Source organism: Streptosporangium vulgare (assembly GCF_042428775.1).
GTDB classification, from domain to species: Bacteria; Actinomycetota; Actinomycetes; order Streptosporangiales; family Streptosporangiaceae; genus Streptosporangium; species Streptosporangium vulgare.
Window position 1 is genome coordinate 1 of the sequence record NZ_JBHMBS010000017.1, and the last position, 113,357, is coordinate 113,357.

Annotated in this window: 98 protein-coding genes, 2 pseudogenes and 1 riboswitch (1 of these 101 running past the window's edge); of the genes and pseudogenes, 38 read left to right on the forward strand and 62 right to left on the reverse strand. The window is 73.2% G+C overall.

Annotation, left to right across the window (positions count from 1 at the left end; genetic code table 11):
• The coding region (locus ACFFRH_RS29210) for a phosphoketolase family protein (RefSeq protein ID WP_386161056.1) at positions 1-116 on the reverse strand (116 nt) is incomplete at its 3' end.
• 173 nt (positions 117-289) lie between these two features.
• On the opposite strand from ACFFRH_RS29210, the gene ACFFRH_RS29215 reads away from it, so the two are divergent.
• Genes ACFFRH_RS29215 through ACFFRH_RS29225 form a run of 3 tightly spaced genes read left to right on the forward strand, consistent with a single transcriptional unit; the run spans position 290 to position 3,542 of the window.
• The gene (locus ACFFRH_RS29215) at positions 290-1,138 is read left to right on the forward strand and encodes a fumarylacetoacetate hydrolase family protein (RefSeq protein WP_386160964.1); all 849 of its coding nucleotides are present in this window, start codon (positions 290-292) and stop codon (positions 1,136-1,138) included.
• A gap of 3 nt (positions 1,139-1,141) precedes the next feature.
• Entirely contained in the window at positions 1,142-2,326 is a 1,185-nt protein-coding gene (locus ACFFRH_RS29220; protein ID WP_386160965.1) for a DUF3500 domain-containing protein, read from the forward strand.
• Positions 2,327-2,354: 28 nt separating this feature from the next.
• Positions 2,355-3,542: an FAD-dependent monooxygenase gene (locus ACFFRH_RS29225; RefSeq protein ID WP_386160966.1), complete on the forward strand. Its 1,188-nt coding sequence runs from the start codon at positions 2,355-2,357 to the stop codon at positions 3,540-3,542.
• A 74-nt stretch (positions 3,543-3,616) separates the two neighbouring features.
• Here the strand turns inward: ACFFRH_RS29225 and ACFFRH_RS29230 are convergent.
• The 8 genes and pseudogenes from ACFFRH_RS29230 to ACFFRH_RS29265 form a co-directional block, all read right to left on the reverse strand.
• Positions 3,617-3,796 (reverse strand): annotated as a pseudogene (locus tag ACFFRH_RS29230) (DUF5999 family protein); the annotation flags it as partial.
• A 106-nt stretch (positions 3,797-3,902) separates the two neighbouring features.
• Positions 3,903-4,889 carry an ABC transporter permease gene (locus tag ACFFRH_RS29235; RefSeq protein ID WP_386160967.1) on the reverse strand — a complete coding sequence of 329 codons (987 nt, stop codon included), beginning with the start codon at positions 4,887-4,889 and terminating at the stop codon, positions 3,903-3,905.
• Positions 4,886-5,866, reverse strand: a complete 981-nt coding sequence (locus tag ACFFRH_RS29240; RefSeq protein ID WP_386160968.1) for an ABC transporter permease — start codon at positions 5,864-5,866, stop codon at positions 4,886-4,888. Before ACFFRH_RS29240 ends, ACFFRH_RS29235 begins: the two co-directional genes overlap by 4 nt.
• Positions 5,863-7,416 carry a sugar ABC transporter ATP-binding protein gene (locus tag ACFFRH_RS29245; RefSeq protein WP_344743367.1) on the reverse strand — a complete coding sequence of 518 codons (1,554 nt, stop codon included), beginning with the start codon at positions 7,414-7,416 and terminating at the stop codon, positions 5,863-5,865. Before ACFFRH_RS29245 ends, ACFFRH_RS29240 begins: the two co-directional genes overlap by 4 nt.
• Positions 7,417-7,702: 286 nt before the next feature.
• Positions 7,703-8,782 carry an ABC transporter substrate-binding protein gene (locus tag ACFFRH_RS29250; RefSeq protein WP_344743366.1) on the reverse strand — a complete coding sequence of 360 codons (1,080 nt, stop codon included), beginning with the start codon at positions 8,780-8,782 and terminating at the stop codon, positions 7,703-7,705.
• Positions 8,783-8,939: 157 nt separating this feature from the next.
• Positions 8,940-9,767, reverse strand: coding sequence for a DeoR/GlpR family DNA-binding transcription regulator (locus ACFFRH_RS29255; protein WP_386160969.1), 828 nt, complete (start codon positions 9,765-9,767; stop codon positions 8,940-8,942).
• 68 nt (positions 9,768-9,835) lie between these two features.
• A complete protein-coding gene (locus ACFFRH_RS29260; protein WP_344743364.1) occupies positions 9,836-10,171 on the reverse strand; it encodes an ArsR/SmtB family transcription factor in 336 nt (111 codons plus the stop codon).
• Positions 10,172-10,173: 2 nt separating this feature from the next.
• Positions 10,174-10,368, reverse strand: a complete 195-nt coding sequence (locus tag ACFFRH_RS29265; protein WP_344743363.1) for a hypothetical protein — start codon at positions 10,366-10,368, stop codon at positions 10,174-10,176.
• Between the two features lie 295 nt (positions 10,369-10,663).
• Between ACFFRH_RS29265 and ACFFRH_RS29270 the strand changes: the two genes are divergently transcribed.
• Both ACFFRH_RS29270 and speB read left to right on the forward strand, forming a co-directional pair.
• Positions 10,664-10,831: a DUF3073 domain-containing protein gene (locus tag ACFFRH_RS29270; RefSeq protein WP_344743362.1), complete on the forward strand. Its 168-nt coding sequence runs from the start codon at positions 10,664-10,666 to the stop codon at positions 10,829-10,831.
• A gap of 971 nt (positions 10,832-11,802) precedes the next feature.
• A complete protein-coding gene (gene speB / locus ACFFRH_RS29275) occupies positions 11,803-12,867 on the forward strand; it encodes an agmatinase (RefSeq protein ID WP_386160970.1) in 1,065 nt (354 codons plus the stop codon).
• A gap of 34 nt (positions 12,868-12,901) precedes the next feature.
• On the opposite strand, the gene ACFFRH_RS29280 is transcribed toward speB, so the two are convergent.
• Positions 12,902-13,351, reverse strand: coding sequence for a hypothetical protein (locus tag ACFFRH_RS29280; protein ID WP_344743359.1), 450 nt, complete (start codon positions 13,349-13,351; stop codon positions 12,902-12,904).
• Positions 13,352-13,795: 444 nt separating this feature from the next.
• Between ACFFRH_RS29280 and ACFFRH_RS29285 the strand changes: the two genes are divergently transcribed.
• From ACFFRH_RS29285 to ACFFRH_RS29300, 4 genes are all read left to right on the forward strand, one after another.
• Complete coding sequence (locus ACFFRH_RS29285; protein ID WP_386160971.1) at positions 13,796-14,851, forward strand: CHAP domain-containing protein; 1,056 nt, start codon at positions 13,796-13,798, stop codon at positions 14,849-14,851.
• Between the two features lie 250 nt (positions 14,852-15,101).
• Positions 15,102-16,088: a siderophore-interacting protein gene (locus ACFFRH_RS29290; protein ID WP_386160972.1), complete on the forward strand. Its 987-nt coding sequence runs from the start codon at positions 15,102-15,104 to the stop codon at positions 16,086-16,088.
• 151 nt (positions 16,089-16,239) lie between these two features.
• Complete coding sequence (locus ACFFRH_RS29295) at positions 16,240-18,087, forward strand: glycoside hydrolase family 15 protein (protein ID WP_386160973.1); 1,848 nt, start codon at positions 16,240-16,242, stop codon at positions 18,085-18,087.
• Positions 18,088-18,274: 187 nt separating this feature from the next.
• A complete protein-coding gene (locus ACFFRH_RS29300; RefSeq protein WP_344743354.1) occupies positions 18,275-18,610 on the forward strand; it encodes a hypothetical protein in 336 nt (111 codons plus the stop codon).
• A gap of 164 nt (positions 18,611-18,774) precedes the next feature.
• Here the strand turns inward: ACFFRH_RS29300 and cobN are convergent, their stop codons facing one another.
• Complete coding sequence (gene cobN, locus ACFFRH_RS29305) at positions 18,775-22,572, reverse strand: cobaltochelatase subunit CobN (RefSeq protein WP_344743353.1); 3,798 nt, start codon at positions 22,570-22,572, stop codon at positions 18,775-18,777.
• Positions 22,573-22,882: 310 nt separating this feature from the next.
• A riboswitch (cobalamin riboswitch) is annotated at positions 22,883-23,054 on the reverse strand.
• A gap of 46 nt (positions 23,055-23,100) precedes the next feature.
• On the opposite strand from cobN, the gene ACFFRH_RS29310 reads away from it, so the two are divergent.
• From ACFFRH_RS29310 to ACFFRH_RS29320, 3 genes are read left to right on the forward strand one after another with little or no spacing between them, the layout of a single operon-like run.
• Positions 23,101-24,924, forward strand: coding sequence for a ferredoxin-like domain-containing protein (locus ACFFRH_RS29310; RefSeq protein ID WP_344743352.1), 1,824 nt, complete (start codon positions 23,101-23,103; stop codon positions 24,922-24,924).
• On the forward strand, positions 24,921-25,547 hold the full coding sequence (locus tag ACFFRH_RS29315; protein ID WP_344743351.1) for a precorrin-8X methylmutase: 627 nt from the start codon (positions 24,921-24,923) through the stop codon (positions 25,545-25,547). Before ACFFRH_RS29310 ends, ACFFRH_RS29315 begins: the two co-directional genes overlap by 4 nt.
• A gap of 20 nt (positions 25,548-25,567) precedes the next feature.
• On the forward strand, positions 25,568-27,085 hold the full coding sequence (locus ACFFRH_RS29320; protein ID WP_386161057.1) for a precorrin-2 C(20)-methyltransferase: 1,518 nt from the start codon (positions 25,568-25,570) through the stop codon (positions 27,083-27,085).
• Positions 27,086-27,190: 105 nt separating this feature from the next.
• Here ACFFRH_RS29320 and ACFFRH_RS29325 read toward each other — a convergent pair whose 3' ends face one another.
• From ACFFRH_RS29325 to ACFFRH_RS29350, 6 genes are all read right to left on the reverse strand, one after another.
• A complete protein-coding gene (locus ACFFRH_RS29325; RefSeq protein WP_344743350.1) occupies positions 27,191-27,955 on the reverse strand; it encodes a cobalt-precorrin-6A reductase in 765 nt (254 codons plus the stop codon).
• 22 nt (positions 27,956-27,977) lie between these two features.
• Positions 27,978-28,721, reverse strand: coding sequence for a precorrin-4 C(11)-methyltransferase (gene cobM / locus ACFFRH_RS29330; RefSeq protein ID WP_386160974.1), 744 nt, complete (start codon positions 28,719-28,721; stop codon positions 27,978-27,980).
• Complete coding sequence (gene cbiE / locus ACFFRH_RS29335) at positions 28,718-30,124, reverse strand: precorrin-6y C5,15-methyltransferase (decarboxylating) subunit CbiE (RefSeq protein ID WP_344743370.1); 1,407 nt, start codon at positions 30,122-30,124, stop codon at positions 28,718-28,720. The genes cobM and cbiE overlap by 4 nt, the downstream gene beginning before the upstream one ends.
• Positions 30,117-30,506: a pyridoxamine 5'-phosphate oxidase family protein gene (locus ACFFRH_RS29340; protein ID WP_386160975.1), complete on the reverse strand. Its 390-nt coding sequence runs from the start codon at positions 30,504-30,506 to the stop codon at positions 30,117-30,119. Before ACFFRH_RS29340 ends, cbiE begins: the two co-directional genes overlap by 8 nt.
• 233 nt (positions 30,507-30,739) lie before the next feature.
• Positions 30,740-31,288, reverse strand: coding sequence for a peptide deformylase (def, locus tag ACFFRH_RS29345; protein WP_386160976.1), 549 nt, complete (start codon positions 31,286-31,288; stop codon positions 30,740-30,742).
• 3 nt (positions 31,289-31,291) lie between these two features.
• A complete protein-coding gene (locus tag ACFFRH_RS29350; protein ID WP_386160977.1) occupies positions 31,292-31,690 on the reverse strand; it encodes a TIGR03618 family F420-dependent PPOX class oxidoreductase in 399 nt (132 codons plus the stop codon).
• A 218-nt stretch (positions 31,691-31,908) separates the two neighbouring features.
• On the opposite strand from ACFFRH_RS29350, the gene ACFFRH_RS29355 reads away from it, so the two are divergent.
• Positions 31,909-33,186, forward strand: coding sequence for a cytochrome P450 (locus ACFFRH_RS29355; RefSeq protein ID WP_386160978.1), 1,278 nt, complete (start codon positions 31,909-31,911; stop codon positions 33,184-33,186).
• A gap of 2 nt (positions 33,187-33,188) precedes the next feature.
• Positions 33,189-33,662: a low molecular weight protein-tyrosine-phosphatase gene (locus ACFFRH_RS29360; protein WP_386160979.1), complete on the forward strand. Its 474-nt coding sequence runs from the start codon at positions 33,189-33,191 to the stop codon at positions 33,660-33,662.
• Between the two features lie 143 nt (positions 33,663-33,805).
• Here ACFFRH_RS29360 and ACFFRH_RS29365 read toward each other — a convergent pair whose 3' ends face one another.
• Entirely contained in the window at positions 33,806-34,645 is an 840-nt protein-coding gene (locus tag ACFFRH_RS29365) for an ABC transporter permease (protein WP_386160980.1), read from the reverse strand.
• On the reverse strand, positions 34,642-35,547 hold the full coding sequence (locus ACFFRH_RS29370) for an ABC transporter ATP-binding protein (protein WP_386160981.1): 906 nt from the start codon (positions 35,545-35,547) through the stop codon (positions 34,642-34,644). Before ACFFRH_RS29370 ends, ACFFRH_RS29365 begins: the two co-directional genes overlap by 4 nt.
• A gap of 168 nt (positions 35,548-35,715) precedes the next feature.
• Here ACFFRH_RS29370 and ACFFRH_RS29375 point away from each other — a divergent pair, with 168 nt between their 5' ends.
• Both ACFFRH_RS29375 and ACFFRH_RS29380 read left to right on the forward strand, forming a co-directional pair.
• On the forward strand, positions 35,716-37,107 hold the full coding sequence (locus tag ACFFRH_RS29375; RefSeq protein ID WP_386160982.1) for a sensor histidine kinase: 1,392 nt from the start codon (positions 35,716-35,718) through the stop codon (positions 37,105-37,107).
• On the forward strand, positions 37,104-37,793 hold the full coding sequence (locus tag ACFFRH_RS29380) for a response regulator (protein ID WP_386160983.1): 690 nt from the start codon (positions 37,104-37,106) through the stop codon (positions 37,791-37,793). Before ACFFRH_RS29375 ends, ACFFRH_RS29380 begins: the two co-directional genes overlap by 4 nt.
• Before the next feature lie 189 nt (positions 37,794-37,982).
• On the opposite strand, the gene ACFFRH_RS29385 is transcribed toward ACFFRH_RS29380, so the two are convergent.
• A complete protein-coding gene (locus tag ACFFRH_RS29385; RefSeq protein WP_344747457.1) occupies positions 37,983-38,909 on the reverse strand; it encodes an FAD binding domain-containing protein in 927 nt (308 codons plus the stop codon).
• A gap of 94 nt (positions 38,910-39,003) precedes the next feature.
• A complete protein-coding gene (locus ACFFRH_RS29390) occupies positions 39,004-41,517 on the reverse strand; it encodes a molybdopterin-dependent oxidoreductase (protein WP_344747458.1) in 2,514 nt (837 codons plus the stop codon).
• Between the two features lie 96 nt (positions 41,518-41,613).
• Here ACFFRH_RS29390 and ACFFRH_RS29395 point away from each other — a divergent pair, with 96 nt between their 5' ends.
• Positions 41,614-42,156 carry a TetR/AcrR family transcriptional regulator gene (locus ACFFRH_RS29395; protein ID WP_386160984.1) on the forward strand — a complete coding sequence of 181 codons (543 nt, stop codon included), beginning with the start codon at positions 41,614-41,616 and terminating at the stop codon, positions 42,154-42,156.
• A gap of 148 nt (positions 42,157-42,304) precedes the next feature.
• On the opposite strand, the gene ACFFRH_RS29400 is transcribed toward ACFFRH_RS29395, so the two are convergent.
• The 3 genes from ACFFRH_RS29400 to ACFFRH_RS29410 all read right to left on the reverse strand — a co-directional run bounded on the left by ACFFRH_RS29400 (position 42,305) and on the right by ACFFRH_RS29410 (position 45,428).
• The gene (locus tag ACFFRH_RS29400) at positions 42,305-44,017 is read right to left on the reverse strand and encodes an SDR family oxidoreductase (RefSeq protein ID WP_386160985.1); all 1,713 of its coding nucleotides are present in this window, start codon (positions 44,015-44,017) and stop codon (positions 42,305-42,307) included.
• Between the two features lie 129 nt (positions 44,018-44,146).
• Entirely contained in the window at positions 44,147-45,064 is a 918-nt protein-coding gene (locus ACFFRH_RS29405; RefSeq protein ID WP_344747461.1) for a Sco1979 family transcriptional regulator, read from the reverse strand.
• A gap of 127 nt (positions 45,065-45,191) precedes the next feature.
• A complete protein-coding gene (locus ACFFRH_RS29410; RefSeq protein WP_344747462.1) occupies positions 45,192-45,428 on the reverse strand; it encodes a DUF397 domain-containing protein in 237 nt (78 codons plus the stop codon).
• A 231-nt stretch (positions 45,429-45,659) separates the two neighbouring features.
• On the opposite strand from ACFFRH_RS29410, the gene ACFFRH_RS29415 reads away from it, so the two are divergent.
• The 3 genes from ACFFRH_RS29415 (at position 45,660) to ACFFRH_RS29425 (ending at position 48,124) form a co-directional block, all read left to right on the forward strand.
• Complete coding sequence (locus ACFFRH_RS29415) at positions 45,660-46,163, forward strand: ATP-binding protein (RefSeq protein ID WP_344747464.1); 504 nt, start codon at positions 45,660-45,662, stop codon at positions 46,161-46,163.
• A gap of 221 nt (positions 46,164-46,384) precedes the next feature.
• Entirely contained in the window at positions 46,385-47,200 is an 816-nt protein-coding gene (locus ACFFRH_RS29420) for an SAM-dependent methyltransferase (RefSeq protein ID WP_344747465.1), read from the forward strand.
• A gap of 105 nt (positions 47,201-47,305) precedes the next feature.
• A complete protein-coding gene (locus ACFFRH_RS29425) occupies positions 47,306-48,124 on the forward strand; it encodes an SAM-dependent methyltransferase (RefSeq protein WP_386160986.1) in 819 nt (272 codons plus the stop codon).
• Positions 48,125-48,257: 133 nt separating this feature from the next.
• Here the strand turns inward: ACFFRH_RS29425 and ACFFRH_RS29430 are convergent, their stop codons facing one another.
• Both ACFFRH_RS29430 and ACFFRH_RS29435 read right to left on the reverse strand, forming a co-directional pair.
• Complete coding sequence (locus ACFFRH_RS29430; RefSeq protein WP_386160987.1) at positions 48,258-49,910, reverse strand: RecQ family ATP-dependent DNA helicase; 1,653 nt, start codon at positions 49,908-49,910, stop codon at positions 48,258-48,260.
• A gap of 520 nt (positions 49,911-50,430) precedes the next feature.
• A complete protein-coding gene (locus ACFFRH_RS29435) occupies positions 50,431-51,069 on the reverse strand; it encodes a fasciclin domain-containing protein (RefSeq protein ID WP_386160988.1) in 639 nt (212 codons plus the stop codon).
• Between the two features lie 211 nt (positions 51,070-51,280).
• Here ACFFRH_RS29435 and ACFFRH_RS29440 point away from each other — a divergent pair, with 211 nt between their 5' ends.
• Complete coding sequence (locus tag ACFFRH_RS29440; protein WP_386160989.1) at positions 51,281-51,742, forward strand: PPOX class F420-dependent oxidoreductase; 462 nt, start codon at positions 51,281-51,283, stop codon at positions 51,740-51,742.
• Positions 51,743-51,858: 116 nt separating this feature from the next.
• Here the strand turns inward: ACFFRH_RS29440 and ACFFRH_RS29445 are convergent, their stop codons facing one another.
• Positions 51,859-53,085, reverse strand: a complete 1,227-nt coding sequence (locus tag ACFFRH_RS29445) for an NAD(P)/FAD-dependent oxidoreductase (RefSeq protein ID WP_386160990.1) — start codon at positions 53,083-53,085, stop codon at positions 51,859-51,861.
• Positions 53,086-53,234: 149 nt separating this feature from the next.
• Positions 53,235-53,870, reverse strand: a complete 636-nt coding sequence (locus ACFFRH_RS29450) for a hypothetical protein (protein ID WP_386160991.1) — start codon at positions 53,868-53,870, stop codon at positions 53,235-53,237.
• Between the two features lie 17 nt (positions 53,871-53,887).
• Here ACFFRH_RS29450 and ACFFRH_RS29455 point away from each other — a divergent pair, with 17 nt between their 5' ends.
• On the forward strand, positions 53,888-54,091 hold the full coding sequence (locus tag ACFFRH_RS29455; RefSeq protein WP_344748753.1) for a hypothetical protein: 204 nt from the start codon (positions 53,888-53,890) through the stop codon (positions 54,089-54,091).
• Between the two features lie 42 nt (positions 54,092-54,133).
• Here ACFFRH_RS29455 and ACFFRH_RS29460 read toward each other — a convergent pair whose 3' ends face one another.
• The 5 genes from ACFFRH_RS29460 to ACFFRH_RS29480 form a co-directional block, all read right to left on the reverse strand.
• Positions 54,134-54,787, reverse strand: coding sequence for a VC0807 family protein (locus tag ACFFRH_RS29460; RefSeq protein ID WP_344748771.1), 654 nt, complete (start codon positions 54,785-54,787; stop codon positions 54,134-54,136).
• A 191-nt stretch (positions 54,788-54,978) separates the two neighbouring features.
• A complete protein-coding gene (locus tag ACFFRH_RS29465; protein WP_344748754.1) occupies positions 54,979-55,590 on the reverse strand; it encodes a TetR/AcrR family transcriptional regulator in 612 nt (203 codons plus the stop codon).
• Positions 55,591-55,814: 224 nt separating this feature from the next.
• A complete protein-coding gene (locus ACFFRH_RS29470; RefSeq protein WP_386160992.1) occupies positions 55,815-56,918 on the reverse strand; it encodes a Gfo/Idh/MocA family protein in 1,104 nt (367 codons plus the stop codon).
• On the reverse strand, positions 56,915-57,664 hold the full coding sequence (locus ACFFRH_RS29475) for a sugar phosphate isomerase/epimerase family protein (protein WP_344748756.1): 750 nt from the start codon (positions 57,662-57,664) through the stop codon (positions 56,915-56,917). The genes ACFFRH_RS29470 and ACFFRH_RS29475 overlap by 4 nt, the downstream gene beginning before the upstream one ends.
• Positions 57,665-57,720: 56 nt before the next feature.
• Positions 57,721-58,725 (reverse strand): ROK family protein, encoded by a 1,005-nt coding sequence (locus ACFFRH_RS29480; RefSeq protein ID WP_386160993.1) that lies wholly within the window; start codon positions 58,723-58,725, stop codon positions 57,721-57,723.
• A gap of 283 nt (positions 58,726-59,008) precedes the next feature.
• Here ACFFRH_RS29480 and pgm point away from each other — a divergent pair, with 283 nt between their 5' ends.
• A complete protein-coding gene (pgm, locus tag ACFFRH_RS29485) occupies positions 59,009-60,646 on the forward strand; it encodes a phosphoglucomutase (alpha-D-glucose-1,6-bisphosphate-dependent) (protein ID WP_344748758.1) in 1,638 nt (545 codons plus the stop codon).
• A gap of 231 nt (positions 60,647-60,877) precedes the next feature.
• On the opposite strand, the gene ACFFRH_RS29490 is transcribed toward pgm, so the two are convergent.
• From ACFFRH_RS29490 to ACFFRH_RS29520, 7 genes are all read right to left on the reverse strand, one after another.
• Complete coding sequence (locus ACFFRH_RS29490) at positions 60,878-61,750, reverse strand: diacylglycerol/lipid kinase family protein (RefSeq protein WP_344748759.1); 873 nt, start codon at positions 61,748-61,750, stop codon at positions 60,878-60,880.
• Between the two features lie 23 nt (positions 61,751-61,773).
• Positions 61,774-62,319: a hypothetical protein gene (locus tag ACFFRH_RS29495; RefSeq protein WP_344748760.1), complete on the reverse strand. Its 546-nt coding sequence runs from the start codon at positions 62,317-62,319 to the stop codon at positions 61,774-61,776.
• Positions 62,320-62,487: 168 nt separating this feature from the next.
• Positions 62,488-63,042, reverse strand: coding sequence for an NADPH-dependent FMN reductase (locus ACFFRH_RS29500; RefSeq protein WP_344748761.1), 555 nt, complete (start codon positions 63,040-63,042; stop codon positions 62,488-62,490).
• 630 nt (positions 63,043-63,672) lie between these two features.
• A complete protein-coding gene (locus ACFFRH_RS29505; RefSeq protein WP_344748763.1) occupies positions 63,673-64,365 on the reverse strand; it encodes a mycothiol-dependent nitroreductase Rv2466c family protein in 693 nt (230 codons plus the stop codon).
• A 192-nt stretch (positions 64,366-64,557) separates the two neighbouring features.
• Positions 64,558-65,946: an FAD/NAD(P)-binding protein gene (locus ACFFRH_RS29510; RefSeq protein ID WP_344748764.1), complete on the reverse strand. Its 1,389-nt coding sequence runs from the start codon at positions 65,944-65,946 to the stop codon at positions 64,558-64,560.
• Positions 65,947-66,181: 235 nt separating this feature from the next.
• Positions 66,182-67,348 (reverse strand): anhydro-N-acetylmuramic acid kinase, encoded by a 1,167-nt coding sequence (locus ACFFRH_RS29515; RefSeq protein WP_344748765.1) that lies wholly within the window; start codon positions 67,346-67,348, stop codon positions 66,182-66,184.
• A 49-nt stretch (positions 67,349-67,397) separates the two neighbouring features.
• Positions 67,398-69,005, reverse strand: a complete 1,608-nt coding sequence (locus tag ACFFRH_RS29520; protein WP_344748766.1) for a glycoside hydrolase family 10-like protein — start codon at positions 69,003-69,005, stop codon at positions 67,398-67,400.
• A gap of 384 nt (positions 69,006-69,389) precedes the next feature.
• Here ACFFRH_RS29520 and ACFFRH_RS29525 point away from each other — a divergent pair, with 384 nt between their 5' ends.
• Complete coding sequence (locus tag ACFFRH_RS29525; protein ID WP_386160994.1) at positions 69,390-70,895, forward strand: glycoside hydrolase family 3 protein; 1,506 nt, start codon at positions 69,390-69,392, stop codon at positions 70,893-70,895.
• Between the two features lie 27 nt (positions 70,896-70,922).
• Positions 70,923-71,822 carry a MurR/RpiR family transcriptional regulator gene (locus ACFFRH_RS29530; RefSeq protein ID WP_386160995.1) on the forward strand — a complete coding sequence of 300 codons (900 nt, stop codon included), beginning with the start codon at positions 70,923-70,925 and terminating at the stop codon, positions 71,820-71,822.
• A 101-nt stretch (positions 71,823-71,923) separates the two neighbouring features.
• Here the strand turns inward: ACFFRH_RS29530 and ACFFRH_RS29535 are convergent, their stop codons facing one another.
• Positions 71,924-72,628, reverse strand: coding sequence for a serine hydrolase domain-containing protein (locus ACFFRH_RS29535; protein WP_386161058.1), 705 nt, complete (start codon positions 72,626-72,628; stop codon positions 71,924-71,926).
• Here ACFFRH_RS29535 and ACFFRH_RS29540 point away from each other — a divergent pair.
• A complete protein-coding gene (locus tag ACFFRH_RS29540) occupies positions 72,581-72,967 on the forward strand; it encodes a MarR family winged helix-turn-helix transcriptional regulator (RefSeq protein ID WP_386161059.1) in 387 nt (128 codons plus the stop codon). The genes ACFFRH_RS29535 and ACFFRH_RS29540 overlap by 48 nt on opposite strands.
• Positions 72,968-73,032: 65 nt before the next feature.
• On the opposite strand, the gene ACFFRH_RS29545 is transcribed toward ACFFRH_RS29540, so the two are convergent.
• From ACFFRH_RS29545 to ACFFRH_RS29580, 8 genes are all read right to left on the reverse strand, one after another.
• Positions 73,033-74,115 (reverse strand): serine hydrolase domain-containing protein, encoded by a 1,083-nt coding sequence (locus ACFFRH_RS29545; protein ID WP_386160996.1) that lies wholly within the window; start codon positions 74,113-74,115, stop codon positions 73,033-73,035.
• A gap of 302 nt (positions 74,116-74,417) precedes the next feature.
• Complete coding sequence (murQ, locus tag ACFFRH_RS29550) at positions 74,418-75,347, reverse strand: N-acetylmuramic acid 6-phosphate etherase (RefSeq protein ID WP_386160997.1); 930 nt, start codon at positions 75,345-75,347, stop codon at positions 74,418-74,420.
• A gap of 128 nt (positions 75,348-75,475) precedes the next feature.
• The gene (locus ACFFRH_RS29555; protein ID WP_386160998.1) at positions 75,476-76,414 is read right to left on the reverse strand and encodes a GNAT family N-acetyltransferase; all 939 of its coding nucleotides are present in this window, start codon (positions 76,412-76,414) and stop codon (positions 75,476-75,478) included.
• Complete coding sequence (locus ACFFRH_RS29560; RefSeq protein WP_386160999.1) at positions 76,411-77,421, reverse strand: ABC transporter ATP-binding protein; 1,011 nt, start codon at positions 77,419-77,421, stop codon at positions 76,411-76,413. The genes ACFFRH_RS29555 and ACFFRH_RS29560 overlap by 4 nt, the downstream gene beginning before the upstream one ends.
• A complete protein-coding gene (locus ACFFRH_RS29565; RefSeq protein WP_386161000.1) occupies positions 77,418-78,872 on the reverse strand; it encodes an ABC transporter ATP-binding protein in 1,455 nt (484 codons plus the stop codon). Before ACFFRH_RS29565 ends, ACFFRH_RS29560 begins: the two co-directional genes overlap by 4 nt.
• A 4-nt stretch (positions 78,873-78,876) precedes the next feature.
• Positions 78,877-79,833 carry an ABC transporter permease gene (locus tag ACFFRH_RS29570; protein ID WP_386161001.1) on the reverse strand — a complete coding sequence of 319 codons (957 nt, stop codon included), beginning with the start codon at positions 79,831-79,833 and terminating at the stop codon, positions 78,877-78,879.
• A 64-nt stretch (positions 79,834-79,897) separates the two neighbouring features.
• Entirely contained in the window at positions 79,898-80,905 is a 1,008-nt protein-coding gene (locus ACFFRH_RS29575) for an ABC transporter permease (RefSeq protein WP_386161002.1), read from the reverse strand.
• Positions 80,902-82,710, reverse strand: a complete 1,809-nt coding sequence (locus ACFFRH_RS29580; protein ID WP_386161003.1) for an ABC transporter substrate-binding protein — start codon at positions 82,708-82,710, stop codon at positions 80,902-80,904. The genes ACFFRH_RS29575 and ACFFRH_RS29580 overlap by 4 nt, the downstream gene beginning before the upstream one ends.
• A 283-nt stretch (positions 82,711-82,993) precedes the next feature.
• On the opposite strand from ACFFRH_RS29580, the gene ACFFRH_RS29585 reads away from it, so the two are divergent.
• Complete coding sequence (locus ACFFRH_RS29585) at positions 82,994-84,322, forward strand: M20/M25/M40 family metallo-hydrolase (protein ID WP_386161004.1); 1,329 nt, start codon at positions 82,994-82,996, stop codon at positions 84,320-84,322.
• Positions 84,323-84,571: 249 nt separating this feature from the next.
• Positions 84,572-85,669 (forward strand): cellulose binding domain-containing protein, encoded by a 1,098-nt coding sequence (locus tag ACFFRH_RS29590; protein WP_386161005.1) that lies wholly within the window; start codon positions 84,572-84,574, stop codon positions 85,667-85,669.
• A 136-nt stretch (positions 85,670-85,805) separates the two neighbouring features.
• On the opposite strand, the gene ACFFRH_RS29595 is transcribed toward ACFFRH_RS29590, so the two are convergent.
• Positions 85,806-86,390, reverse strand: coding sequence for a ferritin-like domain-containing protein (locus tag ACFFRH_RS29595; RefSeq protein ID WP_386161006.1), 585 nt, complete (start codon positions 86,388-86,390; stop codon positions 85,806-85,808).
• A 101-nt stretch (positions 86,391-86,491) separates the two neighbouring features.
• Between ACFFRH_RS29595 and ACFFRH_RS29600 the strand changes: the two genes are divergently transcribed.
• Complete coding sequence (locus tag ACFFRH_RS29600) at positions 86,492-87,604, forward strand: YihY/virulence factor BrkB family protein (protein ID WP_386161007.1); 1,113 nt, start codon at positions 86,492-86,494, stop codon at positions 87,602-87,604.
• A gap of 157 nt (positions 87,605-87,761) precedes the next feature.
• Entirely contained in the window at positions 87,762-89,861 is a 2,100-nt protein-coding gene (locus ACFFRH_RS29605) for a hypothetical protein (protein WP_386161008.1), read from the forward strand.
• A 121-nt stretch (positions 89,862-89,982) separates the two neighbouring features.
• On the opposite strand, the gene ACFFRH_RS29610 is transcribed toward ACFFRH_RS29605, so the two are convergent.
• Positions 89,983-90,789: a hypothetical protein gene (locus ACFFRH_RS29610; RefSeq protein ID WP_386161009.1), complete on the reverse strand. Its 807-nt coding sequence runs from the start codon at positions 90,787-90,789 to the stop codon at positions 89,983-89,985.
• Positions 90,790-91,441: 652 nt separating this feature from the next.
• On the opposite strand from ACFFRH_RS29610, the gene ACFFRH_RS29615 reads away from it, so the two are divergent.
• Positions 91,442-92,446, forward strand: coding sequence for an iron-containing redox enzyme family protein (locus tag ACFFRH_RS29615; RefSeq protein WP_386161010.1), 1,005 nt, complete (start codon positions 91,442-91,444; stop codon positions 92,444-92,446).
• A complete protein-coding gene (locus ACFFRH_RS29620; RefSeq protein WP_386161011.1) occupies positions 92,443-93,654 on the forward strand; it encodes a glycosyltransferase family 2 protein in 1,212 nt (403 codons plus the stop codon). The genes ACFFRH_RS29615 and ACFFRH_RS29620 overlap by 4 nt, the downstream gene beginning before the upstream one ends.
• Here ACFFRH_RS29620 and ACFFRH_RS29625 read toward each other — a convergent pair.
• From ACFFRH_RS29625 to ACFFRH_RS29650, 6 genes and pseudogenes are all read right to left on the reverse strand, one after another.
• Positions 93,618-93,740, reverse strand: a pseudogene (locus tag ACFFRH_RS29625) (hypothetical protein); the annotation flags it as partial. The gene ACFFRH_RS29620 and the pseudogene ACFFRH_RS29625 sit on opposite strands and share 37 nt — an antisense overlap.
• 132 nt (positions 93,741-93,872) lie before the next feature.
• Entirely contained in the window at positions 93,873-94,769 is an 897-nt protein-coding gene (locus tag ACFFRH_RS29630; RefSeq protein WP_386161012.1) for a Gfo/Idh/MocA family protein, read from the reverse strand.
• Positions 94,766-95,989, reverse strand: coding sequence for an ROK family transcriptional regulator (locus ACFFRH_RS29635; RefSeq protein WP_386161013.1), 1,224 nt, complete (start codon positions 95,987-95,989; stop codon positions 94,766-94,768). The genes ACFFRH_RS29630 and ACFFRH_RS29635 overlap by 4 nt, the downstream gene beginning before the upstream one ends.
• A 21-nt stretch (positions 95,990-96,010) precedes the next feature.
• A complete protein-coding gene (locus tag ACFFRH_RS29640; protein WP_386161014.1) occupies positions 96,011-96,877 on the reverse strand; it encodes a carbohydrate ABC transporter permease in 867 nt (288 codons plus the stop codon).
• Complete coding sequence (locus ACFFRH_RS29645; protein ID WP_386161015.1) at positions 96,874-97,887, reverse strand: carbohydrate ABC transporter permease; 1,014 nt, start codon at positions 97,885-97,887, stop codon at positions 96,874-96,876. Before ACFFRH_RS29645 ends, ACFFRH_RS29640 begins: the two co-directional genes overlap by 4 nt.
• 34 nt (positions 97,888-97,921) lie before the next feature.
• Positions 97,922-99,322 carry an ABC transporter substrate-binding protein gene (locus tag ACFFRH_RS29650; RefSeq protein ID WP_386161016.1) on the reverse strand — a complete coding sequence of 467 codons (1,401 nt, stop codon included), beginning with the start codon at positions 99,320-99,322 and terminating at the stop codon, positions 97,922-97,924.
• 147 nt (positions 99,323-99,469) lie between these two features.
• On the opposite strand from ACFFRH_RS29650, the gene ACFFRH_RS29655 reads away from it, so the two are divergent.
• The 4 genes from ACFFRH_RS29655 to ACFFRH_RS29670 are packed head-to-tail and all read left to right on the forward strand — an operon-like array spanning position 99,470 to position 105,013.
• The gene (locus tag ACFFRH_RS29655; protein ID WP_386161017.1) at positions 99,470-100,516 is read left to right on the forward strand and encodes a zinc-dependent alcohol dehydrogenase; all 1,047 of its coding nucleotides are present in this window, start codon (positions 99,470-99,472) and stop codon (positions 100,514-100,516) included.
• A gap of 14 nt (positions 100,517-100,530) precedes the next feature.
• Positions 100,531-101,421: a TIM barrel protein gene (locus ACFFRH_RS29660; RefSeq protein WP_386161018.1), complete on the forward strand. Its 891-nt coding sequence runs from the start codon at positions 100,531-100,533 to the stop codon at positions 101,419-101,421.
• A complete protein-coding gene (locus tag ACFFRH_RS29665) occupies positions 101,418-103,010 on the forward strand; it encodes an MGH1-like glycoside hydrolase domain-containing protein (RefSeq protein WP_386161019.1) in 1,593 nt (530 codons plus the stop codon). The genes ACFFRH_RS29660 and ACFFRH_RS29665 overlap by 4 nt, the downstream gene beginning before the upstream one ends.
• On the forward strand, positions 103,007-105,013 hold the full coding sequence (locus ACFFRH_RS29670) for an amylo-alpha-1,6-glucosidase (RefSeq protein WP_386161020.1): 2,007 nt from the start codon (positions 103,007-103,009) through the stop codon (positions 105,011-105,013). Before ACFFRH_RS29665 ends, ACFFRH_RS29670 begins: the two co-directional genes overlap by 4 nt.
• 93 nt (positions 105,014-105,106) lie before the next feature.
• Here ACFFRH_RS29670 and ACFFRH_RS29675 read toward each other — a convergent pair whose 3' ends face one another.
• Together ACFFRH_RS29675 and ACFFRH_RS29680 are read right to left on the reverse strand one after the other, a co-directional pair.
• Positions 105,107-106,345 (reverse strand): cytochrome P450, encoded by a 1,239-nt coding sequence (locus ACFFRH_RS29675; protein ID WP_386161021.1) that lies wholly within the window; start codon positions 106,343-106,345, stop codon positions 105,107-105,109.
• A 192-nt stretch (positions 106,346-106,537) separates the two neighbouring features.
• A complete protein-coding gene (locus ACFFRH_RS29680) occupies positions 106,538-106,993 on the reverse strand; it encodes a GNAT family N-acetyltransferase (protein ID WP_386161022.1) in 456 nt (151 codons plus the stop codon).
• Positions 106,994-107,433: 440 nt separating this feature from the next.
• Here ACFFRH_RS29680 and ACFFRH_RS29685 point away from each other — a divergent pair, with 440 nt between their 5' ends.
• Together ACFFRH_RS29685 and ACFFRH_RS29690 are read left to right on the forward strand one after the other, a co-directional pair.
• Entirely contained in the window at positions 107,434-108,447 is a 1,014-nt protein-coding gene (locus ACFFRH_RS29685) for a LacI family DNA-binding transcriptional regulator (RefSeq protein ID WP_386161023.1), read from the forward strand.
• An 801-nt stretch (positions 108,448-109,248) separates the two neighbouring features.
• Positions 109,249-109,956: a neutral zinc metallopeptidase gene (locus tag ACFFRH_RS29690; protein WP_386161024.1), complete on the forward strand. Its 708-nt coding sequence runs from the start codon at positions 109,249-109,251 to the stop codon at positions 109,954-109,956.
• Between the two features lie 472 nt (positions 109,957-110,428).
• On the opposite strand, the gene ACFFRH_RS29695 is transcribed toward ACFFRH_RS29690, so the two are convergent.
• From ACFFRH_RS29695 to ACFFRH_RS29705, 3 genes are all read right to left on the reverse strand, one after another.
• Positions 110,429-111,337 (reverse strand): tetratricopeptide repeat protein, encoded by a 909-nt coding sequence (locus tag ACFFRH_RS29695; protein ID WP_386161025.1) that lies wholly within the window; start codon positions 111,335-111,337, stop codon positions 110,429-110,431.
• A gap of 264 nt (positions 111,338-111,601) precedes the next feature.
• A complete protein-coding gene (locus ACFFRH_RS29700) occupies positions 111,602-113,017 on the reverse strand; it encodes a hypothetical protein (RefSeq protein WP_386161026.1) in 1,416 nt (471 codons plus the stop codon).
• A gap of 255 nt (positions 113,018-113,272) precedes the next feature.
• Positions 113,273-113,357: the 3' portion of a hypothetical protein gene (locus ACFFRH_RS29705; RefSeq protein ID WP_350971714.1), read on the reverse strand. The gene runs 56 nt beyond the window's last position; 85 of the gene's 141 nt are visible here — the last part of the coding sequence; its start codon lies beyond the right edge, outside the window; the stop codon is at positions 113,273-113,275.

A 113,357-nucleotide genomic window follows, 5' to 3' on the forward strand; every position in this document is an offset into this window, starting at 1 on the left:
ATGTGCTCGGCCACCAACGGCTCGGCCAGCAACGGATTGTCCAGCAGATAGATCTGACCGACCGACAGATAGTTGGCCGCCCGCCAATAAGCGTCGACGTGCGCGAGTGCGTCCATACATCGACAGTTCCTCAGCTGAGGCGTTCAAACCCCGCGGCCCCCGGTACAGGCGAACTCCCCCTACCGAATTGGGATGGAATGTACAAAGATCTCCGGATGGGTCTGGAGCGACGTTAGGGTGCGTTCGAGACTGCTGTGGTTCCCGTCATCGGGAACGTCGGGAGTGAACGATGAGGTTTGTCGGGTTTCGGGACGGCCGCCAGGTCCGGGTGGGCGTACTCACCGGTGGTGACCGGGTGGCGCCGCTGGCCGAGGTGGGCGAGTTCTACGAGGACCTGCCCGGCTGGGCCGCGAGGGCGCGCGAGCTCACCGCCGGCGAGCCGGGATCGTACGGATACACGTCGGCCGAGCTGAGCCTGGCACCGGCGGTGGCCGGTTCCGCGCGGGTGGTGTGCGTCGGGCTGAACTACCGGGCGCACGCCGCCGAGGGCGGTTTCCCCATCCCGGAGACACCGGCGATCTTCGGCCGGTGGACGGCGTCGCTCGCGGTCGACGGGACGCCGGTCCCGGTGCCGCCGGACGAGCCGGGCCTGGACTGGGAGGTCGAGCTGGTCGCGGTGGTCGGCACGGAGCTGCGCTGCGTGGACGAGGAGACCGCGCTCGCGGGGGTGTTCGGCTACGCGACCTTCAACGACCTGAGCGCCCGCCGGGCGCAGCGGCTGACCGCGCAGTGGACGCTCGGCAAGAACTCCGACCACAGCGGGCCGATCGGCCCCGTGGTGACCGCCGACGAGGTGGGCGATCCGGCGAACGGGCTCCGGCTGGTGACCCGGGTCAACGGCGAGGTCGTCCAGGACGGCGACACCAAGGACATGATCTTCCCGGTCGGGCGGGTGCTCGCGCACCTGAGCCGGACCATGACGCTGCGCCCCGGCGACCTGGTGGCGACCGGCACCCCCGCCGGGGTGGGACACGCGCGCACCCCGGCGCGCTTCCTGGGGCCCGGGGACGTGGTCGAGGTGGAGATCGACCGGCTGGGGCCGGTGCGCAACCCGATCGTGGCGTGGCCGGAGAGCTGACCGATGTCACAGACCTCGCATTTCACCCACTCCTCGGATGAATCCCACGAATCCCACGCACAAGGCACTCCTCACGAGCACGACCGCACCCCCGCCGGGCGGATACCGCGCTCGGGCCTTGAGGAGCGTCCCGGGGACTTCAACGTCACCCTGATCACCTTCGCCGCGATGGCGCTGTACGACGCCCTGGACGGCGAGCAGCGGGCCCGCGCGCTGCTGCCCTTCGACGACGCGGACCGCTCGAACTGGAACTTCCTGCCCGCCTCGGGACGCGCCGGGGTGCCGCTGCGGGACCTGAGCTTCGACCAGGGCATCCTGGCGCACCGGCTGATCGCCCAGTGCTGCTCGGAGCGGGCGTACGCGCAGGTGGTGCAGGTGATCTCGCTGGAGCACGTGCTGCGCGAGCTGAACCTGGAGCGGTTCGGGCACGTGGCCAGGGAGTTCCGCAACCCGGGGATGTACTTCCTGACGTTCTTCGGCCGGCCCAACCCCGACTCGGTGTGGGGATGGCGGCTGGTCGGCCACCACCTGTCGCTGAACTTCACGGTCGTCAACCAGGACCACCTGGCGGTGACGCCGTTCCTGCTGGGCTCGGAACCGGCCCGCTTCGGCCCGTACCGGGTGCTGGGCGAGGAGGAGGACCTGGGGTTCGCGCTGCTGCGCTCGCTGGACGACGGGCGGCGGGCGCGGGCGATCATCCACCCGGTGCCCCCGGCGGACTTCGTCACCCGTACGGTGCCGAGGATCGGCGAGGTGGAGCTGCCCGACCTGCACGGGGTCGGCCGCCGGGACGCGATGATCACCGAGGCCGACCGGCAGGCCCTGCGCTACATCAGGTCGCACCCGCGCGGGATCGCCGCCGCCGACCTGACCTCCGGGCAGCGGCGCGCGTTCGACGAGCTGCTGGAGTGCTATCTCGACCGGGCCAGGCCCGGCCAGGTGGCCGCCGAGATGGACCGCGTCCGCGCCGCCGGTTACGGCGACCTGCACTTCGCCTGGGCCGGGGCCGACGACCACGGGCTCGGCCACTACTACCGGATCCAGGGCCCGGTCACCTTGATCGAGTTCGACAACACCGAGGACGACGCCAACCACGCCCACAGCGTGTGGCGCGACCCGTCCAACGACTTCGGCGAGGACCTGCTGATGAGACACCTCATCGAGGAACACCGCGGTGCCGCGGGGTGAGACGCCGCCCGACGAGAGGAACCCCTGAGTGAAGATCGCGATTGTCGGAGGAGGCCTCGGCGGGCTGGCCACCGCGCTGCTGCTGCGGCAGGCCGGCCTCGACGCCGTCGTGTACGAGCAGGCCGCCGAGCTGCGCGAGGTCGGCGCGGGGATCGTGGTGGGCCCCAACATGGTCCGCCCCCTGGTACGGGCCGGGCTCGGCGAGCGGCTGGCGTCCTTCGCCGTGCCCCTGGAGACCGCCTGGGAGTTCAGGCGCTGGCAGGACGGCCGGGTGCTGTCCTCCCAGCCGATGGGAGAGGAGTGCCGGCGGCTGTACGGCACCGACTGCTACGTCGCGCACCGGGCCGACCTGCTCGACATGCTGCTGGAGGCGCTGCCCGCGGACGCGGTCAGGACCGACCGGCGGCTGGAGGTGCTGCAGCAGGACCACTACGAGACCGAGCTGGTCTTCACCGGCGCCAGCGGCGTGAAGACGACGGTGGTCGCCGACGTGGTGATCGGCGCGGACGGCATCCACTCGGCCGTACGGCCCTCGATCGTCGACGAGGAGCCGCCGCGCTTCTCGGGGCTGTGCGCCTACCGGTGCCTGGTCGACGCCGAGCGGGCGCCGGAGCTGGCGCTGCGCCGGGTGCAGACGCTCTGGCTGGGACCCGGCCGCCACTTCGTCCACTACCCCATCAGGGACAGGAAGCTGATCAACGTCGTCGCGATCGTGCCCGCGGGCGAGTGGCGCGTCGAGTCGTGGACGGCCGACGGGCGGATCGAGGACCTGGCGCGCGAGTTCGAGAGCTGGGACCCCCGGCTGGGGCAACTGGTCGCCGCGGCCACCGAGACCAAGCGCTGGGCCCTGTACGACCGCTCCCCCCTGGAGAACTGGACGTCGGGACGGGTGGCCCTGCTGGGTGACGCCGCCCACTCGATGCTGCCCTTCTTCGGCCAGGGCGCCGCCCAGGCGGTCGAGGACGCGGTGGTCCTCACGAGCTGCCTGCGCGACGCCACCCGCGAGACGGCGGCGAAGGCGCTGGTCCGCTACGAGGAGATCCGCAGGCCCCGTGCCTCGCGGGTGCAGCTGATGAGCCGGGGCCGCGAGGTGCAGAACCACCTGCCCGACGGGCCCGCCCAGCTGGAGCGCGACGCGGCCCTCGCCGGGAGCGACCCGCTGCGGCAGAGCGCCTGGCTCTACGGGCACGACCCCGAGACCGCCATCGCGGGCTGAACAGCGGCCTGAACAGCGGGTTTCCCAACAGGCTGCACAACGGGCCGGGCGGGCACGGGGGTCACGGAAGGTCCGACGGGCGGGCGGTGCGGCGGGACCGCCCGCCCGTCGGGCAGCAGCTCACCGGTGTCCTCGAAGAGCACCACCCCGTTGCAGAGCAGGCTCCAGCCCTGCTCGGGGTGGGAGGCGATCGGCCTCGCGGCCTCCCTGCCGGGCGCGTAGGCCGGGGGACATGGGGTTTCGTGCCGGCACATGGCGTACCTCACTGGTCTGCGCTGGTCCGCGTCGTCTTCCCGCAGGATGCGCCTCGGGTGGCACTCTGTCCCGGTACAAATCCACACAGGGGTTCCCCGCAGGCCCTCACTCGGTCTTGCGCACCCCTCCCAGGAACCGGTGGGCGATCACCACGAGGGCGAGGAAGAGCCCGCTGACCACCTGCTGGAAGGAGGCGTTGAGGTTGCCGACCTGGTTGATCAGGTTCTGGATCACGCCGAGCAGCAGCGCCCCGGCGATCGTGCCGCCGAGGGCTCCGGCTCCCCCGGTGAGCAGGGTGCCGCCGATGACGACGGCGGCGATCACGTCGAGTTCCAGCCCGATGCCGAGGATCGTCACCCCCGACGAGAGCCGGGCCGCGTTGAGCGCCCCGGCCAGCCCGGCCAGCAGTCCCGACATCAGGTAGACGGCGACCTTGGTGCGGGCCACCGGCACGCCCATGAGGCTCGCGGCGTCCTCGCTCCCGCCGATGGCGTAGACGTTCTGCCCGAAACCGGTACGCCGCAGCAGGACCATCCCCGCGCCCAGCAGGACGGCGGTGACGAGCACCGGGTAGCCGACGTTCAGCACGGAGCCCTGGCCGAGCAGCGCGAAGGAGGGGTCCTCGACCAGGTAGGTCGCGGCGCCCTCATCGGAGATGGCGAGCATCAGCCCTCGCGCGGCCAGCAGCCCGGCCAGGGTGACGATGAAGGGCGCCATCCCGGTCCTCGCGATGACCAGCCCGTGGACCAGGCCGAACAGCCCGGACACCGCGAGCGGCAGCGCGAGCGCGACGAGGAGCCCGTACTGGGAGCCGTACGCCGCCAGGACGCCGCCGAGCACGAAGAGCGACCCCACCGACAGGTCGATGCCGCCGGAGATGATGACGAAGGTCATGCCGATCGCGATGATCGCCAGGAACGAGGAGGACGTGGCGATGTTGCCGACGTTCGCCACCGTGGCGAAGGAGTCGAAGGCGAGCGAGCCGACGAGCGCGAGCACGGCGAGCACGATCAGCGCGCCGTGCCCGCGGAAGATCCTCCCGGCGCGCTCGCGGGGGGACTCGGTCTCCGCCGGAACCGTGGTGAGGGTCATCGGCGCTCCCTGGCGGCGTAGACGGCGGCGAGAATGATCACGGCCTGGGCCATCTGGGTCCAGGACTGCGGCAGGTTGTGCTTGATCAGCGTGGCCTGGAGCAGCTGCATGAGCAGCGCGCCCATCACGGTCCCCAGCACGCGGACCCGGCCGCCGCTCAGCGGGGTGCCTCCCACCACCACGGCGGTGATGGCCGACAGCTCCATGAACAGGCCCAGCGAGGTGGGGTCGCTCGCCTGCAGGCGGGAGCTGGCGAGGATCCCGGCGATCGCGGCGAGCACGCCGGAGATGACGTAGACCAGCAGCAGGATGCGCCGCACCGGCAGCCCGGCCAGCTCGCTGGCCACCCGGTTGCCGCCGACCGCGACCACCTGGCGCCCGAAGGTGCTCTTGCGGACGACGAACAGCACCAGGAGGGTGAGCGCCACCGCCACCAGCACGACGTACGGCACGCCGAGCACCGACTCGCTGCCCAGCGCGGTGAGCGTGGGGTTGCCGATCTCCTTCAGCTGCGGCAGCAGCACGTTGGCGAGCCCGCGTATCCCGACGAGCAGCGCCAGCGTCGCCACGATCGGCTGCACCCCGACCACGGCGACGAGCGTGCCGCCGACGCCTCCGACGACCGCCCCCGCGAGGATCGCCATGAACATCGCGGGCCAGGCGCCGTAGCCGAGGTAGAGGGCGATCACCGACGCCGACAGCGCCATGACGGAGCCGACCGACAGGTCGATGCCCTCGGCGCCGATGACCAGGGCCATGCCCAGGGAGACCACGACGACGGGGGCGACCTGCAGCAACTGGGTGCGGAAGTTGCCGACCGCGAGGAAGTTGGGGGTGAAGGCGGCGTTGAACAGCACCAGGACGACGACGGCGAGGTAGACGCCGTAGCGCTGCAGCCACGACAGCAGCTCCGCCCTGCCGGGCAGCGGGCGGGCGGTGACCGGCACGGCCTTCGTCGAGGAACCCTCACCCTTCATCGGGGGACCTCCACCGGCCGGGCGATCATGGACATGATCGCCTCCTCGCTCACCTCGGTGCCGTGCAGCTCGCCCTGGACGGCGCCGTCGCGCAGCACCACGACCCGGTCGCAGCCCTCGACGATCTCCTCCAGGTCGGAGGAGATGAGCAGGACGGCCAGGCCGTCCACGGCGAGCTCGTCGATGAGCATCTGCACCTCGGCCTTGGCACCGACGTCGACGCCCCGGGTGGGCTCGTCCAGCAGCAGCACCTTGGGGCTCATCGCGAGCCAGCGGGCCAGCAGCACCTTCTGCTGGTTGCCGCCGGACAGCTCGCCGACCAGCTGGCCGGGCCCCGCGGCCTTGATCCGCAGCCGTTTCATGAAGGTCTCCACTATCCTGTCGACCCGGCGGTCGGAGACGATGCCCGCCCGCGAGAGCCGGGGCAGCGCGGCCAGCGCGATGTTCTCCCGCACCGACAGGGTCGGCACGATCCCCTCGGCCTTGCGGTCCTCGGGCAGCAGGCTGATGCCGGCGCGGATCGCCGCGGAGACCGAACCGGTGCGCAGCGGCACGCCCGCCACGACGACCTCGCCGGAGTCCACCCGCAGGGCGCCCGCGATCGCCTTGGCGGTCTCGCTGCGCCCGGCGCCGAGCAGGCCGCCCAGGCCGACGACCTCGCCGGGCCGCAGCGCCAGGGAGACGTCGTCGAGCAGGTGCCTGCGGGTGAGGCCGGTCGCGGTGAGCACCGGCGGGTCCTGCCCGTCCTGCCCGCCCTGCTCGCCCTGGGGGTGGGAGCCGCTGAACTTGGTGGCGCCCTCGGCCCGCACCTCCGACAGCTTGCGCCCGAGCATGAGCGAGACCAGGCGCAGGCGCTCCAGCTCGGCCATCCTGCCGGTATGGACCAGCCTGCCGTCGCGCAGCACGGTGACCCGGTCGCAGATCTGGTAGAGCTCGTCCAGCCGGTGGCTGACGTAGATCACCGAACGGCCCTGGTCGCGCAGCCCCCTGATCACCTCGAAGAGCCTGCCGACCTCGCGCGGCTCCAGCGAGGAGGTGGGCTCGTCCATGATGACGACCTGGGCGTCGACGGAGACGGCGCGGGCCAGGGCGACCATCTGCTGGGTGCCCATGCCCAGGGAGCCGAGGGGGCGGCGGACGTCGACGTGGACGCCGTACTCCTTGAGGATCTCCCTGGCCCGCTCGTGCACGGCGCCGAAGTCGATGAGCCGGAACCGGTTCCTGGGCTCGCGTCCGAGGAACAGGTTGCGCGCCACGCTCATGGAGGGGACCAGGTTGACCTCCTGGTAGATCGTGGAGATGCCGGCCCGCCGCGCGTCGAGCGGGCTGGAGAAGCTCACCACCTCGTCGCGGTACCTCACCTGGCCCGCGTCGGCCTGGTAGACCCCGGTGAGTACTTTGATCAACGTTGACTTGCCCGCGCCGTTCTCTCCCACCAGGGCGTGCACCTCGCCCCTGCCGAGGGTGAACGACACGTGGTCCAGCGCGCGGACGCCGGGAAAGACCTTCAGCACCCCGGCGGCTTCCAGGACTCGGCCGGTCGTGGCCACAGGGCTCCTCTCCTCAGATCTCCTCGATCCGCCCGGGGGCCGGGGGACGGCGCCCTGGGCCGGATTCGACGATCAGGTTCAACGGCCGGATCCGGTGACCCGGCCCCGGCCTCCGGGTCCGGGGACCGGGCTCGGCGCCCCGGTCCGGTGACCGGGATCCGATCACCAGGCCCGGTGATCCGGTACGGCGGCCGGGATCCGATCACCGGGCCCGGCGGCCGGGTCCCTTGACCATGATCGGGGACCGGACCCGGTGATCAGTAGGCCCCGGACCGGCGGCCTCGGATCAGTAGGCCTCGGAGAGGGAGCTCTCCGCGTTGGCCTTGTCGTACTCGCGGTCGGAGATGATGACCTTCTCGGGGATGGCCGCGCCGTCGAGGAACTTCTGGGCGGTCTCGAAGGCGAGGGCGCCGAAGCGGGGGTTGGACTCGACCACGGCGACCAGCCAGCCGTCGGCGATGGCCTGGACCGCGCCGCGGGTGCCGTCGATGGAGACGATCTGGACGTCGCCCGCCTTCTTGCCCGCGCCCTTGAGCGCCGTGACCGCGCCCAGCGCCATCTCGTCGTTCTCGGCGTAGATGCCGTCGATGTCGGGGTTGGACTGGATGAGCTGCTCGGTGACCTGCTGGCCCTTCTCGCGGGCGAACTCGCCGGTCTGCTCGAAGGTGATCTCGATGTCGGGCGCCACCTCCTTGATCCGGTCCTTGAAGCCGCTGGTCCGCTCGGTGGTGACGTTGTTGCCCGGCGCGCCGAGCAGGATGGCCACCTTGCCCTTGTCGCCCAGCGCCTTGGCCATCTGGTCGGCGGCGCGCCTGCCCTGCTCGACGAAGTCGGAGCCGATGAAGGTCAGGTAGTCCTTGCAGGGAGCAGCGTTGATCTTGCGGTCGATCGTGATGATCGGCACCTTCTTGGCCGCGGCCTGCTGCAGGACCGGCTCCCAGCCGTCGGAGTTGAGCGGGGCGATCACCAGCAGCCGCGCGCCCTGGGCGATGAGCTGCTGGACGTCGCTGATCTGCTTGGAGAACTGCGACTGCGCGTTGGTGACCTTGAGGTTGGCGATGCCGAGTTTGGCGGCCTCGTCCTTGATCGACTTCGTCTCGGCGATCCGGAAGGGGTTGGCCTCCTTCTCCGACTGGGAGAAGCCGACGACGGCGGACCTGAGGTCGAACCTCTGGGCACCGAAGGCGTCGAGGGTGCACCCGGCGCCCGCGTCGGCGGCCGGCGTCCGGACGACCTGGCCGCCCTGGGTGCTCGAACCGCTCGGCGCGGCGGCGGTCTCCTCACCCTTCGCACAACCTGACGCGACGAGGGCGACGGCGGCCAGCAGCGCGGCGACTCTTCCCGGACGACTCGTGAGCAGGGTCATGGTGCCCTCCTGGACAGGACGATGGAACGTCGATGCGCTCGATGTTCATCCGACCAGGAAACAAAATCGTAAAGAAATAGACATCAATCGGTCACGATTGATCGCATCCGATCAGATTCGGTCACCAAATTGTCGGAACCCCAGCTCTTCCCGATCGTCAGATCCGGGCGACGTGAATCCGCACCCCCCTCGTGGTCAGGTCGTCCAGCACCTCCCTGGGCGCCTCGTCGTCGGTGATCAGGTGGGTGATCTCCTCGGTCGGCACGGTCTGCACCATCGTGTCGACCCCGACCTTGGTGTGGTCGATCAGCACGACCACCTCCTCGGCCGCCGCCGCCAACGCCCGGTCGACGCTCGCGACCTGCATGTTGGGCGTGGACAGGCCCCGCTCAGCGGTGAGCCCGTTGCCCGAGATGAAGGCCCTGCGCACCCGCAGGCCGGCCAGGGAGCGCTCGGCGGCGCTGCCGACCAGGGCGTGGATGGAGCCGCGCAGGGTGCCGCCGGTCATCACCACCTCGACCCGGGGCGAGTCGGTGAGCGCCTGCGCGACCAGCAGGGAGTTGGTCACCACGGCCAGCTCCGTCACCCTGGCCAGCCGCCGGGCGAAATCCTGGGTGGTGGTGCCGGCGCCGACCACGATCGCGTCGCCGTCCTCGACCAGGGAGACCGCGAGGTCGGCGATGGCCCGCTTCTCCGCTGCCGCCGTCTGCATCTTCTGCGAGTACGTCGGCTCGCGGGACAGCTCACCGGGGAGCGTGGCGCCCCCGTGGTGCCGGTTGAGCAGGCCCTCGGCCTCCAGGGCGCGCAGGTCGCGCCGGACCGTCACCTCCGACGACTGAACCGACTGGGCCAGATCCCGGAGGGAGACCGCGCCATTGGCACGTACCAGCTCAAGAATGCGCTGACGGCGCTCCGCGGCGAACACGGGACGACGATACTCCGCCTGCCCCGAACTCTCTCCCCCACTTTTCACGACCGGCCCCATCTGCTCCGAATATGTGATCTGAGCCGATCATAATCGGTCGTTCAGCGACAGGCCGGGCCGGGAAACCCCTAGCCGCGAGCCTCGGCGCGCAGCTCGGCGAGCAGTTCACCCTGCTCGGCGAGCACCTCGGCCAGGATCGACCGCGCCACGGACATCAGCTCGGCCAGGTCCTGGGTGGACAGGGCGTAGACGACGGTGGCACCGTCCCGGGTGGCGGTCACGACTCCCGCGCGGCGCAGCACGGCGAGCTGCTGGGAGAGGTTGGAGGCCTCGACGTCGATGGCGCTCAGGAGATCCCGCACCGGCAGGGGGCCGTCCCGCAGCAGCTCCAGCACCTGGACGCGGACCGGGTGGCCGATGGTACGGAAGAAGTCGGCCTTGGCCTGGTGCAGCGGCACCGGCATGATCACGCAGCTCCGGCCGCAGGCCCGCCACCGGCGTATCGCACGTCGACGCCGTGCCGGTCGGCGATGCGCAGCAGGTTCTCCAGCCGCCCGGACAGGACCTCGACCGCGTGATCGTCGAAGGCCTGGCGCATGAGCTCCAGCTCGCCGTCGACATCGGCGATGCGCGCTCGTAGCTCCGCCGCGAACTCGCTCATGTCCCCCACCTCCCGTGGATCAGGTCACTCCCCGGCGTCTGGTTTATCGGCACACCGCTCCTCATGATGTGGCAAATTGCATAATTCTTCAAATCGTAATGACGTTGGCTATGATGGCGAAGGCCGTTTTCCAACAGGGCCCGCAGCCGGTTCGAGCCCGATCGATGACGGATCGACCGCGAAGCGGGATACTTGGTACGGCTACCGCAGACTGACCTGCGGCGTCAGAGCGCGCCAGCCGGCGACGCGACAGTGACGAGAGGCCGAGCACGGCCTGCGCGAGGGAGTACAGCCAATGGGACGGGGCCGAGCGAAGGCTAAGCAGACGAAGGTTGCTCGCGAGCTGAAGTACAGCAGCCACAGCATGGACATCGACCGGTTGCGCAAGGAGCTCGGCGCCGGCGACGATCCCGCGCCGGAGAGCGAGGCCGACGACCCCACCGGTGAGCCGACCGGCAGGTGACACCGTGGACGGGCCGCGAGTCCCGTCCGGCCCCGCCGTGGCGCCGGCGGACTCCGGCCCACCCCGGCCCCGTGACCCCGCATGACCCAGCGTGACCTCGCTTGGTCCCGCGTGGTCACGCCGCCGTGGTCGCGCGGCCCGGGTCGCATGACCCGGCCGCACGCTCCGGTCGCACGGCCTCCCCGCGACGGTTCCTCCGCGGTGCGCCGGTCGACCGGCGCACCGGCCGTCCAGTGCGCGGATCGGCCGGCCGCGCGGATCGGCCGGCGAACGCCCGTGGCGGCGTCCGCCGCGCGACGGCGAATTCCACGCAACATCGGGCAACATCATTGAGGCACCCGCCCAGGGCTGTTTACCGTCACGGTTGTGCGTACCGCGGTGCGGCGGTCACGCACCCCCGGTCAGCGCGTCGACGGAGAGCTCTGGCGGGTCCCACTCATCCCACGGTGACCGGCTGCCCTTCCCCCGCCGGGCATCGGGATCTGCCAGTTCACACGCCGTGGCCCCGGGACGAATCGCCGGATCGCGCGAGGTCGTGCCTCGCGCGGGCGGAAAGTCTCCCCGGGCCACGGCCACCATCCACCTCACCGGTTCCCGGCGGGCCACGTTCCCGGCGAGTCACGCCGATCGCCGGCGCGCCACGTCACACCTGCCCTCGCCGTCACCGAGTCGCGCCGTCATCGGCCCCCTCCGAACCTGACCTCCTGAGCCTGACCTCCCGAACCTGAGCGGCCCCGGCCGCACCTCACCGGCGGGCCGGCCCGCGTCCCCGGGACCCGGCCCCTCCCGGACGTGTGCCGCGAACCACCCATGTCCTGACCTGTCCGGTCACGCCGTCTGGTCCAATGGATCCCACCGGGTGGAGTTCCCGACGACGATCTCCCGGGGGGCGGCCGAGGCCACCTCGCGAGCCGTGCCCGGCGGCGACGGGCCGCGCCCGCGGACCGTCGCCCTTCCCGCCGGAGGAACCAGTGCCGAACCGCTACGGGCCCCAGTTCGGGCCGGACATCACCTTCCTCGGCGTCGAGCGGTGCTCGCTGGAGGACCCCGAGAGTTACGCGGGCGCCGACGTCGTGATCGTGGGGGCGCCGTTCGACGGCGGCACCTCGCACCGGCCGGGCGCGCGCTTCGGGCCGCAGGCGATCCGGATGACCGACTACCTGCCGCACGACGGGAGTCGTCCCAGCCTGGCGCTGCGCACCGACGGGCTGCGCGACCTGCGGGTCCTGGACGCGGGCGACGTCGAGATGCCGCCCGGCGACATCCTGGCGTCGCTGGCCGCCCTGGAGGCCGCCGTCGAGAAGGTCGCCCGTTCGGGAGCCGTCCCGGTGGTACTGGGCGGTGACCACTCGATCGCCTTCCCCGACGCCAAGGGGGTGGCCAACGTCCTCGGGCACGGCCGGATCTCGATGATCCACTTCGATGCCCACGCGGACACCGGCGACATCGAGTTCGGCTCGCTGTGGGGGCACGGGCAGCCGATGCGCAGGCTCATCGAGTCGGGGGCGCTGCGCGGCGACCGGTTCCTGCAGATCGGCCTGCGCGGCTACTGGCCGCCGCCGGAGACGCTGGACTGGATGGCGGAACGGGCGATGCGCTCGTACGAGATGACCGAGATCACGCACCGCGGCCTGGAGGAGTGCCTGACCGAGGCCTTCGCCATCGCCGTCGACGAGTGCGACGGCGTCTTCCTCTCCGTCGACATCGACGTGTGCGACCCGGGCCACGCGCCGGGCACGGGGACGCCGGAGCCCGGGGGCATCACCGCGCGCCAGCTCCTGGACTCCGTACGGCGCGTCTGCCTGGAGCTGCCGGTCGTCGGGGTCGACGTCGTGGAGGTCAGCCCGCCCTACGACCACGCCGACATCACCGCCGCGCTGGCCAACCGCGTGGTGCTGGAGGCGTTGAGCGCCATCGCCAGGCGGCGGCGCGACGCCCGGGACGGTACCGCCTGGAACCCGCTGCTGCCGCTGCTCGCCGAGCGCCCGGACCGCGGGACCGGTCGGCCCGAGCGGCCCGATCAGCGCGAGCGCTGACGCGCCCGTCCCGCCCTGTCCCGCCCCGCGGGTCCTATCGGGTTCTCGGGCGGTTGCCCCACTTGGGCCTGCGGAACAGGTCGCGGCGTTCCAGCAGGTAGACGAGCTTCGCGGCCGCGGTCCTGACGGCCTCCTCGTGGCGGTGGCGCTTCTGCGGGACGACGGCGCTCCAGCGTTCGAGCAGGAGGGCGATCTCCTCGGCGAGCTCACCGATCACCCGGTAGCGGGTGCTGAAGGCGTAGAGGTCGCCGTGCACCTCGTTCACCAGGTCCTCGTCGACCCGACGGGCGAGCGGCCGCACCCTTCTGAGGATCCCCGTCTCCATCGCCGGGGTGACCGGTGCCCGCCGGGCGTCGCCCTCGGGCACCATGATGAGGGCCCGGACCCGCGCGACGGCCAGGGTGCGCTCGGCCTGCGGGGTCGCGGGGTGCTCGGCGAGGTCCAGGAGGCGGCGGAGGGTCTCCTGCGTCTTGTCGTCGAACATGGAAAACTCATTCCGCCTTCGCGTCCCCGTCTTTCGCCGGACCGGGAGGGAGGGCCTCGGCGTCGGCACCGGCGCATGCCGCGCACGTGCCATCACATGCTATTCGACCCGATGGGCAGGGATGCGTACCGGTGTGACCCGTGCGCGTGGGGTGAATTGGGATATACCCGTTGTGCGGGTACGGTCACCGGCGCTTCCGGGGCTCGTACCGGGCCAGGAGCGGGCGATCGGAGCCGTCGTCCGGCACGGACGGCCAATCGATGGTAGGTGCTTCGGAGGCGGCTTTCCCGCCTTTCACCGAATCCGGTATTCGACAGCCTCCCGGCTCGGCTTTTTAAGCAAATAGCCTCACTTTTCCGTTTTTCTGCGAATACAGTCCAGCTTTGTCGGACGGCGCCCCCTTCTCGGAAGGGTGGAGGAGAGTGGACGGGGTGGCTCACAGCCATGGATCCGATCGGTGACGATCTGCTCAGGACCATCAAGCCCGAACTCGGGTACCGGGAGGGAGCCGGTCAGCACAGCAAGTTCGGTGAGTGGTACGCGGTCAACGTGGCCCAGGACCCGCAGTACAAGACGGCTCCCTGGTGCGCGATGCTCATCGCCTGGGCGGCGGAGAAGGCGGGCGTGCGGGAGTACGTCGGGCAGTTCGCCTGGACCCCGTCGCAGGCCCGCTGGTTCGAGACCAACGACGCGTGGACGCGGACGCCGGAGCCGGGCGCCCTGGTCTTCTTCGACTGGTCCGGCGGCAAGGACATCAAGGGGATCGACCATGTCGGCGTCGTCGAGAGCGTGAACGGTGGAACGATCCACACCATCGAGGGGAACGTCGACCGGATCTGGCTGAAGCGCAAGACGCGCGACCAGAGCAAGGTCGTCGGGTACGGCCTGCCGCGCAAGGTCAAGGAGAAGCTGACGGGTGCCGTCTCCGGGGAGGACGCCGCGGCCCCGCAGGCGGCCGGGCGGATCGAGGTCCGCCCGGCGCTCGCCCCGGGCTCCACCCCCCCGGCGGACCCGCCGGGAACGCCCCCGGTCTCCCTGGAGACCGCCGCGATCGCCGGGTTGCTGACCTTCGTCCTCGGTACGACGTTCGTCCTGTCCCGGCTGCGTCCCCGCGTCTCGGCGGGACGGCACCGCAGGCGGAACGGGCGGCGGGAACGGGCGGACCTGTGGAGCGGCGTGACGTGCCCGGTCGAGGAGACGCTCCTGCGCGCGGAGACACCCCCGGCCTGGAAGGCGCTCCCGCACACCGTGGTGCTCCATCCGGGCGGGCAGGACGGGCCGGGCCTGCCGGACACCACGCCCCGGGGCCGCGAGACGCTCCGCGTGAGCAGGCCGAGCTGGGCGTGCGAGCCGTACCGCACGGGCCTCCCGAAGCGCGCCGACGGCACCGGGACGCCCGCCCGTACCGGCACACGTCCCGCTCCCGGACCGGACCTCGAGGGGAAGGCACTGCGCGGCACGCGGGAGACGCGCGAGGGCGAGAAGGCTCACGCGGCGTGACCGTCCCGGCGGAAGCCCCGCCCCCTCCCTGCGGAAGCGCCGCGCCCTCCCTGCGGAAGCGCCGCGCCCTCCCTGCGGAAGCCGCATGACCGTTCCGCGGAAGCCGCGCGACCGCACCGGTGGAAACGGCGTGACCCTTACCACGGAATCAGGCAAGACCAGGACAGGACGGAGATCGCACTAGGTTGCCTAATAAGGTTAGGCAAAGCTAAGTTGCTGGGGACGGCATTCCCCCAGCGAAGGCGGCACGATGACAGCGGGCGGCGAGCGGACCCTGGAGCGCGCGGCGGAGGTTCCGGCCTATCGCGGCCACAGTGTGAAGGTTCTGCGCACGGCGCGGCTCAGCCCGAGCTTCGTCCGGGTCACCTTCGGCGGCGAGGACCTGGCGGGCTTCGCCGACAAGGGCTTCGACCAGCGGATCAAGGTGATCCTCCCGCTGCCGGACGGCAGCATCACCCCGCTGGGCGACGGAGACGACTGGTACCAGCGGTGGCGGGCGCTCCCCGACGAGCTGCGCAACCCGATCCGCACCTACACCGCCCGCGCCGTACGGCCCGAGTCGCGCGAGCTCGACATCGACTTCGTCCTGCACGGCGAGAGCGGCCCCGCCTCCCGGTGGGCGACCCGCGTCGCCCCCGGTGACCGGGTCGTGGTGGTCGGCCCCAACGCCGCGCACCCCGGCCCCGTCGGCGGCCGGGAGTGGGCCCCGCCCGCCGGGGTGGAGCACCTGCTGCTCGCCGGGGACGAGACGGCCGTGCCCGCCATCGCCACGATCGTCGAGTCGCTCTCCGGCTCCGTGCGCGCCACCGCGCTGCTGGAGGTCCCCGAGGCCGCCGACGCGCTCCCGCTCGACGTCCGCCCCGGCGTGAAGGTCGCCTGGCTGCCCCGCGAGGGGGCCCGCCACGGTGATCTGCTCATCCCGGCCGTACGCGAGACCCTGAGCGCGCTCACCGCGCCGCGCGGCACCGCCGCCGGTGAGCCGACCGGCCCCGCCGCCCCCGCCGGTCCTGGCGCCGCGAGCACGCTGGAGGACGTCGACGTCGACGTCGACGTCGACGAGGAGATCCTCTGGGAGGTCCCCGAGTCCACGGGCGGCGGCGGCCTGTACGCCTGGCTCGCGGGCGAGGCGGGGGTGGTCAAGCTGCTCCGCCGCCACCTGGTGCAGGAGGCGGGGATCGACCGCTCCTCGGTGGCCTTCATGGGCTACTGGCGGCTGGGACGCTCGGAGAGCGCCTGAGAGCGGCGACGGCGAAGGCCGTCACCGGGCGCTCTTTGCCGTCGCCGACGGAAAACCTGCCGACTCCTTGACGCGGGAGGGAACCGGGCAGGTGTCCGGGACACGTAGTTTGAGGGCGTAGGTGCCCGGCTCGCGATGTGAGAAGGCCGATATGACAGCAGCGGAATCCGCTCGTCAGGACCCGGCGGGCGCCCCCGGATACCGACCCATCGCCGACCACGGGCTGATCGGCGACCTGCACACCGCGGCGCTGGTGGACACCGGCGGCACCATCGTCTGGTACTGCTGCCCGCGCTTCGACGCGCCGAGCGTGTTCGGCTCGATCCTGGACGCCGAGCGGGGCGGGTCGTTCGAGCTGAGCACGGCCGCCCCGGCCCGGACCAAGCAGTTCTACTTCCCCGACACCAACGTGCTGATCACCCGATTCTCCGCCGCCGACGGGGTGGGCGAGATCCAGGACTTCATGCCGATCGTCGACGACACCGACGGCACGGGCGACGGCGTACGGCACCGGCTGATCCGGCGGGTGAGGTGCGTCCGCGGATCGCTGCCGTTCCGGGCGCGGGTGGCCCCGCGGTTCGACTACGGCAGGCAGTCCCACCTCCTGAGCGTGCGCCGGGGCCGGGCGGTCTTCGAGTCGCCGTCGCTGTCCCTCACCCTGTCGTCCAGCACCACCCTGGAGGCGGACGGCCAGGACGTGCGCTCGGAGTTCAAGCTCAACGAGGGCGAGTGCGCGGTGTTCGCCCTCGACAGGTTCGGCGAGGACGTGGCGCTGCGCTCGTGCCCCGTCGAGGAGGCCGAGGAGGAGTTCGCCGCGACCGTGGCGTACTGGCGCCGCTGGCTGTCCTCCTCCAACTACCGGGGCCGCTGGCGGGAGATGGTGCACCGGTCCGCGCTGACGCTGAAGCTCCTCACGTACGCGCCGACCGGCGGGATCGTGGCCGCCGTGACGACCAGCCTGCCCGAGCAGATCGGCGGGGAGCGCAACTGGGACTACCGCTACGTCTGGATCCGCGACTCGGCGTTCTGCGTGTACGCGCTGCTGCGGCTGGGCTTTGGCGAGGAGGCCGAGGCGTTCATGGGCTTCCTGTCCCGGCACGTCAGCCGCGACGGCGGCTGCGCCTCGGGGCCGCTGCAGATCATGTACGGCATCGACGGCCGCACCGAGCTGCCCGAGGTCGAGCTGTCCCACCTTGAGGGCTATCAGGGTTCGAGCCCGGTGCGCATCGGGAACGCCGCCGTGAACCAGCTCCAGCTGGACATCTACGGCGCCCTCCTCGACTCCGTCTACCTCTACGACAAGTGGCACCGGCCGATCTCCAGCTCCCTCTGGGACGACGTCCACATCCTGGTGGACTGGGTCTGCGACAACTGGGACCGGCCCGACGAGGGCGTGTGGGAGACGCGCGGCGGGCGCAAGGACTTCGTCTACTCGCGGCTGATGTGCTGGGTGGCGATCGAACGGGCCATGCGGATGGCCGCCCACCGCGGGCTGCCCGCCGACACGCCCCGCTGGCAGCTGGCCCGCGACGCGATCTACCGGCAGATCATGCGGCGCGGCTGGTCGGAGGAGCTGAAGGCGTTCGTCCAGCACTTCGACGACAACGTCCTCGACGCCTCGGTGCTGATGATGCCGATGGCGAAGTTCATCTCCCCCACCGACCCGAAGTGGCTGTCGACCCTCGACGCGCTCGGCGCGAACCTGGTGTCGGACTCGCTGGTCTACCGCTACGACCCCGCCGTCAGCCCGGACGGGCTGCGCGGCGAGGACGGCACCTTCTCGATCTGCTCGTTCTGGTACGTCGAGGGGCTCACCCGCGCCGGGCGCCTGGACGAGGCCCGGCTGGCGTTCGAGAAGATGCTCACCTACGCCAACCACGTCGGCCTGTACGCCGAGGAGATCGGGCAGACCGGCGAGCAGCTCGGCAACTTCCCGCAGGCCTTCACCCACCTCGCGCTGATCAGCGCCGCGTTCAACCTCGACCACGCCCTGGGCTGACGCCGGAGGGGACCGGCAACGCGCCCCTCCCCGGCCGCGACGCCGGGGACCGGCGGCCGGGGTGATCGGCCGTCGACGGCCGGGATCCGCGCCGGCGGATCGCACGACTCGATGGGCACGATCATCGCAGCGGCCGCGTTACCTACGATGAGACCGTCCACTCCCCTGGACAGTCACCGGAGGAACGATGCCGCTCGTGGTGTTCCCGGCAGGCACGGGCGCGGTGCTGGTCGTCCTGCTCGTGATGCTGGTCATCCTTTTGCTGTGGCAGATCACGTGGGAGCGGCGCGAGAGGGAGCGGTCCGCGCCGGCGGGGTTCGTGCTGGGCTGGCGGCTGCGCGATGGCGGCGTGCACAGCACCACGGTGGCGGCCGACACCGACGACCTGGAGCTGGAATACCGCGCCGCGCGCAAGTCGCTCGACCCTGCCGTGGTCGAGACGTGGGTCTCCCAGCGCACCGCGACGGGTTCGGTCCGGCGCTACTGGGTGGCCGGTGAGCTGGACCGCACGGAGACGATCTGAGGCACCACCGGCACCGCGCGGCGCCCGCGCGGCCGGCGGGCCGGCGAGGAGCGCCTCGGAGAAAACCCGGTCGCCCGGCGGCATGACACGCTCCCCCTGGCATGCGCCGACGGATCGGTCCGGTCCGTCGGCGCGTGCCCCGGGGGAACCGGTGAGGCCGTGGGTCAGGCGCCGTCCTCCAGGTCTCCCTCGGACTTGAGGTAGACCTCCTGGAGGTCGCGCAGGATCGCGGGGTCGGGGTGCTCCCACATGCCCCGGTTGGCCGCCTCCAGCAACCGCTCGGCGATCCCGTGCAGCGCCCACGGGTTGGATTTGGCCATGAACGCCTGGTTCTCCGGGTCCAGTACATAGGTCGCGGCCAGCTTGTCGTACATCCAGTCGGCGACGACGCCGGTGGTGGCGTCGTAGCCGAACAGGTAGTCGACGGTGGCGGCCAGCTCGAAGGCGCCCTTGTAGCCGTGCCTGCGCATCGCGGCCAGCCAGCGGGGGTTCACCACCCTGGCGCGGAAGATCCTGGACGTCTCCTCGGAGAGCGTCCTGGTGCGGACCGCGTCCGGCCTGGTGCTGTCGCCGATGTAGGCGGCCGGGGCCTTGCCGGTGAGCGCCCGGACGGTGGCGATCATGCCGCCGTGGTACTGGAAGTAGTCGTCGGAGTCGGCGATGTCGTGCTCGCGGGTGTCGACGTTCTTGGCCGCCACGGCGATCCTGCGGTAGGCCGTCTCCATGTCCTGCCTGGCGGGAACGCCGTCGACGCCCCGGCCGTAGGCGAAGCCGCCCCAGACCGCGTACACCTCGGCCAGGTCGGCGTCGTCGCGCCAGTTGCGGCTGTCGATCAGCGGCAGCAGCCCGGCCCCGTAGGCGCCCGGCCGGGAGCCGAAGATCCGCATGGTGGCCCTGCGCTCGTCGCCGTGCCCGGCCTGGTCGGCGAGCACGTGCGCCCGCACGTAGTTGAGCTCCTCGGGCTCCTCCAGCCCGGCCGCGAGCCGTACGGCGTCGTCCAGCATCGCCACGACGTGCGGGAAGGCGTCGCGGAAGAAGCCGCTGATCCTGATGGTGACGTCCACGCGCGGGCGGCCCAGCTCCGCGGCGGGGATGGGCTCCAGGCCGGTGACGCGGCGCGAGGCCTCGTCCCAGAGCGGCCGCACGCCGAGCAGCGCCAGCACCTCGGCGACGTCGTCCCCCGCGGTGCGCATGGCGCTGGTCCCCCAGACCGACAGTCCGACCGAGCGCGGCCAGTCGCCGGTGTCGGCGCGGTAGCGCTCCAGCAGGGAGTCGGCCATCGCCTGGCCGGTCTCCCACGCCAGCCTGCTCGGCACGGCCTTGGGGTCGACCGAGTAGAAGTTGCGGCCGGTGGGGAGCACGTTGATCAGCCCGCGCAGCGGCGACCCGCTCGGCCCGGCCGGGACGTAACCGCCGTCGAGGGCGTGCAGGATCGCGTCGATCTCGTCGGTGGTACGCGCCAGCCGGGGCACGACCTCGACGGCGGCGAACCGCAGGATCCGCTCCACCGTCCCGAGGTCCGCGCCGGGGGCACCGGTCGATCCCCCCGCGTCACCCGCGCCGGGGGCCTTCCCGGGGGCCTCCTGCGGGTCGGCCGGAACGGCGGCGCCGGGCCCGCCGCCCTGACCGGTCACGCCGTTCGCGCCCGCCACGTCGGCCCCGCCGACCGTGCCGGTCGCGCCGGTCGCGCCGGTCGTGCCGGTCGGAACGGCCGGGGTGTCCGCCCGGCCCAGGATCTCGGCGGTCACCTCCCCCGCCGCCGACGGGTCCCAGCCGCGCTGTTCCATGGCCTCGACCAGGGCGCGGGCCAGGGTCTCGGCCTCGTCGACGCCGATCCGTCCCGCGCTGCCGTCCTCGGCCAGGCCGAGGGCCTCGCGCAGCCCGACGAGCGCCTCGCTGCCCGCCCACATCTGCCGGGCGCGGAGCATGGCCAGCACCAGGTCGACGCGCGGCTGCCCCTCGGGGGCGGCTCCCAGCACGTGCAGGCCGTCGCGGATCTGGACGTCCTTGACCTCGCACAGCCAGCCGTCGATGTGCAGCAGGAAGTCGTCGAACTCGGCGTCGTGCGGGCGGTCGGCGACGCCGAGGTCGTGGTCGAGCCTGGCCGCCTGGATCAGCGTCCAGATCTGGGCGCGGATCGCGGGCAGCTTGGCCGGGTCCATCGCCGCGATGGAGGCGTGCTCGTCGAGGAGCTGCTCCAGCCTGGCCATGTCCCCGTAGCTGTCGGCGCGGGCCATCGGCGGGACGAGGTGGTCGACCAGGGTGGCGTGCGCGCGGCGCTTGGCCTGGGTGCCCTCACCGGGGTCGTTCACGAGGAACGGGTAGATGAGCGGCAGGTCGCCGAGCGCGGCGTCCGGGCCGCAGGAGGCCGACAGGCCCGCCGACTTGCCCGGCAGCCACTCCAGGTTGCCGTGCTTGCCCACGTGGACCACGGCGTGCGCGCCGAAGCCGTCGGCCAGCCAGCGGTAGGCGGCCAGGTAGTGGTGGCTGGGCGGCAGGTCGGGGTCGTGGTAGATCGCGATGGGGTTCTCGCCGAAGCCGCGCGGCGGCTGCACCATGACCACCACGTTGCCCGAGCGCAGCGCGGCCAGCACGATCTCGCCCTCCGGGTCGCGCGACCTGTCCACGAACAGCTCGCCGGGTGCCGGGCCCCAGTGCTCCTCCATCCGGGCGCGCAGGTCGGCGGGGAGGGTGGCGTACCACTCGGCGTACCGGCTCGCCGCGATGCGCACCGGGTTTCCGGCGAGCTGCTCCTCGGTGAGCCAGTCCTGGTCCTGTCCGCCCGCGGCGATCAGCGCGTGGATGAGCGCGTCGCCGTCCTGGCCGGTCACCCCGGGCAGCTCGTCCTCGGCGCCGATGTCGTACCCGCGCTCGCGCAGCGCGGCCAGCAGCCGCACCAGGCTGGCCGGGGTGTCCAGGCCGACGGCGTTGCCGATGCGGGCGTGCTTGGTGGGGTAGGCCGACAGCATCAGCACCAGCCGCCGCTCGGCGGGCGGGATGTGCCGCAGCGCGGCATGGCGTACCGCGATGCCCGCCACCCGCGAGGCCCGCTCGGGGTCGGCCACGTAGACGGTGAGCCCGTCCTCGTCGATCTCCTTGAAGGAGAACGGCACCGTGATGATCCGCCCGTCGAACTCGGGGATCGCGACCTGGGTGGCGGCGTCCAGCGGGGACAGGCCGTCGTCGTTCTCCTCCCAGGAGGCCCGGCTGCTCGTCAGGCACAGGCCCTGCAGGATCGGCACGTCCAGCTCGGCGAGCGCGCCGACGTCCCAGGCCTCGTCGTCCCCGCCCGCCGACGCGGTCGCCGGACGGGTGCCGCCCGCGGCGAGCACGGTCACCACCAGGGCGTCCACCGTGCGCAGGACCTCCACCAGGCCGGCCTCGGCGGTGCGCAGGGAGGCGCAGTACACCGGCAGCGCCCGCGCTCCCGCGTCCTCGATCGCCGAGCAGAGCGCCTCGACGAAGGCCGTGTTGCCGGACACGTGGTGGGCCCGGTAGTAGAGCACCCCGACGACGGGCCCGTCCTGGTCGCGCGCCTCGCGCTCCAGCGTCCCCCACGTGGGGGTGGGCTCGGGCGCGGCGAACCCGTGGCCGGTGAGCAGCAACGTGTCGGACAGGAAGTGGTGCAGCTCGGTCAGGTTGGCCGGGCCGCCGTGGGCGAGGTAGGCGTGCGCCTCGGCGCAGACCCCGCCGGGCACGGTGGACAGCTCCATCAGCTCGGCGTCCGGCGCCTGCTCGCCACCGAGCACGACGACGGGCCGGGGACCGGCGAGCAGGGCGTCCAGCCCCTCCTCCCAGGCGCGGCGGCCGCCCAGCAGGCGTACCACGACCAGGTCGGCGCCCTCCAGCAGCGGCGGGAGGTCGGCGGCGGCGAGCCTGGCGGGGTTGCCGAGCCGGTAGTCGGCGCCGCTCGCGCGGGCGCTCAGCAGGTCGGTGTCGGAGGTCGAGAGCAGGAGGATCACGCGCCACACTCCAGGAGAGGAAGGGCGGTACGGCCCAGGGATGCCACGGCGTGGCGGGGAAACGGCGATGCTGTGGCGCCGCCGGGGAACGGGGAGAGGCGCGCCGCACGGTGGGGGAACGGAGACAGACGCGCGGCGTCGCGGGGGAACGGGGAGAGGCGCACCGCCTGGCGGGGCGACAGTGATGCCGCCGCGTTACGGGAGAACGGTGAAGAACGCGCGGCATCGCGGGAGAACGGCGATGCCACGGTGTCGCGGGGGAACGGCGAAGAGCGCACGGAGCTTCCTCCCTCGGGGTCCTCGCCCCGGGTCGTCGTCGGCCGCGACGGCTGGAGTCTCCTGGCTCCCGGATCGGTGCTCACCCCGGCCTTCCCGCCCGTCGTCGGACAGTGGCCCGGGTGGGGTTCGCTCCCCGGTTACAGTGGCGGGACCGCGCCGGAATCACACCGGCTTCCTCCCTTGCCGTCGCCACCGATGACACTACGGCAGTCCGGTTCGTTGCAAGAAACTGGCGTTAACATCCTTCGCGTGTCCATTGCCGACTTTTCCGGACGATCGCGACTCGACGCGTGCCCCGGGGCGCTTCAGGTCCATGCCGCCGCGGACGGCGGCCTGGCCCGCGTCCGCGTGCCCGGTGGCCGTCTCACCCCCTTCCAGCTGCGCGAACTCGCCGAGGCCGCGTCGACGTACGGCGGCGGTGTCATCGAGCTCACCTCCCGCGCGAACGTCCAGGTGCGCGGCCTCGGCCCGTTCGACCCGTCCAGCCCGGACAGCGACACGGAGAGCGGTGCGGGGAACGTCGCGGGGAACGTCGCGGGAAGCGGGTTCGCCGCGCGGATGGCGAGGGCGGGCCTGCTGCCCTCGGCGACGCACGAGCGGATCCGCAACATCCTCGCCTCCCCGCTGACCGGACTGGACGGGCCGGACGGACTGGACGGACTGGACGGACTGGACGGGCCCGCCAGGCTGAGCACACCGAGCGGACCAGGCGGGGCGAGCGGGCCGAACGCGGCGAGCGGACCGGGCGGAACGGAGGCTCCGGACAGCGGGGACGCTCCGAACCGTCCGGACCGGCCAAGCCGTTCAGGCCATCCGGAGGGCGGCGGGATCGTCGACATCACACCGCTGATCGGCGAGCTGGACCGGAGGCTGTGCGCCCGCCCCGCCCTCGCCGCCCTGCCGGGGCGGTTCATGTTCGCCCTCGACGACGGCCGGGGGGACGTGGCCGGACTGGGCGCGGACGCCGGGATCCTGCCGACGGGGCCGGACGAGGCCGCGCTGCTCCTCGCCGGGACCGACACCGGCCTGCGCGTGCCGCTCAACGAAGCCGTGACCGCCCTGCTCGCCGCGGCCGAGGGGTTCCTCGACGAGCTGGCCACCCGGGACGTCACCGCCTGGCGGATCGCCGAACTCCCCGGCGGCTCCTCCCTGGTCGCCGCCCGGGTGCGAACCGCCCTCGGGATCCCCGGTACGACGCCCTTCGACCCGGTGAGGCCGCGGGTCGTGTCCCTCGGACCGGTCGGTGTCATCGGGAGCACGGACGGGACAGGGGACGGGACGGGGAGCGCGACCGGCACCGGAGGCGAGACGGCTCCCGGAAGCGGTACCGGGCGCGGCGTCGGGGACGACGTCGAGGGCGGCACCGAAGAGGAGCTCGAAGCAGGCGCCGGCGACGGCACCGGCGACAGGGGCGCGCGGGTCGCGCTCGGGGTGGCGATCCCGCTGGGGCGGCTGACCTCCGCGATGGCGCTGCTGCTCGCGGACGCCGCCTCGGGCGGGGAGATCCGGCTCACGCCGTGGCGTGGCGTGGTCCTGCCCGGCCTGGACCGCGCCGAGGTCGCGGGCACGGCCGCCCGACTGGAGGCCGCCGGGCTGGTCGTCGACCCCGCCTCGCCGTGGATCGGTGTGACGGCCTGCACCGGCCGCCCCGGCTGCGCCAAGTCCCTGGCCGACGTCCAGGCCGACGCGGCCACCGCGATAACCATCGGCACGGCTCCGCCGTCCGCCACCCCGCCGTCCACGACCTCACCTGTCGGGAGCGAACCCTCCGGGAGCGAACCCTCCGGAGACGAGCCGTTGGAGAGCGGGCCGTCCGGAAGCGGGCCGTACAGGAGCGAGCAGGCCGGGAGCGGGCCGTCCGTGGCCCCGCCGTCCGGGAAGGGGCCGGGCACCGATACGCTCCCCGTGCACTGGGCGGGCTGCGGCAGGCGCTGCGGCCGTCCGAGGGGGCGGGTCGCGGATGTGGTCGCCACCGGTGACGGCTACCGCCTGGAGCTGGACGGCACCGGCCTGACCTGCTCCGGCATCGAGGAGACCGCGGCCGCGCTGGTGGCCGCCAGAGGGGAAATGTGATCGACTACGTCCGCGACGGCGCGGAGATCTACCGCCGCTCCTTCGCCACCATCCGCGCGGAGGCCGACCTGTCCGGCCTGCCCGCCGACGTCGCCCGGGTCGCGGTCCGCATGATCCACGCCTGCGGGATGGTCGACCTGGTGAGCGACCTGCGCTGGTCACCCGGTGTGGTGGCCTCGGCGCGCGAGGCGCTCCGCGCGGGCGCGCCGGTGCTCTGCGACGCCATGATGGTCGCCTCCGGGGTGACCCGGCGGCGCCTGCCCGCGGGAAACGAGGTGGTCTGCACCCTCGGTGACCCCCGGGTGCCGGAACTCGCCGCGGAACTGGGCACCACCCGTAGCGCCGCCGCGCTGGAGCTGTGGCGCGACAGGCTCCAGGGCTCGGTGGTCGCGATCGGCAACGCGCCGACCGCGCTGTTCCGGCTGCTGGAGATGGTCGAGGAGGGCGCGGGCCGTCCGGCCGCCGTGCTCGGCGTCCCGGTCGGTTTCATCGGTGCCGCGGAGTCCAAGCAGGCCCTCGCCGAGCACCCGGCGAGGCTGGAGTACCTCGTCGTGAGCGGACGCCGGGGCGGAAGCGCGATGACCGCCGCCGCGGTCAACGCGATGGCGAGCGAGGAAGAGTGAGCGACGACGTGAGCGCACGCGTGACCGGACGACTGTGGGGCGTGGGACTCGGCCCCGGCGACCCCGAGCTGGTGACCGTCAAGGCCGCCCGCCTGATCGGTGAGGCGGACGTGATCGCCTTCCACAGCGCCCGCCACGGCCGGAGCATCGCCCGCTCGGTGGCCGCCCCCTACCTGCGGGAGGGTCAGGTCGAGGAGGCGCTCATCTATCCGCTCACCACCGAGACCACCGACCACCCCGGCGGCTACCAGGGAGCGATCGACGACTTCTACGCCGCCTGCGCGGTGCGGCTGGCGGCCCATCTGGACGCCGGGCGCGACGTGGTGGTGCTGTGCGAGGGCGACCCGCTCTTCTACGGCTCGTACATGCACATGCACAAGCGCCTGTCGCACCGCTACGTCACCGAGGTCGTGCCGGGCGTGACGTCGGTGAGCGGCGCCTCGGCGGTCCTGGGGCGCCCGCTGGTCGAGCGGGACGAGGTCCTCACCGTGCTGCCGGGGACGCTCCCGGCCGAGGTGCTCGCCGAGCGCCTGGCGTCCACCGACTCGGCGGCGGTGCTGAAACTCGGCCGTACGTTCACCAAGGTCCGTGACGCGCTGGCCGAGGCCGGGCGGCTCGACGAGGCCTGGTACGTCGAGCGCGCCACCACCGGGCAGCAGCGGCTGGCCCCGCTCGCCGAGGTCGACCCCGGCAGCGTCCCGTACTTCTCTCTGGCGCTGATCCCCAGCCCCGTCAACGCGACGGGCCCCGCGCCCGCCGCCGGGACCGGGAACACGGGCGAGGTGAGGGCACGCGGTGAGGTGGTCGTGGTGGGGCTCGGTCCCGCCGGGCGGCCGTGGCTGACGCCGGAGGCGCAGGAGGCGCTGGCCGGCGTCGACGAGCTCGTCGGGTACGGCCCCTACCTGGACCGCGTCCCGCCCAACCCGCGCCAGCGGCGCCACCCCACCGACAACCGGGTGGAGGCCGAGCGGGCCGCGCACGCGCTGGAGCTGGCCGCGGCCGGATCGAGGGTGGCCGTGGTCTCCTCGGGCGACCCCGGGGTGTTCGCGATGGCCAGCGCGGTGCTGGAGGTGGCGTGCGAGCCGAGGTTCGCGGACGTGCCGGTACGGGTGCTGCCCGGCCTGACCGCGGCGCACGCGGTGGCGAGCAGGGCCGGCGCTCCCCTCGGCCACGACTACTGCGTGCTGTCGCTGTCGGACCTGCTCAAGCCCTGGGAGGTGGTCGCCGAGCGGATCAGCGCCGCGGCGAAGGCCGACCTCGTCCTGGCGATCTACAACCCGGCGTCGAAGAGCCGTACCTGGCAGGTGGCCGCCGCGCGGGACCTGCTGCTGGAGCACCGGGCGCCGGAGACCCCCGTGGTCGTCGGCCGCGACGTCGGCGGGGCACGGGAGAGCATGACCGTCACCACCCTCGGCGACCTGGACCCCGACACCGTCGACATGCGCTGCCTGCTGCTGGTGGGCTCGTCCACCACGCGCGTGGTCGAGCGGGGTGACGGCGGCCGGGTGGTGTTCACCCCCCGCCGCTATCCCGCGTGACGCGCCGAGGGCGAGGACCACGGCGAGGATCCCGCCCGGCCGGCCTGCCGCCTTCGAGTCACCCGCCGCGTCCGGCCGGTCCCGTAGCACGGGCGGCCGGTCCCGTCACACGGATCCGGGACCGGCCGCGCTCTCCAGCCAGGCGAGCGCGGCCTCGACGCTCTCCACCGAGGCCACCCCCTCGGGCGGGGGCGGGCGGCGCACGATCACGACCGGCAGCCCGAGCTCGCGGGCGGCGAACAGCTTCGCGGTGGTCATCTCACCGCCGCTGTCCTTGGTGACCAGCACCTCCACCCGGTGCTCGCGCATCAGGGCCAGCTCGCCGTCCACCGTGAACGGCCCCCGGCTGAGCAGCACCTCCAGGCGCCGCGGGACGAGCGGTCCCGGCATGTCCACCGAACGGGCCAGGAACCACTGGCCGTCGAGACCGGCGAAGACCGGCAGGCTGCGGCGTCCCGTGGTGAGGAACACCCGCTCCCCCAGCGAGGGCAGCAGCTCGGCGGCGGCCTCCAGGGAGGGCACCCAGCGCCAGTCGTCGCCGGGGGCCTCCCGCCAGCCGGGCCGCCGCAGGATCAGCAGCGGCAGGCCGGTCCGGTCCGCCGCCTCGACCGCCGAGGCCGTCATCCTCGCCGCGAACGGGTGTGTGGCGTCCACGACGACGTGGACGCCGTGCTCCGCCAGCCACGCCGCGAGCCCGCCCGGACCGCCGAACCCCCCCTCGCGCACCTCCCCCACCGGCAGCTTCGGGTCGCGCACCCGGCCCGCCAGCGAGGACACCACGCGCGTCCCCGCGCGCCCGGCGAGCGCGGCGGCCAGCCGCCTGGCCTCGTCGGTGCCGCCCAGTATCAGCACGTTCAGCGTGTCCGGCACGCCCTCACCTCGGAACGCGGGATCAGTCACGGCAGCGGGCGGCCGAGTACAGGTGGCTGTCGGGAAACTCCGAGGCGGTCAGCACGCGGCCGACGACGATCACCGCGGTACGGAGGATCCCCGCCTCGCGGACCTGCCCGGCGATGTCGGCCAGGGTGCCGCGCAGGATCACCTCGTCGTCGCGGCTCGCCCTGGCCACCACGGCCACCGGGCAGTCGGCGCCGTAGTTGGGGACGAGCTCCGCCGCCACGGCCTCGACGCGCTGCACCGCCAGGTGCAGGACCATCGTGGCCCGGCTGCGGCCGAGCGTGCCGAGGTCCTCGCCCTCGGGCATGGGGGTGGCGCGCACCGACGTACGGGTCAGCACGACCGTCTGCCCCACCCCCGGCACGGTGAGCTCGCGCCGCAGCGACGCCGCGGCGGCGGCGAAGGCGGGAACGCCCGGGATCACCTCGTACGGCACCCCCTCCGCGTCCAGCCTCCGCATCTGCTCGGCCATCGCGCTGAACACCGAGGGGTCGCCGGAGTGCAGCCTGGCCACGTCGTGCCCGGCCCCGTGGGCGGAGACCATCTCCGCGACGATCTCCTCCAGGGCCATCCTCGCGGTGTCGACCAGCCGCGCGCCCGGCGGGCACGACTCCAGCAGCTCCGCCGGGACCAGCGACCCGGCGTACAGGCACACCGGCGCGGACGCGATCGCCCGCTGGCCCCGCACGGTGATGAGATCCGCGGCACCCGGCCCGGCCCCGACGAAACGTACCGTCATCGCTTCTCCTCCGGGGTGAGCGGCTTGACCGCGGTCCAGATCGTGACGGGCATCATGGGCCGCCAGCCGGTGAACCCGCCGACCGGGGCGGCCCTGCTGACCGCGAGCCTGACCATGCCGCCGCCGAGCCTGCCGTGCCAGAGCGCCAGGACCGCCTCCGACTCGACGGTCACCGCGTTGGCCACCAGCCTGCCGCCCGGCCGCAGCGCCTCCCAGCACGCCTCCACCATCCCGGGAACGGTCACCCCGCCGCCGACGAAGACGGCGTCGGGCCGCTCCAGCCCGGCGAGCGCGGCGGGCGCGGCACCGGTCACCACGTCGAGACCGGGAACGCCCAGCGCCGCGGCGTTGCGGGCGACCCCGGCCGCCCGGCCCGGGTGGGACTCCACCGCGACGGCCCGGTTGTCCGGGTGCGCGCGCATCCACTCGATGCCGATGCTGCCCGCGCCCGCGCCGACGTCCCACAGCAGTTGCCCGGGGACGGGCGCCAGCCGGGACAGGGTGACCGCGCGCACCTCGCTCTTGGTGAGCTGGCCGTCGTGCTCGAACGCCTCGTCGGGCAGGCCGGGAAGGCGGGGCAGCGGAACGGTCCCGGCGTCGGCGCGGCACTCCACGGCGACGACGTTGAGATCGTGGGTCGTCGGCGGGGACCAGGTGGCGGCCGTACCGGAGAGCACGCGTTCCCCGGCGCCGCCCAGCCGTTCCAGGACCGTCACCGGGCTCGCGCCGTAGCCCCGGGCGGCGAGCAGCCCGGCGACCCGGGCCGGGGTGCGGCCGTCGGCGCTGAGGACCAGGAGACGGCGGCCGTCGTGGACGAGCGGGTGCAGCACCTCGGCGGGGCGCGTCACGAGGCTGACCACCTCGACGCGGTCGGCCGCCCAGCCGAGCCTGGCGCAGGCCAGGGAGACCGACGACGGGTGCGGCAGGACCCGGACCCGGTCCGCGCCGAGCAGCCGCACCAGGGTCGTGCCGATGCCGTGGAACATGGGGTCGCCGCTGGCCAGCACGCACACCCTGCGTCCCCGGTGGGAGGCGATCAGCTCGGGCAGGGCCGGGAGCAGCGGCGAGGGCCAGACGACGCGCTCGGCACCGGACCCGATCCCGGACCCGGCACCGGCCTCGGCACCATGCCCAGCCCCGGTCCCGGCCCCGGTGCCGGACTGGACACCATGCCCGCTCCCGGACTCGGCACCGGTTTCCGGGACGAGTCCCAGGTGCCGGGCACCGCCCATCAGGACCTCGGCCGCGCGCAGCTCGCGCCGCGCCGCCTCGGAGAGACCGGCCCAGCCGTCGTCCCCGATGCCGACGACGGTGACGGCGAGATCAGCGGGGCCGACGGGATCGGCCGAGGCGGAGGTGGCGAGGCCGGAGGGAACAGGGCCGGAGGGGACGGGGTCAGACATTGCCCAGCACCCGGGTGATGCGGATCTCGACCACGACGCGGGCGGGGTTCTCCCTGGGCACGCGGTAGCGCTCGGCGTAGCGGCGCTCGGCGTCGGAGACCGACTCGGGGTCGGTACGGATCACCGCGCGCCCCTCCAGGGTCGACCAGCGGCGCCCGTCCACCTGGCAGACCGCGACGGCCGCGCCCTCGTCCCCCGCCGCGAGCACGTGGCGGACCTTGTGCGAGCCACCCGAGGTGATCACCCTGGCGATCCCCGCGTCGGCGTCCAGCGTCACCCCCACCGGGATGACGTGCGGCGTGCCGTCGGCGCGCACGGTCGTCATCGTGCACAGGTGACGCTCCCGCCAGAACGCGCGGAGTTCCTCCCCGAGATCCTTCAACAGCCGATCCTTCCCCGATACCGGTTCCACCGGGCGACATGGTAGCCCCGGGCCGCGTCCACCACCGGACCCGGCCGCCGGTCAGGCCGGTACGGTCGCCCCCGCCAGGCCCGGCCGAGGGCGACCGGCGCCACCCGATCGGAGCGGCGCCGGTCCGCAGCGCCACCCCGGCCGGAGCGGCACCGGTCGACGGCCGCCGCCCCGATCGGGGTGGCGGCCGTCGACCGGTGCCGTCAGTCCTCCGCGACGGGCCGGTCGCGCTCCTCCTCGTAGGCCCGCAGGACCTCCTCGCGCCGCTCCGCCGGGAGCCGGTCGATGTACAGGCGGCCGTCGAGGTGGTCCGTCTCGTGCTGCAGGCACCGGGCCAGCACCCCGGTGCCCTCGACCGTCAGGGGCGCCCCGGTGACGTCGAAACCGTGCACGACCGCCCGGTCGGACCGGGCGAGCGACGCCCGCTGTCCCGGCACCGACAGGCACCCCTCCTCGTAGTCCGCCAGGGTGAGCGCGGCGGCCTCGGGCAGCACCAGGACCGGGTTGACCACGACGCCCTTGCGGTACTCCTCGGTGTCGTCCGGGCAGTCGTAGACGAACACGCGCAGGGGAACCCCGATCTGGTTGGCCGCGAGCCCCACTCCGTCGGCGGCGTACATGCTGGCGAACATGTCGTGCACCAGCGTGACCAGGTCCTCGTCGAAACGGGTGACCGGCTCGCAGGGCCGGTGCAGCACCGGGTCGCCGACGTGACGGATGGGCGCGGGACGGCCCTCTCCACTCGCCCGCATCTCTCAGCCTCCCGCGCTGAAGATGACGTCGCCGGGCGTGACCCTCACGGTGACGCGCCGCTCGTCCGGGGTCCGGAAGGGATAGGACTCCACCCCGAGATACTTCTTCGCCAGGTGGTCGATGACCTCGTCCGCGCCCTCCAGCTCCAGCCGGGCCGTACCCGAGACGCTGACCAGGCGATGGGCGTCCTCGGGATCGAGGACGCTCACCGACACGCGCGGGTCCTCGCGCAGGTGGCGCTCCTTCGCCCGGCCGACGGCCGTGTTGAAGACGACGTCGTCCCCGTCGACGTCGACCCACACGACGGTGCTGTGCAACGAACCGTCCGGCCTCACGGTGGTCACCCAGGCGTGGATGGGCCGCTCGAGCAGTTTCCTGGCGTCTTCACTGAGTCTTCCCACCGGGACCTCCACGTCACGAACGATGCCTATGAGGTCATCGAACATCACGCACACGCGATCACTTCCATCGCCCCCGGGAAAACCCGCGGCGCCCGGGAGACCGGATGCGCACCCGGCCGGGGGCGAGCACCGAACCCGCACATTACTAAATGTTGACTATCAATAACTCTCCGTGTTACCACTTGACCCGGCATTCCGGTGGCGACCTAAGGGGATCGATGTCGTTTCTCGACCGGTACGAGTCGGCGGCGGAGGACCGGCGGCCCGCCCTGGTCGTCTCCTGGATCCGCACCGAGTGGCGGGAGTTCTTCGCCGAGCTGCGGGAACGGCGCCCGATCATGCACACGCCGCTGCTCACCCTGGTCACCCGGTTCGCCGACGTCACCGAGGTGCTGTCGCGCGAGCGCGTCTTCACCGTCCGGCTCTACGCCCCGCGCATGGACCCGTTCCTGGGCGGCGGCTTCATGCTGTCGCAGGACGACACGCCGCTGCACTGGGCGGAGCGGGGGCTCATGCAGAGCGTGCTGCCCGTCCAGGACGTGCCCCGGGTCCGCCGCATGGCCGCCGCCTTCGCCGACGAGGCCCTGGACCGTGCCCGGCCCCGCGGGCGGGTCGAGGCGGTCGCGGAGCTCGCCCGCCACGTCCAGCTGCGCGTCTGCCGCGAATACTTCGGAATGGCGGGCATCGGGCTCGACGAGCTGTCCGCGTGGTCGCGGGCGGCCCAAACCGACATCTTCGGGAACCTGCACGGCGACCCCGCGGTCCACGCCGCCTCGCTGGACGCCGGCGCCCGGCTGCGCGACCGCCTCCACGACCTGATCGACGACCGGCGGGCCCGCCTCGGCTGCGGCGGTGCCGTCCCCGACGACGTGCTGACCCGCCTGCTGCGCGGCCGGCCACCGGAGGAGGTCGCCTTCGGCGACCGGCGCGTGCTGGCCAACCTGGCCGGCCTGCTCGTCGGGTCGGTGGAGAACACCGCGCAGGCCGTGGCCGGAGCGGTCCGGGAGCTCCTGTCGCGAGACGACGCGGGGAGGGCGGCCGTCGCCGCGGCGGCCGAGGCGGATCCGGCGCGTTTCGACGCCCACGCCTGGGAGGCCCTGCGGTTCGCCCCGCCCAACCGGATGATCTTCCGTCTGTGCGAGAGCGACCACGTGCTGGCGGCGGGCACCCCGCGTGCGACGCTCATCCCGGCGGGCACGCTGGTCTTCGCCTGCGTCTCCTCGGCGATGTTCGACGCGGACGCCGTGCCGGAGCCCGACGCCTTCCGCGCCGACCGGCCCTCCCACACCGGCCTGCACTTCGGGTACGGCCCGCACCTGTGCCTGGGACGGCACCTGGGCACCGCGATCGTCCCCGAGGTCGTGCGGCGCGTCCTGCTGCGCCCGGGGGTGCGCCCGCTCCCCCGGGCCGAGGCCGGGATCCGCTTCGGCGATCCCCCCTCCCCGGCCCCTCCCCTCACCCGGCCGGCGCACCCCCGGCAGGCGGCATCCTGGTAGGCATGAGTTATCGCATCTGCGTGGTGTGCATGGGAAACATCTGCCGCTCCCCCATGGCCGAGGTCGTGCTGAGGAAGACGCTCGACGACCACGGCCTCGGCGATCTCGTCAAGGTCGACAGCGCGGGCACCGGCGGCTGGCACCAGGGCGGCCCGATGGACGCGCGGGCCGCCGGGGTGCTCTCCGAGCACGGCTACGACGGTTCGGAGCACCGCGCCCGGCAGTTCCTGAGCGACTGGTACGACCGGGTCGACCTGGTGCTCGCCATGGACGCCCACAACCTCGGCGCCCTGCGCCGCCTCGCCCCCGACGGCGCGGACGTGCGCCTGTTCCGCTCCTTCGACCCCGCCGCCCCCGAGGGCGCCGAGGTGCCCGACCCGTACTACGGCGAGCGCGAGGGGTTCGCCGAGGTGCTGGAGATGGTCGAGGCCGCCTCCAAGGGCCTGGCCGAGCACCTGGCGGTCATCCTCAGGTGAGATCTTTCCTTTTCTCGCGTGGGGGTTTCACCCGCGCCACCGCCTTTACAAAGTAGATCAAAAGTTGTCCGACCGGCCCTCGTGAGTGCGGGCGCCGTCCCACCCGGCCCGCGAGGTGAGCGCCGCCCGATCCCGCATCCCGGTCACCGGACGTCCCTGCGCGCGAGCGCGACGGCCGCCGCGCCGAGGGCGACGACGACGTACAGGGCCATCACCCCCAGCGCCGCCGGCGGCGACAGCCCGATCCCGGCGGGCGCGTCGCCGAGCCCGACCGCCAGCGGCGGCTCTCCCACGGCCTGCCGGGTCAGGTCCTCCAGCAGCACCGAGCCGACCCTGGCGTTCCACGGTTCGGGCAGCGCGGTCACGAACCTCGGGAGGACGTACAGGTACGTGACGACACCGGTGATCGCCCCGGCGGTGGAACGCAGCACCACGCCCGCGCCGAGCCCGACCATCGCGAGCACCACCACCGACAGCCCGCCGGCGAACATCCCGGGGAACTCCTCCGACAGCGGCGCCGCGAAGCCCGGGATCGGGCGGTCACCGATGATCAACCGGCCGGCGGCGAACGTCACCAGCCCGCTCCCCTGCCCCACCGCGAACGCGACGGCGGCCACGACCGCCGCCCTGGCCACCAGCACCACTCCCCGCTGCGGCACCGCCGTGAAGGAGGTGCGGGCCATGCCGGTGGCGTACTCGGAGGTGAAGGCGAGAACCCCGAGCACGGCCATGCAGATCTGCACCGGCAGCAGGAGGATCTGCTCGGGCCGCGCGGCGCGCAGGGTGGCCCGGCGCCCGGGAGGCAGCCCGTCCCAGAGGCCGCCCACGTAGAGGGTGAACACGGCCATGAGCACGACGAACGCCGCGACGGTGGCCAGGACGTACCAGGTGGAGCGGACCGTGCGCAGCTTCAGCCACTCGGCGGCCAGCACATCGGCCGGCAGCCGGCCCGCCGTCACCTCGCGCCGCGGGAGAGCGGTCATCGGCCACCCGCCCGGTACTCGGCGCTGTCGCCGGTCAGCTCCATGTACGCCTCCTCCAGCGAGACGCCGCGCGGGGTGACCTCGTGCACGGCGAGGCCGCCGCCCGCGGCCAGGTCCCCGATCTCCGCGATGTCCAGTCCCCTGACGACCAGTCCCCCGCCCGGCTCCGTGCCGACCGTCGCGCCGGCGGCCTCCAGCACGCCGGTGAGCTCGGCGGCGCGCGGGGAGCGCACCAGCACCCCCAGGTCGTGGCGGGCGGCCAGGTCCCCGACCGTGGTCTCGGCGACCAGCCGGCCGCGCCCGATGATCACGAGACGGTCGGCGGTGAGCTCCATCTCGCTCATCAGGTGGCTGGAGAGCAGCACGGTGCGCCCCTCCGCGGCCAGCGAGCGCATCAGGTGGCGGATCCACCGCACGCCCTCCGGGTCGAGCCCGTTGACCGGCTCGTCGAACATCAGCACGCCCGGGTCGCCGAGCAGCGCCGCCGCGATCCCCAGCCGCTGCCGCATGCCGAGCGAGAGGTCCCCGGCCCGCCTGCGGGCCGCCCCCGCCAGGCCCACCCGCTCCAGGACGTCGGCCACCCGCGAGACCCCGATCCCGTTGCTCCGCGCCAGGCAGCGCAGGTGGTCGTAGGCGCTGCGCCCGCCGTGCACCGCGTTCGCGTCGAGCAGCGCGCCGACCTCGCGCAGGGGATGCCGCATCGTGGCGTAGCGGCGTCCGTTGACGAGCGCCTGGCCGGAGGTGGGGGCGTCCAGCCCGAGCAGCACACGCATCGTGGTCGATTTCCCGGCGCCGTTGGGGCCGAGGAAACCGGTGACCAGGCCCGGTCTCACCTGGAACGACAGTCCGTCCACCGCGACGGTCGCGCCGTGGCGTTTGGTCAACTCCCTGACTTCGATCATGCCGTCGAGGCTCCCGCGGGACGGGACCCGGGCGCGTCGGGCCACGGCGGGCACTTCGCCGTCGGCCCGGGGACCGACGGCGGCGCCCGGCGCGCGGGAGGGTCCACCCCCGGGATGACGTCCCGTGGGGGGAGGCGCGAACGCGACCCCGGCGGATACGGTCTCAGTGTGGACCTCGCTGTGGACCTCACCGTGGACGACTCGCCCTTCCCCCGGCACTGGAGCCGTGCCAGGCTCGTCCGCCTCGACGCCCTGGGCGCGGCGGCGTACGCGTTCACGCTGCTGCTGTTCGGAATGGGGCGCCTGGACCCCGCGGTGCCCGGGTGGGCGGAGTTCCTGGTCCTGGCCGGGATCACCCTGCCGCTCGCGGTGCGGCGGCTGTGGCCGCTCACCGTCTTCTGCGCCGTCCTCGCGATGTCGCTGGTCTCCCTCGTCCTCCTCGGCACGGTGCACGACAGGTTCGCGGCGGCGGCCTTCGCGCTCTACCTGGTGGCGCTCACCCGGCCCCGGCCCCGGTGGGAGCCGACGATCGCGATCGGCGCCTGCGGCGCGGTGGCCGTCCTGCTGCTGTCGGCGGTGGGCACCCCCGCCCCGGCGCCCGGCGTCGTCGGGCCGCTGCTGGTGGGGGTGGCGCTCATGGGCGGCGCCTGGGTCGCGGGCCGCGCCGTGCGCGATCGGCGGGCGTACACGGCGCGGGCGGCCGAGCAGCTCGCGGGCCGGGCGGTGGCCGAGGAGCGGCTGCGGATCGCCCGCGAGATGCACGACGTGGTGGCGCACAGCATGAGCCTGATCGCGGTCAAGGCGGGCATCGCCAACCACGTCGCCGCCGTGCGGCCCGAGGAGGCCGCGGACGCGTTGCGCGTCATCGAGACCACGAGCAGGGGCGCCCTGGCGGAGATGCGCCAGCTGCTGGGAGTGCTCCGCTCCGACCTCGGCTCCTCCCCCGACCTCGCCCCCTCCCCGGGCCTCGCGGGTCTCGCCGCCCTCGCGGAGCGGGCGTCGATGGCCGGGGTACGCGTCGAGCTGGACGTCCGGGCGACCGGCCTGCCCGAGGGGGTGGAGCTGTCGGTGTACCGGATCGTCCAGGAGGCGCTGACCAACGTCGTCAGGCACGCCGCTCCCGCCCGGTGCCGGGTCTCGGTCGAGGCGTCCGGCGGCGAGGTCCTGGTCGAGGTCTCCGACGACGGCCCCGGCGAGCGGTTGCTGCCCGGCGGGCCGGGGCACGGGCTGATCGGGATGCGCGAGAGGGTGGTCATGTACGGCGGGAGCTTCGCGGCCGGGCGCCGCCCGGAGGGCGGGTTCGGGATCTCGGCCCGCATACCGTACGACTCGGCTCGCGTACCGCGCGACTCGGCCCGCGTACCGCACGAGAGGACGCAGGTGCCGCACGAGAGGACGCGCGTGCCGCACCGGGAGGCGCGCGTACCGGACGAGGGGACCCGCCCGCCGTCCCGGAAAACCCGCCCGGCGCGCGTGCCGTACGGGGAGACGGCCCCGTCACATGGACAGACGGCGGCGTCACACGGGGAGACACGTCCGCCGCACGGGGAGACCCCGTGATCCGGGTGCTCGTCGCCGACGACCAGGCGCTGCTGCGCGGGAGCTTCCGGGTGCTGGTGGACACCGCGCCCGACCTGGTGACGGTCGGCGAGGCCGGGACGGGCGCCGAGGCGGTGGAGCTGGCGCGCGGTGAGTCGCCGGACGTGGTGCTCATGGACGTGCGGATGCCGGAGATGGACGGCATCGAGGCGACCCGCCACATCTGCGGCCCGGCGGGCGTCCCGGGGGTGCGGGTGCTCATGCTCACCACGTTCGACCTGGACGAGTACGTCTACGCGGCGCTGCGGGCCGGGGCCGGCGGTTTCCTGCTCAAGGACACCCCGCCGGGCGACCTGCTGGCCGCGATCCGGGTGGTCGCCTCCGGTGAGGCGCTGCTCGCGCCGACGGTGACGCGGCGGCTCATCGCCGAGTTCTCCCGGCGTCCCGAACCGGCGCGCCCGGTGGCCCGCGAGCTCGACGGGATCACCGGGCGGGAGCTCGACGTGCTGGCGCTCATCGCGAGGGGGCTGTCCAACACGGAGATCGCCGATCATCTGACCCTGAGCCCGGCGACCGTGAAGACACACGTGGGCCGCCTGCTCGGCAAACTGGGCGCGCGCGACCGGGCCCAGCTCGTCATCGTCGCCTACGAGACGGGCCTGGTCACGGTGGGCCCACCCAGCCGGACCGGGCCTCGCGGCGCCTGACCCGCCCGAGGGGGCCCGCCCCGTCCGGAGCGGAGGGCCCGCCGTGGCGGCCCCTCCCGGGCACCGGACCGGCCGTGCCCGCCCGGTGTCCCCCGCCGCGCCGAGGTGGCGCGGCGGAGGGGCGCGGCGGAGCGCGGAGAGGGCTCGGGGGCAGGACACGGCGCGGGCGCGGCGAGGGCACCCGGCCGATCAGCGGGGCTCGCCGGTCCCGGTCGCGCGTTCCAGGACCTCCAGGACGGTCCCGGCGAGCAGCGCGAGCTTGTAGGAGTCACGGGCCGCCGGGGAACACCGGGCGGTGGCCAGCCCGGCCGCCCGGTCCAGGGGTTCGCCCGCCAGGAGCGCCTCCTCGACCTCGGGCAGGCGGAGGGGGACGCGGGCGACGCCCCCCGCGGCCACCCTGGCGAAGGTGATCCTCCCGTCGTCGTCGACGACGAGCCGCGCCGCCGCCTCCACCAGCGGCCACTCGGCCTCCGACCTGCCGATCGCCCGATGGTAGGCGGCCCGCTCCCCCGGTACGGGCGGCGGCAGGACGACGGAGAGCAGGATCTCACCCGGGGACAGCAGGTGGTCGCGGGAGGGGTCCGAGCCGTCTCCGTACAGGTCGGCGACCGGGAACGCCTCCCTGCCGTGCACCTCGACGGAGGCGTCGCAGGCGAGCAGCGCCACCGCCAGCGACGACGGGTGCGGCGCGACGCACGGGCCGGTGTCGAGGATCGCGGCGTTCGGGGCGAGCCCGGCGCGGGCCGGGCAGTGGTCGCCGCCGTCCTGGTGGCAGGAGAAGGCCGGGTTGCGGAAGTACGCGCAGCGGTTGCGCTGCAGCAGGTTGCCCCCGACGGTGGCCACCTCCCGGATCTGGGGGGTGGCCAGGCCCGCCGCCGTCAGCGTCAGGCAGGGGTGTTCGGCGGCGAGGCGCGCGTCGCGGGCCACCCGGGCGACCGTGGTCAGCGCGCCGATCCCGGCCGAGCCGTCCGGCCGCCAGGTGACGCCGGACAGGTCGGGCAGGCCGCGCAGGTCCACGTGCGGTCCCGCCGCGCGACGGCCCATCAGGTCGGTGCCTCCGGCGCGGAACTCGCCCCCGCGCCGCACGGCCTCGCCGAGGTCGGTGAGTACGGTCATCGAACACCTTCCAGTGTGGGAATCCAGGGGCCGCGCCGCGCGGAGGAGGCCGCCGGGCGGCTCCCGGCGGGGCCCGGCCGGCTCGGAAAGAGAATCACCGGCTGATTCCCTCGAGGAGCCGGTCGGGGCGGATGGGCAGGTCGTGGGGGCGCCAGCCGGTGGCGTTGTGGACGGCGTTGCCTACCGAGGCGGCCACGCCGACCGTGGAGATCTCGCCGACCCCGACGCCGTGGCCGTTGACGTGGTCCCACCCGTCGCGGTGGAAGTGCACGGTGATCTCCGGGGTGTCGCCGATGCCGGGAATGCGGTAGTCGTCGAGGTTCGCGGTCAGCACGGTCCCCGTCACCGGGTCGACGAGGCGCTCCTCGTACAGGGCGTAGCCGATGCCCTGCACGACGCCGCCCTCGCACTGGCTGCGCGCCAGCCGCTCGGCGTAGACGTGGCCCACCGCGATCCCGGCCCAGACCCGCAGCGGCCTGACGGCGCCCAGGCGGGTGTCGACCTCGACCTCGGTGACGTGGACGGAACCGCTGAACCCGCGGCCGATCGCCATGCCGCCCACCGGGAACGGGGTGACGTAGCCGCGCCGGTCGCGGCGGCGCCCGCCGACCACCTTGGCGCCGTCGGTCACGCCCAGCTCGCGCAGGCGCCGGGCGGCGTCGCGCGCGGCGGGGCCCACCGAGGCCGTGGTGCGGCTGCCGATCGAGGGCGGCCCGTGCACGGTGCCGGTCCTGCCGATCTCGACGCGGACGCGCTCGGCGGGCAGCCCGAGTTCCTCGCGCACGACGTCGGCGATGACGGTGCGGACGCCGGTCCCGATGTCCTGGGTCGTGGTGCGGGCCACGACCACGCCGCCCTCGACGCGCAGCTCCACCTCCGTGCCGGGGTCGAGCATGTAGGCCCAGTTGGCGGCGGCCACCCCGACGCCCCGGCGGAAGCGGCCCGTCTGGGAGCCGGTCCGCGGCCTGGTCGTCCACCCGGGCAGGGCCGCGGCCAGGTCGTAGAGGGCGTGCCGTTTGCGGTTGCCGTCCCAGCGCCGGCGCAGCGCGATCGGGTCCTCGCCCCGGCGGTGGGCCGCCTCGTCCACGGCCTGCTCCAGCGCCCAGAGCATGGGCGGCGCCCCCGGCCCGCGGAACGGGGTGCCGGGCGGCTCGTTGGTGACCACGTCGTAGTCGCGGAGCCGCCTGGGCGCGGTGCCGTACATGAGGCGGGCCATCACCGCGACGGCCGACCCGATGGCCACGCCGCCGCGCCCGTGGACGTCCATGGTGAGGGCGGCGAGGTCGCCCCGGTCGTCGGTGAGCAGTTCGAGGGTCGTACGGGTGCCGGGGCGGTTGCCCGCGTCGGTGAGCTCCTCGGCGCGGCTGAACACCACGCGCACCGGCGCCCCGCAGGCCCGCGCGAGCTCGACGGCGGCGATCGTCTCCGTGCCGACGCCGCTCTTGGCCCCGAAGCCGCCGCCGACGTGGTCGGCGACGACGTGCACCCGCCCGGCGGGCAGGTTCCACCGCTTGGCGGCCTGCTCGGCGGCCATGCCCACGGTCTGGGTGGACAGGTGCAGGTGCAGGTCGCCCTCGGCGTCCCAGCGGGCGACGCAGGCGTGCGGCTCCAGCGGGGTGTGGACCTGGACCGCGGTGGTGAACGTGCCGGTCACCAGGCGGGGGTCGGCGTCGCGCCTGGCGGCCTCGATCCGCTTGGCGGCGGTGCGCCCGCGCCAGCTCGCCCTGGTGAAGGGGCCGCGCACGTTGCCGTCCCAGTCGCCCGGCAGCTCCAGCCCCTCGCTGGAGCTGGGGACGTGCTTCCTGGCGGCCTCGTCGTAGACGGGCGGGGCGTCCGGCGCGTCGTCGAGCGCGGCGGGCATCGGGTCGTAGCCGATCTCCGCCGCCTCCGCGATCGCGAGCGCCTCGCGCCGGGTGGGGGCGGCGACGGCGGCGACGGGCTGGCCCGCGTAGCGGACGGTACGGTCGGGCGGCAGCAGGTCGACCACGTGGGCGGCGTCCACCCTGACCGAGGTGACACGGGCGTGCGCCCTCGCGGAGCGGATGACCACCCCTTCCAGCTGTCCCTCAAGACGCACGTCGGTGGTGTACCGGGCGCGGCCGGCGACCTTGTCCAGCGCCTCCACCCGGGCGGGCGTCCCCCCGGCGCCGTCGTGCTCCCCCCGGCAGGCGGCGGCGATCGCGGCGTAGATGCCCTCGTACGCGCCGCACCTGCACAGGTGACCGGCGAGGGCGGCGGCGATCCGCTCGCGGGGCGGCGCGACGTCGCCGTGCTCGGCGCGCCAGGCGTCGACGAAGGCGGCGCCCTCGACCGCGAACCCCGGCGTGCAGTAGCCGCACTGCAGGCCGTCGTGGACCGCGAGCGCCCGCTGGACGGGGTGGTCGAGTCCCTCGGCGGTGGTGATCTCGCGATCCTCCAGCGCGGCGGACGGCAGCAGGCAGCTCACCTGGGGCACCCCGTCCACCATGACCGTGCACGCGCCGCAGACTCCGGTACGGCAGGCGGCCTTGGCGCCGGTGAGGCCGAGTTCGTCGCGCAGGACATCTACGGCGGCATCGTCGGGGCCGGCGTCCACCGTGGCGGGCAGCCCGTTCACCGTGATCTTCATAGCTCTCCGGTTGACGTCGTCAACATCATGTTGACAGTGTCAACCAGGTACGTTGACGTTGTCAACACGAAAAGCCCGGAAGGTGGTCCCACGGTGGTGGACGACACCAGGACCCGCCTGGTCGAGAGCGCGCTGAGACTGCTGCGCGAGGGTGGCCTCGACGCCGTGACGCTGCGCGCCGTCGGCGACCTGGCCGGCCTGTCCCGCACGGCCCCCTACCGGCACTTCAGCGACAAGACCGCGCTGCTGGCGGCGCTCGCCGTCCGGGTCATCGCCGACCTCAGCGCGCACGTCGCCGCGGCGATCCTGGAGGGGACGGGCCCGCGCGACCGATTGCGGGCCTTCTACCTGAGCTATGTCGAGTACGCCACGACGCACCGCGAGGAGTACCGGCTGGTGTTCGCCGCGGAGTTCCTCGCCGGGGACCACCCGGAGCTGGAGACGGCGATCGACCAGGTGACGACCGCGCTCGGCATCCAGGGTCCCTGGGACGGGCCCGCGCCCAAGGCCCGGGTGATGGCCCTGCTCTCGACCGCCCACGGCCTCGCGGAGTTCGCGGTGGCCGGACAGCTGACGCACAAGGGAATCGGCTACGAGGACATCGTCGACGTCCTCGTGTCCCGCGACGGCGAGCCGTGACGGACGCGGCCGGGAGGCCGGCCGCCGACCGGTGAGCCCTGAAGGACACGGCCGGACACGGACCGGCCCGAGACACGTCAGCCGGGGACGGATCACCTGAGGACGGGCCGGCCGGAGCGGCGGACGTACCGGACGGGCCGCCGGCGGATCAGCCGGCGACGGTGTCCCTGGGGCCGCCGGAGGCGGGCGCGCCGAGGGTGGGAGCCCGGTCCCCGGGAGGGACGGGCAGGACCCCGCGCTCGGCGGCCTTCGCCACGTTGCGCAGCATCGGCCCGAAGATCAGGCTGTGGAAGGGCGCGACCGCCCACCAGTAGAGGTGCCCGGCCAGTCCGCGGGGGTGGAAGATCGCCCGCTGGCCGTAGACGGTCTCGCCCCGGTACGTGAGCACCCGCATCTCCAGCCAGGCGAGGCCGGGCAGGCGCATCTCCGCGCGCAGCCGCAGCAGGCGTCCGGGCTCGACCTCCTCGGCCCGCCAGAAGTCGACCGAGTCGCCCGCCCGGAGCCGCTTGGGGTCGCGGCGCCCCCTGCGCAGGCCCACGCCGCCGACCAGCCGGTCGAGGAGGCCGCGCAGGCTCCAGGCCAGCGGCAGGGAGTACCAGCCCGCCTCCCCGCCGACGGCCTCGACGACCGCCCACAGCGCCTCCGGCGAGGCGTCGACCCGGCGGGCCCGCGCGTCGACGTACAGGCTGCCGCCCGCCCAGTCGGGGTCGGTGGGCAGCGGGTCGCTCGGCGCGCCGGGGTAGGAGGCCGAGGACCAGCGGGTGAGGACCTTCGCCTCCTTGACGCGCTGGAGGGCGAGTTCGATCGCCCGCCGCAGCCCGATCAGGCCGTCGGGCGGATCCTCGACATAGCGGGCGATGTCGTGCTCGTCGCAGACGGCCTCGTTGCGCAGCGACTCCACCAGCGGGCGGGCCAGGCCCGCCGGGACCGGGGTGACCAGCCCCACCCAGTGGCTCGACAGGCCGGGGCTGAGCACCGGGACCGGGATGATCAGCCGGCGGGGCAGCCCGGCGACCTCGGCGTAGACCCGCATCATGTCGGCGTAGGTGAGCACGTCGGGGCCGCCGATGTCGAAGGAGCGGTTCACCTCCTCCTCGACGGAGGCCCAGGCCACGAGGTAGCGCAGCACGTCGCGGATCGCGATGGGCTGCGTCCTGGTGCTGACCCAGCGCGGCGTCGTCATCACGGGCAGCCGCTCGGTGAGGTAGCGCAGCATCTCGAAGGAGGCGGAGCCGGATCCGATGATGACCGCCGCCCGCAGCACCACCGCGGGTGTCGCGGAGCGCAGGAAGATCTCCCCCACCTCGACGCGGGAGCTCATGTGCGGCGAGAGCTTCTCGTCCGGCGCGGAGCCGCCGGAGTGCGAGCGCTTCCCCTTCGGCGCGGAGCCATCGGGGTGCGAGCGCCTCTCGTCCTGGACGAGACCTCCGGGGCGCGAGCGCTTCTCCTGCGACACGGAGCCACCGGGATGCGAGCGCTTCTCCTCCGGCGCGAGGCCATCGGAGCGCGAGTGCTTCTCCTCCGGGACGAGACCGCCGAGGTAGACGACGCGGCGGACCCCCGCGCGCTCGCACGCGGCGGCGAAGGTGGTGGCCGCCTCGCGGTCGGCGGCGGCGAAGTCGCTCCCCCCGCCCATCGTGTGGATGAGGTAGTAGACCACCTCGATGCCCTCAAGGGCCCTGGCGGCCTGCTCGGCGTCGGACGCGTCGGCCTGGGCGATCTCGACCCGGGAGGCCCACGGCTGGTCGCGCAGGCGGCCGGCCGACCTCACCATGCAGCGGACCTCATGACCCGCGTCCAGCAGTTCGGGGACGAGCCGCCCTCCGATGTATCCGGCCGCGCCGGTCACGAGACATCTCATTCACACATCTTCGTACGGCACCGCCCGGCGGTTGCGTCCGTGCCCGGACACGCCGCATTCGCCCCTTGAGTCAGAGTCTGTCCTCCGACTCGTGAGTCTCTCCTCCGGCTCGCGAGCCACCGCTCCGGCTCAGAGCCTCCGCTGGTACCCCTCGCGGACCTCCAGGAGAATCTCACGTGTGCGAGTGACCGGCTCGGCCTCGATGCACAGCCGCTCCATGACCTCCAGGTAGCTGTCGACGTCGTCGCGCTTCTCCAGGTAGACGGCGCTGGTGAGCTGCTCCATGTAGACGACGTCGGGCAGGTCGGGCTGGGAGAACCGCAGGATGCTGAAGGGCCCGCCGGCCGCGGCGTGGCCGCCGACGTGGAAGGGCACGATCTGGACGGTCACGTTGGGCAGCTCGAGCGCCTCCAGGATGTGGTCGATCTGCTCGCACATCGCCCGGGCCCCGCCGAGCGGGCGGCGCAGCACGGCCTCGTCGAGCACGGCCCACAGGTAGGGCGGATTCGGGCGGTGCAGCAGCCGCTGGCGTGCCATCCGCAGCTTCACCCTGCGGTCCACCTCCTCGGAGGAGGCCGAGGGGAAGCCCAGCCGGACGACGGCCCGCGCGTAGCCCTCGCTCTGCAGCAGGCCGGGCACGAACTGCACCTCGTAGTTGCGGATGCCCGCGGCCGACTCCTCCAGGCCCACGTACGTCTCGAACCAGGAGGGCAGCACGTCGTTGTAGTTGTGCCACCAGCCGGTGAGGTTCGCCTTCTCGATGAGGGAGAGCAGCGGCTCGCGCTCGGCGTCGCTGGTCACCCCGTACAGGGTGAGCAGGTCGGCCACGTCCCTGATCCGGAAGCTGACCCTGCCGTGCTCCATGCGGCTGACCTTGGAGTGCGAGGCGCGGATGGAGTGCCCCGCCTCCTCCAGCGTGATGCCCCGCTGCTCGCGCAGGCGGCGGAGCTGCGCGCCCAGGACGATCCGCAGCACGGTGGAGCTCCCCCGTGGCGCTGCCATGGGGGTTGGACTGACCGGCCGACCGTCGGCGTTGGGTGTGATCATCTACAGTCCTTCGGGCGCGGAACGCGAGCCTCTGCGCACTCTTTGTGGCGATCGCGACCCTTCACGGTACTCCGCCCACCGCACCCAGACCATAGAGAGTTTTATTTTTCAATCACAGTCCCGATCCTCAGCCGATCAGGTCGTCGAACTCCCCGCCCTTCACCCCGCGGACGAAGTCGTCGGCCTCGCCGCGGGTGTAGATCAGCGCGGGCCCCTCGGGATCGCGGGAGTTGCGCATCGCGACCCTGCCGTCGGGAAGCTCCGCGAGTTCCACGCAGTTGCCGCTGGGGTTGCTGAAGTGGCTCTTGCGCCAGACGACGCCGTCCATCAGGGCGGCCGACATGCCGTTGTACAGCTGGTTCATCCTCGCCTCTCACCGTTCGGGGAGGGAAACAACACTCCGAGCATAGAGCTTTTTGTGCAGATGCACGTGCATCTGTACTTGCCTATGCACATTACGGAAGGCAAGATGACTAGACGGATCAACCTCGCCATACGATCGCCCCCCTCCGCAAGGTCGCCGATGACTGGTTACCAAAGACACGAAGCCACACCTATCCGAGCTGAGATCGGAGGGTGGGAACGGTGGTTGTCGATGCTTGATCACCTACTCCCCCCGAACGGCCTGCCCCCCTGGGCCGGACACGAGGGCCACGCCGGCCAGCTGCAGATGGCCGTACGCAGTCTTCGCTACGATCCCTGCGCGGCACGGACCGCCCGCGAGTTCACCGCCAGGTCCCTGCGGGCCTGGGAGCTGGAGCCGCTGATCGACGACACCGGCGTCGTGGTCTCCGAGCTCGTGACCAACGCCCTGCGCCACGGCACCCGGGGTGTCCTGCACGCCCGTTCCTTCCCCGAGGTCAAGGTGATCCTCTGCCACACCGAGCGCTCGGTGCTGTGCGCGGTCACCGACCCCAGCGACCAGGGCCCCTGCCTGCGCGAGCCCGACTACGAGGCGGAGAACGGCCGGGGGCTCCTGATGGTCGACGGCGTCAGCGAGACGTGGGGCTGGGCTCCGCTGGAGAACCGAGGCAAGGCGGTGTGGGCTGCCTTCGCGCTGCCCCCGGCGGGGGAACGCCACCTGGAGGCCTGCCACTGACGACACCGGAGAGCCCGCCGCGGGTCCGTCACCGGCGGCACGTGAGACCCGGCCGACGGCGACCCGGCCCGTCCCCGGCGAGGGGGCGCGGGGCAGGGGACGGACGGCCGAGTGCCCAGAAAGTGTCATGAACAGAAGGAGACTCTGACAAGAAATACAGCACCGCGTGGGCGGAAGGTCGATAATGTCCGCTGAAACCGCATGGCTGGACGGAGGACCTCATGACGTCGCCGCGACCTGAGCGCGTCAGGTTCGACCCCACGATCCCGAACGCGGGCCGGATAACCGACTACTTCCTGGGTGGCAAGGACAACTTCGCCACCGACCGCGCCGCCGCGCAGGCGGCGCTCTCGATCGCCCCCGAGCTGCCCGCCATGTCGCGGGAGGGGCGCAGGTTCCTCGACCGCGCCGTACGGTTCCTCGTACAGGCCGGTATCCGCCAGTTCGTCGACATCGGCTGCGGCCTGCCGACCCAGGGCAGCGTGCACCAGGTCCTGCGCGGCGTCGCACCCGAGGCGCGGGTCGTCTACGTCGACAACGATCCGATGGTCGTCGTCCACGCCCAGGCACTCCTGAAGGAGAACAGCCCGGCCACGGTCATCGAGGCGGACATCCGCGACCCGGAGCGGCTCCTGGCGCATCCCGGCCTCACCGACATGATCGACCTCGACGAGCCCGTGGCGATCCTGCTGTTCGCGGTCCTGACCGACCTGCCCGACGACGTGCAGGCCATGCAGGTCACGGCCGCGCTACAGAAGGCCGTCGTGCCGGGCAGCTACATGGCCGTCTCCCACGCGGTCTCGGACCTGTGCCCGGAGAGGACCGCGCGGCTCGCCGCCCTCTTCCAGGACAGCGGGTCGATCACCGGTCCCCGGCGGACGAACCTGCGGACCAAAGCCGAGGTCGAGCTCTTTCTCGACGGGCTGCGGCCGGTCGAGCCGGGCGTCGTCTACCTCCCGGAATGGCGGCCGGAGGGCGCGGCACCCCACCGGCCGGACTCCGTTTGGGTCGTCGGCGGAGTGGCCCGCAAGGAATAGACTTTCTTGGAAAACAAGCACGTTTTTCATGCACGAACCGCGCCTTGACACCTGTTCACACATCGTGAGGTTCCTTAGTGTCACAGGCAACAGAGGAGTCGACACATGAGCGATGCGTCCCGGCGGCCGGGGGCGGGCCTGGACACCAGCGTTCCCAACATCGCCAGGATGAACAACTACTTCCTCGGCGGTAAGGACAACTTCGCCGCCGACCGCAGGGCGGCCGAGGAGGTGCTCGCCATCGCGCCCGAGGTCAGGGAGATGACGCACGAGGCCCAGGCGTTCCTGGGCCGGATCACGCGCTATCTCGTCGAGGAGGGCATGACCCAGTTCGTCGTCATCGGCTCCGGGCTGCCCAACCGCCGCAACGTCCACCAGGTGGCCCAGGAGATCGTGCCCGACACGCGCGTGGTCTACGTCTCCAACGACCCGGTGGTGCTCTCCCACGCCCGCGCCACGCTGGCCACCAACCCTCACACCGGCGTCGTCGAGGGTGACGTCATGCACCCCGGCGAGCTGCTCACCGACCCGGAACTGCTGCGCCTGATCGACCTGGACCTGCCGCTGGCCGTGCTGATCCTGTCGGCCCTGCAGTTCATCCCCGACGAGGACGACCCGCACAAGAGCGTGGCCGTCCTTCGCGACGCGGTGCCGGTCGGCAGCCACTTCGCCATCGGCCACGTCGTCTTCGACACGCGCCCCGAGGCCCGGGGCCCGGTGGTCGAGATCTTCCAGCGGGTCCTCGGCCGCGGCGAGGACGCCTCGCGGCGGAGCGAGCAGGTGCTGCGCTTCTTCGACGGGCTGGACCTGGTCGACCCCGGCCTGGTCTACCTACGCCACTGGCGTCCCGACAACCCCCTCACCGCGCAGGGCCGCGACAGGACGTGGACGATGGGCGGGGTGGCCCGCAAGTCCACGGGCTGACCCGGCTCCGGCCTCGGGTCCCGCCCTCCCGCCCCCGGCCCCGCGGGCCTCTGCCGCCCGGCCTCGCGGGCCGCCTTCCCACCGGACCCGGCGGACCCTCCCGCCCGGCCCTCGCGGCCCCCTGCCGTCCCGCCTAGCCCGCGACCAGGAGGTCGTCGCGCTCGACGGCCTCCAGGGAGAGTGTCTTGTAGCCGACCTCGTCGAACAGCACGGTGATCCGGTCGCTCTCCCTGCTCATCACCATCCCCGGGCCCCAGGCGCTGTGCCGCACCCGGGCGTGCATCGCGAAGGGCCCCTCCTCCCCCGCCCCCGTCGCGGCCTCCGGCTCGCCGGGGAGGCCGGCGCGGCAGGTGTCGCAGGCCTCGCAGCCGCGCTCGCGCGGCTCCCCGAAGTATTCGAGCAGGAAGCGTCGGCGGCAGCCCGTCGTCTCCGCGTACGCGCGCATCATGTCGATCCGGGAGTCGTCGATGCGGCGCCGGGTGTCGTCCAGCTCGACGGCGCGCGCCGTGGCCGCCTCGGGCTCGGGCCCGTCGGGCACCGGGCGCAGGTCTCCCTCGCCGGTGACCTCGATCGCGCTCGCCCGCTCCAGCAGGTTGACCAGCCGGGTGAGCCGGGTGGCGCCGACGCCGAGCAGGGTTCGCAGCTCTCCCGCCGGTACGGTGCCGCCGTGCTCGTGCACCAGCGTGGCGACCCGCAGCAGGAGCTCCTCGTCGGCCCGTCCCCCGGCGAAGAACCTGCGCAGCCCGAGGTCCTCGGAGCGGTAGAACAGCACCGCGGCGGCGGGCTCGCCGTCCCGCCCGGCCCGGCCGATCTCCTGGTAGTAGGAGTCCGGCGACTCCGGCGGGGCGGCGTGCAGCACGAACCGCACGTCCGGCTTGTCGATGCCCATGCCGAACGCCGACGTCGCGACCACGACGTCCAGCTCGTCGTCGCGGAACATCTCGTGGATCCTGTGGCGCTCGGCCGCCTTCATCCCCGCGTGGTACGGCTCGGCCCTGCGACCGGCCTCGCGCAGCGCGGTGGCGTACTCCTCGGCGGCGCGGCGGGTGGCGACGTAGACCAGCCCGAGCCCGGAGCGCGACGCCGCGTCCTCCACCAGCGCCCGCCTCAGGTCCTCCTGGGTGACGAAGCGGCGCACCTCCAGGTCGATGTTGGGCCGGTCGAAGCCCCGCACGATCTGGCGGACGTTCCTCAGGCCGAGGGCGGCGATGATCTCCTCGCGCACCGCCGGCGCGGCCGTCGCGGTCAGCGCCACCACCGGCGGATGCCCCAGCCGCTCGATGACCTGGCCCAGCCTCAGATAGTCGGGCCGGAAGTCGTGCCCCCACGCCGACACGCAGTGCGCCTCGTCCACGGCGATCAGCGACGGACGCGCGGCGCGCAGCCGCTCGACCGTCTCCGGCTTGGCGAGCTGCTCGGGTGAGAGGAACACGAACTCGGCCGCGCCCGCGCGTACGGCCTCCAGGGACGCCTCGCCGCCGGACTGGGCGGAGTTGACCGCGACCGCCCCGCCCGCGTCGGCCTCGGCCAGCCCGGCGACCTGGTCGCGCTGGAGGGCGATGAGCGGTGAGACGACGACGGTGGGCCCGTCGAGCAGCAGGGCCGGTACCTGGTAGACGGCCGACTTGCCGCTGCCGGTGGGCATGACCACGAGGGCGTCGCCCCCGCCCAGCAGGTGGCGCATGGCGTCGAGCTGCCCGGGCCGCAGGTCCCGCCAGCCGAAGACCTTGCGGGCCACCGCCCGCAGCCTCCGCGCCCTCGGTCCGAACCGGTCCTTGATGTTCATGCCCTCCGCCTTCCCGCCGTGTGTCGGCCAGTTACCCGCGGATCGGGGCGCTAGTCGCACGGCGTCCCCTTGATCGCCGGATGGCACGAGACGGGTATGGGCGGGTATGGGCGGGCGGCGAACGCGAGTGGAAGACGGCCGCGGAACTACGCCCGGCCTGTCGGTGGCGCGCCGACCAGGGCGAGGAGCCGGTGGAAGCGCGTCGGCGGGCCGGGGAACCGGGCGGGTGGAAAGCGTGCGGGAGGCCGGGGCGAGCCGGAGCGGGTGAGGGGCGCGTGCGAGCCGCGGGTGAGGGGCGCCCGCACGGGCACCCCTCACCCGGTCGGACCACCCCGGCCGTCCGGTCGAATCGCTCAGGCCGTCCGGTCGGACCGCTTCGGTCGGACCGCTTCGATCGGACCGTGACCTGGCCGGCCGGGCCGCTTCGATCAGATCGCTTCGGTCGGATCGCGACCCGGCCGGTCGGGCCACGACGGCCGCCGGGGCCGTCGTGGCCGTCACGAGCGTCGCGTCACCGCGGTCACTTCGGCGTGAGCACCGTGTCGACGAGGTAGACGACGGCGTTGGAGGTCTGGATGTTGCCGCAGACGACCTTGGCGCCGTTGACGGTGAAGTCCTCACCGGAGCCCGCGACGGTCAGCGTTCCTCCCTGCATCGTGGTCAGTTCGCCGCTGGTCAGGTCCTCGGGTCCCTTCTTTCCCTCGACCACGTGGTAGGTCAGGACCTTGGTCAGCTGTGCCTTGTCGGCCAGGAGCTTGTCGAGCTTGTCCTTCGGGATCTTGGCGAACGCGTCGTTGGTGGGCGCGAACACCGTGATGTCCTTGGCGGAGTTGAGCGTCTCGGTCAGACCGGCCTGCTCGACCGCCTGGGCGAGAGTGGACAGGGCGGGGTTGGAGGCGACCGCGGTGGCGACCGGCTGCGAGGCCATCTCGCTGAGGCTGCCCTCGCCGCTGGCGGGCAGGGACGCGCACCCGGGGCCGAACGGCTCCGTCATCGCGCCCGAGGGTTCGGGCGACATGCTGTCCGTCGGCAGAGCCGTGTCCGACGGGATCGGCGTGGGAGAGAAGACGCGCGCGTCGGCGGCGACGGCCTGCGCGGCGGGGACGGCGGTCAGGGCGAGCACGGTCAGGGCCGATGCCAGAAGAGACTTCTGTTTCACGGTTATCTCCTTGTTTGGGCGGATGAGCCATCCGGGTCCGTCGGCGGGTTCCCGAGCCACTCATGTCCTGTATTGGAGATCAATTCCCTGAGATTTGGTGCTAAATGCCCCACTAGAAGACTCTTGACCACATATCTCCCGAGAAAGATGGCCATTTTCCTTTCGTCAGGGCGTTATTTCGGGCGTGCCGGATCCCCGTAGAGTGGGAATCATGAGCCCGAAGATCGCAACCAACGAGGTCGTCTCCCGCGACCGGCTTCTGGATTTCCTCCGCGACCGCCACCGCGCGCTGGTCATCACGACGCGGCGCGACGGCAGGCCGCAGGCGTCCCCGGTGACCTGCGGCGTCGACTCCGAGGGCCGGATCGTGGTGTCCACCTATCCCGAGCGCGCCAAGACCTCCAACGCCCGCCGCGACGCGCGGGTCAGCGTCGTGGTCCTGTCGGACGACTTCGACGGTCCCTGGGTGCAGGTGGACGGCACCGCCGAGGTCCTCGACCTGCCGGAGGCCCTCGAACCGCTGGTCGACTACTACCGGTCGATCTCCGGTGAGCACCCCGACTGGGACGAGTACCGAGCGGCCATGACGAGGCAGGGCAAGTCACTGCTGCGCGTCACCCCGGAGCGCTGGGGCCCCATCGCCACCGGCGGCTTCCCCGCCCGGCTGGCCTGAGGACCGCCCGGCCGGCCTGAGGGCACCCAGGCCTGAGGACACCCGGTCGGCCTGGGCCACACCCCGCACCCGGCCGGCCTGAACACACCCGCCCGGCTTGAGGAGCGTCCCCCAGGTCAGGCGCCCAGATCGGCCAGGACCGCGTCGGCCGCCCGGCGCCCCGAGACCAGGGCGCCCTGCTGCGAGCCGGTGTCGCGGTGGTCCCCGCACACGTAGCGGCCCGGCGCGAGGCGCACCGGGCGCCGCAGCCGGAACGGCGGCACCATCGCGGGCAGCGCCTCCCTGACGGCGTACGTCGCCAGATGCTCCCAGTCCGAGGTGTCGGTCCCGTAGATCTGCGACAGCCGCGCCCTGACCCGGGGCTCGTCCGCGCCGGAGAGGACTCCCAGCACCGACGTGGAGACCAGCGCGCGGCCCGGCGGGGCGTACTCGGGCGCGGCGTCGCTGATGACCAGGGTGTCGGTGATGTGGCCCTCCGCGTCGATGATCTGCGTGGGGTCGTCCATGGGGGAGCGGGAGGCGGCGTGGTAGAAGGTCGTCACCGAGCGCATCTCCGGGATCTCCAGCCCCGGGCAGAGCGTGGCGGCCGTGGCGGGATCGGTGGCCACCACCACGGCGCGGGCCGGGATTGTCGCGCCCCCGGCCGTCTCCACCCCCTCCCCGGTCACGGCGGCGACCGGCGTGCCCAGCGCGAGCGTCCCCGGGGGTAGGCGGGCGGCGAGCTGCCGGGGGATCTCCCCCATGCCGGGCGCGGGCACCCCGACCGTTCCCCGGGCGAAGGCGCGCCAGATGAGGTGGAAGAAACGGCTGGAGGTCTCCAGCTCCCGCTCCAGGACGACACCCGACAGGAACGGGCGGATCAGCTTCTCGACCATCCTCGGCGAGACGCCCCAGTGCCGCAGTTCCTCGCGCGTGGTGCGCTCGCGCCCGTCGCGCAACCGGCTCACCGGCAGCAGGACGTCCCGCGCGGTCAGCGCCGCCAGGGCCGCCTTGTCGGCCGGTGAGCCCACGTCGGCCAGGAGCCCGCTGAGCGCCTGGCCCGGATGGCGCCAGGGCAGCATGAACCGCTCCCGCCGTCCCCTCTCGAAGGAGATCAGGCCGGACGGGATCGGGCGCAGGTCCAGCGCGGCGACGTCGAGGACCCGGGCGGCCTCCGGGTAGGCGGTGTTGAACACCTGGAAGCCGTGGTCCAGCCGGAAGCCGTCCACGACGTCGGTGCGTACCCGGCCGCCCACCTCGTCCGCCGCCTCGACGACGCGGACCTCCACTCCCGCCGAGCGCAGCCGGAGGGCGCACGCGAGACCGGCGAGCCCCGCACCGACGATGACCACCGTGTCCGGCATGACGCGTCCCCCCGAGTCGACGGCGGCACGGAGCCGTGGGCCGTGGAGGCCGCGGGTCCGTGGAGTCCCCCGGTGAGGGATCCGCCGTCCATGTCTTCGAGCGGACGGGGGCCGGGGGTTGCGCCCGCCCGCTCCGTTCCCCGTACGGCCTACCCCAGCTGCACGGTGATCTCTCCCCCGAGCCGGAAACCCCCGGTCAGCTCCAGGTCGTCGCCGCTCCAGAACCGGCCGGGGTCGTACCAGTTGGGGCGCCGTCCTCCCGGCAGCAGCCCCATGGCCTCGTACGTGACCGCGACGACCTCGGCGCAGTAGGCGCTCTCCAGGGCGCTCTCCTCCGCGCCCCGCTTGAAGAGCTTGGGCACCCGCCCCTTCATCCAGCGGCCGGCGAGCCTGGCCGTCGACGGGAAGGGCGTGCCGTCCAGCCGGGCGACGGTGCGCAGGACGGCGTCCTCCATCTCGCGGGGAGGCTGCGGCTCCAGCTGCCGCAGCCAGCCGCGCTGGCCGTATCTGGTCGCCCAGACCGTGACCGCCTCCCGCAGGTCGTGCAGCTGGACGCCGCGCTGGTGGGTTCCCGACCACAGGTCGGGCAGGGAGCGGCCCAGCTCCGCGTGCCACATCAGGGGTGGCATGTCGTCGATGACGACCGACATGCCGACGTGGTTGACGGGGCTGTTCGTCATGGTCTGGATGGCTCGGTCGGGCACCGTTCGGCCGCGGAACAGCCACACGTCGCCGGTGCGGGTCAAATTGACGGCCTCATCGAGGCTGATGCTCTTGCCGGACATTCCGATAGCGTAGGCACATGCGATGGTGGAAGATACTCGGTCTGGCAGGAGTGGCGGGCGTCGCGGCCACGGGGGTCGTGATCGCGCGGGCCGAGCGCCGGCGGCAGGCCTACACCCCGGACGAGATCCGCACCCGCCTCCGCGCCCGCCTGGAGGAGTCCGGGGGAGAGCCCGCCAAGCCGGACCTGAAGATCGTCGGCCCCGCCGACCAGGCACCCTAGCCCCCGGCCCCCTCACCCCTGGAGCCCCCGGCCCTTCCGGGCTCAGGCGACGGGCTCCGGGGCCGCGCGGCCCTCTCCGCTCACTCCGGGAACGGCGAGATAGAGGTCCGAACGGGGGTGATAGAGCCCGGCGCGCGCCTGATACACATTGACGATCACCAGTATCACGACCGAGAACGCCCCGTACTGCACGCCGCCCAGCCCCACGGCGAGGTCGATCGGGAGAGTCAGCGCGATCACCCCCCGGACCGCCGCGTCGGCCAGCGCCCCGACGCCCCAGACGACCGTGGAGACCCGCCACACCCGGCGGAAGCGCGGCGAGACGGCCCACAGGTCGTCCCACGACACGTCCCTGGCACCGACCCGGCCCTCCAGCAGCGGCCGGGAGAACTGCAGGGCCAGCGGTCTCGGCCCCCGGGCGGTCGCCAGGAACCAGCCTCCGGCCACGACCATCACCAGGGCCCCCTTGAGGAGCAGGAAACGGGGACTGCCGCCGACTACCGACAGCCCGGCGCTCACCAGCATGGCGCTCACCATGAACAGGCCCACGGAGTCGAGGCGGCGCTCCCTGACGAGAGTGGCGACCATCCCGGTGCCGGGCACCAGGGAGCTGACGACCAGGGAGGCGACGTAGCCGACGTCCGCCGCGCGCAGGGCGTAGTAGAGCCCGATGGGCAGGACGAGGTCCACGAGCATCAGCACGGCCGCGGCACGACGGCCCGCCCTCGCCCCCGTTCTCGCTCCCGTCCCCGGCTCCGTCCCCGCTTCCGCTCCCTTCCCTGCCCCCGTCCCCGCTTCCGGATCCGTTGCCTGCCCCGCTCTCGGCTCCGTGCCCATCACCGTCCCCGTCCCCGCTTCCGGCTCCGCCCGCCCCTCCCGTTCCGCGCTCATCTCCCGCTCCGCGTGGCCAGGTCGAAGATGGTCACCAGCTCGGCGGCGTAGAGAGTGGTGTCGACGTCGGGGTCGGCCTCCATCAGGAAGGGCAGCCCGTCCACGGACCGCTGGATGCTCATCGCCATCACCCTGGGTTCGAAGGCGCGGAACTCGCCCTCCCGCTGGCCCCAGCGCAGGATCTCCTCGATGTGGGAGAGGGTTCTCAGGTCGGTGGCCGCGTCGTGGGAACGCTCACCGTCCTCGCCCCGGTAGTTGACGAAGATCTCGTACAGCGCCCTCATCCGGACGCGGTGGGTGGCGATGAACTCGACGTTGCCCGTGATGTAGGCCCTGATCGCCCCGCCTGCCGTGGACTCCGCCCGCAACCGCGCGGACATGAACTCGCCGATCTCCCGGTAGACCTCGGCGACGACCTGGGCGATCAGCTCGTTCTTGCCCTGGAAGTGGTACGAGATCAGGCGGGTGCTGCTGAGCCCGGCCCGCTCGGCGATGCGCGCGAAGGACGCCTGCCCGTATCCCAGCTCGGCGATCGTCTCGATCGCCGCCTCGACGATCTGGGCGCGTCGCGCGGCGGCCGCGAGGCTCGGAGGCTTCGTTACTTGCATAGGTAATAAGTAACTCAGTCAAGTAACAAGCGCAAGGGGTGGACCGGGAAACGGTCCACCCCTCGCGTCGTCGTGCCCTCGCCGGCGGCTTCGGCCGGAGCTCTCGGCCGGAGCTCTCGGCCGGATCGGCCGGAGCCATCAGCCGGAGCTCTCGCTCGAAGCCCTCGGCCGGATCGGCCGGAGCCGTCAGCCGGAGCTCTCGGTCGAACCCTGGCCCGGAGCCGTCAGTCGAAACGGATCGCGGCCGGGTCCCACCCCTCGGGCAGCGGGGCGGGTATCGGACAGGTGCTGCCGATCTCCACGAACTCGGCCCGCTCCGCGGACTCCGCGACAGCGATCATCGTGTCGAGGACGTGCAGGCCCAGCTCGCCGGTGGTCCGGTGCGGCCTCCCCTCGCGGATGGCCTGGGCCATGTCGAGCACGCCCAGGCCGCGACCGGCCTCGGTGCCCTTCGTGGGGACCGGCACCCACTCGTCGTCGGCGGCCCGGCGCAGCCCCACCTCTCCGCCGAAGGTGTTGGGGTCGGGTACCCGCATGGTCGCCTCGGTACCGGTGATCTCGATGAACCCGGTGCGGCGCAACGGCGAGTCGAAGCTGAACACCATCGTGGCGGCCTGTCCCGCGGCGAACTCCAGGAGCGCGGTGGTGTGGGTGGGCACCGCCACCGGAAAACGCGTCCCGGCCTTGGGACCGGAGCCGACGACCCGCTCGTCCCTGGCCCTGCGGCCGGCCGCGGCCACCCGCGCCGCCGGGCCGAAGAGGGTCACCAGGGTCGTCAGGTAGTACGGTCCCATGTCGAACAGCGGCCCGGCCCCCGGCTGGAAGAAGAACTCGGGGTTTGGATGCCACGACTCGGGCCCCGGCGTCTGGAACAGGACCAGGCCGGTGAGCGGGGTGCCGATGGCCCCCTCGGCGACGAGCCTCGCCGCGGTCTGCAGCCCGGCGCCCAGGAAGGTGTCGGGGGCGCTGCCCAGGAGCACCCCCGCCGCCTCGGCCGCCTCGACGAGCCGCGCGCCGGACTCCCTGTCCACGGTGAAGGGCTTCTCGTTGTAGACGTGCCGCCCGGCCAGGACGGCGGCGAGCGCCACCTCGGCGTGCGCGGCGGGGACCGTGAGGTTCACCACCAGTTCCACGTCGGGGTGCGAGATCGCCTCCTGCGGCGAGGTCGCCACCGGCACGCCGTACTGCCCGGCGACCTCCCTGGCGCGCTCCAGGTCGAGGTCCGCGCACGCCACCACCCGCACGCCGGGGAAGGAGGTGAGGTTGCTCAGGTACTGGTGGCTGATGTTCCCGCAGCCGACGATCGCCACCCCCAGCGGGCCGGTCACAGGCTCACCCGCCCGGCGGCGGCGAGGCCGGTCAGGTAGGCGTGGCTGTCGGCCAGCGCCTGGAGCATGTCGGTCGCGCAGTGGTCGAGCTCCACGATCCGTACCGCGTCCGGCGCGGTGTTCAGCGCGTCCACGATGGGCACCCGGCCGGAGCCGACCGCGGTCATCGGGCCCTCCTGGGTGGCGGGGCCGTCCTTGACGTGCAGGTGGCTCACCCGGTCGCCGAGCCGGGTCAGCAGCCCCGACGGGTCGACCCCGCCGGTCGCCGCCCAGTAGAGGTCGACCTCCAGCAGCACCGAGGGGTCGAGCAGTTCCGCGAGCACCTCCAGCGCGGGACGGCCGTCCACCCGCTGCTCCAGCTCCCACCAGTGGTTGTGGTACCCGAGCCGCAGCCCGTGGTCCGCCGCCTCGCGGGCCGCCTCGCCGATGGTCCTGGCCGCCAGCTCGACCCCCTCCCTGTCGGCGAACCACTCGGCGGGGGCGGCGGGCACGATGACCGTCTCCGCGCCGACGGCGACGGCCCCGGCCAGCGCGGCCGCGCGCCGCTCGTCGAGGAGCGGCGCGTGCACGCTGCACACCGAGAGCCCGGCCTCCCGCAGGTCGTCACCGAGACCTTCCGGATCGAGGTGCGCGTCGTACGGCTCGACCGCGCCGTAGCCCATGTCGGCGATGCGGCGCAGCACGGCGCGGCGGTCGACGGCCGCCTGTTCGCGCACGGAGTACAGCTGGACGGCGAGTGAGCTCATCGGTTCTCCTTAGCGTGGACACCCCCGCCTGCGGGCGGAGGAGAGAACGCGGCCCTCTATCCCGCGACGGGGAGGACCAGGGCCGCGGCGCCGTACAGGCCGGCGTCGCGTTCCAGGGAGGTACGTTCGACCTTCAGGCCGCGCAGGAAGCCGAGGCCCGCCCGCTTGGCGACCGCCTGGCGCAGCGGGGCGAGCAGGGTCTCCCCCGCCCCGGAGACGCCGCCCCCGATGACGACGTCGTCGAGGTCGAAGAGCGCCGCCGTGCCGAGGATCGCCACGGCCAGCGCGTCGGCGGCCCGCTGGAAGGCCAGCTGGGCGACGGGGACCCCGCGCGCGGCGTCGGCCGAGAGCGCGCGGGCGTCCGGGGACGCGCCTGGAGGAGCACTCCAGCCGTTCGCCAGCGCCCAGCGGACCATGCTCGGGCCGCTGGAGATCGTCTCCAGGCAGCCGACCGCCCCGCAGGGGCAGAGCTCCCCGTCGAGGTCCACGGAGATGTGCCCGATGTGCCCGGCGTTTCCGGTCGGTCCCACGTACGGCACCCCGTCGAGGACCAGGCCCCCGCCCACGCCGGTGGACACCACGATGCCCAGCAGGGCCCGGGAGCCCGAGTGCCCGCCCCGCCACCACTCCCCCAGCGCCATGCACTGCGCGTCTCCCGCGAGCGTGACGGGCAGGCCGGGAAGGAGCTCACTCACCGCGGCGGCCAGCGGGAACTCACGCCAGGCGGGGATGTTGACCGGGCTGACCGTGCCGGCGACGGCGTCGAGGGGTCCGGCGGAGCCGATGCCGACCCCGACCAGCTCCCCCAGGTCTTCACCGGCGGCGGAGGCCGAGACGCCGCCGACCCCCCTGAGGCCGTCAGTGCCGTCAGTGCCGTCAGTGCCGCCGGTGCCGCCGTCACGGATGCCGGGGACATCGCGGATGTGCCGGACGAGCGAGACCAGCGTCGCCTCGGGGTCGGGGCCGACCGGCAGCTCCGCCCTGCGTGCCACGGTCCCGTCCGGCCTGACCAGCGCCGCGGCGAACTTGGTGCCGCCGATGTCGATCGCGAGGGCGGTCATCGGGCGGACTTCCCGGCGTACCGGAACCCGGAGGGACGGCAGGCGGCCACCGGGGCCACCACGCGGCTGTGCAAGGGGATCCTCCGCTGATCAATGCCACAAAGGGTGCGCCACACAAGTGACCGGGCAAACAGGGTGAAGGTACGACGTTGATGACAACGTTGTCAACGGCCTGTGGGGAGTACGTGGCCACCGGTTCACCACGAGCCCTTCGTGAGTTGTACAGGCTTATCCGATTTAGGGGCAGATACGGTTAGCTCAGGTGTGATGTGAGGAGACTGCGATGACGCACGAACACGCGGGACAGCCCGCCAGGCCGTCCGATCTTGTCGACGTGGCCCGCCTGGTGACCTCCTACTACGCCCTGCATCCCGACCCGGGCGAGGTGGGCCAGCGGGTGGCGTTCGGGACGTCGGGACACCGGGGCTCCTCGCTGAACGTCGCGTTCAACGAGGACCACATCCTCGCGACCAGCCAGGCGATCGTGGAGTACCGGGCGGCGCAGGGGATCGACGGCCCGCTGTTCCTCGGTGCCGACACCCACGCCCTGTCGGAACCGGCCCAGGTGTCGGCGCTGGAGGTTTTCGCGGCCAACGGGGTGACGGTCATGATCGACAGCCGGGACGGCTACACCCCGACCCCCTCGGTCTCCCACGCGATCCTGGCCCACAACCGGGGGCGCTCCTCGGGACGGGCCGACGGCGTGGTGGTGACCCCCTCGCACAACCCGCCGGGCGACGGCGGGTTCAAGTACAACCCGCCGCACGGCGGCCCGGCCGACACCGACGCCACCTCGTGGATCCAGGACCGGGCCAACGCGCTGATCGCCGACGGCCTGAAGGAGGTCAGGCGGGTCCCGTACACCAGGGCGCTGGCCGCCGACACGACCGGCCGGTACGACTTCCTCGGCCACTACGTGGACGACCTGCCCTCGGTGCTGGACCTCGACGCCGTCCGGGAGGCCGGGGTGCGCATCGGCGCCGACCCGCTGGGCGGGGCGAGCGTCGCGTACTGGGGGGAGATCGCCGAGCGGCACCGGCTGGACCTGACGGTGATCAGCCCGCTGACCGATCCGACGTGGCGGTTCATGACGCTGGACTGGGACGGCAAGATCCGGATGGACTGCTCGTCCCCGTACGCGATGGCCTCGCTCATCGCCAACCGCGACGCCTTCGACGTCTCCACGGGCAACGACGCCGACGCCGACCGGCACGGCGTCGTCACGCCGGACGGGGGGCTGATGAACCCCAACCACTACCTCGCCGTGGCGATCTCCTACCTCTACTCCCACCGGCCCGGCTGGCCCGCCGACGCCGGGATCGGCAAGACGCTGGTGAGCAGCGGCATGATCGACCGGGTCGCCGCCGACCTGGGCAGGCGGCTGATGGAGGTCCCCGTCGGGTTCAAGTGGTTCGTGCCGGGCCTGCTGGACGGCTCGCTGGGCTTCGGCGGCGAGGAGAGCGCCGGGGCCTCGTTCCTGCGGCGCGACGGCTCGGTGTGGACCACCGACAAGGACGGCCTGATCCTGGCGCTGCTCGCCTCGGAGATCATCGCGACCACCGGCCGCTCGCCGAGCGAGCACTACCGCGACCTGGTGACCCGGTTCGGCGACCCCGCCTACGCCCGCGTCGACGCCCCCGCGACCCGGGAGGAGAAGGCGGTGCTCGCCAAGCTCTCGGCCGAGCAGGTCACCGCCGGCAGCCTCGCCGGTGAGGAGATCACCCAGGTGCTCACCTCGGCCCCCGGCAACGGCGCCGCCATCGGCGGGCTCAAGGTCTCCACCGAGAGCGCCTGGTTCGCCGCCCGCCCCTCCGGCACCGAGGACGTGTACAAGATCTACGCCGAGTCCTTCAAGGGCCCCGAGCACCTGGCACGGGTGCAGCAGGAGGCGCGCGACCTGGTCTCGGAGACCCTGGGCTGACGGCGCCGACGACGCGCGACCGGCGGGCGCCCCCGAGGTGGCCGCCCGCCGGACGGCCGGGCCCCTCGGAACGCGGGCTCGGCCGGGCACGCGACGCGGCCGGGCTCCCGCGAGCCGGCTTCGGACGAACGTGACCCGGGCCGCCGGGCTCTTGCGAACCCGCACTGAACGGACACAAGCCGGGCCGCCGGGCTCCCGCGAACCCGACTCTGGTGAAGGAGCGGCGCGGCCTCAGGTGAACATGCGCCAGGCGGCGGGTTTGACCGTCCAGCGGCGCCGGGTGATCCGGCCGGTCAGCTCGCCGTCGGCGTTCACCGGGACGGGACCGCCCTCCACGGTCACCTCCCTGCCGCGGGTGGTGACCACGTCGCGCAGGTCGGGATGGGTTCCCTTGCGCAGCCGCAGGGCGTAGACGAACCTGTCCAGCGGGCCGGTCGTCAGCGAGACGACGACGTCGGCCATGCCGTCGTCGGGCCTGGCGCGGGGGGCCAGCGGGGTGCCGCCGCCGATGGTGACGCCGTTGCCGATACCGGCCATGAGCACCGGGCGCCCGTCGCCGAGGGAGCGGCCGTCCACGGTGACGCGCAGCCGCCAGCCGGGGCTGCGCACCCCCGCGAGCAGCGCTCCCGCCGCGTAGGCGAGCCGCCCGAGCACCGGCTTGAGCGGCGTGGCCTCCTCGGACGCCTCGGCACCGATGCCGAGGTGGACCATGTTGACGACGACCCCGCCCTCGTCGTCCACCAGGAGGTCGAGCGGCTGGGGCCGTCCGGCGAGCACGACGCGGGCCGCGACCGGCGGGTCCAGCGGGACGCCCAGGCCGCGGGCGAAGTCGTTGCCGGTACCCAGCGGGACGAGCCCCACCGTGCGGGCTTCCAGCTCGCCGCGCCGGTGCAGGGTGGCGACCACCACGTGCAGCGTGCCGTCACCGCCCAGCACGACCACGTCCCTGCCCGGACAGGCGTCGAGCATCTCGTCCAGGTCCTTCTCCCCGACGGGCGCCTCGATCACGTCGGCGCCGCCGCGCAGCGTTTCGAGGGCGGCGGCCCTGGCCTCGTCGTCGGCGCCTCCCGCGCTCTCGTTGTAGATCGCCAGCAGCTCGGCCATGTCATTCCTCCACGTGGTCGTCCCTACGGTCCCTGCCCACGGGAACCCCGATCACGCGGGTCCCTGTCCATCCGCCACCAGCGCAGGAACACCCAGAGCCCGGTGCCGACGCCGATCAGCGCGGCCAGGACGTACACCACGCCGATCGTCGTGGCCGAGGTGTAGCCGTTGCCCGCCACCAGGATGGCCATGAGCAGCGCGGCCAGCAGCCCCACGCCCGCGCCTCCGGCGAGACCGAGCAGGCCCACCTTCAGGGCGCGGGCCAGACCGCCCCTGGGGCGGGGCACCGGCGTCATGACGGTCATGAGACGGCTCACGACGAGGGCGGGGTCGTCGTCGACCGCGCCGGCGACGAGCTGGACGGTCACCCCGCCCCGATCGGGCTCGCTCAGGCAGATCCAGTGGCGTTCCTCTAGGAAGACGGTGGCGCCTCCCGCGCCGGGAACGGTCAGCCACAGGAACGGCGTGCCCTCGGGGAACGTCCGCACACCGTGGCGGGCCGTCGGGGCGTGCGCGTCGAGCGCCGCGCCGAGAGCGCGCAGCGCCACCTCCTGGCCGGATCTCCCCACGGCTGCCTCCCTTCCTCGTCCCTTCGTGGCGCACGACGCGGCGGCCACCTCCCGGCGGCGGGCCGAGGGGCGCCCGGAGGATCGGAACCGTACGGCGAGACCGCGGGCACCGTACGGCGGATCCTGGGGACCGGGGCCCGAGGGCCCCGGTGAGCGGTCAGGCGGACCTCACACGGCGGACCCGCGGAGGGAACCGGTCCCGGCGAGGGAAGGGGAGCAGATCTCGTCCAGCACGCCGCGGAGGCGGGCCCGGTAGCCCGGGTCGGCGAGCCTGCCGGAGGCGTCGAACTGGTCCGGGGCCGAAGAGACCGCGAGTTCCGCGCCGCACACCACCGCGCCCGCGGCGCCGAGGGACCTGCGCAGCTGGATCTGCGTCCACATCCCCTCGTGGGCGCGCGGGCAGGCGGTCACCACGCCCACCGGCTTGCCCACCAGGACCGCGCCGCCGCGCGCGGACGAGATCCAGTCGAGCGTGTGTCCCAGCTGCGCGGGGAGCGCGCTGTACGCCGGCGCGGTGATCAGCACACCGTCCGCGGCGGAGAGGCGGTGCCACAGATCGGCGACCGGCCTCGGGAGCTCGCCGTCCTCGAAGGGCGGTACCTGGTCCAGGCCCCGCCAGATCTCGAAGTCCACCGTCGCGGGCAGTTCCCGTGCCGCCGCCTCCAGGAGCCTCCAGACGTACGCCCCCGGGCGAAGACTTCCCGCGATCCCAACGATCCTCATTCCCGGCCCCATCCCTGTCGCGCTGCCGCGACGTTACGAGTGAGGGAGATCCCGCCATCGGTCACGCGGTCGCGGCCGTCAGCGGAGCGGTCTCCCGAACTCACCGACAAAAACCGCTACTCGACGCCACCGTGACGCGGAGAGAGTGGTCCGCTCGCGGTACCTGTGTAGCCGCCCCGCTCACGAGCCCCGGGGTGGCGATCACGCTTCCGCAGGTCGGCGCCGCGACGGCGGTGCCGGCGAACCTCACGCTCCATCACACTCGGGGGCCTGCCCTCAGTGAGGGGCGACGAACATGATCAGGCGTATCGTTCGCGAAAAAACCGGTTATTTCTCCGTCAAGGGCGGCGAGGACACTGGAGGAAACACCTCGTCTCACGCTATGGGGCTCGCGGAGAAGGCGCTCTCCCGCGCCCCCCGGAGCGCCTACGGGGAACAGCCCTCCCCACGGCTACGGAGCCTCCCGGGGAGAACACCCTTTCCGCGTTACCGAGCCTCCCGGAGGGAGGCCCCGCGCCACGGGGAACCTCCCGGAAGAAAGCCCCCTCTCCCGCGCCGGGGAGCCCCCGGGCGGGTGCGCTCAGGGAGCCCCCGGGCGGGTGCGCTCAGGGAGCCCCCGGGTGGATGCGCTCAGGGAGCCTCCAGGTAGGTGCGGGGAGCCGCCCGGTCGGTGACCCGCTTGAGTTCGAAGAACGTCTCCTCGGTGGCGAGCACCTTGAACGCGTCCCAGAGCCGCCCGGCCCGCTCGCCGGTCGGGATCTCGCTGATGACGGGCCCGAACTGCCCGGCGTGCCCGTTCACCGAGATGGTCGGGACACCGATCAGCGACTGCTTCTGCTTCCCCGTGGGCACCAGGGCGTGCGAGGCGTGGATCGCCTCGTCCCAGGTGCCGTCGGTCCTCGCGGCGAGCAGTTCGGCGGGCAGGCCGGCGTCGGCCAGCGCGGCGGCGATCACCGGTTCCAGGGCCTCCATCGCGGCCCGCCAGCCCGCGAGACCGTTGTCCCGAGGCACGTCGCGGGACCGCTGGAACAGGCCGTCCTCGCCGTGGTAGCGGGTGCCGAGCGTGGTGTAGAGGTCACCGACGGCGGCGTCCCCCGCCGCCGCGCGCGCCGCCGCGAACACCCGCATGGTGCCCCGGCCGAGCTCGACGATCTCGCGGTACTCCTCGGACATGTCCTGCTTCTCGTTGAGCACCGCCAGGCTCATCTCCCGCCAGTTGATCGTGATGGGGCGCACCTCGCGCACTTCCAGGATCCAGCGGGAGGTGATCCAGGCCCAGGGGCAACCGGGATCGAACCAGAAGTCGACCAGATCCTCGCTCATGGGAATCCTCTTTCCTCGTGGGTCTCCTCAGGATGGGACCTCAACCCCGCTGAAGGTCAAGAGCCGCACCGGGCGTGTCCACGGCAGCGCCCCGGCGGAAGCGGAAAGGGCGGCGACGCGGGGCGGGCGCCCCGAGGTGGGTGGCCCGAGATGGGCGGGCCGAGGTGGGCGGCCCTCCGGGGAGCTCCACCTTCACACGTGCCGGCTCCGCGCGGGGGACGGCAGGCGGGCACCGGAGGCGAGCGTCTCCACGAGGCGTGGCGCGAGGGCCGCCGCCTGGGCACGGATCTCCGGGATCGCCGTCGTCTCGTACAGGCTCCCGCGCAGCATGGGACCCAGCGTGAAGATCCGGTCGTCCGGGGCTCCCCCCGCGTCCAGGACCGCGCCGCCGGGAGCGGCGTCCAGCCCGAGCCGCAGCCGGTCCGGACGGACCACGCCGTCGGCGACGAGGTCGGCGAGGAGGGGGTCGCGGGTGATGTCGGCTCCGGGGCCGGTGGCGTCGACCAGCCAGCCGACGTCGAGCTCCCGGACCGCGCCGTCGGCGCCCACCTGGACGCGCAGCCCGCTGGGGCCGGACACGGCCCGGAGCAGCCGGCCGCGCAGCACCCGAAGGCGGCCGGCGGCCCGCAGGTCGGCGATCCTGGCGGCCGTGACGGGAGGGATCCGGTGCCGGTGGACCTCCCAGTGGCGGGCCACCAGCCCGAGGAAGCGCCGCTGGTCGTCCGGGGAGAGCCGGGTCCACAGGCTCTGGACCTGGGGCCGCAGGCCGTCGACCACGCCGTACCAGTCGCCGCCGTTGTCCCGTACGGCGAGGCGTACCGCGCGGAGCAGGTCGCCGACCCCCAGCGGCCCGTCAGGGACGGGCGTCGGAACCGGGGGCGGCACCGGCCGGGGGTGCGGCCTCGGCAGCAGCGCGTGCCGCGACACCGCGTGGACGACGGTCCCCGGGTGCGCCCGGGTCACGGTGACCGCCACGTCCACCATGGTCAGTCCGGTCCCCAGCACGAGCACCGGCGCGCCGTCGCGGATCCCGGCCAGCGCGCCCGGCGCCCACGGATCGGCGACGTAACCGGGGCTCGCGGCGTCCACGACCGGCGGCCGGGCGGACTGGGAGCGGTTGCCCAGGGCCAGGACGGCGGCCTCGGCGTCCACCCGGCCGCCGCCGGACAGGTGGACCCGCACCCCCCGCCCCCGGGTCAGGGCGCTCACCGTGCCCGTCACCCTGCGCACCACGCGGACGGGCCACTCCTCGGCGCCGGCCAGCAGATCCTGGAGGTAGCGCCCGTACGTCCGTCTCGGCAGGTAGTCGGACGCGGAGACGTCCAGCCCGTCGTCGCGGGCCCAGCTCAGGAAGTGGCCGGGGTCGTCCTCCAACCCGCTCATCTTGTTCGCGCAGGCGTTGAGGAGGTGGTGCGGATCGGTGGTCGAGTACGCCTGTCCCAGCGCGTGCCGCCCGTACTGGTCGATCAGCGCGACCTCCAGCGGCATGGCCCGCGCCCGCGCCTCGCGGAGCAGGTGGACGGCCGCCAGCGTGCCGCTCGCGCCGCCGCCGACGACGGCGACCGATGGGAAACCTGACACGCGCCCCAGCATAACCCACTATTCCTGTAGGGTATACAGGATAGTGAAATCGCGAGACGTTCCATACGTGATCTTGACGCTCGCGGCCGGACCGCGACGGGGGCGGGCCTGGGGTGCGCGCCTGGCGGGCGTCGTGGCGGGCCCCTGTCCCACCGCCACGACGCCCGAGCCTCACCGCGTCTCTCCCGCCCGGGGACCGAAGGCCCGAGGCCACCGCGGAAACGCCCTTCGCGGCCTATCCGGCCGCCCCGGCCCCTCCCGCCTCCGCCGCCGCGGTGAAGCGCAGGCGGCGAGGGCCCTCGCCGAGGGGCTCCGGCAGCCTCAGCGCCCCGGCGCCGGGGGTGATCGCGCCGAGGACGCGGGGACCGGACGCGCCCGTGCAGCCGGGGACCGTCGCGGGCAGCCCGTGCGCCGTCAGCCAGCCGAGGAGCGAGAAGGCGATCGCCTCCTTGGCGTCGGCGGGAACACCCAGCTCGTCGCTCGGCACGATGCGCGCGTCCCCGGCCCGCGCGGCCAGCATGGACATCAGGACCGGGTTGCGCGCCCCGCCCCCGGAGACGACCACCGTCTCCAGGCGGTGACGCCGGATCTCCGCCGCTACGGTCTCGGCGGTGAGCGCGGCCAGCGTCGCCAGCAGGTCGGGCAGGGCCGGCCGGTACGGTGACGCCCTCTCCGCCAGGTAGCCGGGATGGAACAGCTCCTTGCCGGTGCTCTTCGGCGGCGGCGCCCGGTAGTACGGCTCGGCCAGCAGGTCCGCCAGCAACCCCTCGTGCACCTCCCCCGAGGCGGCGAGGCGGCCGTCCTCGTCGTAGGGCGCGCCGGTGGCGGCCGACACCGCCGCGTCCATCAGCGCCGACGCCGGGCCGGTGTCGTAGGCCGTCCGCGCGTCCCGCACGGTCAGGTTCGCGATCCCGCCGAGGTTGAGCGCGCCGCTCGGCCCCGGCAGCCCGTCCAGGAGCAGCAGGTCGAAATAGGAGACCAGCGGCGCGCCCTGCCCTCCGGCGGCCACGTCCCTGGCCCGTAGGTCGGAGACCACCGGCACGCCGGTCCGCTCGGCGATCCAGGCGGGCTGGCCCAGCTGCAGCGTGCCGCGCACCCGGCCGTCCTCCACCCAGTGGAACATCGTCTGCCCGTGCGAGCAGACGAGATCCACCGGCCCGCACGCCTCGGCGGCGTCGGCGAACGCCTGGCCGATCAGGGTGTCGAGCCGGCACACCTCGGCCATGCCGGCCGGGCCGGGCGGCAGCGCGCCGGCGATGCGCTCGCGGAGCCGTCCCTCGTACGGCCGCGTGCCGGTGTGCTCGACGACACCGGTGAGCACGTCACCGTCCGGGGACCAGTCCACGACCGCGCTGTCGATCCCGTCGTGGGACGTCCCCGACATCAACCCCAGGACGCGCATGCCTTCTCCTTCACCTCCTTCACGCCCCTTCGCGCCTCTTCGCGTTCCTTCACGCCTCCTCGCGGCCTCCGGATCCCGCCGGGTCGCCACCGTGGGCGCGGCGGCCGGTGCTGGGCGGGCTCAGGCGGCCGGCCCGGTCGACGGCCACCACGTGGTAGTACGCGCCTCCGGTGCCCGCCGGGTCCGTCCAGCGCAGGTCGCGGGCCGCGGGGACGACCGCGACCAGGTGCCGGGCGTCGGCGAGGTCCCCGGCCCCGGCCCGCCGGTCGAGCCGGAAGATCGCGTACTGGAACGGGACGTTCCGGCCGGTGGCCAGGATCCTCAGCTCGACGCCACCGCGCACCCGGCGCGCCAGGGGGACGAGCGGGCGGCCGGGGGCCCGGCCGGAGGCGAGCCTGGGCAGCAGCGGGGACAGCGCGGGACGGGTGTAGTGGCCGGTCACCACGGCGCTGATCGAGCCGATCCGGTCGTCGCGGACGTCGCCGGAGTTGTACCAGATGTCACCGCCGACCTCGGGGTGGCCCTCGTTGAGGGTGAGGTGCCCGCTGAGCTCGCCGGGCCGGGACCACTCGGCGGGCTGGCCCGCCGCCCCGGCCTTGTAGGCCGCCTGGCCGATCCACAGCTGGGTGCCCGTGCCCGCCACCACGTCGGACCACCAGGGGACCAGCTTGGCGTAGTCGGCGTTGGACTGGCCGATGTACCAGTAGAGCTGCGGCGCGATGTAGTCGAGCCACCCCTTCCTGACCCAGCCGCGCGTGTCGGCGTGCAGGTTGTCGTAGGACTGGCCGCCGCTGGTCTCGGAGCCCAGGGGGTCGGTGGCCCGGTTGCGCCAGATGCCCGAGGGGCTGATGCCCCAGGCGATCTCGGGCTTGACGCTCCGCACCCGCCGCCGCATCTCCCGTACGAGAAGGTCGACGTTCTCGCGCCGCCAGGACGCGAGGTCGGGGAAGCCCGCGCCGTATCGGGCGTATGCCTCGGCGTCGTCGAAGGCGGGGGTGTTGACCGGGTAGAAGTAGTCGTCGAAGTGCAGGCCGTCGATGTCGTACCTGGTGACCGCGTCCATCATCGCGTCCTGCACGAACGCGCGGACCTCGGGCATGCCGGGGTTGTAGTAGAGCTTGCCGCCGTAGGGGACGATCCAGTCTGGATGCCTGCGGCCGGGGTGGTCGGGGTGCAGCAGGGCCGGGTCGGCCTGCATCGACACCCGGTAGGGGTTGAACCACGCGTGGAAGGCGAGGCCCCGCCGGTGCGTCTCCGCCACCAGGAAGGCCAGCGGGTCGTAGCCGGGGTCACGTCCCTGCACACCGGTCAGGTACTGCGACCAGGGCTCGTACCGGGAGGGCCAGAAGGCGTCGGCGGTCGGCCGGATCTGCACGAACACCGCGTTGAGCCCGCGGGCCCGCGCCAGGTCGAGCCAGCCGAGATACTCGGCCCTCTGCTGCTCGGCGCTCAGCCCGGCCTTCGACGGCCAGTTGATGTTGACGACCGAGGCGATCCACATGCCGCGCATCTGGCGCAGCGGCGGCACCCGCCCGGCCCCGGTCCCGTACGAGATCCCGGAGGCGGCGGCCGGGGCCCGGCCGGACAGGGGCACGGCGGTCGCCGCGGCGGCGAGGGCGAGGCCGCGCAGGACGGTTCGCCGGCTGGATGAGCTCATGCGGACTCCAGGGGTGTTCGGCCACGGGCCTCGGCCGGGGAGCGCGCGCCGGGCCGACGCGAGGGCGGGCACCGGAGCGGGCACGAGGACGAACACGAGGACGGGCGCGAAGCGGGCACGACGGCGGGTGTGCGGGTGTGAGGGCGGACGCGGAGATGATCGCGGAACCGGCACGGATCACGAGGTAACGAGATCGCGAGACCGGCACGGATCACGAGATCACAAGGCCACAAGGTCACGGGTTCTCGATCGCGAGAATGACAGAAAGCTACTTCGAAGGCAATGATAATGAAGGAAATTGTCATTGATGTGTAATCTGCCTTGAGACACCTCCCTCCGCCGACCTGTTCAGAAGACGCCCAGCTCGATCGTGAAGGTGACCGGATGCCCCATCGCAGCCCCGACCTGGCCCGGCTGGCCATGACCGTCCTCCAGCCGGGTTTCGACGGCACCGAGCCGCCCGGGTGGCTGCTCCGCGCGCTCGGCGACGAGGGCCTCGGCGGGACCGTGCTGTTCGCCCGCAACCTCACCGATCTCGGCCACACCACCGACCTGGTCGCCCGGTTGCGCGCGGAGAACCCCGCCGCGGTGATCGCGGTGGACGAGGAGGGCGGCTCCGTCACCCGCCTGCAGGCCACGCGGGGCAGTTCGTGGCCGGGTAACCGGGCGCTGGGCGTGGGCGACGACGTCGAGGCGACCCGGCTGGTCGCCCAGGAGATCGGCCGCCTCCTCGCCTCGGCCGACATCACCCTCGACTACGCCCCGGTGGCCGACGTCAACGCCAACCCGGTCAACCCGGTGATCGGCGTCCGCTCCTTCGGCGCCGACCCCGAGCTGGTCTCCCGGCACACCGCCGCCTGGATCTCCGGGCTCCAGGGGGCCGGGGTGGCCGCCTGCGCCAAGCACTTCCCGGGCCACGGCGACACCCACACCGACTCCCACCACGCCCTGCCGACCCTGCACGCCTCCCCTCGGCTCCTCGCCGAGCGTGACCTGCCGCCCTTCCGCACGGCGGTGGCCGCCGGGGTACGGGCCGTCATGTGCGGGCACCTGCTGATCCCGGCCCTCGACCCGGAGAACCCCGCGACGCTGAGCCGCCGGATCACGACCGGGCTGCTCCGCGAGGAGATGGGCTTCACCGGGATGATCGTCACCGACGCCATCGAGATGCGCGCCGTCGCGGCCCTCCACTCCCCGGGGGAGATCGCGGTCCGCGCCCTGGCGGCCGGGGCCGACGCGATCTGCGCGGGCATCTCCTCCCCCGGAGGCGAGAACGTCCACGAGCTGCGCGACGCCATCGTGGACGCCGTACGGGAGGGCAGGCTGGGCGAGGACCGGCTGGCCGAGGCCGCCTCCCGCGTGCTCGCCCTGTCCGGCTGGTACGCCGCGAGCGCCGCCGCCGAGGCGCGGGCGGCGGGGATCGCCGCCCGGGGCACGGGGCACGAGGGCGAGGAGCTCGGCCTGCGCACCGCCCGCGCGGCCATCCGCGTGACCGCCACAGGCGCCCCGACCGTGCTCTCCGGGCCGCCGCTGGTCGTCGACATCGCCCCCCGGTTGAGCGAGGCGGTCGAGCCGGGCATGCTCACCGGTCTCATCGGCGCCTTCACCGAGTCGATGCCGGGCACCGTCGGCCACGTCGTCACCGTGGAGACGCCCGAGCTGCCCGACCTGAGCGACGAGAGCCGCCCGCTGGTGATGGTGGTGCACGACGCCAGGCGCCACCCCTGGGTCGGCGAGCTGCTGGCGCGGGCCGTCGCGCTGCGCCCCGACACCGTGGTGGTCGAGACCGGGATGCCCGGCGAACCCTCTGGAGCCGTGTACGTGACCACGAACGGCATCTCCCGGGCTTCGGCCCGCGCCGTGGCTCGCTGGCTGACCGGCGACCAATAGGCTGATTTATGACATGAAAGGCGCTTAATGAACGTCCTCGACGGCCCCACCCCCGTGAACCTGGTGGCCACGGTGAGGGCTGTCCTCCCCTCCCTCACCCCCGCGGCTCAGTCCATCGCCCGTCTCATCCTCGACGACCCCGGTGTGGTGGCCCGCAGCACCATCACCGAGTTCAGCGCGGCCTCCGGCACCAGCGAGGCCACGATCGTGCGCACCGCCAGGGCCCTGGGCTTCGCCGGATACTCCCAGCTGCGCTTCGCCCTGGCCGCGGCGGTGGCCAGGGACGAGCCCGAGCGGCTGGTCCCCGGCGACCTCGGCCCCGACGACCCGCTCACCGACGTGATCGCGAAGGTGGCCAGGGCCGAGTCGGAGGCGCTGGCCGACACCGCGGCGCAGCTCAACCCCGACCGGCTGGGCATGGTGGTGGAGGCGGTGGCCGGGGCGCGCAAGGTCGCCGTCTACGGGGTCGGCGCCTCCGGGCTGGTGGCGGCCGACATGGCGCAGAAGCTGATGCGGATCGGCCTGCCCGGCCACGCCTACACCGACGCGCACCTCGCGCTGACCAGCGCGGCGCTGGTACGCGGCGACGACGTCGTGGTGGCGGTGAGCTGCACCGGCGAGACCCCCGACGTGCTGGCGCCGATGCGCGTCGCACAGCGGGCGGGCGCGACCACGGTGGCCATCACCAACAACCCGCGCTCCTCCCTGGCCGGGCTCGCCGACCACGTCCTGGTCTCGGCGGGCCGGGAGACCGCCTTCCGCCCGGGGGCGCTGGCCAGCCGGATCAGCCAGCTCCTGATCGTCGACTGCATCTTCGTCGGCATCGCCCAGCGCACCTTCGAGACCTCGGACGCGGCGCTGCGGGCCACCAGGGACGCCATCGACGGCTTCAGGACCGACTACCGCCGCCGGAACAGGCCCTCCTAGCCCGACCGGACCCCGCGCGGGGCCTGCCCGGGTTTCGGATCACCTCCGGTGACCGGTCGCCGGTCACCTCTCACCTCTCACTTCGAACCACGAGTCACCTCTCACTTCGAGCCACGAGGCCGCGGGTCCGCCCGCCCGGCTCGGTCCGGGCCCGGCAGGGCGCGGGGTACGGCGCGCGGCGACCTCACCGGCCTCGGCCCTCGTCGTGCCCCGCGTCCGGGCGGCCCGTTCACAGGCAGCCGTATAGCGCCTCCAGGATCGGGGGCCGGCGAGGGGCGGGGCCGGCATGGGAGGGCTTTTCTGCGGGAGCACGAAGGCCGCCCGGTGCGCGTCCTCCCCGGAAAGCCCGATCGAGAGATCGGGGATGCCCGGCTCCTCGGAGACCAGGTCGCGGATCTCCCTTCGGGTGACCCGGCGGAGCAGCTCGCCGACCAGCCGGCCGAACGTGACCGCGTGGTATCCGTGCCGCTCCCCGGGGTCCACCGGGGTTCCTCCGCGGCCAGCGCGCCCGCCATCGCGTCCCAGTCGTAGAGGCTCCCCGGTGGCAGCGGGGAGCGGATCGCGGGCAGCCCCGCGCGGTGGGACAGCAACTCGGCGACGGTGGCCTCGGCGGTGAACCCGGGCCGGTAGCGGGCCACGGGCGCGTCGAGGTCGACGAGCCCGCGCCGCGCGCACAGCAGGGCCACGGTCGCGACGACGCCCTTGGAGACCGAGAAGACGTTGACCACCGTGTCGCGCCGCCACGGGCGGGTCCCGCCCTGGTCGGCGGTGCCGAGCCAGACGTCCACGGCTACGTCTTCCAGCACCTGCTCGGCGGCCCGGCCCGCGTCAGCGACCTGGCGGGACCGCTCGGCATGACACCGCAGGGCGCGTCCAAGGTCGTGGCGGAAATGGAGCGGATCGGCTACCTCACCCGCAGGGCCGATCCGGAGGACCAGCGGGCACGCATCGTCGAGCTGACCGGGCACGGCAGGGACGCCGTCGACGCAGGCCGTGCGGCGCGCGCCGCCGTCACCGCCGAGCTTCGCGCGGTCCTGGGCGGGACGGCGGCGGACGAGCTGGTGTCGTCCCTCGACCGGCCGGCCGACCACACGGGCGCCATGCGCGAGCTCCTCGCCCGCCGCCTCAGGCCCCGCCACACGTGAGTCCTCGCGGCCCCGTCCCGCGGGAGTCGTCCCTGCCCGCGAGCCCCGCGCTCCGTCACGGGAGCTCAGGACAGGCGCAGGGCCTCGGCGGCGACCGCGTGGCGCAGGTCGCGGATGCCCGCCCGGCCGCGCAGGGGGTGGACATTGTTGGTCAGCAGGACGACGGTGAGGGCACGCCCGGGATCGACGACGAGCGAGGTGCCGGTGAAGCCGGAGTGACCGTAGGCGTCGGCGAGCGGGCCGACGATCGCGGGATCGCCGATGCGCACGCCCAGGCCGTGGCGGAAGTCCGTGCCCCTGACGCCGTGGTCGCGGGTGATCTCGGCGACCGCGCCGGGACCCAGCACCGGCGCTCCCCCGGTGCGCAGCGCCTCGGCGAAGCGTACGAGGTCGTCGGCGGTGGAGAAGATCCCGGCGTGCCCGGCGACCCCGCCCAGGCCGTGCGCGGTCTCGTCGTGGACCTCGCCGCGCACGCATCCCGGGCCGGGGCGCTCGGGCTTGTGCTCGGTGGCGACGATCCGGGGCAGCAGGGACGCGGCGGGACGGTAGCCGGTGTCGGGCAGGCCCAGTGGCTCGACCACCCGGGTACGGGCGAGCTCGTCCAGGGAGGCCCCACCGGCGATCTCCGCCACCCGGCCCGCCGTGATCAGCCCGACGTCGGAGTAGAGGTAGCGCTCGCCCACCGGACCGATCGGCGGTGTCGAGAGGATCCGCTCCATGCGCGCGGCGCGGATCTCCGGGCCGTCGCCGGGGATCTCCTCGTGGGCCCTGCGTCCCGGCGGCAGGCCGGCGGTGTGGGTGAGCAGGTGCCGCAGGGTGACCTCGGGGGCGCCGCCGTAACGGCCGGGCAGCCAGGCCGCGACGGGCTCGTCCAGGCCGAGAAGGCCGTCCTCGGCGAGTGACAGGACGACGGCCGTGGTGAAGAGCTTGGTGATCGAGGCGAGGTCGAAGATCGAGTCTCGGAGGGCGGGTGGCCGGTCTCCGGCGAGGTCCTCGGCGGCCGACGCGTAGCGCACGGCCTCCCCCGCCGCGGCGACGGCCACCGTGACCCCGCCCACGGCGATCGCGGCCACCGCCGCCGAGCAGACGCGCGGCACCGCCGCCCCGAGGATCCCGGCGAGCCGGGAACCTTCCTCACAATCGGACACCGCTCCCGCTCCCGCCCTCGGCTCCGAACCCGCCCCGGTTCCGGGTCGTCCCCGGCCCCGATCCCACTCCCGGTCCCACTCCCGCTCCCGGTCCCGCTTCCGCCCTCGGCTCCGAACCTGCCCCCGGTCCCGGGTCACCCTCGGCTCCGATCCCACTCCCGGTCCCGGGGTCGCCCTCGGTTCCGGGGTCGCCCCTACGCACCGGCCCCGACCCTGGTACCGGCCCCGGACCCGGTGTCGCGTGTGGGACCGGTTCCATGCCCGGCACCGGTGTCCATCACCGCCGGAGGTTCAGCCACAGGTCAGGCGCCCCTGACCTGCTTCGCCGCCTCCAGCGCCGCCTCAAGACGGTCGCCGTGCCGCTCCAGCAGAAGCCGGGCGCCACCGGCGTCGAGACCGTGCTCGATCATCAGTACCGCGACCTTCACGTGCCAGCCCGCGGCCTCCAGCGCCGAACGGGCGGCGGAGAGGGCCGCCCCGGTGATGTCGCTGACCATCCTGGCGGCCCGGTCGGCCAGCTTGGAGTTCATCGCCGACACCTCGATCATGGTATTGCCGTAGGTACGGCCCAGCTTGACCATCGCGATCGTGGAGATCATGTTGAGGACCAGCTTCTGCGCGGTCCCCGCCTTGAGCCTGGTGGAACCGGTCACCACCTCCGGGCCGACGATCACCTCGATGGGGTGCAGCGCTGCCGCCGACAGCGGGGTCGCGGCGTTGCACGACAGTCCCACGGTCAGGGCGCCCCGGCGGCTCGCCTCGGCGAGCGCGCCGAGCACGAACGGCGCGCGACCGCTGGCGGAGACGCCCACCACCGCGTCGAGCGCGCCCACCCCCCGTTCCCGGAGAGCTGCCGCCCCCCCGGCGTGGTCGTCCTCCGCGCCCTCGACCGAACGGGTCAGCGCGGGAGTGCCGCCCGCGATGACGCCCTGGACGAGCTCGGGATCGGTGCCGAAGGTCGGCGGGCATTCCGAGGCGTCCAGCACGGCCAGCCGGCCCGACGTCCCCGCTCCCACGTAGAACAGGCGGCCCCCGGCCTTCATCCGGGCCACGACCGCGTCCACCGCGGCCGAGATCTCCGGGATCACCTCGGCCACCGCCGCGGGCACCGCGGTGTCCGCCGCGTTCATCAGCCTGGCCACCTGGTCGGTGGGAAGCCGGTCGATCCGGCTGTAGCGCGGATCGCTCTGCTCGGTGGACAGCGTGGACAGTGTGACTAGTTGATCACTCATGACGTCCCATGTCGTTAGTTTTCCTGATCTCACTACCGCTGAGTAGCCGATCTTCGGACGGTGAGGGCGTTACAGGCACATACCCGGTAGGAGGCCGCCCATCGGCCCGCCCCGGCGGGCGGGGTCCGTCACGGCAGGCCACGGCGGTAGAGCCAGAAGACCCGCTCGGCGCGCGCGCCGACCGCCCTGGCGTAGAAGCGCAGTGGTCCCACCCAGCTGATCTGGGTGCTCGACATGCCCGCGGCCCGCTGCTCGGCGAGGCACCGGCGTACGAGCACGCGGCCGATCCCCAGGCCACGCGCGGCCGGCGCGGTGCCCATCGGGCCGAACCAGGAGGGCCGCGAACCCCACGCGGCGAAGCCGAGGATCTCGCCCTCCCTGACGGCGTAGTGGCAGCCGGTGGCCTGCTCCGCCTCCCAGGCCCAGTTGGCGTTCCAGTGCTCCTCCACGAAGGCCGACACGGCGGCGCGCTCCCCGGGGGCGGCGGCGCGCACGGTGACCCCGGAGGCCGCCAGCAGGGTGAGGTCGGCGTCGACGGAGAGGTCCCGGGTGAGGTCGGCGGTCATGTTCCAGGCGACCCGGTAGCGCTCGTAGCCGAGGCTCTCGGCCAGGCAGGCGGCCTCGGTGTAGCGCACGTCGATGCCGGGCCAGGCGTAGCAGGGCGGGTTGCCGGCGAAGCGGGCCTCGGTCGCCCCCCGGCCGCGCAGCCAGTCCTCGGCCGCGGCGACCAGCGCCCGGCCGAGGCCCGTCCCCCGAGCCTCGGGACGCACCGCGAGCAGGTCGATGTGACCCGCGTGCGGGTCGCGCGCCGACATGGAGGCGAACGCCACGCCGTCGAGGTCGCGTGTCACCAGCGCCGTCCAGGGCCGGTGCGCGGGCGGCGCGGCGAGCCTGGCGACCAGGCTCGCGGCCTCCCCCGCGTCATGGGTGAGCGCGGCCCCGGCGAGCGCCGCGAGCGCCGCCGCGTCGGCGGCGACGGCCTCGCGGATCCCGGACGCCGCCGACGCCCCCGGCGCCTCGCCCGCGCTCCACGGCCCCTCCCCGGGGCCGTCTCCCAGCGGGCTCACGGGTGGCCGACCGGCATGGCGACGACGTTGCGCGGAGCGGGGTGGAAACAGGCGTGCTCCTGGGGCGTACCTCCGCCGTGGCCGAGCAGCGGATGCTCCGACTCGCAGCGATCGGTACGGAACGGGCAGCGCCGGGCGAACAGGCAGCCCTCGTCGAGGCGGCCCTCGTCGAGCGCCCCGGTCGGCGTCACCGGCTCCTCGCCGGGCCGCTCCAGGCCGTGCAGCACGGGAATGGCCGACAGCAGCGACTGGGTGTACGGGTGCACGGGGCCGGAGATGATCGTCTCGACGTGCCCCCGTTCGACGACCTCCCCCCGGTAGATGACGTACAGCTCGCCGTCGTCACCGATGTAGCGCGCGGTGGCCACGTCGTGGGTGATGAACAGCACGCTCACCCCGAGGCGCTCGCGAAGGTCCTTGAGCAGGGCGAGGATGCCGAGCCGCAGCGATACGTCGATCATGGAGACGGCCTCGTCGGCGACGAGCATCTCGGGGTCGACGGTGAGGGCGCGGGCGATGACGACCCGCTGGCGCATGCCGCCGGAGAGCTGGTGGGGATAGCGGGACAGCACGTAGCCGGGGTCGAGACCGACCAGCTCCAGCAGTTCCTGGGCACGCCCGTCCACCCACGCCCGCGGGCGGCCGGTCTGCGCGGCCCGCAGCGACAGCGGCGCGTCCAGCGTCTGGTGCACCGTGCGGGTCGGGTTGAGCGCCGAGTACGGGTCCTGGTGGATGAGCTGGATGCGGCGGAAGTAGGGCTCGCGCTGCTTGGGGCGCAGCGACGACAGGGGCGTGCCGTCGATGGTGATCTCTCCGGAGTCGTGCCTCTCCAGCCCGGCGATGATCCGCCCGAGGGTCGTCTTGCCGCAGCCCGACTCCCCGATAAACGACGCCGCCCCGCCCTTCGGGATGGCGAAGTCGACGCCGCGCAGCGCCTTCACCTCCCGGCCGGGGAGGAAGCCACCCCGCTGCTTGAAGGTCTTCGTGATTCCCTGACCAGTGATCACGTTTTCTCCCTCGGTCCGTGTGCCCGGACGCCCAATCCGGCTCCCCGGGGAACCGCGTCCCGCTCCTCGTACGCGGTCCCGTCTCCGTTCGCGGCTTCATCCCCGTTCCCGTTGCGGGTCCCGTTCGTGTTCCCGGTCCCGATCCCGGTTCCGTTCGCGGTCCTGGTCCCGTTCGCGGTCCCGTCTTCGTTCGCGCCAGGCGCGGCGGTCCCGGCTCCGTTACCGGCTCCGTTCCCGGTTCCGTTCCCGTTCGTCCTCCCGTTCGCGGTCCTCGTCGCGTTCGCGGTCCCGGACCCGTTCGCGGCCCCGTTCCCGGTGCGCGCGGCGTCCGCGTCCTCGTCCGCGTGGCGGGCGGCGACGGCGTGGCAGGCCACGATCCACTCGCCGCGCGAGACGGCGGGCGGCTCCTCGGTCTCGCAGACGTCCATGCGCAGCTCGCAACGCTCCCTGAAGACGCATCCCCTCGACGGGACGGTCCCAAGCGTCGGCGGGCGGCCGGGCAGCGCCCTCGCCTCCCCGATGTCGCCGATCAGGCGCGGGATGGCCCGGATCAGGCCCTGGGTGTAGGGGTGGCGGGGGGCGCCGAGCACCTCGATGGTCGGTCCCTGCTCCACCACGCGCCCGCCGTACATGACGGCCAGCCTGTCGGCGACCTCGGCCACCACACCGAGGTCGTGGGTGATGACGAGCGTGGTGAGCCCGCGCTCCTCGTGGACCTCCCTCACGATCCGCAGGATCGTGGCCTGGGTGATCATGTCGAGGGCGGTCGTGGGCTCGTCCAGGATGACGAGGTGGGCGTTGAGCACCAGTGCGAGCATGATTCCGACCCGCTGGCGCATCCCGCCGGACAGCTCGTGCTGGTGGGAGTCGAGCACGCGCGCGCCGTCCATGCCCATCCTGCCGAGCAGGTCCTTGGCATCCCTGACCAGCCCCCGAAGGTCCTGGATGTCGTGCGAGCGGCCCAGGTCGAGGAGCTGCTTGCCGACCGTCTTGAGCGGGTTGAGGGAGTTCTGGGCGGCCTGGAAGACGTACCCGATGTGCCGTCCCCGCGCCCGGCGCAGATCGTCGCCCCGCAGCCCGACGACGTCGCCGAGCCCGTCGATCTCCACGCTGCCCGAGCGGATCCTGCCGGGGGGCTGGACCGCGTTGAGCAGCGACAGCGCCAGGGTGGACTTGCCGGATCCCGACTCGCCGACTACCCCGGTGATCGTCCCGGGCACCAGTTCGAGGTCGATCCCCGACACCGCGGGCAGTTCCCCCGCCGACGTCCGGTAGACGACGGACAGGTCGCCGACGCGCACTCCCGGCGGCCCGCTCCTCCCCGCGTCGCGGGGCCCCGGGTCGCCCTCGGTGCCCTCCGGCTTCCGGGCACCCCGGGTGCCCCAGGTCCTCACGGCCGCGGACAGCCGCTCTCCCGGGGTCATGGACGCCTTCTCCGAACGTGTGGACATCTGTTCAGTCCTCCCGCAGCCGGGGGTTGAAGATCTCGTCCATGGCGTCGACGACGAGGACGATGCCCAGGGTGAGCAGCAGGATCGCCAGCAGCGGCGCCAGCATGTACGGCAGCGCGGTGGTCGTCGTCAGCGCGCCGCCGCCGAACACCGCGAGGTTGAGCATGACGCCCCAGTTGTTGGCGTCGAACGGCAGAACGCCCAGGAAGAACAGGCCCACCTGCGCGTACACCGCGCCGGTCACCGCGATGAGCATGTTCATCGCGATGAAGGGGGCCATGCTGGGCAGCAGTTCCCTGCCGACGATGTGCCGTCCGGACAGGCCGAGCCCCCTGGCCGCCTCGATGAAGCCGCGCTCGCGCAGCGAGAGGGTCTGCGCCCGTACGGCGCGCGCCACCCCGCCCCAGCCGAGGAGGCCGAGCACCAGGCCCATCTCGATCGCGCTGGTGAACTTCCAGACGGTCGACAGGACCAGCAGCAGCGGGAGGGCGGGGATGGTGAGCTTCATGTCGGTGATCCGCATGAGCACGCTGTCCCAGCGCCCGCGCCGGAACCCCGCGAACAGCCCGACGGCGGTGCCGAGGGCGACCGTGATGACGGCGGTGACCAGGGCGGTCAGCAGGACGTACCGGGCCCCGGTGATCACCAGGGCGAGCACGTCGGTGCCCTCGAAGTCGGTGCCGAAGGGGTGCGCCAGGCTCGGCGCGGCGTAGAGCGCGTTGTCGTCGCGCGGCAGCCGCGCGGGGTAGAGCAGCGGCCCGAAGATCCCCATGAACGCGAACACGCCCAGGATCGCCACGCCCACGATCCGGCTGGGCTTGCGCCGCAGGACCCGCCAGACGCCGCGCCGGAAGTTGCGCCGCAGCGTCGCGCGGGTGCCGGAGACGCCGGGGGCACCCGGGGTTCCCGGCGTGCCGGGAGTGCCGGGAGTGCCGGGAGTGGTGATGACCGGTGCCGTCACGCGACCACCTCCGCCACCCGTGTGCCCGGGCGGCCGTTTCCCACGGCTTCCCTGATTCGTCCGGTCATGACGCCTCCTGTCCGGAACGGACCCGTGGGTCGATGGCGGTGTAGAGCATGTCGGCCACGATGTTGGCGATGACGATCGCCACGGTGATCAGCAGGAAGGCCCCGCCCATCAGCGCGTAGTCACGGTCGGTGATGCTGTTGAGCAGCAGCAGGCCCAGCCCCGGGTAGGTGAAGATCCGCTCGATGAAGATCGCGCCGCCGAACAGCAGGCCCAGCGAGAGCGCGAGGATGGTGAACAGCGGCAGGATCGCGTTGCGCGCCACGTAGCGGAAGATGATCCCGCGCTTCATGCCGCGCAGCTCGGCGGCGAGGATGAAGTCGTCGCCCAGCACGGTGACCACGCTCGACTTCATCGCCAGGATCCAGCCCCCGTACCCGGCGAGCGCGTAGGTCAGGACCGGCAGCGTGGCGTACTGGACCAGCGAGCCGATGTAGGCGGCGTTGAGGCCGGGGTCGAGCGTGACGTCCGCGGTGCCGCTGGAGGGGAAGATCGGCAACAGGGTCGTGAAGACCGCGCTCAGCAGCAGCGCGAGGACGTACTGCGGCAGGCCGTGCAGGAGCGAGCCGGAGACGGCGAGGATGTCCCCCAGCCTGCTCGACCGCTTGATCGCCGCGTAGACGCCCAGGATGATGCCGACCGCGAAGCTGAGCAGGGTGCCGACGAGGACCGGCAGGATCGTCCAGGTGGCCGCCGCGCCGAGCAGGGTGGTCACCTCCGCGCCGGGAACGCTCAGCGACTGGCCGAGGTCGAGGTGGAGCAGGCCCCTCATGTAGTCGAGGTACTGCTCCCACATCGTGCCCTTCGGCATGAAGCCGTACAGCACCGCGACGGCGCGCTCGGCCTGGTCGGGCGACATGCCCTGCTCGACCAGCTTCTCGTAACGGGCCCGCATGGGGTCGCCCGGGATGTTCCTGATGATCACGAAGCTGATCGTGGTGACGACCAGGACCATGGCGAGCCCGCGGGCGAGGTGGCCCGCCAGACGGCGTGCGATGACCGTCATGCGCGGTCCTTCCTCTTGACCATGCCGAGCTGGAGCCAGACCCCGGAGGTGAGGCGCAGCGCGTCGCTGTCGTCACCCGGGAATCCGGTGAAACGGGTGGTGTTGACGACCTGGGTGTTGACGTAGTCCCACAGCTGGATCACCGGGAGGTCCTGGTTGGCGGTCCTGGCGAGGGTCGAGACGATCCGCCGCTGCTCGGCCTCGGGGACGGAGTTCAGCCTGACCGCCAGCTCGCCGGGGTTGACCCTGCCCGCGCCCCTGACGTCGATGATCTCGGCGCCGCCCATCCAGTTGCCCTCCGTACCGGGGGCGACGTGCTTGAGCCTGCCGCCGAAGAGCTGCCAGCCGTTCTGGGCGCCGTACAGGCGCTGGAAGATGTTGTACGGCGCGGGGCCGAGCGCCACCAGCCAGAAGCCGAGGTCGTACTTCCCGGCCGCCATCTCCTCCAGGTAGAGCGGGTAGTCGGCGGTGGTGACGACCTGCGCGTCGATCCCGGCGTCGTTGAGCTGGCTGGTGACGGCCTTGGCACCGGCCAGCCAGTCGGAGAAGGACGCGGGCACGTTGATGGTCATCTTCCAGGGGCTGCCGTCGGGCATCGTCCACCTGCCGTCGACCTTCCGCATGCCCGCGGCCCGCAGCTCGCTCGCGGCCCTGGCGGGGTCGTGCCGGTAGGGCTCCAGGGCCGCGAGGCCGTCGCCCAGCCACGCCTTCGCGGCCTGCTGGTGGAGGCCGGAGGTGGTCACCGAGGCGGTGCCGCCCTCGGGGGAGGCGACCTTGGTGACCTGCTCGCGGTCGATCAGGTAGGCCAGCGCCCGGCGGACGTGCACGTTGTCGTAGGGCTTCCTGGACTGGTTGAACGCGAGCCCCTCGCTGACGGGCGAGTATCCCCTGACGACGGCGTTGCCCGAGGTCTGGGTGATCCGCCGCATCACCCCCGCGGGGACCGCGGTGAACGGGGCGCTGTCCAGCCTCCCGGCGACCAGGTAGTTCCAGACCTGCTCGTTGCCGGTGTAGTTGAGGATCCGCACCTGGTCGGCGGCGACGTTGGCCGCGTTGTGGAAGTTCTTGTTCTTGACCAGCAGCGCCTCGCCCGGGTTGACGCGCTTGAGGACGAACGGCCCGGCGGAGACGTCCTTGGCCGGGGCGAAGGAGATGACCTTGTCCGCGAGGCTGGTGATCCCGGCCCGCGCGGCCTCGGCGCCGGGGGCGGTGCTCTGCGCGAGCTTCAGCTTCTGCCAGAAGTCGGCGGGCAGCACGCCGCGCCAGACGTGCTCGGGGACGATGACGGTCTCCATGACGCTGCGGACGAAGGAGGAGCTGGGGTTCTTCGCCGCCTGGGTGATCTTGATCGTCCTGTCGTCCACGATCTTGATGTCGGCGGCTGTACCGGCCGCGGAGGGGTCGAGGGCGTAGGCGGTGCCGCCCTGGGTGTAGGCCAGGCCGATGGAGAACCTCACGTCCTCGGCGGTGATCGGCTCGCCGTCGGACCACTTCCCGCCCGGGTGGAGGCGGAGGGTGATCGAGGACTGGTCGGGGGCGATCTGCCAGCTCTGCGCGACCCCCGGGTAGAACTGGTTCGGATCGGTCAGGTGGTTCTTGGTCCACCCGAGCCACTCGGCGTTGTAGCCCCGGAAGGCGTTGCCCTTGGGGTTGTACGGGTTGATCGGCGCGTTCGCGTCGATGCCCGGCTTGAGCGCGTCGATCGTGGTGAAGACGCCACCGGCGGAGCTGTCGCCGCCGCTGCCACACGCCGCGGCACCGGCGGCGAGGCAGAGGGAGACCGCTGCCGCTGCTAGTCGCTTCATGAACCGCTCCGTTGGGTGTTCTTCGAGGTCAAGGCACCAATACCGAGGCTTCGGCGTTGTCCGGACAATACGTTCGACCCGCCATCCGCGTCAATTATCTCCATTCCTGTGATACTCCCTGTAGTTTTCCTTCACCGACCGCCAGCCCCGGCGCCACCCCGCGCCGATCACCGGCGGATCGTCGTCGGCCCCGCGCGGGGCGGGCGATCCGGGCCGGACGGCGGAGCGGACGTCCCCGATCTGTCGTACGGTCGCGGTAACCGGACAACGGATCGGCGGAGAGGTGACCACGGTGACCCTGGACGTCATGCTTGAGGACCTGCGGGAGCTCGTCTCGTGCGAGTCGTTCTCCGCCGACCACCGGGCGGTGGCCCGCAGCGCGCGGTTGGTCGCCGACCAGGGGCACCGCGGGCTCGGCGCCAGGGCCGAGACGATCGTGATCGGCGGGGTCACCCACCTGCGGTGGACCTTCGGCACGCCCAGGGTGCTGCTGCTCGGCCACCACGACACCGTCTGGCCGATCGGCTCCCTCCTGACCCGCCCCTGGTCGGTCACCGACGGGATCGCCCGGGGACCCGGGGTGTTCGACATGAAGGCCGGGCTGGTCCAGATGTTCCACGCGCTGGCCGCGCTGCCGTCACCGGACGGGGTGTGCGTGCTGATCACCGGGGACGAGGAGGTCGGCTCTCCGACCTCGCGCGCGCTCGTCGAGGAGTCGGCGCGCGGCTGCGCGGCCGCGTTCGTCCTGGAGGCGAGCGCCGAGGGCGGCGCGCTCAAGATCGCACGCAAGGGCACGTCGATGTACGAGGTCGTGGTCCACGGCCGTGGCGCGCACGCGGGGCTCGACCCCGGCAGGGGCGCGAACGCCGGGGTCGAGCTGGCCCACCAGATCCTCGCCGTCACCGGCATCGCCGACCGGGTGAACAACGGCCGGACGGACAGCGACCGGACGGACGACCGGCCCCACGGCCACCAGGCCGGCGACCGGGCGGACGGCGGACGGGCGGACATCGACCGGACAGGGAGCGGACGAGCGGGGAGCGGACGGGCGGACGGCGGACGGGCGGGGAGCGGCCACGCCGACGGCGGCCGGGCCCACGACGACGGGGCTCACGGGCGCCGGACGGACGGCGGCCGGGCGAGGCCGGGGTCCCTCGGACCGGTCACCGTCACGCCCACCGTGCTGTCGGCCGGGACCACCGGCAACACCGTGCCCGCGCTGGCCCGCCTCTCGGTGGACGCCCGCGTGCCCACCCTCGCCGCGCAGCGGCGGGTGGACGAGCTGATGCGGGCGCTCTCCCCCCGGATCCCCGGGACCCGCCTTGAGATCACCGGAGGCCCGAACCGCCCTCCCCTGGAGCACGCCTCGTCGGCCGGGCTGTTCGCCCTCGCCCAGGAGGTCGCCGCCGGGCTGGGTCTCGCCCCCCTCACCGGTGCCGGCGTGGGCGGGGCCTCCGACGGCAACTTCACCGCCGGGGCGGGCTGTCCCACCCTCGACGGGCTCGGCGCGGTGGGCGGCGGCGCCCACGCCGACGACGAGCACGTCGTCGTGGGCGAGATGCCCGGCCGCGCGGCACTGCTGGCGGGTCTGATCAGGGCGGTGCTCGCGTGAGTGGCGCGGTGTCACCGGCGAACCGGGGGCACCCGAGCGAACGGGGAGGACAGGGCGAACGGCGTGGCGGCGGGCGAGCCGCGCTCCCGCGCCCCGGACGGTGACGGCGGGCCCCAAGATCGGGGCGGGCTGAAAGTTACACCCCCGCCGGTGACGGCCGCGCAGGTCAGCCCCTCCCCGGCGGGCGGACGGCTTCCCGCCCCCACCGGAGGCGCCTAGCATCGGCCCCCACCGAGGCGGGAGCGGAAGATGCGAAGGACGGCACGCGGAAGCGGCGCGATTCTGACGGTTCTGGCGGCCGCGACGGCCATGGTCGTGACCCTGGGACTCCTGGTGGGCACCGCGGCCCCCGCCCAGGCGGCGGCCACCAGGATCATGGCGCTCGGCGACTCCATCACCGGCTCCCCCGGATGCTGGCGGGCGCTGCTCTGGAACCGCCTCGTGAACGCCGGTCACACCGGGATCGACTTCGTCGGCACCCTGCCGCCGCAGGGCTGCGGAGTCGCGCACGACGGGGACAACGAGGGGCACGGCGGGGCGCTGGTCACCAACGTCGCCGACCAGAACCAGCTCCCCGGCTGGCTCTCGACGACCAGGCCCGACATCGTGCTGATGCACTTCGGCACCAACGACGTCTGGAGCAACCGCCCCACCGCCACCATCCTGGCCGCGTACGGCAAGCTGGTGGACCAGATGCGGGCGAGCAACCCCGACACGAAGGTCCTCGTCGCCCAGATCATCCCCATGAACCCGAGCACGTGCGGTGAGTGCGCGCAGCGGGTCACCGCGCTCAACGCGGCGATCCCCGGCTGGGCCGCGGGCAAGACCACCGCGCGGTCACCGGTGGTCGTGGTCGACCAGTGGACGGGCTTCAGCACCACGTACGACACCTACGACGGGGTGCACCCCAACGCGACGGGCGACCAGAAGATCTCCGACCGGTGGTTCCCCGCGCTGGCCGCGCTGCTCGGCGCCGGACCGACCCCGACACCCACCCCGACCCCCACGCCCACGCCGACCCCGACGCCGACCCCGACTCCCACTCCCGGCGTCGGCTGCACGGCGACCTACCGCGTGGCCAACCAGTGGCAGGGCGGCTTCCAGGGCGAGGTGGTCGTCAAGAACAACGGCCCGGTGGCGATCACCGGCTGGACGGCGGAGTGGACCTTCACCGGGCGGCAGATCAACCAGTCGTGGAACGCGACGGTGACCCAGTCGGGAGTCGCCGTCTCGGCGCGGAACGCCACCTGGAACGGCGCCCTGGCGCCCGGCGCGACCACGGTCTTCGGCTTCCTCGCCTCGGGTACGGGGTCCCCGGTTCCCGAGGTGTCCTGCACGACCGGCTGACCGGCCGCGACTGAGCCGGCCTGGCCCGTCGCCGTACGGCCGGTGCGGCGAGTCCCGCACCGCACCCGGTCCCGCCGGATCCCGGCCCCTTGAGCGGGGCCGGGTCACCCGGCGCCGGACGGTCCCCGCCCGCCGCTCAGCCCTGCTCCCCGGAGGCCCCGGAAGCCCCGCCGGCCCCACCGGCCAGGGCGCCGGGAAGTCTCTCCAGCAGGCTCTTGAGATCGTCGGCGTGCTCCTCCTCCTGGGCGAGCAGGTCCTCGAAGACGCGCCTGGTGGTCACGTCGTCGTTGCCCAGCCAGTTGACGATCTCGGTGTAGGAGGCGATCGCGATCCGCTCGGCGACCAGGTCCTCCTTGACCATCTCGATCAGGTCGAGGCTGTCGTCGTACTCGGCGTGCGAGCGCGCGGCCAGCGTCTCGGGGTTGAAGTCCGGCTCGCCGCCGAGCTGGACGATGCGCTGGGCGAGACGGTCTGCGTGCTCCTGCTCCTCGGCGGCGTGCTCCAGGAACTCCGCGGCCACCTGCCCGGCGTGGATGCCCGAGGCCGTGTAGTAGTGCCGCTTGTAGCGGAGCACGCAGACCAGCTCGGTCGCCAGGGCCTCGTTGCACACCTGGATCACCCGGGGCAGGTCCGCGCCGTAGGCAGACGTGATGGGACCCTTGTCGATCTCCTGGCGCGCCCGCGCCCGAAGCTCCTTGATATCAGTGAGGAATTCAGCCATGAGCCTGCACTACCCAGATTCGGCCTCTTATCCAGTGTCGTCGGCCACAGTCGGAGGCGTTTTGTTCGCGGCGTCGCTTTCGGGGTAGCGGGCCGGGCGAGATGGGAACAGCGACGAAGGTCCCGCAGACGCGGACCATGAACGGCGAGGAGCTCTCCGCCGACCACGCGTGGACCACCCTGCGCAAATACGGCCGCTGGCACCTGGCCCGCGACTCCGTCGCCAGGTTCAGGTACGGCGAGGGCCTGACCAACGCCAGGGCCCTGGCCTTCCAGATCTGCCTGTCGATCATCCCCGGCGCCATCGCGCTGGTCGGGCTGAGCTCGGTGATCAACCAGGAGCATCTCGGCGAGGTGCTGGAGCTGGTCCTGAGCCGGCTCGCGCCGGGGGCGGGGGTGGACGCGGTCAAGGCCGTGCTCGCCGACAGCCACCGGCAGGCGGGCCGTACCGGGGGCGCCCTCGCGCTCTGGCTCGGCCTCGCCACCGCCCTGTTCTCGCTGACCAGCGCGATGGCCCAGGTGGAGCGGGGGGCGAACCGCATCTACGGCGTCGAGCGGGACCGGCCCTTCCACCGCAAGTACGGCAGGGCGCTGGTGATGGCGCTGACGGCCGGAGCCTTCATGACCGCCGGTTTCGTGGTGATGGTCGGCGGCGGCGCCATCAGCAGGGCCCTGGCGCAGGTCTACGACTGGAACGACGGGGTCACCGAGGCGTTCAACCTGGTGCGCTGGCCGCTCGGTTTCCTCCTCGCACTGCTGTCGACCTCGGTGCTGTTCCGCGCCGCGCCCCGCAGGAGGCAGCCCGGTCACACCTGGCTGGCGTTCGGCGCCCTGGTCTCGCTCGTCCTGTGGACGATCTTCACCCTCCTGCTGGCCTTCTACACCGAGAGCAGCGGCACCTTCGGCGCGACGTACGGCCCGCTCACGGCCGTCATGGCGCTGTTGCTGTGGTCGTTTCTCAGCTCGGTCGCCCTCTTCCTGGGGCTGGCGTTCGCCGCGCAGCTGGAGGCCGTCCGCGCGGGCCGGACCGGTCCCATCCACCCCGACCCGGGCCCCACGGCCGAGGAGGAGCGGGAACCCCTGGTCGGAGCGGCGGGCGCGGCGACCATCGCGGTCGCCAGGACGCTCGTGGACTCCCTTCGCGGGCGCCGGATCCGAACCGGGCGGCCCGACGGCCGGCCGGGAAACGGCGAGAAGCCGCGGAAACAGTCGTAGGAACACCGGCCAGGAGCACCCGAAGACGCACACCTCCGCGCTCCGGCCGGCGGCAGGGTGACGCCGGATCATCCGTCGCGATAGTCAACTCATCAACCCAAGGTTCTCCGAACCATAGTGAGATATATTCATGTGCGACGACCTGAGGGGTGTAGGGATGTCGGCACAGGAACGCAGGCTCGCGGCCATCGCGGCGGCATCGGCCGACGCCTTCCGTTGCGGCGACTACCACCAGGTGAGGGCCGAGGACGTCGCGGAGCGGGTGCGGCTGCCGCGGGGCGCCGAGGGCGGCAGGGGCCGCAGCGCCGTCTGGCTGTACAACGAGGTCAGGAGCCGGCGCGTGCTGGTGGCCCTCGCCGTCAAGCACGCCTTCGACGAGTTCACCGCGGGCGACGGCGCGCCGGAGCCACCGGGCTCCCTGCTCGACGCGCAGCGCCTGGTCACGGCGGCGCTGCGCAGGGTGGCGCGCTTCCACCAGGTGGAGCGTTTCATGCTCGCCCAGGTGCGACTGGGCATCGGCGACATCTCCACCTCGGAGAAGCGCCCGTCCGCCGGGCAGGTCCAGCCGGTGTGGGAGGTGACGGAGGTCTACGGCGCCACGGCCGCCACGGGATGGGAGGGCCGCGTCACCGCGTACGCGCGATACCTGGAGCCCCGACTGGAGTCCGCCGCGCTGACGGTCGGCCTCCCGCCCGCGGGGTGGGCCACCGCGAGCGCCGAGCGCCTGTCGGAGCTGGCCTTCCGGTCGATGGCCGACGATCCCGAGGGGCCGGCGGACCGCCAGGCGGCCGCGCTCTGCGCGCACTGGCTCGCCCGCGACCTCTTCCCGCTGGCCGGGGAGTGGGCCGAGCGGCTGCACGCCGCCGAACGGGCCGCCGAGTTCGCCGGGCGGACGGGCTCCGGCGGCCATGCCAGGATCCGCGCCCTGGAGGTGGTCCTGCAGGTCCTGCTCGACGGCAGCCCGCTGCTGGCCCGGGCGGCGGAGGTCGGCGGGGAGCTGGCGGACCTGCTGGCGGCCGGCCCCCACGACCCGCAGGCCCTGTGCGACGTGACCAGCAGGCAGGGCCTCGCCCTGCTGCGCCTGGGCGACCTGGCCGGCGCGAGGTCCTGCTTCGAGCGGTCGCTGCGGGCGGCGGGCGAGCCCCCCGGCTCCGCGGACGTGACGTCGCTCAGCGCCCGGACGCGGCACAACCTCGCCGAGGTGCTGGTGGAGGCCGGTCGTCCCGCCGAGGGCCTGCGCGAGCTGCGGAAGGTGAGCGAGCAGCGGGCCGGGGACGTCCCCGCCACCGGGGTCACCCCGGCGTGGCGGCGGTTCACGCTCACCCAGCAGGCGATGGCCAGGGCCGCCTCCCGGGCGGGCCGGATCGTCACCGGCGTGACCGTGGCCGAGGCGACGCTGGCCGACCGCGAGCAGCGCCTCGGCGCCGACAACGTCAACACCGCCTCGGCCAGGGTCACCCTCGCCGAGGCGCTGCTCGCGGCGGGCCAGCCCGCGCAGGCGCGCCACCACCTGACCGAGGCGCTCCGGCTGCGGGCGCAGCACCTGCCACCCGAGGGCTACTGGCCCCAGTACGACGCGGTGCGCCTGGCGGAGATCGAGCTGGCCTCGGGGTTCGCCGTACAGGCGGTGCGGCTGCTCACCGGGGTCACCGTCACCACGGAGTGGTTCGCGCGGCAGGTGTCGCCCCGGCTGGGCGCCGAGGCGGCGCTGGTCCGCGCCCTGGCGCTCACCGCGTCTGGCGAGCCCGACCAGGCGCTCGCCGCCCTGCGGGCGCTGCCTCCCGAACGGCCGGTGCGGCGCGCCCAGGCCGCCGCGCAACTGGCCCTCGGCGACGCGGTCGGCGCGGCGCGGGCGCTCGCCTCCCTCGCGAAGGACGAGGACGGCATGGACGACGACTTCCCCGGCCAGGCGGAGCGGCTGCTGCTGACCGCCCGTGCCGCGTACGCCCTCGGGCGCGAGGAGGAGGCGGAGACCGCGAGCGCGGCGCTCCTCGCCATGGGCGAGGACAGGCTGGACGCCTCGCACCCGCTGGTCCTCGCCGGGCGGCTGGACATCGCGCTGTGCCGGATGGGCTCGGGCGAGGTGGAGGAGGTGGCACCCCTGCTCGCGCCGCTGCTCGACCGCCGCCCGCTGGCCCACGGCCGCCCGCCGCTGAGCGAGGGGCATCCGCTGCTGGTCGCGGCGCGCTCCGTGGCCACCCGGGTGGGCGAGCCGCCGTCGAGCACCCCCGAGGACCGCCTCTGGGAGGACGGCTGACCGCCCTCACCACGACGGGCCGCTCACGCCACGGCTTGCCCCCCTCGGCCCTCGGCCAGGGACCGCCCGTCCTCGAACCGTCCCGGCCCCCTCTTGTTGGAGCGGTCCCGTACGCGTCGTCTCAGAAGGCGCCCGAGGTCCCGCCGAGGTGGGTGAGCGTGCTGGCCAGGTCACGCGCCGCCTTCGGCCGGAGCGGGTCGTCGTCGGGGGTGGCCCGCAGGAACAGGCCGAAGTGCCCCGCCGCCCGCTCCAGGTCGGCGGCACTGCCGTTGGCGAGTCCCCTGCTCCGCAGAAGCCCGCCCAGGGCGAACGTCGCCTGGTACGTGGCCGGGTCGCCCTCCGGCATGCGGGGGAGCACGTTTTCGAGCAGGGTGACGGCCTCGCCGAGATCGGCGGACCCCGCGCCCGGACCGGTGACGCGCACCGCCAGCGCCGTGCCCAGCCGGTAGCGCAGGTAGAGGGCCGACGTCCTGTCGTCGCACTCGCGCAGGGCCGCCCTGAGCCTGTCGACCGCCAGGTCCAGGTCGTACGGCACGCCCCGGTCGGCGTGGCGGCTCAGCAGCAGCTCGGCGAGGGCCTCGTGGTCGGCGGCGCTGAACCAGGCGTTCTCCTCGCGGAGGTCGTCCGCCTCGGAGAGCATGGTGATGGCGACGTCGCGGTCCGCGGGGTCACCGAAGTCCTCCCATCGGATCTCGTGCACCCGCCCCACCAGGGCGAAGGACCACTGGTCGCAGTCGTGGGCGAGGAGCCAGCCCGCGTGTTCGGCCGCCTCGTCGAGATCCTCCCGGTGTGTCGCGCCCGGGATGTCCTCGTCCGTGCACCGGCGCAGGATCGCCTGGGTGAGAGCCTGACGCCACCCGGCCTCGCGACGGGTGCCGGCCACTTCCACCCGCAGGGCACGCAACCGCGTGACCTCATCCCCAGCCATGCCGGATCTCCCTTCCGAGCCTGTATGAAACTATATAAATGGAATCCTCTCATCCTTGTGGTCGGTAAAGAACCGGCTACGCGAAGGAAACCGGCCGGACCGCCGCCGATCATCGTTCCGGTGGCCGCGCTCCTCGCCGATCCACGGGCGACCCGAAACCGTCAGACGGCTCACGCCTTACCAGGCCGGCGTCGTGGCCGGGCTCGATCCCGGGACCGTGCCCACCACCGTCGGACCCGGTGTCCGCCGATCGTCACCGGCGGTGCCTTCACCCCCGGTTCCTTCACCCTCGGCGGCTTCGCTTCCGGTGGCTTCGCTTCCGGCGGCGGCCGGGGTGATCGACGGCGCACCGGCGGGCACTTCCCGGCCTTGGTCGCGGCCCTTCTCACCATTCACCGAGCGGGGAGGTTAACTCGTGAAAGATGAGGGCATCAGGGACACATAGGGCGAATATCCAATAAATCCGTATATGTCCATGCCGTCGCCCACGTACGACCATCACCGTGACGAACACATTCACCGAGCCGGCAGTGGGCCGGCCGCGTGCCCGCGCGGAGAAGCACCCTCCCGGGAGATGAAACCAGCGCTCCTTACCCGAGCGATTCTCTTGGTTCTTTCACCTGCAATTCTTTCGTCACCATGGGAGATCGTGATGCAGCTTCCCACGCCTCGAGGTCTCCTCACCGCTTCGCTCTTCGAACACCTGAGGCGCCCGCCTCACGCCTTCGACGCGCCACCGGTACCGGCCGGGCATCCGGTCACCGAGGACGAGGACCTCCAGCTCGCACTCTTCACCTGCTACGAGCTGCACTACCGGGGCTTCGAGGAGGTGGACGAGGGGTGGGAGTGGGAGCCGTCACTGCTGGCGGCCAGGAAGACACTGGAGCGGCGGTTCGAAGCCGGCCTCGCGCGAGCCGTCCCCCGTCCGTTCCCGGTCGCGGGGGTGCCGATGCGCCGCGCCCTGGCCGAGCTGGTCGCCGCCGACCAGGGGCCCCGCCTGTCGGCCTTCCTGTCCAGGCAGGCCGACCTGGAGCAGTTCCGCGAGTTCGTCACGCACCGGTCGATCTACCACCTCAAGGAGGCCGACCCGCACACCTGGGCGATCCCCCGGCTGAGTGGCGCTCCCAAGGCGGCGCTGGTGGAGATCCAGGCCGACGAGTACGGCGGCGGGCGTGTCGGGCGGATGCACTCGGAGCTGTTCCGGGCCACCATGCGCGGGCTGGAGCTGGACGACTCCTACGGCGCCTACGTGGAGCGGGTGCCGGCGATCACACTGGCCGTCTCCAACGCCATGTCGCTGTTCGGGCTGCACCGGCGCCATCTCGGGGCGCTGCTGGGCCACCTGGCGGCGTTCGAGATGACCTCCTCGGCGCCCAACCACCTGTACTCCCTGGGCCTGCGCAGGCTGGGCGGCGACGAGACGGCGAGGCGTTTCTACGACGAGCACGTGCAGGCCGACGCCGTGCACGAGCAGATCGCCGCCCACGACATGTGCGGCGGCTTCGTCCGCGAGCACCCCTGGCGGGCCGGTGAGGTCCTGTACGGGGCGGCCTGCGCCCTCACCCTGGACCGGCTCTTCGCCGAGCACGTCCTGGGCCGCTGGCGGGACGCCGCCTCCTCGCTGCGGGAGACGAAGCTGATGGCGGGGAGCCGATGACGGACCGTCCCGTGGATCAGGAGAGCGATCCCGACATGGACTACGTGCTGCCGCTGCGCTGGAGGGACGACGCCGGCCTGGACGAGCTCACCGCCTACCTGCGCCGACTGCGCCGCAGTGTCCGTGTCATCGTCGTCGACGCCTCCCCCGCCGCGCTGTTCGCCCGGCACGCCGCCCGGTGGGAGGGGCTGGTGCTGCACGTACGGCCCGACGGTGACCTCGGCTTCGCCAACGGCAAGGTCGACGGGGTGGTCACCGGGCTGCGCCGGGCCCGCGCCGAGCACGTGGTCATCGCCGACGACGACGTGCGCTACGGCGAGCGTGAGCTGGCTCGCCTCGCCGCCCTGCTGGAGGGCGCCGATCTGGTCCGCCCGCAGAACCACTTCGACCCGATGCCGTGGCACGCCCGCTGGGACAGTGCCCGCACCCTGCTCAACCGCGCTTTCGGCGCCGACTACCCGGGCACGTTCGCGGTGCGCCGCTCGACCTTCCGGGCGATGGGCGGCTACGACGGGAACGTGTTGTTCGAAAACCTCGAACTCATCCGCACCGTCCGCGCCCACGGCGGCCGCGAGAAGCGCCCCCTCGACCTCTACGTCCGCCGCCTGCCGCCCGACCCGCGCCATTTCTGGTCCCAGCGGGTGAGGCAGGCCTACGACGACCTCGCCCAACCGGCCCGCATGGCGTTCTTCCTCACCATCGCGCCCGCCGTGGTCCTCGCGCTGCTGCGGCGGCGCCCCGGCCCCGTCGCGGCCGGTGCCGGGCTGGCGGTGGCGGTGGCCGAGATCGGCCGCCGCCGCGCGGGCGGACGGCGGGTCTTTCCCTTCACCGCCGCGTTGTTCGCCCCGGTATGGCTGCTGGAGCGGGCCGTGTGCAGCTGGCTGGCCCTGGCGGCCCGATTCCTGCGCGGCGGGGTCTTCTACGCCGGGCGCCGGATACCGGCCGCCGCGCACTCCTCCCGCCTGCTCAGGGCGCGGTCTCGGGCCCACCGGCTCAGGGCGCGGTCTCAGGCCGCCGCGCCGGATCCGCCCGCGGCCCGGGAAGCCGCGCCGGGCTCGCTCGCGACCCCGGAGACCGTGTCGGGCTCGCTCGCGGCCCGGAAACCGGCGCGTTTGTGTGAGCCGTCGCAGAACGGTTTGGACGCGGACCGGCCGCACCGGCACAGCGCCACCGTCGCCCGGTCCGGATCGATGACGACCCCGTCCTGAGTGAGCAGGGTGAACGGCCCCCGGATCAGCAGCGGCCCGTCCTCACAGGGAGTCACTGTGACCGAATCATCCATTTTTGGGTGCATATCGCCTCTGTGCCCGCCGCGCCTCCGGGAAAACGCCGGCCACCTCCGTCCCGGGCCTCTCGCGCCGGCCCGTCCGGCGGCCGGTCGCCGTGCCCGCCGCGCTCGCCGCGGGTTTCCGCTCCGCCGCGCGGTTCAGGAATCGCCGGACAGGCCTCGGCCCGCTGTCGCGGCGTCGATCAGCTCCTGCAGGCGCAGCCCCCGGGCCGCGTCCAGCTCGCCCGGACGGCCCGACCGTACGGCGGCGGCGAACTCGGCGCGCAGGATGGGCCAGCACTCCTCGTGGTCGATCCCCGAGGTGTCGAAGACGAGCTCCCCCCGCGGTCCGAGCAGCTCGATCCGGGTGCGTACCCGGGGCAGCCGGACGCTGCCCGACAGGGACGCCTGGCTCACGGCGCCGTTCTCGTGCTCGCAGGTCAGCTCCACCCAGTGGCGCGGGTCGCCCGTCGCCCGGATGCCCGTGATGGGACCGACCGCGGCGTCCAGCAGGTCCAGCAGGTGCGGGCCGAGGTCGAGCAGGGCCCCCTGCTCCAGCCGCCAGCCGGTGGCGAACTCCCCGCCCAGGAAGGCGCCGTGCAGGTAGCAGGAGCGGGCGCCGGTCGTCTCCAGCGCCGCCGCGCGGCGCAGGAAGTCGCGCGTGGCGGGGTGGTAGCGCTTGGTCAGCACCATCTGCGAGACGACGCCCGCCTCGGCGACGGCCTCCGCCACCGCGCGCGCCGACGCGAGATCGGGCCCCAGCGGCTTCTCCAGCAGCAGGGCCTTGCCCGCCTTGGCCGCGCGCACGGCGAGCTCCGCCTGGACGGCGGGGGGCACGGCGAACGCGACGGCCTCGCACCGGTCGAACAGCTCCTCCGGTGTTCCGGCGACGGCCGCCCCGTGGGACTCGGCGATCTCCCGGGCGGCGGGTGCGCGGCGCGCCCAGACGGCGGAGAGACGGGTCTCCGGGCCCGCGGCCAGCATGCGGGCGTGCATGGCGCGGGCCCACGGTCCGGCGCCGATCAGGCCGACCTCGACGGGTGTGGTGGTGTTCACGGTTCGACTCCGGCCGGTGAGCGGTGGTGCGGACGGGCCGCCGCCAGGCGGGCGTCGGCCTGGTCGGGGGCGTACAGGTGCTCCACCACCATCGCGGTGGCCCCGGCGAGCGCGGCGCGGTCGCCGAGCCGGGAGGTGACGACCTGCAGGTTGCGCGTGGCCCGGGGCAGCGCGCGCTGGTAGAGCAGCTCGCGAACCCCGGTGACGAAATGGGTCTCCGCCAGGTCTCCGGCGATCATCAGCACGCCGGGGTTGAGCAGGGTGACGACGGTGACGAGCACCTCCCCGCAGCGGCGTCCGGCCTCGCGGGCCAGGCGCCCCGCGTCGGGGGAGCCCGCGTCGAGGTGGGCGCGGACGTCCGCGCCCGACTGGGCGGGCACGCCGAGGGCGGCGAGCTGTCCGGCCAGGGCACGGCCGCTGGCGACGGCGGCGAGGCAGCCGTACGAGCCGCACATGCAGCGGGCCTCCGACTGGTCGTGCAGGCGGATGTGGCCGAGGTCGCCGGCGCCGCCGTCGATGCCACGGAAGACCTTGCCGTCGACGACGACGCCCGCGCCGATGCCGGTGGAGACCTTGACCAGGACAAACGCGGAACAGTCGGCGAACGCGTGACGCTGCTCGCCCAGCCCCATCAGGTTGGCGTCGTTGTCGACGAGGACCGGGACGGCGGCGTCCACCCCCGCGTGCCGGGCGAGCGAGCTCTGCGTCCGCCCGGGAACCGGGTAGCCGTCCCAGCCCGGCATGATCGGCGGCCGTACGACCCGTCCCGACGAGGAGTCGACGGGCCCGGGGAGCGACAGGCCCACCCCGCAGACCGTCTCTGGAGCGGTCCCGGCCGCGGCCAGCAGGTCGGCGAACCACAGGCCGAGCCGGTCGAGGACGATCTCGGGACCGTCCTCGATCGGCAGGGCACCGGTGTGCTCGGCGAGGACGCCGCCCGCCAGGTCCATCACGGCGGCGTGGGCGTGGGTGACGTCCAGGTCGGCGGCGAGGACGACGGCGTGCCGGGTGTCGAACTCCAGCAGGTTGGAGGGCCGTCCGCCGGTCGACTGCCCGCCGGGGACGGCGCGCAGCCACCCGGCGTCGAAGAGCTGGTCGAGCCGCTGGCCGACGGTGGAGCGGGACAGTCCGGTGACGCGCTGGAGCTCGCCCCGGGTGCGCGCCTGCCCGGTGCGGATCAGTTCCAGGAGGTGGCCTGCGGTGCTCCAGGGCGTTGCCATCCGGTGTGTCTCTCCTCGGCTCTAGCTCTTGTCCGCGCCGCTGGTGAGCCCCTCGGTGAGGAGCCTCTCGGCGGCGTAGAAAAGAACTACCACGGGAATCGTGAGGACCACCGACCCCGCCATGAGAACCGTCTTGGGGACCTCGATGCCGTTGGCGAGCTGCTGCAGGCCCAGCGAGACCGTCCACTGGTCGGGGGCGGCGGCGAGGAAGAGCAGCGCGAAGAGGAACTCGTTCCAGGCGATCATGAAGACGTACAGGCCGGTCGCCATGAGGGAGGGCGCGGCCAGGGGCAGCACGATCCGGCGCAGGATCTGCGCCCGCGAGCAGCCGTCGAGCGCCGCGGCCTCCTCGACGCTCTTGGGGATGGTGACGAAGTAGTTCTTCAGCATGTAGATGGAGACGGGCACGGTCTGCGCGATGTAGACGATGACGAGCCCGGTAAGGCTGCCCTGCAGACCGATCTTGGCGAACATCACGAACAGCGGGACGGCCAGCAGCGTGGACGGGAAGAGATAGACGGCGAGGAACACCGCGCTGACCTGGCGGCCGCCGAGGAACCTGAGCCGGCTCACCGCGTAGGCGCCGGGCACCGAGGCCAGCAGGGTGAGCGCCACGGTGGCGAGGGCGACGAGCGCGGAGTTGCCGAGCATCCTCAGGAAGCCCTGGCCGCCGTCGTCGACCGACCGCAGGACGTCGCGGTAGGTGTCGAACGTGAGCTCCGAGAGGGTCACCCACAGCCGGCCGGGGTCGAGCAGCAGCTGGTCGATGGGCTTCACCGACAGCAGCAGCATGTAGTAGAAGGGGAAGAGCGTGATGACCGCGAGGAAGGCGATCACGACCCACCGCACGACGGCGAAGGTCCTCTCCTCGACCTGTGCGCGGCTCATGACGCCTCCTCCTGGACCCTCTTGGCGAAGAACTTGAAGTAGACGCCGAGCAGCACGGCGAGGACGGCCGCGAGGACCAGTGCCTGCGCGGCCGCCGCCCCCACGTCGTAGCGGGCGGTGAGGAAGTCGTAGACCCGCACGGCGACGACGTCGGTGCCCGAGCCGCCTCCGGTGAGCAGATAGACGTCGTCGAACTTGTTGAACGTCATGATGAAGCGCAGCACCGACAGCAGCGCGATCACCGGCATCAGCTGGGGCAGCAGGATGTGGCGGAAGCGCTGGGTGAGCGTGGCGCCGTCCACCGTGGCGGCCTCCTCCATCCCGGCGGGCACGGCCTGCAGGCGGGCGAGCAGGAACAGGAAGGCGAACGGGAAGTAGCGCCAGATCTCGAAGGCGATGACGGTGAGCAGCGCGAGCGGCAGCTCCACGTCCCAGCCGAGGAGGGAGACCTCGTGGGAGCGGGTCGCGAGGAAGGCGATCGGCTTGTCCCAGCCGAACAGCCGGGTGCCCAGCTCGTTGACGATGCCGAACTGCGGGCTGAGGGCGATCTCCCAGACGAACGTGACGGCCACCACGGGCGCGACGTAGGGCAGCAGCATCGACCCGCGCAGCAGGGCCCGGCCGCGGAAGGGCCGGCGCAGGGCGAGGGCGGCGACCAGCCCGAGGGCGATCGACCCGGCGGTGCTGCCCGCGGTGTAGACCAGGGTGGTCCACAGCGAGGTCCAGAAGCCGGGCGAGGTGAAGACCTCGGCGAAGTTCTCCCAGGTCCAGTTGGACAGCAGGCCCATGCCCTGGATGTCGACGAGCCGCGCCCGCTGGAAGGCGAGCAGCACGGTCCAGGCGATGGGCAGGACGACGACGACCAGGACCACGAGCACGGTGGGCGACACGAAGGCCAGCCCGGTCCTGTTCTCGCGCTGGGCCAGGGTGGGGGTCCTGTCCCGCCGGACCTCGGGTTCCTGGCTCGTCTCGGGGGGTCGGCGCCGCTCGGCGCCCTGTGTGGTGCTCATCGTGGGTTCCTCGGGGGGACGGGGCCGCGGGGGCTCACTGGAGGGACTTCTGCAGGGCCGTGACTTCCTCGTCGGCCTCCCTGGCGGCCTCGTCAGGGGAGATCTGGCCGGAGGTCATCGCGCCGACCGCCTTCGGGATGGGAAGCTCGCCGAGCGTGGCGCCGACCAGCGCGCCCTGCCCCTCGGTGAGGCCCCAGCGCCGCATGTCGCTCACGCCCGAGGCGAGCTGGTCGAGGAACTCGGCGGAGAAGACGGACTTCATCGGCTTCTTGGTGTCGACGCCGACGTCGCTGGCGCGCCAGGCGTCGAGGTATCTGCCGGGGTCCTCGGCCGTGCCGTCGCGAACCGGGATCTTGCCCTCGGGTGCCATCCCGAACCAGCCCTCGTACCCGGTGTCCATCATGTACTGGACGAACTTCTCCGAGGCCGCGGTCTCGGCGGTCCGGGTGACCACCCAGGAGGAGATCTCGCCGAACTGGGCGGGCTCGGCGGCGCCCGGCCCCTTCAGCGCCGTGACGATCCCGCTGTTGTCCGAGAGGAAGCCGGGGTCCTGGGCGCACTGCTCGCAGCTGGGCAGCGCGTCGGCGCGCAGCCCGGCCAGCTCGTCCAGCAGGAAGGTGGACCAGACGATCATCGCGGAGCGGCCGGCGAAGTAGGTGGCGCGGGTGGAGTCCACGCTCTGCGTGCCCGGGGCGCCGTAGTCGGCGGCGAGCCGGTGGTAGGTGGCGAAGGCCTGCCGGCACTGGGGGCTGTCGAGGCCGACGTCGCCGCCGGGGCCGACGAGTCCGCAGCCGTTGGCGAGCGCGAGGTCCTCGAAGCTCTGCTGGGTGAAGACGTCGCTCGGGTCGGTGGCGAGCGACATGCCGCTGACGCCGCCGCCGTTCAGGGTCTGCGCGGCCCGCAGCATGGTGTCGTAGGAGTCGGGGGCGGCGAGCCCCGCCTTGTCGAACAGGTCCTTGCGGTAGACGAGGATCTGCATCCAGGCGTCGCTGGGCACGCTGAGGCGGGTCGCCTTGTCGCCGGTCAGCGTGAGCGCGTTGCGGTTGAAGGTGCCCGCGCCGAGCCCCTCGACGATCCTGCCCGCGGCGGCGGTGTCGAGCAGGCCGTTGGTGTACATCTGCCAGACGGGGGCGAGCGGCACGGCGCCGAGGACGTCGGGGAGGGTGCCCGCGGCGGCCGCGGACATGATCAGCTGTGGCAGCTGGCCCTCGTCGATCCCGACCAGGTCCACCTGGACTCCGCTCTCCTTCTCGAAGGCCGCGACGATCCTCTTGGTCGCCTCCATCCGGGGGGTGAGGTTCTCCAGGCTCCAGACCGTGATCCTGTTGTCCGGGACGCTCTCACCCCGCGCGGCGCAACCGGACATCAGCCCGGTTCCCAGCGCGACGGCCACAGCGGCCGCCAGTGTCCTCGACCTTCGAGACCGCCTGCGCATAGATCTTCCTCACTGCCGCCGTGTTTCGTACGTGTTGCATCAGAGCACCACTTTTGCTTATTGACAAGACCTAAGTTTGGGCTATCTTCGACAGAAGTCATCCCTATTTGCCCAATGAGTACACAAAAACGATCTTCCGGAGCTCCTGTGGAACGTGTCGTCCAGTTCACCGGCCCCCGCCAGGTGGAGGTGGCCACCGGCGAATCACTCCCCCTGCCTCCCGGCCACCTGCGCGTCCGGACCCTGTACTCCGGCATCTCGGCGGGCACCGAACTCACCGCCTACCGGGGGACCAACCCCTACCTGACCCGCACCTGGGACCCCGAGGCCAGGATCTTCCGCGACGCGGGGCCCGGCATCTCGTACCCGGTGGCGGGCTGGGGATACTCCGAGGTGGGCGAGGTCGTCGAGGTCTCCCCCGAACTGGCCGGCACGCCGGGACTGCCCGGGGCCGGCGAGACGGTGTGGGGCATCTGGGGGCACCGCGGCGAGGGCGTCGTCCCCGCCGAGCGGATGATCGGCCACGCGCTCCCCGAGGGGCTCGCCCCGCTCGCGGGCGCCTTCGCCCGGGTCGGGGCCATCGCGTACAACGCCGTCCTCGCCGGTGACATCCACCTCGGCGAGGACGTCGCCGTCTTCGGCCAGGGCGTGATCGGCCTGCTCACCACCCGTCTGGCGGAGCTGAGCGGCGCCCGCGTCACCGCCGTCGACGCGCTCGACTCCCGGCTCGCCAAGGCGGCGGAGTACGGCGCCGCACACACCCTGAACGCGCACACCGACGCCGTCGCGGAGCGGATCCGCGAGGCCACCGGCGGGCTCGGCGCCGACGTCGCCATCGAGATCAGCGGCGCCCACCCGGCCCTGCACGAGGCGATCCGCTCGGTCGCCGTGGGCGGGCGCGTGGTCGCCTCCGGCTTCTACCAGGGCGACGGCGCGGGGCTGCGGCTCGGCGACGAGTTCCACCACAACCGCGTGCAGCTCGTCTCCTCCCAGATCGGCGGGGTCCCGCCGCAGCTCGCCGGGCGCTGGAGCGTGGACCGGCTCCAGCGGACCTTCCTGAGGCTCGTCGCCGACGGTCACGTCGACGTGAAGTCCCTGGTGAGCCATGTCGTGCCGGTCGCCGACGCGGCCGAGGCATACGTCCTCCTGGATGAGCGTCCCGCCGACGCGCTCCAGGTCGTCCTGGAGTTCTGAGAGGCTGACGAACGATGCTCAAGATCGCCTGCCAGGAGCAGCTGCTCCCCGGCGAGACGCTCCAGGAGAAGTGGGAGTTCGCGCAGGACGCCGGCTACGACGCCGTCGAGCTGCGCGGCAAGGGGGCCTTCCACTTCCGCGACCGGCTGCCCGAGCTGCGCAGGGCCCGGGCCGACGGCGTCGTCATGCCGACCGTGTGCGTGGACATGCTCCACTTCTTCGGCGCCTTCGACGACGACCTGCGCCGCGACGCGATCGAGCAGATGAAGTCGCAGCTGTCGGTCATCGGCGAACTCGGCGGGCTCGGCGCCCAGACCCCCGCCTCCTACGGCATGTTCTCGCGCCGGCTGCCGCCGTTCGAGCCGCCGCGCGACGAGGAGCGGGACCGCGAGGTGCTGCTGGAGGGGCTCACCGAGCTGGGCGAGCACGCCCGCTCCGAGGGCGTCACGCTCTTCCTCGAACCGCTCAACCGCTACGAGGACCACATGGTCAACCGGCTGGAGCAGGCCGCCGACCTGATCCGCGCCGCCGGCCTCGACTCGGTCCGCATCGGCATCGACAGCTACCACATGAACATCGAGGAGACCGACCCCGCGGCCGCCGTCCTCGCCGCCGCGTCCCTGGTCGGCCACGCCCAGGTCAGCGACTCCAACCGCATGCAGCCCGGCGCGGGCCACCTCGACTGGCCCGCCTGGCTGGGCGCCCTGGAGGCCGTCGGCTACGACGGCTACCTCGCGGTCGAGTGCAGGCTCACCGGGGACCCGGTCCAGGCCGTGCGCTCGATCCCGGCCTTCCTGCGGCGCGCCTCCTTCCCGCACCGGCCGTCGCCTTCGCGGCAGCCGTCGTCCTCGCACCGGTCGTCGTCCTCGCAGCAGCCGCCCTTCTCGCACCGGCCGGCCGGATGACCGCCGTCCTCGAAGCGGCCGCCGCCTCCGGTACCGGCCGCCGGGCCCGCCTGCGCCGGGCCGCCGCGCACGTCCTGCTCGGCAACTGGACCGGGACGGCGACCGTTCCCTCGCGCGCCCTGTACCCGCACCAGTGGAGCTGGGACTCGGCCTTCGTCTCCATCGGGCTGCGCCACCTCTCCCCGCGCCGGGCCCAGCGCGAGCTGGAGACGCTGTTGGGCGCGCAGTGGGGCGACGGCCGGATCCCGCACATCGTCTTCAACCCGTCCGTGCCGCTCGGGGCCTACTTCCCCAGCCCCGACTTCTGGCGCTCCTCCGGCACGGACCGGGACACGGGCGCGCCCGCCACCGTCGAGACCTCCGGAATCGTCCAGCCGCCCGTCCAGGCGCTGGCCGCCTGGCTGGTGCACCTCGCCGACCCGGCCGAATCGCGGCGCCGGGGTTTCCTGCAGCGCGTCTACCCCCGGCTCGCCGCCTGGCACCGCTACCTGACCGCCTCCAGGGACCTGGGAGGCGGCGGGCTGGCCGCGGTGGTGCACCCGTGGGAGCCGGGACTGGACAACAGCCCGAGCTGGGACGCCGCCCTGGCCAGGGTCGAGCCCGCGCCTCGGGGATCCTTCCGCCGGGCCGACCTCCACCACGGCTCCCCCGCCGACCGGCCCACCGACCTGGACTACGCGCGGTACGTACGTCTGGCCGCGACCTACCGCGACCACGGCTACGACGACGCGCGCACCCCGCACGCCTTCGCCGTCGAGGACCCCTGCTTCAACGCCCTGCTCATCGCCTCCGAGCACGCGCTCGCCGCGATCGCCCGGGTGGTCGGCGCGGACGAGGGGACGCACCGGCGGCGGGCCGAGGCGGCGACCGGCGCCCTGCTCGACCGGCTGTGGGACCCGGCCGCCGGGTTCTTCCTCCCCCGCGACCTGGTGACCGACGAGCGCGTCCCCGGATACGGCGTGTCGGGGCTCATCCCCCTGATCGTCCCCGGCCTGCCGGAGGACGTCGCGGCGGCCCTGGTCAGGACCGCCCGCGGACCGCGCTTCCGCCTGGGAGAGGTCCGGCTCGTGCCCAGCTACGACCTCACGGCCGAGGAGTTCGACGGCAACCGCTACTGGCGCGGTCCCAGCTGGTTCAACACGGCCTGGCTCGTCCACCGCGGCCTGGTGCGGCACGGCGAGAGCGGGGCGGCCGGCCGGCTGCGCGCGCAGGTCCTGGACGCGGCCCACCGCACGGGGTTCGCCGAGTACCTGGAGCCGTACACCGGGGAGGGGCGCGGCGTCCGGCGTTTCAGCTGGACCGCCGCCCTCGCCCTGGACCTGCTCTCCTCGCACGAGGAGGACCTGCCCGGCGGCGCGTCCGGTGACGACCTGCCCGGCGGCGCCTCCGAGGGCGGCCTGTTCGGCGGCGTGTCCGGGAACGGCGTGTCCGAGAGCGGCCTGTTCGGCGGCGCGTCCCGTGGCGTTCCAGGGGGCGTCCCCGGAGACGGGTCCCGTAACGTTTCTGCGGGCGCGCCCGGGGGCGGGTCCCGTAACGTCCCCGGGGTCTCCCCCCGAGGCGGATCCGGCGAGGAGGGCTCCGCCCGATGAGCGCCGGCCGCCTGCTCGTCAACAGCGGCACCTTCGCCGCCGTGACCGCGCACGGGGACGTCCACGGCACCCGGGGCACCGCGACGGACGGGCTGTTCGTCAGGGACGCCCGGCACCTGAGCCGGTGGCTGCTGACCGCGGGTGGCGCGGCGCCGGTCCCGCTGACCCTGCTCACCTCCTCCGGCGACGGCTGCGTGCTCACCCCGGCGGGCACCCGCGACCGCCCTCCCGCCTACACCGTCTTCCGGCGGCAGGCGGTGGCCGAGGGCGCCCTCACCGAACACCTCCGGCTGGTGAGCAACAGCGGCGAGCCGACCGTCGTGGAGCTCGAACTCCACGTGGACGCCGACTTCGCGGACCAGTTCGAGCTGCGCGCCGACCACCGCGCGTACGGGAAAACAGGCGCGCGCCGCACCGCGCACGACACACCGGACGGGGTCGCCTTCCACTACCGGCGCGGGGAGACCTGGTCCTCGCGGACCACCGTCACCGCCGCGCCGCCACCGCACCGGACCCGCCCCGCCGACGGCGAGGGTGACGGTGACGGTGACGGTGACGAAGGCGGCACCGCCCGCGTGCTGACCTGGCGGTTCGCGCTGCCCGCCCACGGCACGGCCGATCTGCGGCTCACCGCCCTGGCCGTCCCGCACGGCACGAGGGAACCGTCCCCGCCCGGTTCCCCCGACACCGTGCGGAAGCGGCTGGAGGCCGACACCGGCGAGTTCGTCGGCGCGCGGCCCCGCCCCCGCGACCTCACCCCCTGGGAGGAACTGGCCCGCGCCTGCGAGCAGGGACTGGCCGACCTGGCCCGGCTGCGCGTCCCCACCTCCGGCCCCGGCGGCGAGGCGCTGCGGGTGCCCGCGGCCGGTGTCCCCTGGTTCCTCGGCCTGTTCGGCCGTGACTCCCTGCTCACCTCGCTCTTCGCCCTGCCGTACCGGCCCGCCCTGGCCGCCGACACCCTGCTCGCCCTCGCCGCCGTCCAGGGGACGCGGAACGATCCCGCCCGCCTGGAGCAGCCGGGCAGGATCGTGCACGAGGTGCGGCACGGCGAGCTCGCGCACTTCCGGCAGGTCCCCTACGGCCGCTACTACGGGAGCGTCGACGCCACCCCGCTCTTCCTGGTGCTGCTGGAGGCCCACGCCGCGGCCACCGGCGACCCGGGACTGGCCGCGCGCCTCGAACCGCAGGCGCGCGCGGCGGTGGAGTGGATGTTCCGCGACGGCGGCCTCGGCGGGAACGGATACCTCCGCTACACCTCGGACGCGGCGGGCGGCGGCCTGGTCAACCAGAACTGGAAGGACTCCGCCGACGCCATCCGCTTCTCCGACGGCGCGCGGGCCGAGGGCGCCCTGGCGGTCTGCGAGGTCCAGGGGTACGCCTACGACGCCCTGGTCCGCACGGCCCGGCTCGCCCGCACGGTGTGGGACGACCCGCGCTGGGCCGGTCGGCTGGAGGAGGCCGCCGCGGACCTGAGAGACCGCTTCCGCCGCGACTTCTGGATGCCCGAGCACGCCTTCCCCGCGCTCGCCCTGGACGGTGAGGACCGGCGGGTCGACACGCTCGCCTCGGACGCCGGGCACCTGCTGTGGTCCGGCGTCCTCGCCCCGGAGGAGGAGCTGGCGGTGGGACGGCGGCTGCTGCGGCCGGACTTCTTCTCCGGCTTCGGCATCCGCACGCTCGCCGCCGGCCAGGTCCCCTACCACCCGCTCTCCTACCACCTGGGCAGCATCTGGCCGCACGACAACGCCGTCATCGTGCTCGGCCTGGCGCGCAGCGGGCTCGCCGAACAGGCCAGGACCGTCGCCCACGGCCTGGTCCGGGCGGCGGCCGGGCACGGCTGGCGGCTGCCGGAGGTCATGGCCGGGTACGGGCGCGACGAGCACCCGGACCCGGTGCCCTACCCGCACTCGTCCTCCCCCCAGGCCTGGGCGGCCGCGACACCGCTCGCCCTCCTCACCGCCCTGCGGGAGCCCCGCGGCGCCTCCGGCGTACCCCGGCGTTGACGCGCCGCCCGCCCCTGGCCGTACGGGTTCACGCGGCGGCGGGACGCGGGAGGTGCGGAGCCGGGCGCGGCTCGGCCGCGCCCGGCGGGGGTGTCAGTCCCAGGCCACCGGGAGCGTGCGCGGACCCCTGACGGCGTGTCCTGACTTGCGAGGGATGTCCTCAACCGGGACGGTGAGGCGCAACGTCGGCAGCTCGCGGGTGAGCAGGGCGATCGCCGTTGTCATCTCCACGTGGGCCAGGTGGCGGCCCATGCAGTGGTGGATCCCGTAGCCGAAGGACAGGTGCCTGTTCGGGGTCCGGCCGAAGTCCATCCGATGCGGGTCGGCGAAGACCCTGGGATCGAAGTTGGCGGCGTCGTGTGAGGGGATGACCACGTCGCCGGCCCGCAGGACCTCCCCGCCGGGCAGGGTCAGGTCCCGCGTCACCCGGCGCGGCATGTCGTCGGCGCCGGAGGTCGGGAACATCCGCTCCAGCTCGGAGACGGCACCGGGTATCTCCCCGGGGTGGTCGACGAGATGGCGGTACGCGGTTTCGTGCTCCCCGTACGGGTGGGTGAGCAGAACCTGGACGTAGGTGCCGATGGAGCTCGCCGTGGTCTCCCAGCCACCGACCAGCAGCGTGATCGGCAGTTTGACCAGCCTGTCGAACGGCAGGTCGGCTCCGCCGGCGGCGATCCGCGACAGCAGGTCGTCGGCCGGAACCCGGCGGCGTTGTTCGAGGAGACCGGCCAGGTAGCCGCCCATCGCCTGCTCGGAGGCGAGCGCGTCGTCCCTGCCGAGGGTGCTGGTGGCCAGGAACGCCTCGCTCCAGCGCTGGAACCGCCGCCGGTCCTGCTCCGGCAGTCCCAGCATGTCGGCGATGACGTCGAGGGCGAACGGCAGCGAGAACGCCTCGATCAGGTCCGCCGCGTCACCTCGCTCGCGCATCGCGGCCAGGGCGGCCGCGGCCCGGGCCTCGATCCGGTCGCGGATGCCCTCCACCGCCGACCGGGTGAACCGGTCCCTGACGAGCCTGGACAGGACGCGGTGATCGTCTCCGTCCAGGCCCAGGAGGGTGCCTTCCAGACCGGCCACGTCGTCGACGTCGAGAGCGGCCTCCCTGGAGAGTCGCTCGTCCCGCAGTACCCGCATCACGTCGGCGTGGCGGGTGACGAGCCTGGCCCGGGTGCCGTTCGCCCGGATGACCTCGGCGACGCCCCCACCGCTCTCCCTGATGGCGTGATAGCGCGGGTCGATCTGCAGCGCCGGCCGATTCACCCCGTCGGCCTCCTGGTCCAGGGGGTGGTGGATCGGGCAGGCGGGGAAGGGCTGGGGATCGGCCGTGGAGGTCATCGGTGACGGGTCCTTTCGGGAGGGGGCACTGAGACCCGGTACGAAGGACGAACAGGTGCGGACGACAAGATCCGTGATCTCAACCTAAACGGCGTCCCGGCGAACCGGTCACCGGCGCCCGGCTGAGATCGGATCACACACCACGAACACGTCCACCCCGTCCTCGTCCCGGACGACGTCCCGACGGATCGGTCACCGGCGCCCGGCCGGGATCGGAGCACGCACCATGAACACGTCGATCTCGTCCTCGGTCTCGACCGTGAACTCGTGCCGCTCGTACAACCGGCGGGCCGAGCTGCCCCGCAGCACGTTCAGCCGGACCCTGGCGGCCTCACGGTCGCAGCGCTCCAGCAGCCCTCCCAGTACGGCGGAGCCGATGCCCCTGCCCTGCAGATCCGGGTTCAGGTAGAAGTGCTCCAACCAGTAGGTGTCCTTCGCCGGCCGCAGCGCCACGCAACCGGCCGAGGCACCACCCACCTCGATCATCCAGGTGTGTGCCGGTGTGAACTCGTCCCGCAGGCGCTGCCGCACACGCCGCGCGTCGTACCGTCCGAGCCGCACGAGGTCCGGCCTCAGCACCACGGCCCGCAACTCGGCCACCGCCTCGACGTCCGCCACCGAAGCCGGCCGAAGCCCCCAATCCGCCATGATCGTGATGTTATCGCCCGAACAATCCAATCGCCCGAACAATTCAGAGGAGTCTCCCACCAGGCGATCCGAGCGGCCGATCGTCCTGACGGACAGCCCCTGGCAGGCACTTCCGCGCGGGTCCTCACACCCGGCCCGAGGACCGGGGGATCAGCTCCCTTCCGGAGGCGAGGTCCGGCACGCGGCCCTTCCGGGGAAGCGCGGCCCCTTCTACGGGCGAAGCGCGGCCCCTTCCGGGAACAAGCCCTGGCAGGCGGCGCTCACAGCCGCGGCGCGTGCCGGTGAACATTTCTGCCGATCGCAAAAATTTTCCACCCGAGGTACGCAGAAAACACTCAAACACGGTCGGCGCACCGCGCGAGATCACCGCAGTGAGGAGAGGGGACGTATTCCCAGGCCACCGGCCACACGCCGAAAGGTTTCGGGATATGCTGCCGGGCATGCCAGGTAAGCCCCGGGTGACGATCGCCCGCATCGCCGAGGAGGCGGGCGTCTCCGCCCCCACGGTCTCCAAGGTGATCAACGGCAGGTCCGAGGTGTCGCCGGAGACCCGCAGGCGGGTCGAGCGGCTCCTCCGCGAGCACGGTTACATCCGGCGCGCGACCGGCAGCGACGGCCCGGCCGGCCTGATCGACCTGATCTTCGCCGAGTTGGAGAGCCCGTGGGCGATGGAGCTCATCCGCGGGGCGGAGAAGGCGGCCGCGGAGGCCGAGGCGAGCATCGTGATCTCCGTCCTGCACACCCACGACGGTCCCGGCCGCGACTGGCTCGACCGGCTCGCCTCCCGCCGCACCGACGGTGTGATCATCGTCGGCTCCCGGCTCTCGGCACAGCGGTACGACCGGCTCAACTCCCGCTCGATCCCCTTCGTGGTCGTCGACCCCGAGGGCGAGCCGGCCCCCGGCGTGGCGTCGGTGGGCGCGACCAACTGGCAGGGCGGCCTCACCGCCACCCGGCATCTCCTGGAGCTCGGCCACCGCCGGATCGGCATGATCGGCGGTCCGCCCGACGTGCTGTGCAGCCGCGCCCGCATAGACGGCTACCGGGCCGCGCTGGAGACGGCCGGGGTCGAGGTCGATCCCGCGCTGATCCTGCACGGCGACTTCCTCGTCGGCTCCGGCCACGCCCACGGTCACACCCTGCTCTCGCTGCCCGACCGGCCCACCGCCATCTTCGCCGGCAGCGACCTGCAGGCCTTCGGCGTCTTCGAGGTCGCCAGGCAGCGCGGGCTGCGCGTCCCCGACGACCTGAGCGTCGTCGGCTTCGACGACCTGCCCCTGTCCAGGTCCGCCTGGCCGCCGCTCACCACGGTCCGCCAGCCCCTGGAGGAGATGGCCTTCCTCGCCACCCGGATGGCCCTGGGCATCTCCCGCGGCGAGTCCCCCGAGCCCCGCCGGGTCGAGCTCTCCACCGACCTCGTCGTCCGCGAGAGCTCCGCTCCCCCGGCCACCTGACACGCCGTCCGGGGACCGGAGTCGCGCCTCGGGCGGAACACTTCGGCGAAGGCCGGCGGTGAACCGGTCATCGGGCGGCTCCCACGGGCCCGGTGACAGGGTTCCGACAGGACGGCCCTCGTCCTCCGAGCCGACCGGCGGTCCACGGATGCGGAGTGGTTCTCGAAGGGAGCGGCTCTTCGCGGTCCGGCGAGGTTGAAACACCGGCGGACCCGTCTGGCGGGGGCGGGAAACTTCGCGAGCGTCTCCTCGACGATCTCGCCGTCTCAACGGGTGCACCTACCCACACCCGGGACGTGCACGTAGTCGGATTCCGGCCGTGAGCCCGATTTCCTACCGTCTTCTCATGAAGGTCATCGAGGCGACAGGCGTTCGCGGGTGCTTCCCAGGCCGTCGTCCCCACCGGGGGTCACTCCACAGAGGGTGGCAGTCACCTCCGCAGGGCGGGCGCCTCCGCCGAGGGGATCGGTCGTCTCCGCTCCGGAGTCACGGCGACACGGCGACACGGCGACACGGCGACACGGCGACACGGCGACACGGCGACACGGCGACACGGCGACACGGCGACACGGCGACACGGCGACACGGCGAAAGGAGAGGCCCTCCGGGAACCGCTCCTGCTTCGCGCCGATTTACGACGCGCCTCTAATCCCCCGAATCCAGAGACGAATTAACACGATATTCCATGCGATCTCGCGATAGCGCTTCTCTCGTATTACCTTTCCCCATATGGTGACCGTGCCCTGTTGAAGAGCCCTGCGATAAAACCATTGGTGGCCGCCAGTGACAGGGGAGAAGCCCGTGGCATCCTCACGACGGAGAAGCACTCGTCTCGCACTCGTCGCTCTGCTCACCGGCATCCTGATCGCGGGGTCTCCGGGCTCCCTGGGCACCGCGTCCGCCACGACGAGCGGAAACGCCCCGGCGAGCACCTCCGGCGTGAGGAGCCTCGACGACATCAACGAGGACATCCGCAGTGCCCAGTACGTCATCAACCGGTTCTGGGCGGCGCACTGGTCGGAGTTCTTCTCCGGCAGGTATTCACCCCCGCGCGTTCTCGGCGCGTACGACGGCGGGTGGAGCGACACCCCGACATGTCAGGGATATCCCCTTCCCGATGACAACGCCCTCTACTGCTGGCCGCCCTACGACTTCGTCGCGTGGGACGTCGACCTCATGCGAATGGGGTACCGGCAGGGGGACGCCTGGGTCTATCTGATCATCGCGCACGAATGGGCCCACGCCGTCCAGGCCCGCATTCCCGAGAGGCTGCTGTCCCGGCAGTTCGAACTCCAGGCCGACTGCCTCGCCGGGGCGGCGCTCTTCGGCGCCCGCGACGACGGCATCCTGTACTTCGAGACCGGCGACACCGCGGAGATCGCGGCCGCCCTGCGCGCGCACGCCGACGACACCCCCTGGACCGACGTGAGCGACCACGGCACCGCCGCGCAACGCCTGGGCGCCTTCAACCGGGGTGCGCGCCAGGGCGTGGGCGGATGCTTCGCGTGACGAGGGTGATCCCGGCTCACGACCGCGTCCTCACTTCTGTTCACGACCGCACTCACGGCCACGCCCCTGCTCACAACCACGTTCGCGCCCGCGACCGCGACCGCGCCCACCGGAGCACCCGGCCCATCGCCGGGTAGGACCCCGGCCGGGGTGATGGAGGGGTCATCCGGGCCGGGGTCACGAACCACACTCGCCGAACGGCCGCCGGGCACTCCAACCACCGAGCCCGGCCCACGCGCCCCAGTCACCTGACCCCAGGTCGCACACCCCAACCACACGACCTCGGCACGCGGATCGGATCCCCCCGCACACGCCCCGGACCGCGCACATGCTCCTGCTCCCGCGCTCATGCGCCCGGCCCGCGCTCGTCCATGGCCCGCGCGAGTCCCCTCCTCCCGCGCGGGACGCGGATCTCGTCCTCACCTCTCCACACGGGAACCGGAGCGGGAGCCACCCGTACGGGAAGCGGGACTCAGGCGCGGCTGTTTCCGGCACGTTCCATCAGGGCGGCCAGGCGGTTCGCCCGTTCGGTGTCACCGGCGTGCAGGGAGGCGGTTCTGGCGATCTCCAGTGGTTCCATCGCCGCCGGGATGCGTCCCGCGTCCATGAGGAGGTCCGCCCACTCTCCCGCCACGGAGGCCAGGTAGTCGTGGTCGGCGGCCTGGGCGTTCTCCGAGCGGGCCAGCCGGTGGCGGATCGTCACCGACTCGGCGTAGGCGGCGATGGCCTCCTCGCGACGTCCCAGCGCGGCCAGCTGCCAGCCGAGACCGTGCAGCGCGGTGGCGAAGGCCACCGAGTAGGCGGGCGGGTTCTCCGCGGCGAGCCGTCGCCGGATCGAGACGGCCCTCATGCTGTGGAGTACGGCGTCCTCCAGCCGCCCCAGCGACGCCGTCCGCTGGGCCAGGGTGTGCAGCGCCATCGCGAGGCTCGGCTCGTGTGCCGCCGGGTCCCGGAGGGCGAGTCCCTCGTAGATGCCGACCGCCTCGCGGGCGGCGTCCAGGGCGGCCTCCGGCCTGCCGATCCGGCCCAGGTCGCAGGCGAGGCCGTTCAGCGAACCCGCGAGGTGGGGCAGATACTCGCCGGGGCGCGTCTCCGCCAGCTCGCGCCTGACGGCCACCGCCTCGCGTCCCGCGCGGACCGCGTCATGCCTGCGGCCCAGCCGGACGTACCGCATCGCCGCGCCGGCCAGGCACAGGGCCAGGTCGGGAAGATAGGTGTCACGATCGTCCCCGGCCAGCCGCCGGGTGATCTCCAGCGCCTCCTCGCTCGCGGCGAGCGCCTCCTCGTGGCGCCCGGCGGCCGCGAGCTCGCCGGAGCGACGGCTCAGTGACAGGGCCAGGTCGCGCTCGCGGTCCGCGGTCCCGCCGTCCTCCGCCTTCACCGGGGCCTCACCCTGGCGCCCCGGCCCGCGGACCGGAAAGGGATGGCGTTCATCCGTTCTCCTTGAGGGTGGGAACTCTCCCTGAGCGTGGGAACTCTCCTTGAGCGGTGTGAACGGGATCCGTCTCGCCTCCTCTCACCGAACTCTCGCCTCCTCTCGGCCGGGCCGAGTCGAGCCCGTCGATGGCGATCGACACGTTGCCCGATGCTTTGGAACGCTCCCGATCACAGGGTGCCGAGTCCCCGGAGGGGACCCCTCGCCCGGCTAGACGGAGCTGCGCGCCGGGACCCACCTCATCTCGGCGGTGAACCCCTTGTCGTTGAGATCGGGAAGGGAGCCGGCGTCCCTTCTCTCGTGAATCGGCTCGGCGCCCCCCGGGCCGTCCGGCAGCACCTGCCAGACGGGATCGCACTGGATGACCGGCCGGTCCCGTTCGGGTTCCCCCTCGGTGAGCGGTGTCCAGAGCGTGCGGACGCCGTGCTCGTTGACGAACCTCAGGTGGGTACGGCACCCGGGGCAGCGAATCCCTCCCGTGCCGAGCTCCTCGCGTCGCACGGTGAAGTAGCCGTAGTGGTCCACGCCCCGCTCGTCCCATGACAGGTCCATGTGCCGGTCCCAGTCGACCTTCGCCGCGGCCCTGCCCCGGGGAGCGCAGACCGGGCAGGGCACCCGCGTCTCGTCCCAGAACCGTGAGGTCGCCAGCTCGGGGTCGTGCCGGCCGACCCGCTTCACCGTCCCGGTGACGGCCTCTCCCCCGCCCGCCGGAGACCTGCGGATCTCCGGGGCGGTGGTGATCGGGTCGGCGTGGTTGATGAGCCTGGCGAAGCGGTCGGCGTGGGCCTCGCCCAGCGGGGGGACTCCCAGGACGGTACGGGCGGTGAGGGGCTCCATCCTCCGGATGCCGCCCGAGGGCCGGGTGGCGTACGCGGAGGTGATCATGGGCGGTCTGGGACCGTGCGGCAGCAGCCACAGCGTGGCCAGCAGCTCGCTCACCGTCCAGAACGACGAGAAGTAGTCCGGCGCGGGATGGACGATGGCCCTCCCCGTCGCGATGATCTCGTACATCAGCCGCGCCACGCTCTCCCACATCTGCTGCCGGGTGACCACCTCGGCCGGGTAGGAGTACTCGCGGGGCGGCACCATCCGCACGGTGACCGAGTGGGCCTTCTCGAAGCCCGCGCGCCACTCCTCCGCCTCCTGCCGGCTCTCGCCGTGGAAGCTGAGGAAGTAGTCGGCCGGGTTGTCGAACATCCAGTAGTGCTCCCGCGGCTCGGGCAGGCGCGGCGCGGGCGTCCGGACCGTGCCCAGCACGCGGCGCAGGCGTCGTTCCAGCCATTCGCCCAGCTCCGGGTTGCCCAGGGTCCCGCCGTGGGCGGGGGCGTGGCTGGCGCGGGTCAGCACGTTGCGGGGCAGGGGGGTACGGCTGAGGACGATGCTGCCGGGGTCGAGCTTGGCGCGCATGTTGAAGGCCGCGTAGACGTCCTCGGGCCCTTCGAGCGAGCAGTCCCACACGACGAAGGTCGACGCCCGCTGCGCCGCGAGCGCGGTGTCCTGGCCTGCGCCGGGAAGAGCGACCGCCAGGCGGACCCCCAGCCTCGCGCAGGCCGGCCGTATCCAGTTGTCCAGCAGGTCGTGACCGCTCTCGGTCGGCGGCACGAAGACCGTCATGGTGACGTTCACGCGACGGCCCCCGCCGATCCCGCGCGGCCGTTCCACCCGGCCCGCCCGGACGGCGCGCCCTGCATATCCCGCATGTCCTGCGTGACCCACAGGGCCGTCATGACCGGCGACCGGCGGTGCGCGCGGCCCGTCTCCGGGCGGCGGTGTTCCCTCCCGAGGTGGGACGTGGTGCCCATCTGATGCTCTCCCCCCTGCGTGACACTCCGTGGACGACTGCCTCCGGCGCCGGCGGGCACACGGCACCCTCTCGCGCGATCATCCGTCCAGGTGGGTTTCCAGGAGGGTGACCAGCTCGATGACGCCGTGGAAGGGGACGGGCGGCGCGGAGTCATCGGCTTCG

Excerpts from the sequence above, each read along its gene's own strand:
- ACFFRH_RS29215 (WP_386160964.1), top strand. The coding sequence starts at position 290 with ATGAGGTTTGTCGGGTTTCGGGACGGCCGCCAGGTCCGGGTGGGCGTA.
- ACFFRH_RS29220 (WP_386160965.1), top strand. The coding sequence starts at position 1,142 with ATGTCACAGACCTCGCATTTCACCCACTCCTCGGATGAATCCCACGAA.
- ACFFRH_RS29235 (WP_386160967.1), bottom strand. The coding sequence starts at position 4,889 with ATGACCCTCACCACGGTTCCGGCGGAGACCGAGTCCCCCCGCGAGCGC.
- ACFFRH_RS29240 (WP_386160968.1), bottom strand. The coding sequence starts at position 5,866 with ATGAAGGGTGAGGGTTCCTCGACGAAGGCCGTGCCGGTCACCGCCCGC.
- ACFFRH_RS29250 (WP_344743366.1), bottom strand. The coding sequence starts at position 8,782 with ATGACCCTGCTCACGAGTCGTCCGGGAAGAGTCGCCGCGCTGCTGGCC.
- ACFFRH_RS29255 (WP_386160969.1), bottom strand. The coding sequence starts at position 9,767 with ATGGGGCCGGTCGTGAAAAGTGGGGGAGAGAGTTCGGGGCAGGCGGAG.
- ACFFRH_RS29260 (WP_344743364.1), bottom strand. The coding sequence starts at position 10,171 with ATGCCGGTGCCGCTGCACCAGGCCAAGGCCGACTTCTTCCGTACCATC.
- ACFFRH_RS29265 (WP_344743363.1), bottom strand. The coding sequence starts at position 10,368 with ATGAGCGAGTTCGCGGCGGAGCTACGAGCGCGCATCGCCGATGTCGAC.
- ACFFRH_RS29270 (WP_344743362.1), top strand. The coding sequence starts at position 10,664 with ATGGGACGGGGCCGAGCGAAGGCTAAGCAGACGAAGGTTGCTCGCGAG.
- ACFFRH_RS29280 (WP_344743359.1), bottom strand. The coding sequence starts at position 13,351 with ATGTTCGACGACAAGACGCAGGAGACCCTCCGCCGCCTCCTGGACCTC.
- ACFFRH_RS29285 (WP_386160971.1), top strand. The coding sequence starts at position 13,796 with ATGGATCCGATCGGTGACGATCTGCTCAGGACCATCAAGCCCGAACTC.
- ACFFRH_RS29290 (WP_386160972.1), top strand. The coding sequence starts at position 15,102 with ATGACAGCGGGCGGCGAGCGGACCCTGGAGCGCGCGGCGGAGGTTCCG.
- ACFFRH_RS29295 (WP_386160973.1), top strand. The coding sequence starts at position 16,240 with ATGACAGCAGCGGAATCCGCTCGTCAGGACCCGGCGGGCGCCCCCGGA.
- ACFFRH_RS29300 (WP_344743354.1), top strand. The coding sequence starts at position 18,275 with ATGCCGCTCGTGGTGTTCCCGGCAGGCACGGGCGCGGTGCTGGTCGTC.
- cobM (WP_386160974.1), bottom strand. The coding sequence starts at position 28,721 with ATGACGGTACGTTTCGTCGGGGCCGGGCCGGGTGCCGCGGATCTCATC.
- cbiE (WP_344743370.1), bottom strand. The coding sequence starts at position 30,124 with ATGTCTGACCCCGTCCCCTCCGGCCCTGTTCCCTCCGGCCTCGCCACC.
- def (WP_386160976.1), bottom strand. The coding sequence starts at position 31,288 with ATGCGGGCGAGTGGAGAGGGCCGTCCCGCGCCCATCCGTCACGTCGGC.
- ACFFRH_RS29355 (WP_386160978.1), top strand. The coding sequence starts at position 31,909 with ATGTCGTTTCTCGACCGGTACGAGTCGGCGGCGGAGGACCGGCGGCCC.
- ACFFRH_RS29360 (WP_386160979.1), top strand. The coding sequence starts at position 33,189 with ATGAGTTATCGCATCTGCGTGGTGTGCATGGGAAACATCTGCCGCTCC.
- ACFFRH_RS29365 (WP_386160980.1), bottom strand. The coding sequence starts at position 34,645 with ATGACCGCTCTCCCGCGGCGCGAGGTGACGGCGGGCCGGCTGCCGGCC.
- ACFFRH_RS29370 (WP_386160981.1), bottom strand. The coding sequence starts at position 35,547 with ATGATCGAAGTCAGGGAGTTGACCAAACGCCACGGCGCGACCGTCGCG.
- ACFFRH_RS29385 (WP_344747457.1), bottom strand. The coding sequence starts at position 38,909 with ATGACCGTACTCACCGACCTCGGCGAGGCCGTGCGGCGCGGGGGCGAG.
- ACFFRH_RS29390 (WP_344747458.1), bottom strand. The coding sequence starts at position 41,517 with ATGAAGATCACGGTGAACGGGCTGCCCGCCACGGTGGACGCCGGCCCC.
- ACFFRH_RS29400 (WP_386160985.1), bottom strand. The coding sequence starts at position 44,017 with ATGAGATGTCTCGTGACCGGCGCGGCCGGATACATCGGAGGGCGGCTC.
- ACFFRH_RS29405 (WP_344747461.1), bottom strand. The coding sequence starts at position 45,064 with ATGATCACACCCAACGCCGACGGTCGGCCGGTCAGTCCAACCCCCATG.
- ACFFRH_RS29410 (WP_344747462.1), bottom strand. The coding sequence starts at position 45,428 with ATGAACCAGCTGTACAACGGCATGTCGGCCGCCCTGATGGACGGCGTC.
- ACFFRH_RS29415 (WP_344747464.1), top strand. The coding sequence starts at position 45,660 with ATGCTTGATCACCTACTCCCCCCGAACGGCCTGCCCCCCTGGGCCGGA.
- ACFFRH_RS29420 (WP_344747465.1), top strand. The coding sequence starts at position 46,385 with ATGACGTCGCCGCGACCTGAGCGCGTCAGGTTCGACCCCACGATCCCG.
- ACFFRH_RS29425 (WP_386160986.1), top strand. The coding sequence starts at position 47,306 with ATGAGCGATGCGTCCCGGCGGCCGGGGGCGGGCCTGGACACCAGCGTT.
- ACFFRH_RS29430 (WP_386160987.1), bottom strand. The coding sequence starts at position 49,910 with ATGAACATCAAGGACCGGTTCGGACCGAGGGCGCGGAGGCTGCGGGCG.
- ACFFRH_RS29440 (WP_386160989.1), top strand. The coding sequence starts at position 51,281 with ATGAGCCCGAAGATCGCAACCAACGAGGTCGTCTCCCGCGACCGGCTT.
- ACFFRH_RS29445 (WP_386160990.1), bottom strand. The coding sequence starts at position 53,085 with ATGCCGGACACGGTGGTCATCGTCGGTGCGGGGCTCGCCGGTCTCGCG.
- ACFFRH_RS29450 (WP_386160991.1), bottom strand. The coding sequence starts at position 53,870 with ATGTCCGGCAAGAGCATCAGCCTCGATGAGGCCGTCAATTTGACCCGC.
- ACFFRH_RS29455 (WP_344748753.1), top strand. The coding sequence starts at position 53,888 with ATGCGATGGTGGAAGATACTCGGTCTGGCAGGAGTGGCGGGCGTCGCG.
- ACFFRH_RS29460 (WP_344748771.1), bottom strand. The coding sequence starts at position 54,787 with ATGCTCGTGGACCTCGTCCTGCCCATCGGGCTCTACTACGCCCTGCGC.
- ACFFRH_RS29465 (WP_344748754.1), bottom strand. The coding sequence starts at position 55,590 with ATGCAAGTAACGAAGCCTCCGAGCCTCGCGGCCGCCGCGCGACGCGCC.
- ACFFRH_RS29475 (WP_344748756.1), bottom strand. The coding sequence starts at position 57,664 with ATGAGCTCACTCGCCGTCCAGCTGTACTCCGTGCGCGAACAGGCGGCC.
- ACFFRH_RS29480 (WP_386160993.1), bottom strand. The coding sequence starts at position 58,725 with ATGACCGCCCTCGCGATCGACATCGGCGGCACCAAGTTCGCCGCGGCG.
- pgm (WP_344748758.1), top strand. The coding sequence starts at position 59,009 with ATGACGCACGAACACGCGGGACAGCCCGCCAGGCCGTCCGATCTTGTC.
- ACFFRH_RS29490 (WP_344748759.1), bottom strand. The coding sequence starts at position 61,750 with ATGGCCGAGCTGCTGGCGATCTACAACGAGAGCGCGGGAGGCGCCGAC.
- ACFFRH_RS29500 (WP_344748761.1), bottom strand. The coding sequence starts at position 63,042 with ATGAGGATCGTTGGGATCGCGGGAAGTCTTCGCCCGGGGGCGTACGTC.
- ACFFRH_RS29505 (WP_344748763.1), bottom strand. The coding sequence starts at position 64,365 with ATGAGCGAGGATCTGGTCGACTTCTGGTTCGATCCCGGTTGCCCCTGG.
- ACFFRH_RS29515 (WP_344748765.1), bottom strand. The coding sequence starts at position 67,348 with ATGCGCGTCCTGGGGTTGATGTCGGGGACGTCCCACGACGGGATCGAC.
- ACFFRH_RS29520 (WP_344748766.1), bottom strand. The coding sequence starts at position 69,005 with ATGAGCTCATCCAGCCGGCGAACCGTCCTGCGCGGCCTCGCCCTCGCC.
- ACFFRH_RS29525 (WP_386160994.1), top strand. The coding sequence starts at position 69,390 with ATGCCCCATCGCAGCCCCGACCTGGCCCGGCTGGCCATGACCGTCCTC.
- ACFFRH_RS29530 (WP_386160995.1), top strand. The coding sequence starts at position 70,923 with ATGAACGTCCTCGACGGCCCCACCCCCGTGAACCTGGTGGCCACGGTG.
- murQ (WP_386160997.1), bottom strand. The coding sequence starts at position 75,347 with ATGAGTGATCAACTAGTCACACTGTCCACGCTGTCCACCGAGCAGAGC.
- ACFFRH_RS29565 (WP_386161000.1), bottom strand. The coding sequence starts at position 78,872 with ATGTCCACACGTTCGGAGAAGGCGTCCATGACCCCGGGAGAGCGGCTG.
- ACFFRH_RS29575 (WP_386161002.1), bottom strand. The coding sequence starts at position 80,905 with ATGACGGTCATCGCACGCCGTCTGGCGGGCCACCTCGCCCGCGGGCTC.
- ACFFRH_RS29580 (WP_386161003.1), bottom strand. The coding sequence starts at position 82,710 with ATGAAGCGACTAGCAGCGGCAGCGGTCTCCCTCTGCCTCGCCGCCGGT.
- ACFFRH_RS29590 (WP_386161005.1), top strand. The coding sequence starts at position 84,572 with ATGCGAAGGACGGCACGCGGAAGCGGCGCGATTCTGACGGTTCTGGCG.
- ACFFRH_RS29595 (WP_386161006.1), bottom strand. The coding sequence starts at position 86,390 with ATGGCTGAATTCCTCACTGATATCAAGGAGCTTCGGGCGCGGGCGCGC.
- ACFFRH_RS29600 (WP_386161007.1), top strand. The coding sequence starts at position 86,492 with ATGGGAACAGCGACGAAGGTCCCGCAGACGCGGACCATGAACGGCGAG.
- ACFFRH_RS29605 (WP_386161008.1), top strand. The coding sequence starts at position 87,762 with ATGTCGGCACAGGAACGCAGGCTCGCGGCCATCGCGGCGGCATCGGCC.
- ACFFRH_RS29610 (WP_386161009.1), bottom strand. The coding sequence starts at position 90,789 with ATGGCTGGGGATGAGGTCACGCGGTTGCGTGCCCTGCGGGTGGAAGTG.
- ACFFRH_RS29615 (WP_386161010.1), top strand. The coding sequence starts at position 91,442 with ATGCAGCTTCCCACGCCTCGAGGTCTCCTCACCGCTTCGCTCTTCGAA.
- ACFFRH_RS29620 (WP_386161011.1), top strand. The coding sequence starts at position 92,443 with ATGACGGACCGTCCCGTGGATCAGGAGAGCGATCCCGACATGGACTAC.
- ACFFRH_RS29635 (WP_386161013.1), bottom strand. The coding sequence starts at position 95,989 with ATGGCAACGCCCTGGAGCACCGCAGGCCACCTCCTGGAACTGATCCGC.
- ACFFRH_RS29640 (WP_386161014.1), bottom strand. The coding sequence starts at position 96,877 with ATGAGCCGCGCACAGGTCGAGGAGAGGACCTTCGCCGTCGTGCGGTGG.
- ACFFRH_RS29645 (WP_386161015.1), bottom strand. The coding sequence starts at position 97,887 with ATGAGCACCACACAGGGCGCCGAGCGGCGCCGACCCCCCGAGACGAGC.
- ACFFRH_RS29650 (WP_386161016.1), bottom strand. The coding sequence starts at position 99,322 with ATGCGCAGGCGGTCTCGAAGGTCGAGGACACTGGCGGCCGCTGTGGCC.
- ACFFRH_RS29660 (WP_386161018.1), top strand. The coding sequence starts at position 100,531 with ATGCTCAAGATCGCCTGCCAGGAGCAGCTGCTCCCCGGCGAGACGCTC.
- ACFFRH_RS29665 (WP_386161019.1), top strand. The coding sequence starts at position 101,418 with ATGACCGCCGTCCTCGAAGCGGCCGCCGCCTCCGGTACCGGCCGCCGG.
- ACFFRH_RS29670 (WP_386161020.1), top strand. The coding sequence starts at position 103,007 with ATGAGCGCCGGCCGCCTGCTCGTCAACAGCGGCACCTTCGCCGCCGTG.
- ACFFRH_RS29675 (WP_386161021.1), bottom strand. The coding sequence starts at position 106,345 with ATGACCTCCACGGCCGATCCCCAGCCCTTCCCCGCCTGCCCGATCCAC.
- ACFFRH_RS29680 (WP_386161022.1), bottom strand. The coding sequence starts at position 106,993 with ATGGCGGATTGGGGGCTTCGGCCGGCTTCGGTGGCGGACGTCGAGGCG.
- ACFFRH_RS29685 (WP_386161023.1), top strand. The coding sequence starts at position 107,434 with ATGCCAGGTAAGCCCCGGGTGACGATCGCCCGCATCGCCGAGGAGGCG.